Below are 115,343 nucleotides of genomic sequence, written 5' to 3'. Positions count from 1 at the left end.
ACCTACTTTTAATTCCTTTAGCGAATAAAAAATAGCAGGTCCTTCATAATCATCGAAATGCCCAGAAAGAACAGCACTACCACGTCCTCCTGGATTTGTACCTTCCTTATACCAAAAGATTGTATCACCATCACTCGGCAGTTGTGCTAACTCATCACCACTCACCCCTACAATAGGAGCTTCAATTGACAAAGAAGGTATTTTTAATAATCGAGGCTCTGTTCCTGTGATACTTATTTCCGATTGAACAACAAAAGGAGTATATAATATCTGTAGATAAAGGAGACATGAGACTACTATTAAACCATGCTTCATGTTAACGAATTTCAGATGCACCACCCAGACCTGTCTTTGGTAGATTCTCTGGTGTAGGCATTTGATCAGTCAAAAGTAGAATGTCAAATTCAGGAGAACCATTTAACAAACCGACAGCAAGAGCAGTATAAACAGTCCCTTCTTTTAATGCTAACCCTGAAAGCTCCGTCACAATCTCATCTGACTGGGCCTCTGTGATCACTAAATCATACGTACTTGGATTAATCTCGACATAATCTGATGTATTCGCATAAGTTACATTTTGGAATAACAAATCTCCAGCTAGAGTAGAGATATAGACATCAGGTGTATCTGGGGAAAAATGCGCTACACGAATTTTTGTTTTCCCTTCCGCTAACGTTTGATCATCAACCATTGCAGCTAATGTAATCGATTCAACTTCTCCAATAGCCGCCACTGTGTATTTTTCCCCAGCCTCCACCGTTATTTCTTCTTCAGCCAGAGATGTATCCCGATCACCTCTTGGAAAGATTTCAATGTCGTGCTTACCACTAGGAAGTTCTATATATTCACTAACATCTGTATATTCAAGCGCTTCAAGCAAAAGCACTTGATCAACATAAATATCAACTGCTGGTGCATCTGGTGTAGCATGGACAATTCTGACCATTGCATCCATCGACTCTTGTGCGGATGTCAATCCAGCAAATGAAATCATCAATAGAAAAAAAAGACTTAAGCTTATGATTTTTTTCATTTTCCCATCTCCTTATTGTTTCTTACACCATTTAGATTCCCCTTTCAAAAGATCGAACTATGCAAAAACCGATACAAAAAAGAGATGGGATTTTATGTATTTCACAAAATGCTAATAACAGCTATCATTTCCTCGGAAATAGCAGAGTTTTGTCAGCTTAACTGCACAAAAAAAATGAGCGATTCGATATTCGAACCGCCCGCAATGGGGGAGAGTAGAGAGAACATTTTGGGAAGCAAGGTCAATGACCTTTCCTATATTTAATGTACCTTACTCCACTTTAAAATTCAGTGTTTTTGTTACATCATCTAACAGGAAAATAATGATAATTGTTCATGATAAGTTGTTTTTTCAAGAGGAAGGCATGAAATATGATATACTTTTTTAAAACCAATTACTTATTTCGTGATTCTAAAGAATAAGATCTTTTACTTGTTTATCCATTCATTCGAACATCTTTCTACTGGGGGGTTCTGCGTAATGATTGATCTTTCGCATATTCAAAATCAGCTTGCTGGAAGAACAGCTGGTATTATTGGACAGGACCAAGGCAAGCATGCAGCTGTTATTCTTCCTCTTGTGTACGACGATAATGAACTATCGATTTTATTTGAAGTACGTGCTCATCACCTAAATAGTCAACCAGGTGAAATTTGTTTTCCTGGTGGAAGAATTGACTCAACTGATCCAACACCTAAATTAGCTGCTATACGTGAATTAACGGAAGAATTGGGTGTAACAAACGATGACATTAACTTGATTGCTCCACTAGATATTCTTGTTACACCATTTCGCGGTATTATTTACCCATTTGTTGGTCAATTAAAAAGTATTGAAGCGATTCAACCGAATCACCAAGAGGTGGATCATATCTTCACGGTACCTCTTTCCTTTTTATATAATTATGAACCAGAACGTTTTGATATGGGTCTTCGTTTTGAGCCTGAAAGCAATTTCCCCCTTCAGAAAATCTCTAATAGTCGAGCCTATTCAAGCAGCCGAAAAAGTCTCATTCCAGAGATCTTCTATTACTATCAGGACTATGTCATTTGGGGTCTAACAGCTAGAATTTTAACGCATTTTATTGAATTAACAAAACCAAGATAAGCCTGCCTAGCTATCTTGGTTTTCTTTTTGAACGTGATCTTTAGGCAAAAGGGAAATAAACAAGAAGCTGATTATCGCTAATATAAAGAGAGCAATAAAGACAGTCGATAAACTCCCTGCTAGTCCAGCTTGAAGAAGTTGTTGTTCATTTACTGTTAACGCCGTCCTGCCTTCTGCTTCCAATAGCACATTTACGGCATCAATAGATGGCTCAATTCCTAAACTAGCTCCTTCCTGTTCAAGAAAGGCACGTAATCGACTATTTAAAATACCACCTAACAAGGCAACACCTACAGCACCTCCTAATAAGCGCATAAACATATTCATTGCCGTCGCCTCTCCTCTAACATTCCAGGACACACTTGATTGAATTGACACGATAAATGTTGTTGTTGAAAAACCCATTCCTACCCCTAGCATGAATGAGCCAAATCCCGCCCAAAGAGGATGGTTTATGTATGGAAGAGTAAAAAAGCAAATGGACCCAATGACAAGAGCAAATCCTCCAATTAATGCTGTGACGCGAAAGCCTGTTTTCAGCATCATCTTTCCTGCTATCGTTGAAGAAATTGGCCATCCAATCGAAATCACTGTAAGGGTTAGTCCTGCAACTAATGGAGTTTGACCAAGAACCCCTTGAACATAGGTAGGAAGAAAACTTGAAACGGCAAGTAACATTGCTCCTGCAGAAAAGGAAGCTAAATTGGCATATCTGATTTCTTTCTTCCTCCATAAAGATAATGTCATCATTGGTTCTTTAACCTTTTTTTCATGAAGGATAAACCAAACAAAACTCCCAATCGAAAGACAGACTAACAGCAATAGTTGAGGTATTGACAATCGGGCCGTGCCATCAAATTGCACTAATACGAACATGATGGAAGCGATTGATACAAATAAAAGAAAGGATCCACCAAAATCAATAGACCTTTTCTTCTTTTCCACCTTTTCATGCAGGAAAAAAATAACGATAGCTGCCGATATAATGCCAAATGGAATATTTATCCAAAAAATCCACGACCAATGAGCATATTCAATAAAAAATGCTCCGAGAAGTGGGCCTAAAATCGCCGAAATACCCCATATGCTTGCTAAATAGCCTTGAATGTTAGCCCGCTCTTCCTTTGTATACATATCCCCCACAATCGTCGTCGCGATAGGCTGGACGGCACCTGCCCCCATTCCTTGGAGAAAGCGACTGATGATTAATACTTCCATTGACCAAGCAAAACCACATAATAAAGAGCCTAGAAGAAAAAGACCAATTCCAATCGAGAAAATTAATTTACGGCCATATAAATCTGCTAACTTTCCGTAAAGTGGAATCATCACCACTTGCATTAATAAATAAGAAGAAAAGACCCAACTAAAAAGAGAAAACCCTCCTAAGTCAGCGACAATTCCCGGCATCGCAGTTGCGACAATGGTCGCTTCAACAGCTGCCATAAACATTGCAAGCATAACAGCTGCTAGTACAAGAGGTCTTTTCGTTCCCTTTGATTTCGACATTTATGTATTCTCCTTTCTCTAAAATCTTATAATTTTCTCAATATTTGATCTTTACATTCATTTATGCATGATGTAATTTTAATATAGATTATAGAAGGCTGTAACCAAAATATAAGAGAAAAGGAGGCTTGTTGCTTTTATTAAACCTAGGTCAGAACGCAAATCATTATGAGCGACTGTTCAGTTTCTTTTAACGTTCAATTATGAAAGCGTTATCAACTATGAAGGGATGATTCAAGTGGGCGCATACAAAAAAGAAGTATGGTTTACGATTATCATGTCATTGCTATTTCTCGTATCAGGACATATGGGTGTTATTTTTTCAATATTCCCCGTAGAAGGAACGTTATTTGGTTTTCCGATTATATACATAGTTCCGATCCTTTTCGGGTGGTTCGGTGTGCTTTTCCTTACAGTGATTGCTGGGAAAATTGGTAATCACATTGACGATGCTATTGAAAAAGAAAATCAACTCGAACAAGCTTCGGATAACAAATCAGAAAAAGGAGTGAGCTAAGGTGGAAGAACAAGTATGGCAGTTATCTAATCCAATTATCGGTATTATTTTTGTTGTTTTGACCTTTGCCCTCTTCTATGTGGTTGGTTGGATGTCCAATCGTTCTAGTAAATCAGTAGAAGACCTTTACGCTGCTGGTGGTGGTGTTGGCCCCATCACAAATGGTCTTGCCATGGCATCAACATACATGAGTCTAGCTACATTCCTAGGTATAACTGGACTAATTTTAAACCTACAAGCACCGTTTGTTTTACTCTGGATTCAAATGATACTTGCCATTCCTTTGATTACCATTATTTACGGAACAAGCCTTAGACGAATGGGCGCCTTTTCTCCGACTCACTTCATCCGTGAGCGTTACGGTGTAAAGGCTTCAATTATTGCCGCATTATTTATGATTCTCGTTTCGATTATGTATGCACTTGGTCAAATGATTGGGATTGCTGTTACATTTGAAACATTACTCGGTATCCCTTATTTAACAGGGCTGATTGTAGGTGGAATACTCATTATTGGGTACGTTACAATTGGTGGTATGTCTGGTGCAACAAATAACGCAGCGATTCAAATGGTCATCATTGCGCTTATGTTTATTGTTCCACTTGGTGCCATCATGAAAGCAATGGGTAGTAGCGGTTGGTATTTCCCACCACTATTATATGCTGATATGGTTCCAGCCATGCTTGAAGCAATGCCAACTTTCTTTGACTATGAATATTCAACAAAATGGTATTTTTCTATTATTCCTGCGTTAACACTTGGCTCCCTTGGCTTACCTCACTTGGCAATGAGAATTTACACAGCTTCTAGCTTAAAAAGCGCACGCCAAGCAATGGTTTGGTTCGCTCTTGTACTTGGTTTAGTATTTTCTGCTACGTATGCAATGGGATTTGCAGGTGTGTATTTCACACAAACTCAAGGTGTTGCAATTTCTCAGGCAGATGCAGATAAATTAACAATCATCCTAAATTTAGTCTACAATCCTGAATGGGTAACAGCTCTTGTTATCGCTGGGGCCATTTCAGCTGGTTTATCAACATTAAGCGGTAACTTACTTGCAATCGGTGCTCTTATTTCACAAGACATCGTCACAACATTACGTCCAACCCTGACAAATAAAATGAAAGTTCGTCTCGGTTATTTTTCAATTGCTTTTGGAGGCATCGTCAGTGTGTTACTTGGTATTAATCCACCTGACTTTCTTGTCGTCAGTATCCTCTGGGCATTTGGTCTAGCTGCTGTCACAAACGCACCACTCATTTTAATGGGTGTCTGGTGGAAAGAAGCAAATAAGTACGGTGCCATCGCTGCATCAATCGTTGGTGGAGGTCTTTATATTGTCGTATCTCCATTTGTCTTTCCATCCATTGTTGTAAGCGGAGACGCTTTAACGGATGGTATGGGGCTCTCTGGATCCATGCTCGCTGTCCCTGTCAGCTTCATTCTTTTAATAGTTGTTTCATATATTACAAATCGAATGCCTTCTCTTCAGAAGCATTTAACAACGTCTGCTGACCATCAGCTCATTGAACGAATTCACGGTTGGAATAATGTCAATCCAACTCGTTATAATAGTACATTTGGCGCTGTCGTCATTACCGTTCTTTCTGCATTCGTTGTTGTTTGGGCAATACTGCCATGGAATCTCTAGTATAGGTGTTGATAATCATGATGAAGCAATTGTCGCGTGCCTTGTTTTTTGATAAAGAGGCGATGAAGCTTCTAGCAAATGACGCAAAAACGAATCGATTAGGCCTCTTGCTCATTCTTTTTCTTGGAATAGCATACGGACTCTTTTCTGTTCAAGTAAATGCTGATTACGTCGGAAGCTTTGAATCAGATTTATTACGGAACCTTGTTGTACCTTTTATTTTCATTTTTTTTGGCTTCTTGACGATGATTTTGACACGCCTCGCTCTCACATTATTATTATGGGCTGGGGCACGAGGCTTTGGTGGACCAGGTTTCATGAAATCATTTTATCGCCTTTCGAGTATTATTCTTGTCCCTAGTGTACTTGCGATGCCTGTGTTAATTGGCTTACAAGCTGGTTTGGAAATAAGCCTCCTTACATGGCTTTTGCTTATTCTAGGATTCATTTGGATTTACATACTTGGTGTAAAAGCTATGGAAGCAACCCAATCGTTTATCGGAATACGTGCATATGGATCTGTCCTTGTGATGCTTCTATTCTTTACCTGCATTTTTTACTTAACGATCCCACCAAGCGAATAAGACAAGCGCAGGCGCCTTGGCAGCGAGCTAAAAGTGCTGGAAGACTGTCAAGGTGTTGCCGCAGCCATTTACAAACGGAAGCACCCTCGAGCGGCTAGGCTGCTTGTGCTAGGCATCATAAAAAGAGCAACGCCATGTCAGAAGCTGACATGGCGTTGTTTATCATTAATGACTTTCTTCATACAGTTGCTTTTCTGCTTTTATCGCAATTCGGTGAGAGATCGTAGCTAATATTAATGTAACAAATACCCCACCGATAAACATTCCTGGTATCTCCTTAACTAGCCCTTCAGACGGAACGAAAAGCCCGATAAATAGAAACATACTTAACGATAATAAAATAAAACCAAAACGTTTATAATCATCGACTTTGTCTTTAAGTTGTTTAAACTTTTTATCTTCCATTTATCTTCCTCCTACTCTCCTTTTCATTCTAGCATCTTTTTCTTTAAGTAGAAGCTGTAATGTCAGTTAATAGAGGAAGAGTATGCCAGTTTAAGCTGATAATGCTTCAATCATTAATAGTACTTGCTTTGCTGAGTTAACAGACGCTGTTTCAAGAAACTGGTCATAGGATACCTTTGCGTCACTACCTGCAATATCTGATAACGAGCGAATAATGACAAAAGGAATGTCAAACTGATGACAAACTTGAGCAATTGCTCCAGCTTCCATCTCAGCACAATACGGGTTGTTAAAGCGTGTTTTTAATTCCTCTACACGACTATGATCACTCATAAAAGAATCACCTGAGAGGATTAAACCAGTGACAGCGTGAATGCCAACTTTCTCTGCTGCTTTTTTGGCTACTTCCATTAATTCTGCATTTGGTTCGTAGTATGCTGGCATTTGCGGAACCTGTCCGAATTCATAGCCAAATACAGTTGCATCTACGTCGTTATAACGTACTTCTGTTGAAATCACGATATCTCCGACTTTTAAAGATTCGTTAAAACCACCCGCAGAACCTGTATTAATAATGTGATCTGGTTGAAAAAGCTGAATAAGAAGCGTCGTTCCAATAGCAGCATTCACTTTCCCAATCCCTGATTTTAATAAAATAATATCCGTTCCATTGATTGTCCCTTGATGAAACTCACAACCAGCTATAGCTGTATCTTCGCGTTTCTCTAATTTTCCTTTAATTAATTCTACTTCCTCATCCATTGCGCCAATAATTCCAATTTTCACAGCTAACATCCTTTCATATATCTGTCTCAGCTTATTATACATGTTCGATAACACTGTTTCACATATTTCTTTTTAACCTTTTCTTTGCTATGATGAGCTTTGAAAAGGAGGGGGTACACATGTCTATTCAACTTGAACGCATTGAAGATAAAGTCGAATTTTTTGAGGCTTCCGATATGAGGACTCTTGAGCAAAAAATTAGTGAGCAAATTGAAAATAATAAGGTCTTACTCTTACACGTCTATTCTGTACAACACAGCATCTACATTCATCCAAAAACAGAACAGCCTGTCTACACAGCAAATGTTCATTTCAAAGCAAAATAAAGAGGCTGATGTTCTTCAGCCTCTTTTAAGATTGCATTATAATTCGCGCTTTTCTACTGGCATCCAGCCTTGGCCATCAACCCATTCAATGTACACTTCAAATCGTTGATCCTGGGTATTCCGTTCACTGACGACGCCTCGGGCCCTCGTTGGACTACCACCATTTTCCAAGCGCCAGATAACCATATCTTCAATCCCTGTCGCATAACGAATCGCTTGCGTCATTTCAGCCCAGTTCGTACTTGAGCTATCAAAATTTGGAGTGAATTCACCTGATTGAGATGTTCCAATTGGTTCCCACTCCCCGTCTGGCACAGGCTCTAATTCCTCATCCGCTTCTTCTTCATTAAGTTCATCATTAGCTAGCTCATCTTCATCTATACGGTCCTCAGAAACTTCTTCTTCTGAACTATTTGGTTGAATTGGATCTGGTACAGCCTGTTGCTCTGTATCTTCAATTACCTCTGATTCAGCCTCTGGATCAACCGCTGCATCCTCTGATGATGATCCAAAAAAGATTTGGGCTCCAAATACAAGGATTAGAATGACAACGACGCCAATCGCCACATTTAGAATCCGGTTCATACGTTGTTTCTTACGTTGTTCAAAACGATGCCCTTGCATATATTCACACTCCTTTGATCCTCACTCTTTCTATCGTATTATACAAGAATATCAGAAAGATGGCGAGTTCGCCTTTGAGACTATGTCTATATGACTAAGATCAATAACATGAATTGACATATCTTGAGATTCATGATAAATAAGTAAATCGTAATATGAAAGTGGTTTAATCCCTTCTCCTTCTAGCTCCATTTCATTAAATATGCGAATATATTGTGATCAAACAAAGATTGAAAAAAGGCAACGATAAATGGATATCGTTACCGAAGTCAATAATTGTTTCCTTCTTTAAACACAAAAAACTGCTCTAAATCATAGAGCAGTTTTTCCACAAATTCACTTAACGAATATCAATAATTTTAATTTCCATTTCGCCACCTGGTGTATTCACAATAACTTGATCGTTAACCCCTTTTCCAAGTAAGCTTTGTGCCATAGGTGAATCGTTTGAAATCTTTCCTTCAGCTGGATCTGATTCCGCACTACCAACTATCGTATATTCTTCTTCATCTCCATTTGGTAACTCGATAAATTTAACGGTTTTACCAAGTGAGACAACGTTTGCACTAGTTGCCTCGTCTTCGATCATGACCGCATTACGGATCATTTTCTCAAGTTGAATAATACGACCTTCAACGAATGCTTGCTCTTCCTTTGCTGAATCATATTCAGAGTTCTCAGAAAGATCACCAAAGCTACGAGCAATTTTTATCCGCTCAACGACTTCTTTACGTCGTTCTGTCTTCAAGAATTCAAGTTCTTCTTCAAGTTTACGTTTTCCGTCCATTGTCATATAATGCTTTTTCTCTTCTGCCATGTCTTTCACTCCTCATATCCTACTGTTTAAATAAATAATAGTGTTTAGAATTATTTCAATACATATGTAGATTAAGAACTCGGTTAGACCGAGTTCTTAGAAATCCCTTACACGTATAAAGAGAAGCAAGGTTTACAAACATTTAATTTGTAACAATCTCTTTTTGTTCTTATACATATTTAAAACTGATTGTAAAACCTTACTTTTCTTATGCTATTACAAAATGGCTTTTTCTTCAATAATTGCACGAATTTTTGTCACCATAAGATCAATAGCGACACGATTCTGGCCACCTTCAGGTACGACAATATCAGCATAACGCTTTGTCGGCTCGATAAATTGCAAGTGCATTGGTCTAACAACTGACGTGTACTGCTCGATTACAGATTCAATGGAACGTCCTCTGTCCTGAATGTCACGTACAAGACGTCGGATAATCCGAATATCCGCATCTGTATCAACAAACAGCTTAATGTCCATCATATCACGAAGACGCTCATCTTCTAAAATGAGAATGCCTTCCACAATGATGACATCTTTTGGATCAATCACAACGACAGCATTTGATCGTGTATGCTCCTTATAATCATAGATAGGCTTCTCAATGCCTTTTCCCTCTGAAAGCATTTGAAGATGCTGAAGAAGTAAGTCATTATCAAATGCTAATGGATGATCATAATTCGTTTTCAATCGTTCTTCAAACGCAAGATGACTTTGGTTCTTATAATATGCATCTTGTTCAATTAATACGATTGATTGTTCATTAAATTGGTAAAAAATTTCTTTTGCCACGGTCGTCTTACCAGAGCCAGTTCCTCCAGCGACACCGATAATAACTGGTTTTGTTGCCATTACCTTACCTCTTTACGCATCATGTTTTGTGGGTAGACAGGCTTGTCTACCTTAAAACGAACAATTTGAAGTGGATGACGGGCAGCATCAATCTCATTCCCATCTTCATCCCAAATGACATCAACCTTTTGAACGAAATTATTGATCTCTGGTCCAAAAAACTCAACCTCATCACCTGACTTGAAATGATTACGTTGTTGTAGCGTAACGATCGATGTTTCTTCGTCATATGAAAGCACTTGTCCAGCAAAATCAAACTTTGTCCGTTTCGGATGATTGCCATACATTTGTTCTTCAAAAGTCGGCTTTCCTTCAAAGAATTGTGGTGCAAAGTCACGGTTTGCACATTTTTCAAGCTCATCTAACCATGCTTTATCGATTTGGAAGTTATCAGGATCAGCACAGTATGCGTCAATGACCTTACGATATACACTCGTAACAGTTGCAACATAGTGAATTGATTTCATTCTTCCTTCCACTTTCAAGCTATCAATTCCTGCTTCAATAAGCTTTGGAATAGCCTGAACAAGATTTAAATCCTTCGGGCTCATTGTATATTTCGCATCATTGTCATTGAAAAGAGCTTTTTCACCATTTTCATTTGTTTCGTATAGATCATATTCCCAGCGACACGATTGACAACAGCCACCACGATTGGAATCACGTGCTGTCATGTGATTACTTAGTACACAACGCCCAGAATACGAAATACACATCGCTCCATGAACAAATGTTTCAATTTCAATATCAACATTTTTCTTCATTTCAAGCATTTCTTCAAGCCCTACTTCACGAGCAAGCACGACACGATGAAGGCCTTCTTCTTTCCAATACTTAACTGATAGCCAGTTACTTAAAGATTGCTGTGTACTTAAGTGCACCTCTACTTTAGGAGCTACTCGTTTACACGTCTCTATAATTAATGGATCAGCGACAATAATCCCTGTTACACCAACCTCTTGTAGACCTTGTAAATACTCTTCTAATCCGTCCATATTTTCGTTATGTGCATAAATATTCGTTGTCACATAGATTTTTGCCCCGTACTTCTTAGCAAATTGAACCCCTTCACGCATATCTTCTAATGAGAAGTTATCAGCGTTCGAGCGCAGACCAAATTCTCGTCCACCAATATAGACAGCATCAGCACCGTAGTGAACCGCGACTTTCAACTTTTCAAGATTTCCTGCTGGAGCTAACAATTCTGGTTTTTTTGTAATAATCCGTTTACCTTCTTTTGTTCGTTCTGCAATTGCCGACATGAATATCCTCCTTTCTTAATAGACCGTTTCTTTGAAAAAGAAACCTGTATCAAGCTTTCTATATTGTGGTTGAATCTCTTCGATTGTTTCTACATACTGTTCTTTACGCTCTTCATACTTCTCACGATTATCCACACATAGATCAATCGCTTCGCGGTAAAGTGCTGTTACTTTTTCCATGTATTCTGTTGATTTTAAGATGCCATCAATCTTGAAGCTGTCTACTTCAGCATCAATTATTTCCTCTAACTCATCAATAATACAAATATCATTTGGGCTCATAATATGTGTGCCATTGGCGTCTTCATAAATTGGGTAACGCGCATCACGTTCCTCATCAAATAAAAGCATATTACGATCCTTATCGCGACGCTCTACCTCTAATTTCTTACCTTGAAATTGCATGTAATTTCCGATCAATGTCCGCTTTGACTGGAACATACAAGTCATTCCATGTACCTGTACTTCCACTTCTACTTCGGCATTTTCCTTAATCTCTACAATCTCATCCATGCTTAATTCACGAGCAAGGACAGCACGCTTTGCCCCTTTACGTCCCCAATAATTAGCTGTAAACCAGTTTGTAGCTGTCGTCTCTGTGTTCCAATATAGCTTCATGTCAGGAGCTACTTCACGTACAGTCATAAGTACAGCTGGATCACCAAAAACAATTGCGTCTACAGCTACTTCTTTTAAAAATGAAACATAATCAGCAAGTTCCCTAACAGTTTCATTATGAAAAAGTGCGTTCATTGCTACATACACTTTCTTTCCTCTTTCATGAGCAATCGCTGTTGCCTGCTTGATCTCTTCGCGTAAAAAATCTCCAGGCAAACGAAGTCCATAACGTTCCTCACCGATAATAATCGCATCAGCACCTGCATCAAATAAGCGAGTAACCGCATCAAGATCCTTTGGCGTTACGAGTAACTCTGGCTTCTTCCCCATATCGTCACCTTCTTTAATAAATTGTAATTTAACAACCTCAAACTACTTTTTAATACTCACAGCTAGGCCATCCCCAACAGGCAAAATTCTCGTTTCATAGTCTGGGTGCTCCATGAGCCATTTATTGTATCGTTGGATCTTGCTAGCTAGATTCCGCAAGCGTTTGTTGTCAATATCCTCTTCTGCAACAAGACCTCGAAATAAAACATTATCTGAAAAGATCACTCCGCCTTTTTTGACGAATTGACCATACATTTCAAAAAAACGTTGATACTGCCCTTTTGCGGCATCAATAAATAATACATCAAAAAGGGGCTCTGATTCAAGTATTTGAACCAAATCAAGCGCATCACCAAATTTAACCTCTATCTGATTTGACAAGTTAACAGTTGAAATATTGATCAGCGCCTGGTCATAACGTTCCTGATCACGTTCAATTGTGATAATCGATGCTTCTGGCAGAGCTTGTGCCATCCGAATGGATGAGTATCCAATCGCTGCACCAATTTCTAGGATACGCTTAGAATTGATTAATTTAAGCTGGTGAAGGAGGCTTTCCATTCCGACTAAATCCATAATGGGAACTTCGTGCTCTTTTGCATATGCTTCGATTTGCTCCACTTCTTTACTACGTGCTGGGATTAGTGATTTCAAATAATCCTCCACTTGTTTCGTAATCATTCTTTCACTCCGTTCAGTTAGATCTTGCACGGAAAAGAGGGTGTGCCACTGGCACATCCTCTTCTTAACGTTCAACTTTCTTCTTACTCTTCTTCTCCTGCTTGACCTTCCACCCATTCATTCCGATACATCTGATGGGTTTCATTATGCTTCTCATATGTTTCATTGTAAATGACTTCACCATTAAAGCGTGCATAGAAGTAGAGATAGTTCGTCTTCTCAGGTCTTAAAGCAGCCTGAATGGAATCTTCCCCAGGACTCGCAATTGGTCCAATTGGAATTCCTTCATAACGATACGTATTATAAGGAGAATCGATATCTAAATCAGCATACGTTGTCATATAACGATGCTCATTAAGTGCATAAGAAACGGTCGGATCTACTTGTAGCATCATTCCACGATCTAAGCGATTATAAAGCACGCCAGATATTAAATAACGATCTTCTGATGTTTGCGCTTCACGCTCAATAATGGAAGCGAGTGTCATAATTTCGTGAATCGTGTATTCACTGTCCTCTAAATCAGTAGCTAATGTATCGACAACTACTTGTGTTCGATCTAGCATGGCCTCGACAACTTCTTCAATCGACGGTTTCTCGACCATAAAATCATAGCGCGCAGGGAATAAATACCCTTCTAAAGGATAGCGAATTTGCTCATTTAAAATGTCGTCTGTTAGCATCGAGTATTGGTCAATTAAGCCTTCAATATACTCACGGTCTGTTAAAACATCCATTACTTCTTCATGTGAGTGACCCGTCTCACTCGCAATGATCTCTGCAACATCCACAAGCCAGCGACCTTCTGGTACAGTAAACACCAACTCAGGATCTTGAACAACTCTTCCATCTTTAAGTTCAGCAATCAGTTGATCCATTGTCATGCCTGTTGATAATGAATAATCACCGGCTTGGAATCCAGACTCATTTTGATAACGGACATAATAACGAAAGAGAGTTCCACTTCGAATAAGCCCCTCATCCTCTAATATTGTTCCAATTTGATTAGCTGTTGATCCAATTGGAATCGTTACTTCTATCTCTTGTGGGTTTTCCTCATTAACGGGTCCTAACGCATTTGATATATAAAAATAGCTAGAAATCAGTACAATCGTCCCGATAATGAAAAGTCCAATTACACAAAAAAAGACGATCTTTCTCACAATTTTCGCCTGAGAAACTCGTTCTTCATATAAAGCATTTCGTGGTTTTTCGTTGGAATTAGACATCAATACCCTCCTTCCATCATTTTATTATACTACATTTTTACAAAATGTCAGTAAACAATTAGCTTGAAACTAGATAAATATAAAAAAACCAGCTACCTCTTAATTGGTAACTGGTTCTTCATATCTTATTCTTCTTCCTCTTCAGCTGAGAACGTATTTAGCATCTCCTCAACCATTTCCCATTCTTCATCTGTCTCAACTGGGAACAAAGCAATATCACTATCTTCTTCTTCGCGATCTTCATAACGGAAAGCGAATACTTCTACTTCCTCGTCTTCATCATCGTCGCTTTCATCTCCAGCAGGAGTGACTAAAATATATGACTTTCCTGTCTCATCAACAGTAAATTTGAATAACTCATCAAATAAATGCTCATCCCCGTTTTCATCAGGAATGACAATACGTTCTTTTTCTTCTTCTGCCATCGTAATTCTACCTCTTTTCAATTAGTTTCCTTTGTGATCAAGATACCCTTGCAAAATCATCACTGCTGCCATCTTATCAATGACTTTTTTTCTTTTTTTCCGACTGACATCCGCTGAAATAAGCATGCGCTCTGCTGCAACGGTCGTTAAACGTTCATCCCACATCTTAATCGTGCACGTGACATGCTTACTTAATTCATCAGCAAATGCCTGGCTTCGTTCACCACTTGATCCAATCGTTCCGTTCATATTTTTCGGCATTCCGATCACAATCGTATCGACTCCGTACTCCTTCACAATCTCTGATATAGCTTCGAAGTCTTTGCCTGGTTGTTCTTCATCTCGTCTTATTGTATCAAGACCTTGTGCTGTCCAACCAAGCTCATCACTCAGAGCCATTCCGATTGTTTTCGTCCCTACATCTAACCCAAGTGCTCTCATTCATTCTCCTTACGGTGCTGTGATAAATAAGACTTTACTAACTCTTCAATCAGTTCATCGCGTTCAAGCTTTCGAATGAGTGTACGCGCATCCTTATGACGTGGAATGTACGCAGGATCTCCTGAAAGTAAATAGCCCACAATTTGATTAATCGGATTGTAGCCTTTTTCCTCAAGTGACTCATATACAGAAAGGAGTACCTCTTGGACATCAACATCAACGGAATCATCTGGAAAATTAAATTGCATTGTTTTGTCCATAGAGCTCATCACAAACACCTCTTTCATTCTTTGCTATAAACAATCTTTTTCGAGACATTGAGTATAGCTCGTCTTACTTCCATTGTACACCAAAATGCTCGTCTTAGGAAATTGTATTTACGTATTCTTGCACGTAAGCAAGCGCCTGCTCAAGTTCAGCTGGATTCTTTCCTCCTGCTTGAGCCATATCAGGACGGCCACCACCGCCGCCACCACAACGACTCGCGACTTCTTTAACAATTTTCCCAGCATGATATCCCTCAGAGAGTAAATCTTTCGTAACCCCTGCAACAATGTTCACTTTCTCACCTGAAACAGCACCAAGGACAATAATACCAGATTCGATATCTTGCTTCAGCTTATCCACAATCGCACGTAAGCTATCCATATCAGCAGCATCTACTTTTTTCGCTAATACCTTTACACCGTTAATCTTCGTAATCGCGTCTACAAGGTTTCCAGCTTCCATGTTACCCAATTTTGCTGATAAAGATTCATTTTCACGTTGAAGCTCACGAATTTGTTGTTGCATTGCTTCTATTCGAGCAGGTACATCAACGACACGTTTTGCCTTTAAGCTTGCAGCAGCTGTTGTGAGAAGCTGAAGCTGGCTGTTCATATGTTGATAAGCAGCTTGTCCTGTCACAGCTTCAATTCTTCTGACACCAGCACCAATCCCTGACTCGCTGACAATTTTAAATAAGCCAATTTCAGCAGTGTTACGAACATGACATCCTCCGCATAGCTCCAGGCTATAATCGCCCACTTTTACGACTCTAACAGTATCGCCATATTTTTCACCGAATAATGCCATTGCGCCCATTTCTTTTGCTTCACTAAGCTTTTTGATTGAAATCTCAACTTGAAGGGCATCCCAAATTTGTTGATTAACGATTTCTTCAACCTTTGTCATTTCAGCTTCTGTCACTTGTCCAAAGTGAGAGAAATCAAAACGTAGGCGTTCTTCAGATACAAGGGAACCAGCTTGATTAACATGTGTACCAAGGACATCTTTCAAAGCTTGGTGTAAAAGGTGAGTCGCTGTATGATTTTTGACGATCGCGATACGGTCTGTCTCTTCCACAACGCACGTTACAATCGCTCCTTCGCGAAGAATTCCTTCTTTCACGGTTACACTATGAAGATGTTGTCCATTCGGTGCTTTACTAACATCTGTCACCTCAGCAAGCACTTCTTCGCCGCAAATAATCCCTTTATCTGCTACTTGTCCACCGCTTTCTGCATAGAAAGGTGTCTCATTTAAAATTAGTTGAACCGTTTCGCCTGCTTGTACTTCTGTTGCACGTTCTTTATTATGAATGATTACTTCAACCTTCGCTTCAGTTGCTAACTTATCGTAACCTACAAATGAACTTTCTACTGTAATTTGTCCAAATAATTCATCCTGAACTTGCATCGAACCAGATTCCTGTCTCGCAGAGCGTGCTCTAGTTCTTTGCCCTTCCATCGCTTCTTCAAAACCTTCACGATCAATTTCTAACCCTTTTTCTTGTGCATATTCTTCTGTTAAATCAACAGGGAACCCGTACGTATCATATAAACGGAATACATCCGCTCCATCAATTGTAGTTTTTCCTGAAGCTACTGCCTCATCAAGAATTTTTTCTAAAATAGAAAGTCCCTCATGCAATGTTTCGTGGAAGCGTTCTTCTTCGTTTTTGATCACTTTTTGAACAAATTCTGTCTTATCTTTCACTTCTGGGTAGAAATCAACCATAATTTCACCGACAACAGGTACTAATTCATACATAAATGGACGATTAATATCAATTAGCTTTGCATAACGAACTGCACGACGCAAGAGGCGACGTAACACGTAACCACGGCCTTCGTTTGACGGCAAAGCCCCATCCGCTACAGCAAATGTCACGGTTCTGACATGGTCAGCAATGACTTTAAATGAAATATCCTTATCTGCATCTTTTCCATATGCTACAGAAGAAAGCTGCTCTGTCGCTTGAATAATTGGCATAAATAAATCTGTTTCAAAGTTTGTTGGAACGTCTTGAATGACAGAAACCATACGCTCAAGCCCCATTCCAGTATCAATGTTCTTCTTCGGAAGTGGTGTGTAAGTGCCATCAGGATTATGATTAAATTGTGAGAAGACAAGGTTCCACACTTCTAGATAACGGTCATTTTCTCCACCTGGGTATAGCTCTGGATCATTTTCATCATTTCCGTACGCAGGTCCACGATCATAGAAAATTTCCGTATTCGGTCCACTTGGGCCTTCACCAATATCCCAAAAGTTCCCTTCTAAACGAATAATTCTTTCTTCAGGAATGCCAATCTTATTTTGCCAATAAGAATACGCTTCATCATCCTCTGGGTGAACCGTTACAGATAGCTTCTCAGGATCGAAACCAATCCATTTCTCACTTGTTAAGAATTCCCAAGCCCATTCAATCGCTTCTTCTTTAAAATAATCCCCAATTGAAAAGTTACCAAGCATTTCAAAGAACGTATGGTGACGTGCTGTTTTACCAACATTTTCGATATCATTCGTACGGATCGATTTTTGAGCATTCGTAATTCGTGGATTTTCTGGAATCACGCGACCATCAAAGTACTTCTTTAGTGTCGCAACACCACTGTTAATCCATAGTAATGTTGGATCCTCATGAGGAACGAGCGAAGCACTTGGTTCAATATCATGTCCTTTTTCCTTAAAAAAATCCAAATACATTTGTCTCACTTGAGCAGATGTAAGTTTTTTCATATTACGTCATCTCCTTTTTCATTATGGTTCATGTGTTGTTCAAACATGAGCGTTCTCTATGTATGAGAAATAAAAAAACTCCCTGCTCCCAGCAAAGGGACGAGAGTTATCATCACGCGGTACCACCCTAATTATAGACAAGATTTGTCTATCACTTTACACCTTAACGCGGCCAAACGACAGGGATTACCTGCACTCAGGAGTAGCGTTCCAAAACCCTTCGCTTCGGGCACCTTTCAGCCATGGGTGCCCTTCTCTTTAAGCGGTCTGTTTCGTACTGATTCCTTCTACGATTTAACACTTGTCTATTTGCCCTTTAATTATAGAAATCCATCAGACAATTGTCAATCATTCATCAAATGAAGACGTAGATGCAAAAGCGTTACTTTTCCTATCGCAAGTGTCGGAACGGCAACAAGCAGCCCAATCACTCCTCCTACCTCCACTCCAATCAACAAAGCTAAAATAATAAGCATTGGATGAAGATGCAGTGTTTTGCCCACGATTAGAGGTGATAACAGATTTCCCTCAATTTGCTGGATCACAACGATCAGAATAACGGTATATAATGCTAGTTGCGACGACTCAAGCATGGCAACCATGACAGCAGGTGCGGCTCCTATAAATGCACCAAAATAAGGAATTAAATCAGCCGCCCCAATGAACAAACCAAGCAAAATAGGATACGGAACGCCAAGCAACCACAAGCCAATTATTGTAAGGATAGCTACAGAGAGAGAGACAAGCAACTGTCCACGAATGAAGCTGCCAAACGTATGATCAACGTCTTTTATATAACGTTGTAATGGTTTCCGCCATTGCCTTGGAGTCAAATACCAAGCAGCACGCACAATAAGACCGTAATCTTTTAAAAAATAGAAAACAAGAAATGGAATAACCATAAATGAAAAAGCAGAGCGAAGGAAAAAGAGAGCCACTTTTGCTACTTGATCCAATGCTCGCTCGCTCACTTCTCCAAGCTGTGCGCTCCATTCTTTCGTATGCGACTGAATCGGAGTTGGCAACGAATCTACCTGTTCCTGTACTTGAATGGAAAGTGATTTTAACTGTTTTAATTGCGCTGGAATTTGTTCAAATGCATGCTGGATTTGTTTAATTAAAGTAGGTAAACCAATCGTTAAAAGGAAAACGATTGAAAAAACAATCGCTAAGAAGATCAACAAAATTGTGAGTGTTCGTGGAAGACCCGTAGCATGAAATTTTTCAACGAGCGGATGAAGAAAATAAGTTAACAGAGCTGCCAAGCCAATAGGTAAAATGAGCGCTCTTATTACTGTAAAAACTGGAGTGAGTAATGGAGAAAGCTTAACGAGCATGTAAACAATAATTAAAGAGAGTAAAATCATAATGAGTCGATTCATCCAAATCCGTTGACGTGTATTCTCCATAGGCTGCACCTCCTTCTTTTAGTGTGCGCAGCCTGCTTTTTTCCATACAAAAAGCCAATCAAGATATACTTGATCGGCTCTAGACATTGATTTACGAAATAACTTTGGTTATAAGCTTTCTCATCCGTCTCCATGACTTCCTATTTATAAAGCGGTTAACGTTAAGCTGGGTAATTGGTTCAATAAATGAATCAAATCTCTTTTTTGTTCTACGGTCGCTTAAGGAATAAGCGGCTGCACCAATTCCCATTGCAACTAACGACGTCACAGCTCTTCTCATTCGATGTCACCACCTACATAGTTTGGCTAGCTTACATCCCAACTTGAAGGTCTTCGTCTTCAAACAAATCATCCAATGAGCTAAGTGAGCCATCTTCCTCAACTTGATGAAGAGAAAGCTTTCCTTGTGACAGGCTCATCTCAACAAAGCAATTCCAGCAATAATATTGATTTGTTCCGATTTTACCAATATCTTTGCTTTGACAATTTGGACAACGCATATAAGGGCTCCCTTCTATTCCGTTAGGATGGCGCGTCCCCCTCCGATTGTCAGCTTTGCTCTGCTTTTGACAACCTTTCTTCCTTCTAAGAGATCTGCTATTAACCCATCCGTCACTTCATACCCTATAATCGTCCCCATTTCTTCCAGGAAATATACATCCTCTACAAGCCCTAACTTTTCTCCTTCTTTTGTGAGAAGTGGTGTTCCGTGCAGGCGTCTTTTCCCGACCTTTAGCGGAAATGCTTTTTTTACCGCTTTTGAAAAAGGTCTAAGAACATGGGAGCCTTCAATCATGATGCCATCCTGTCCAAAGCTTGATACTGATGAAACTGGTAAAAAGAGATGCCTTGCAAACCAACCTTTCTGGTCAACTAAGAAGCCCGTCACACAGCCATTTTCATAAAGCAAATCTAAGACATGACCATACTCAACTCCATTAGATAATGCAATGACTGGCAAACCTTCAACTGTCGAAAACGTTCGCAAAGTAATCGCCACCTCTCCGAACAGTATTAGGGTGCGATCATTTTGAATTTGTTATGTTGGTTGACTATTTCCATTGCTCTCACTCAATTGTTTTAGCTTTACTGTTAACATTGAATTTCGAACTAACTCTTCATTTTTTGTGATCGCTGTATGAATGGAGCGTAACTCACCGCATAATAATAAAAACTGCTTAGCCCGCGTAATGCCTGTATATAATAAATTTCGTCTAAGCATTCTTGCATAGTTTCTGACAACAGGCATGACGACAATCGGAAATTCACTTCCTTGCGATTTATGAATCGAGCAACAATAAGCATGTGTTATTTGATTGAGATCCTTTTTCGGATAAACCACTTCTGTCCCGTCAAAGGAAATCACGACTTGATCCTGACGCTCAGCATTTTCTTTCGCATAGAAAATCGCTACAATTTCACCGCGGTCACCATTATACACATGCTCATCTGGATTATTCACAAGCTGCAGGACAATATCACCTGTTCGGTACACGACATCACCAAAGCTTAATTCACGTCTATGTTCCTTTTTTGGATTAAATAAATCTTGTAGCATCACATTCAGTTCTGTAATACCAGCACTACCTTTATACATAGGCGCAAGCACTTGGATATCCTTCGCTGTGTACCCCTTCTTCATAGCGTTTTCGCATATTTGGGCGACGACGTGCTGCACTTGATCAATACCACATGGAAAAAACCGTCTGTCAGCTTGCGGCTCTGGAAGGTTAGCTGGCATTTCCCCTTTTTTCATAGCATGAGCAAGCTCAATAATCGATGATCCTTCAGCTTGTCGGTAAATATCTGTGAGCGGCACCGTCGGAATAATCGTTGAATCAAGAAAGTCACGAAGAACTTGACCTGGACCAACAGAAGGCAATTGATCTTGATCTCCAACAAGAACAACCTGCATCCCTCTTGGGACAGCTTTCAGCAGCTGATTCATGAGCCAAATATCGACCATCGAGCTTTCATCAACGATGAGTAGCTCCCCCTCAAGCTTTTCATGTTCCCCTTTTTCGAATCCACCATTACCGCCCTTCCAGCCAAGCAGTCGGTGAATCGTCGTTGCAGGAAGCTCGGTTGCTTCACTCATCCGTTTAGCAGCTCTACCAGTTGGTGCAACGAGCAAGACTGGAAATGGATTGCTTTTCGTATACGCTTTTGGTTCAAGTGATAGCCCATGCAAACGTGCATATAGTTCGACAATGCCTTTAATAACTGTTGTTTTTCCAGTTCCTGGACCACCCGTTAAGATCATCATTCGTGATGACAATGCTGTTTGAATCGCTTCTTTTTGAGAAGGGGCATATTCGATTTTCAATTCTTCTTCAAGCTTTCCAAGTGCCTTTAAGAACTCTGCTTCAGGAAACTCATCCTCTACTTCTTCGCTTAATAGCTTACGAATACTGGTTACAATACCTTTTTCAGCAAAGTAGAGTGATTTTATATACAAACGTTCTTCTTCCTCGACAATCGTTTCTTCTTCATGCATAAAAAGGAGCTGCTCGTCTACCTCTTGCACCTCAATCTTTACCTCGTACGTTGAAAGGAGACTAATGACATGATTGGTTAATGTCTTTTTCTCCATAAAAACGTGCCCTTCTTGCAGGCAAAGCTCTTGCAGCAAAAACAAACAACCCGCGCGGATTCTCTCAGGGTGATTACCAGTTAGCCCAATAGCCGCCCCAAGCTGATCCGCTCTTCTAAAGCCGATTCCCTCAACATCGGCAATAAGCTGATATGGATTCGTTTGAATAATATCAAGGGCCTGCAAGCCATAAGCTTGATACACCTTCATTGAAAGCTCCACGCCAAATCCGTGCTTAGACAGTGTCATAAGCACCTGCTCCACACCTTGCTGATCAACGAGCTGCATATATAAGGCATCTGCTTTTTCTTTGGATAGCTTTGGAATCTCATTCAAAACAGAGCGATCTTCCACAATTCTTGTAATCGCTCGTTCACCGAGAGTCGTGACAATTAACTCAGCTGTCTTTTCCCCAATACCTGGGAAACGATCACTTGATAAGTATTGAATAATTCCGCTTTTTGTTTGGGGTAAATCTCTTCTAAATTGGTCGACTTGATACTGCATGCCAAACTTTGGATGGTTAATAAGCTCCCCAAAGAAAAGAAACGTTTCATCTGTGTCTAGTTGAGGAAGAACTCCAACTACCGTTAGCTTCTTTTCTTTTAGCTCTTCATTGGTCGCCTGTACACGAATGAGCGCTACTGTATAGTAATTTTCTTCATTGCGAAAAACGACATGGACAACCGTCCCTTTTATATAGCCTCTTTCAATTTGTTGCTCGTTATCAGGCAAATTTTGTTGTTCATTCACATGTCATCACCCTTAATTGATGGCTTGTTCGATTGTTTTCTTTCCATTCGCTGCAAGTGCATGATCTGGTTGAATGACAAGAGCCTGATTAAATGCTTCAAGCGCATCTTCTGCTCGGTCATTGAACGCATATGCCACTCCTAGATTAAAGTAAGCATCTGCGTGCTCATCATCTAATTCAATCACTTGTTCTAACTCCTTAATCGCCTCATCGACCTGTTCTAATTGAGCAAGGCAAAGACCATATTGAAAACGTGCATCAATATCGTTTGGCTCAAGTTCAACTGCTCGCTTAAAGGAAGCGAGTGCATGCGGAAGAGCTCCAAGCTGATAATAGCTCATCCCAAGCATAAAATGAACGTCTGCTCCGTCAAGCTTCTCAATCAACGCCTGCTTAAACATTTTCGTCGCTTCTTCAAACTGATCCTGCTTATAATAGATCGTTCCAGCTCCGTAATAAGCTGTTGCTGCATGTTCATCAAGTCCTATTGCTTTATCAAAAAACGTTAGGGCACGCTCAAAATCACCGACGATCCCAAGCAGATTACCAAAATTAATAAAGCCTGTTGGGTCCTTTGGATTCTCCTCAATCGCATCATTAAACATTTGTGCTGCTTCTTCATACTTTTGCTCATTCATATAAGCAATTCCTTTTTCATTTAACGTCGTCATGTTTCTGCCTCCCTTTTATCCTCTCATACAGGAAAAAGGAAAATGCCACTTAGGCATTTTCCCACTTCTTAATGACGTGATCAATTGTTCCGCCACCAAGACATACATCCCCGTCATAAAAAACGACTGCTTGTCCAGGTGTGATCGCACGCTGACGCTCATGAAAATACACTTTCACTGTGCCATTTTCTCCTGGATATACCGTCACCTTTTGATCATCTTGACGATAACGAAACTTCGCTGTGCACGTAAATTCTTTTTCAACTGGTTCATTTATAATCCAGTTCATTCCAATTGCATCTAAACCTTCTGAGTAAAGCCCTTCATGATGAAAACCCTGTCCAACAATTAACACATTTTGCTCAAGGTCTTTATCAATCACAAACCAAGGTTCTCCTGCACCACCAATTCCTAGCCCTTGTCTTTGACCGAGTGTATAGTACATGAGACCATCATGAGTACCTTTGACCTCACCATTAACTGTTTGCATTTCTCCAGGACTTGCTGGGAGGAATGAGCTTAAGAACTCTTTAAAATTGCGTTCTCCAATAAAGCAAATACCTGTACTGTCTTTTTTCGTTGCTGTCGCTAATTCAGCCTCAAGCGCTTTCTTGCGTACTTCCTTCTTAGGAAGGTCACCAATTGGAAACAGCGTCTTAGACAATTGCTTTTGAGATAATGCATTTAAGAAATACGTTTGATCCTTATTGTCATCTACTCCACGAAGCAATTGGAATTTGCCGTCTTTTTCTTGAACACGAGCATAGTGACCTGTGGCAACATAGTCAGCACCAAGAGTCATCGCATGATTCAAAAACGCCTTAAACTTAATTTCCTTGTTACACATCACATCAGGATTTGGCGTGCGCCCAGCTTTATATTCATCTAAAAAGTACGTGAATACCTTATCCCAGTACTGCTTCTCAAAGTTCACCGCATAATAAGGGATCCCAATTTGGTTACAGACACGAATAACATCCTCGTAATCTTCTGTCGCTGTACAAAATCCACTTTCATCTGTATCATCCCAGTTTTTCATAAAGATCCCGATTACATCATAACCTTGCTCTTTAAGTAGCAAAGCTGTGACAGATGAATCAACTCCACCTGACATTCCAACGACAACTCGGGTATCCTCTGGTCGTTTCTTCATATGACTCACTCCATCTATATACACTTCATTAGCTGATAAATTCTATTTGCTCCTGAAGTCGTTTGACAATTTTTGCTGTTTCAAGCGCTAAATACTTGATTTGTTCCTCTGTATTTCCGAGTCCAAAACTAAACCGAACCGCAGAAAAAATTCGTTCATTCGTTTCACCAAACATCGCTACTAGTACATGTGAAGGCTCAATCGAACCTGCTGTACATGCAGAACCACTTGATGCACAAATACCAGCCATATCAAGGTTCATTAGTAAAGATTCCACATTCACACCTGGGAAACTAACATTCACAATATGAGGCAGCCTTTCGTGCTGATGTCCATTTACATGAAATGTAACCTCATTCTCTGTCCATGTATCAATTAGAATCTGAGCAAATTGTTGATAACGCTCAGTTCGCTCTTTCATTGATGCAACCGTAAGCTGCATCGCTTTGGCAAATCCGACAATCGCCGCGACATTTTCCGTCCCTGCCCGACGTTTTCGCTCTTGCTCTCCTCCGTATAAGACAGGACGTAACGTAATACCTTTTTTGAGATAAAGCAGTCCTGTTCCTTTTGGGCCATTTATTTTATGAGCTGAAATCGACAACATGTCTACAGGTAGCTCAGATAAATTTAATTCAATGGCCCCACATGCTTGTACCGCATCTGTGTGGAAAGCAGCTTGATGCTCACGAAGGATTTCACCAATTTCAGCAATCGGCTGCAATGTACCGACTTCATTATTTCCATACATAATCGTTACGAGAATCGTATCATCTCGTAAGGCTGTTTGCACATCTTCAAGCGCCACTCTCCCGTGTTCATTCACATCAAGATATGTGACTTCAAAGCCGCGTCTCTCTAGTTCCTTACAAGCATTTAATACAGCATGATGCTCAATCTTTGACGTAATCACATGCTTGCCTTTCTCTTCATGCTCAAGAGCATAACCTAAAATCGCCATGTTGTCAGCTTCTGTACCTCCACTCGTAAAAATGAGCGTTTGCTCATGAACGGATAGAGCTTGAGCAATATTAGCACGTGCCTTATCTAATGCTTGTCTCGCTTGTCTTCCCGTTTGATGGATACTCGACGGATTTCCAAAATGCATTTGAAAATAAGGAAGCATCGCCTCTACCACATCTGGGTGAAGAGGTGATGTCGCAGCGTGATCAACATAAATCAATTCCACCATCATTCACCTTCTTTTATCTATAAGTTATCCTTAAATATAAAACATATAAGGCTCTTGATCACCATCAGCTTCATAATTCGCTAATTCCTCGAGAGTTGTATTATCTAATACATCTTTCACGGCGTCACGTATTTTGATCCAAAGATTTCGTTTAGCTGGTTCTTCATCATCAAGAACTTCTACTGGACTAATTGGTCCTTCAAGCACACGAATAATATCACCTGCTGTAATTTCATTCGCTTCCTTGGCGAGCATGTATCCCCCATATGCCCCGCGAACACTTTTGACAAGCATCGCATTTCGAAGTGGTGCAATGAGTTGCTCTAAATAATGCTCTGATAGATCATATTCTTTTGCGATAGATTTTAACGAGATCGGTCCTTCACCTGATTTCTTCGCTAACGCCATCATGATGGTGAGACCGTAGCGTCCCTTCGTTGAGATTTTCATATTTTGTCCCTCTTTCCATTATAAAATCAGTAAAACGTTGGCACTGTGGCAATGTCATTCCTACAACTGAACCGATACCGAAACAAAAGAGCAATGTTCCAATAAATACTGGTCCCCCTAGAAGCCAGCCCACACTCAAAACAATGATTTCCATAACTCCTCGTACTCTTTGTACCTTCCAGCCCGTTTTCATTGTTAAGGCTAGCATTAGACTATCACGAGGTCCAGCCCCGCAGCCTGGTGCGATATATAATCCAATTCCATATCCAATAATCAATATACCTAAAATCAGCATTAAGAACTTTAACAGGATACCATCTGGGGTGGGGAGAATCCACATAAACAAATCAATAAAAACGCCAACAAGAAGCATATTGATAAAGGCACCTATTTGTGGCCAAGCTTTCATGATCCACCCAGAAATAGCTAATATAATCAAGCCCATTAAGATCGACCATGTTCCGACTGTAAAACCGATTTGATTTGTTAAACCAATATGGAGAACGTCCCACGGCGCGACCCCTAAATCAGCCCGAATCATTAATGCGATTCCAAAAGACATCACAATTAGCCCAATCATAAACAACGTCCAGCGAAGCCAACTTCGCCCTCTACCCTGAGTACTTTCTTTCTTCAAAGGAAGCCCTTCTCTCTTTATAATTCTTTGCCATTATATCACGAAACACTTTTAGATTGGTGGAAGAAGACTAATTGAATCCGAATAGTTGGCATTTCGACACTCTTCGATTACACTAAAGACCAGCATTCATAGAAGATGGAGGTATGAACGATGAAAAGACAACCACTCGCATACCGAATGCGACCAAAGAAAATGGAAGAGATCATTGGACAAAAGCATTTGATTGGTGAAGGGAAATTATTAAAACGAATGGTCGATGTTAAGCAGTTGTCATCAATGATTTTATACGGACCACCAGGTATTGGTAAAACATCGATTGCCCATGCCATTTCTGGATCAACAGGAACACCCGCTAAATTGCTGAATGCAGTTGTTAACAATAAGAAGGATATGGAAATAGCAGTTGAAGAAGCTAAAATGTATGGTCAGCTTATTTTAATACTTGATGAAGTTCATCGTTTAGATAAAGCAAAGCAAGACTTTCTTCTTCCTCACCTTGAAAAAGGACTCATTATTTTAATTGGGGCTACAACAGCTAACCCATTTCACTCTATTAATCCAGCTATTCGTAGTCGTTGTCAAATATTTGAACTTGAACCTCTAAGTATTAATGATATAAAAGAAGCACTCAATCGAGCTCTTAACGATGAGCAAAATGGACTCGGGAAAGAAAAAGTCTACATAAGTGACGAGGCATTAACTCATTTAGCCACCGCATGCGGAGGAGACGTTCGTTCTGCCTTGAATGCTCTAGAGCTAGCAGTAATGTCCACATATCCAAATGACGAAGGAATAAAAAACATCTCTCTTTCTACAGCTGAATCCTGTATTCAGAAAAAAAGCTTTCAACATGATAAAGACGGAGATGCTCATTATGATGTCCTGTCAGCTTTTCAAAAATCAATTAGAGGTAGTGATGTAAATGCTGCCTTGCACTATTTAGCAAGGTTAATTGAAGCTGGTGACCTGATTAGTATTGGACGAAGATTACTTGTCATTGCCTATGAAGATATTGGTCTAGCAAGCCCGCAAGCTGGCGCAAGAACACTGGCAGCCATTGAATCAGCTGAGCAACTCGGACTTCCTGAAGCAAGAATACCACTAGCAAATGCCGTTGTTGAACTTTGTTTATCACCTAAATCAAACTCAGCATATATGGCATTGGATGCAGCCTTAGCTGATATTCGCAAAGGCAAGATTGGTGATGTTCCAAAGCATTTAAAAGACGCTCATTATCAAGGAGCTAAGCAGCTTGGTCGAGGTCAGGATTATCTCTATCCTCATAATTATGAACATGGTTGGGTTCGCCAACAATATCTTCCAAACGTACTAAAAGATACGATTTATTATGAACCAAAACAAACAAGTAAATTCGAACAAACATTGGCAGACGTATACCGTAAGCTCCAATCAAAAAATAAGTAATCAAAAGGGTCTACCTCATCCATGCGAGGTTAGACCCTTATTAGCTTATGAAACATCGACCCTCTCAAGAGGAAGGGTAATCGTAAATGTCGTTCCCTTTCCTAATTCACTCTTTACAGAAAGACTTCCGCCCATTTCTTCGATGATTCGGAAGGTCGTCATCATCCCAAGACCCGTTCCCATTTCTTTTGTCGTATAAAATGGAGTGCCTAACTTATCTAACGTCTCCTCGCTCATGCCGCAACCAGTATCAGCAATGTCAATTTTAATAACGTCAGAAGCAGCAAACTCTCGTGCACGAATTGTTAAAACTCCTCCATCTGGCATCGCTTCAAAACTATTTTTTATTAAGTTTATTATGGCTTGATCTAATTTTTGACCATCTGAAAAAATAAGGGGAAGTGGCTCTACTATTGTTTTAAATGTGATCTTGTTTGCCTCTGCTTCTCCTGTATACAGCATCTCTTTTTCCTTAATGAGCTCCGCTACATCAACAACTGACTTCACCATAGCAGCTTTAGGATTTGCCATATTTAATAGCTCACTAATAATCCCGTTTACACGATCTATTTCTTTTAACATAATATCAAAATGTTTTTTTCTCTTATGAGAGATCTCTTCTGATTGATGAACCAATTGTAAAAAACCACGAATAGTCGTTAGTGGATTGCGTATTTCATGGGCAAAGCCTGCCGCTAGCTGCCCAACAACCTTGAGTTTTTCTGTCCGAATTAATTCTTGCTCCATCTGACGTTTATCAGTCACATCATTAAAAATAAGTAAGATATCCTCAAGCTCCTGCTCATTATCTAGCTTAGGAAGAGTAGAAATACTCATAAAATAGATCCGCTCAATTCCATTTATATTGCACGGAAACTCAAATTGTTTTGTACGATCATTTAAGCTCAAAAGCTCTTCTAATCGCGTAGACTTGATAAACGAATGAAAAATAGAGCTTTTTTCCCGAAATTGAGTGATCGTCATGCCTAAAACTTCACTCTTGTTCTTTTGAAATAATTGTTCGCACGTCCGATTAAACGTTGTGATCTGGAGACTATCACGATTGAAGGCAATAATCCCATTATCTGTTGTTTCGAGAATGAGCGTCGATTTCTGATGGCTTTTTTCTCGTTCAACTAATTTTCTTGTCATCATATTAAATGTCTTTGTTAAAGTATCAACTTCATGATAAGCGTCGGGCGCTAATGGATACACTCTTTTACCAAATGCAAAATCAGAAGTTGCATTCACAAGTCTTTGCAACGGTTGGACAATGTAAGCAGACAATTTAAACACAGCATACAGCGTCACCAGAAAAATTAACCCGAACATGAAAAGATATTTAAATGCTAGATCTCGCAGTGGTGTTGTCAGATTCTCTCTCGGTATTGAAATACCAACATACCAATCCTGCTCAAATCCAGGCATGTTGGCGACCTTAACAAATGTCTGCAGCATGTCATTACTTTCACTATGTATTAATTCCCGTTTAAGCATTGACTGTTCAAATTGCTCGGCAGTTAGATTATTACGCTCAAGATAATTATAATTTAGGATAAGCTCTTGATTCGGATGAGCAATAATATCACCTTGTCCATTAACTAAAAAAGCATAGCCATCTAATCCAAGTAATTGCTGTTGTTTTGTAAAGTTATCAAGACGTAACCAGAGATAGCCGAGATCAAATGATGGTGATACGACACCAATAATTTCACCATTCTCATCTCTCACAGCACTAGATAAGACAAGCATTGGCCTATGAACGACAGGAGATAAGTAAATATCCGAGAAAAAAATGCCTCCGTCAATTGTTTCTTGAAACCATTCTCGCGTGCTTAAATCTGTTCCAACAACTGTATGATCTACATCTGCTACCACAATCCCACTCTCGTTCACAAAAACGGCACCGAGATAAAGATTATAGTTTTGTACAAAATGATCGATTTCCTGCTCGATCACAGAGTAAGGCTGCTCACTGTTTCTAAGAATTGGATTTTGAGCCAACATCGCAACATCAGTAAGCCTTTCTTGAATAAGATCTTCAAGAATAACTGCCAAACTATTAGCAAATGAAATCATTGTTTGTGACATTTGTACTTCAATATCTTCTTTTTGAGAATCATAGGTTATGTAGCTAATTATCATCATTGGGATAAATGTAGCAAAAAGAAAAAAGGCCAGTAGCTTGGCTCGTAAAGTTTTAAACATGTGCTGATGCCCCTTGAATACTATCGAAATCTTAAATATGTATGACTTTTTTATCATTCTACACTGTTCTCTTTGAGAAAAAAAGCAATCTACAGCTTTCTCCTTTTTCTATCATCCTTGTATAAATAGCCTGCATTATGGAAATAATTTATGACAACTAGCTTTTATGTTAAAAATAAGGAGATGAAAAGAATGAAAGTTAGACAAGATGCTTGGTCACATGAAGATGACGTATTACTTGCCGAAACTGTGTTAAAACACATTCGTGATGGCAGCACACAATTACGTGCATTTGATGAAGTAGGTGATGAATTAAATCGGACGTCCGCCGCTTGTGGTTTCCGCTGGAACGCTGTCGTTCGTAATCGTTATATGAATCAAATTGCTGAAGCGAAGAAAGAACGGAAAGACCGAAAACGTGCCACATCCTTTTCTTATTATCCACAAATGAGAACAATATGGTCACCTCAAACAATGGTTGAGCATAGCTCAAGATCAATAGATCACGAGATGTCCTTGGAGACAGTCATCACCTACCTCCAATCACTTACTCAGTCAAATCTTCAATCGACTTCCTTGCAACGAGAAAATGAGTTGTTAGCAAAAGAGAACCAGAAACTACAATCACGTACTCTTGAATTAGAACGTGAATTAAAGAAAATCAAACAAGATAATAGTATCATTGAAGAGGATTATCAATCTCTTATCCAAATTATGAATCGAGCTAGACGAATGGCTATTTTAGAGGACGAAGAATCACTCTCTAATGCTGCTTTTAAAATGGACAAGAATGGCAACCTTGAAAAATTAGCGAAATAAAAAGGAAAGACTTTCAAAGACATTACTAAATAAACAATGATTACGCACGCTACTAGTCCGCTATGAGATTGCTACTTATAGCGGACTTTTTAATGTAACAGCTACGCTCATTACTTTAACGGTCATCGACAACAATATAGCAAGCTCTTATCGGTCCATGAACTCCTACAACAAGATTCATTTCAATATCAGCACTGTTACTCGGCCCAGAGATGAAGTTCACACAAGATGGAAAACGCTTCTCCTCTTTTGCAACTTGATGCAAATATGCTGTTGCTTGGGTCATTCTGGGGACAAGTGTACTTTTCGGAATAATAGCAATGTAGCTAGTTGGCAGTAAGCTAACCGAACGCCCCTTATTTGCATCACTCATTAAGACAACCGTACCAGATTCAGCAAGAGTGATATCTGAAAATGTAATGCCAATATCTGCCTGTTCAGCAATTGCAATATTTTCTTCTCCCTTTTCTACATCCCAAGTATCAATTTGTTTACCCTCATTAGTCATTGTGCCAAAGAGTGCATCAAGGCCGAATTCAACAAAACGATCATCCTTCCATGTCACAATGCGTTCGCCAGCAAATTGTTCAACCACTTCAGACAATTTTTGTGACAACCCTTCTGCCGTCGTTCTTTCAAATTGAGTATGAATACGTTGACATTGCTCACGTAGACGATCGACAAGTTGGTCCTGTGTCTCATCTTTAAAAATGCTATGCTGAGGTTGTTTCTTCCATACTGGCTTTTCAACTGGAGATTTAATGCGCTCACGTCCTAAGCTTTTGGCAATCGAATTTAAAAAGGCCTCTTGATTGTGCACAGTACCTTGTTGCATCGTTACTCCTCCTTTTTATCTCGTTTATCAAACCATTTCCGAAATGATTCTTTGCTTGGCTCAGGGAAATCACGGATATCCGTCCACGGTTTAACAGGACCTGGCCCTTTTGAAATCTTCCCGTCCTTTGAAAATGGTCCCATCATCGTTGGCGCCATTTTCGAGCCTACATTGTAGAGCTTTGATGAGCTCGCAGCAAGCGCAAATCCTTTCATTGCTAGCTTCTCACCAAAGGCAGCCTTCCCTTGATCCTCAACGATATTACGTCTATGCTTGACGAGCAGTTCATGCAAAGGAATTTTAACAGGGCACGCATCGGTACAAGCTGCGCATAAGCTCGAAGCAAATGGAAGCTCTTTGTAATCATCATAGCCACCAAGTAACGGCGACAAAACCGCGCCAATTGGGCCAGGATAAATCGAACCATATGAATGACCACCGATATGGCGATAAATTGGACAGACATTAATACAAGCAGCACAGCGAATACATTGGAGGGCTGATTGAAACTCAGTTCCGAGAATGTTTGAACGTCCGTTATCAACAATCACTAAATGAAATTCCTCAGGACCATCGACATCGGCTTCTTCCTTTGGGCCTGTCAATCCTGTTATATAGCTCGTTAATTTTTGACCAACCGCACTCCGACATAACATGCTCACTAATACATCAAGCTCTTCCCATGTTGGAACGATCCGCTCCATACCCATTACTGAAATTTGCGTTTTAGGCAAGCTTGTTGCAAGACGTGCATTTCCTTCATTTGTGACAAGTGATATACTACCAGATTCCGCAACAGCAAAATTACAGCCAGTAATGCCAAGGTCTGCAGTTAAGAACTCTTGGCGGAGCTGTTCGCGAGCAAATAAGGCTAATTCCTCTGGCTTAGAAGACTTTTGATAGCCTTTTTTTTCACGGAATGTATCACGTATTTGATCTTTGTTTTTATGAAGAGCAGGTGCAACAATATGTGAAGGTGGATCATGATCATCGATTTGGAGAATATATTCACCTAAGTCCGTTTCAATGACTTCACAGCCCATTGCTTCAAGCGCATCGTTCATACTGATTTCTTCTGTCACCATCGATTTGGACTTAATAATCTTTTTTACTTCTTTTTTGGCGACAACATCCTTGATATATTGATTTGCTTCATCAGCTGTCTGCGCAAAGAAAACGTGTCCCCCGTTTTTCGTGACATTTGTCGCAAGCTGCTCTAAGTAATAATCAAGGTTTTCTAAAGTGTGCTGACGGATTTCCTCAGCTAAGTCACGCCAATCCTCCCAATCACCAAGTTCCTCCGCAGCAAAATCCTTCGCATTCTTCAATCGTTCTTGAGCTGATACGACTGCATTTCTCATAAAATCGTTTTTCAACCCTTTATCAACACGTCCAAAAAACTCAATATCTCCAATTTTCATCGCCATTTCTTACTCACCCCTTTGTCTTCGCTGTTTGATTTAACACCTGGGCAATATGCATGACTTGAATCGGCTTACCTTGACGATCAATCCGCCCACCAATGTTCATCAAGCACCCACAATCAGCCCCGACAAGCACTTCTGCATTTGTTTCTTCGATATGGCTAATTTTCTCATTGACCATTTGCTCTGAAATCGGCACCATTTTCACCGAAAATGTTCCTCCAAACCCACAGCATATCTCTTTATTCGGTAATGTCGTAAACTCTAAATCGTTCACATTGTTTAATAGTTTCATTGGTGCATCTTTGACACCAAGCAAACGCGTCATATGACAAGATGTATGATAAGTTGCTTTAACGGGAAACGTAGCTCCTACATCTTCAACTTTAAGCATATCAACTAGGAATTGTGTGAATTCATATGTTTTTTCTACTAAACGTTTTGCACGTTCTTTCCACTCTGGTTCATTTTTAAATAACTCTGGATATTCATGAATCATCGCTGCACATGAACCAGAAGGTGTTACCACATATTCAGATGATTCAAAAGCACGAATCATATTTTTAGCAACGTCCTTAGCCTCACGATGATAACCACTGTTAAAGGCAGGCTGCCCACAGCATGTTTGGGCTCCTGGAAAATCAACATTACACCCTAGGCGCTCTAACACCTCAACTGTATCTTTTCCTACCCCAGGATAGAAAACATCTGCCAAACAGGTAATAAACAACGAAACATTATAGCTCATATTTATTCTCCCCCTTCACTCATATGGTCATCTGATGACTAAAATGTAACTGCTTTCATTATAAGGAATATTGATAGAGTATTCAACAGGCTCGAGTGACTTTTAAAAAATATATGAACTTATTTCTCGTATAACACTAAATTTCGTATATAAAAAGGTCGTTTTTATCATTTACAACGATGGTAAGGCTACTGAACCTATCGCTAATGACTATAGTATGGAATAATAAAAAGCCGCTGAAAACACTTTTCAACAGCTTTCTACTTTTCTTCCCTTACTATCCGCGATTAATTTCAATTCCATCTAACAGCTTCGTAATGACACGTCCTGCCATAATTAAACCACAAACAGATGGGACAAATGCATTTGAAGATGGTGGAATTTTCGCTTTACGAATACTCCCTTGCTCCGCTGTTTCTGGAACGATCTCTTTTCGGATATCTTCACGAATCTTGATCGGTTGCTCATCAGAGAAAACGACTTCAATGCCTTTATGAATACCTTCTTTACGCAAGCGAGTTCGGATCACCTTCGCCAAAGGATCGTAATTTGTTTTGGATATATCGGTTACCCGTAAGCGAGTAGGATCCATTTTATTGGCGACACCCATACTAGAGATGATTGGAATCTTTCTCTCTAAGCATTGCTTCATTAAATGGATTTTATAAGAAATCGTGTCGCTCGCATCGATGACATAGTCAAGATCATAACTGAAAAATTGCTCATACGTCTCTTCTGTATAAAACATTTTTAACGCAATCACTTCACAATCAGGGTTTATATCTTGAATCCGTTCCTTCATTAACTCTACTTTTTGTCTTCCAACTGTAGATAATAACGCATGAATTTGTCTATTTACATTCGTAATATCAACATCGTCTTTATCAACAAGGACAAGTCTACCAACGCCAGAACGTGCAAGAGCCTCTGCCGAGAACGAACCTACTCCTCCTATGCCAAGAACGGCAACTGTACTATTTTTCAATCGATCTAGACCATCATGCCCAATCGCTAATTCATTACGTGAAAATTGATGCAACATCCTTTTTTACCCCTTCCAACCCATAAATATAAACAGGTATTATCGGAATTGACTATACCATAGCAAATTAACTATGTGCAAGCTCACTTTCCCACTACTTTCCACAGGAAAATCAAGATCTTTTCCACTCATCTTTTGACGAATTAATCGTTCTCTACAGCCAATGGAAATGAAAGAATAAAACAAGTTCCTTTACCTACTTCGCTCTCGACTTTAATGTCACCACGCATTGCTTTAATAATACTGTAGACAACCATCGTTCCGAGTCCCGTCCCTTTATCTTTCGTTGTATAAAATGGTGTACCTAATCGTTCAATTTGTTCTTCATTCATTCCTACGCCTGTATCTCGAATGCTAATGGCAGCTTTACCATTCTTCTCTTTTAAATGAATGGACATCTTGCCGCCTTCTGGCATCGATTCAATTCCATTTTTGATAATATTGATGAGACATTGATGAAGCTTTTCTCCTTCTCCCACAATAGAAAGGTCATCATCTTTTTGTACATCGATGTGAACATTATTCAATAATGCAAAAGGGTTTACCACTTTAATAATATAGTCAATTTCTTTATTGACATCTAATATTTCAATATTATGTAATGAAGGTTTTGCAAATGTGAGATAGTCGGTAATCGTCCGTTCAGCTCGATCTAATTCTTCTAGAGAAAAATTAATATATAATTCTTTTTGTTTTTCTGTTAAATCGGGATCTCTCATTAATTGAATAAATCCCTTCGTAACCGTTAGTGGATTTCTTACTTCATGAGATATACTTGCCGCAATTTCGCTGACTGTCTTCAATTTTTCCAGTCTTCTTAATTCTTTAGCTAAAGCTGTATTACTTCTTTCTTTCTCAATAAAATGAACAATTAACACAGTTCCGATTGATTGAACGATTAAAAAAATACTAAAAAATAAAAAATACTGTAGATTCACTAATTTCGGAAAAAATAAAATAATAACTAATACCATTATTAGTACCCCTAGAGACGAGGTGATAATAGCAAGGACGACTCTTTTTTTAAGGATTGATGTCCGATTAAAGGATGGAATAATGAACCATAAAGAAACAAGTAATAAAGAATGAACGGCTAATGATCCATAAAACCCAGCACCATCTAAATAAAATCGATAGACAGTCAAAATAATGAATAAAATAACTGCAACTCTACGTCCTCCATATAATGCTCCAACAATAAAAGGAACTTGACGTAAATCAAACATATGACCATTTTGGAGATTAATTGTAAATGACAAACAAAGAATAATTGAAATTCCTGCAATTAGCGTAATTAAAAATTCATTTGCTAAACGATGAACTTTTCTTTCTACATACCTAAGATAAATAAAGAAAAAACTAAAAACTAATAGGATATTTAATAGAAATGTCTGCAAATCATTAAAGAGGATATCCATTTTCATAACTCCGATCTCAAATTCACTACTTATCACATACCATTTTTTTAACTCACTTCCCAAAAAACGAGTAACATCTTTCTTTATTACTCTTATCATACATGATTCCAATTTATTTTTTCATATTTTTGACTATTTCGACAATAAAAATAAGCAACCTCCATAAAGGAAATTGCTTATAAACACTTATTATGTAGAGCAAGAATCCCAATAATGCCGTTGTCCCTTTTGCTTTGAACCTGCATGGCAGGTGGGTGCCATGTGTTTATCTTCTCACTTCCTTACCATGAAGGCATGCAATCCAATAATCAACGGTAGCTCCCAATCAAAAAGTGTTGGCTCAAAACGTATAGTGCTCACGTACATCTCAGGACTCTCACTGTCTTGATTACATATTATCAAACTATTTTTCTGTAGTCAACATTAAATTCAGAATTTTTCGTTAAGTTATTTTTTGTGGTAGACATCCTCATATGTTACAGTTGATGTATTAAAATCCCGCGAAAAGGAATGAGCCAATTTATGAACCTGCTAGCTACACAACGCTGTGTTGAAATTCGTCAAGAAATCGGCTGGACCGAAAAACGTACGGTTGAAACTTCATTTGAGATGAAGCTTTTTGAAGATCAACTAACGATCAAAAATGATACATTCCCACTGACATCCATTTTCGATATTTCGTACCGTAAAAAGCCTGAGAAAGATGCAATGGGATTTCTATACTTACACACAAGTCAAGGCGTTAGAACATTTTATATTAAAGAAGAGCCCATTTCACTTCTGAATGCATATCAAAAATTAAAATTAGAGCGACCCGAACTGCGCTGAATGAACAGCTTCAACTTGCTTGCGGTTAGACACATTACCGTAAATAGGATATGTCGGATAAGGAGAATCTTCTCCTCGGCTAGAAGTAATAATCCACCCCTCGCCTTCATGATGACTATATGTATCAATAACAGATACATGATGTTCTTTCACCCATGCAATGGCCTGCTCACGTTCTAAATGTGTAATAAAAAGAAGAGCGTGAGAGAATGGTTCTTCCCCTTTCTCTTTTCTGAGCGCTATCGAGCTAAGAATGGTTGTCCGTTGATGGAAAAGATAATCTTCTACCATACTGTTTGCCGTTGCTTCTTTACCAGCACCTGGTCCAATAAAAAGGAGTTGGTTAATCGTAGATCCTTCAAGTGAAATGCCATTTGTGACCCCTCTTACATTTGCTAACGGTTCATTTTGTGAGAGGAAGGCTGGTCTAACCGCACCAACTACTTTCTCTCCATCATACCAAGCTTCACCAATCAATTTTAGTTTAAATCCTATTTTTTCCCCTACTTCCACATGCCAATCTTCTATTTCTGAAATGCCTTGTCGTAAGTAAGCTTCAACTGTTGGCCACTCACCAAAACAGAGACGACTTAAAATCCGAATTTTATACCATGCATCAAAGCCTTCAAGATCATCGGTCGGGTCAGCCTCTGCATAACCAAGCTCCTTTGCCTCAAACAGCACGTCGGCAAAGCTACGGTGGTTTTCGATCATTTCTGTTAGCATATAGTTCGTTGTCCCATTTAAAATCCCTGAAACGCGCGAGATCGGTGTTGTTGCTAGGTTCCCTTTCAATGCATTAATAATTGGAACCCCACCAGCAACAGCAGCTTCATACCCATAATAGGTGCCGTTAACTTCAGCCGCCTTCTCTAATTCCGCCCCTTTCTCTGCTACTAGCTTCTTATTAGCCGTTATGACTGGAATCCCTTTTTCTAACCAATGCGTTGTATAGGAAAAGGCTGGTTCTATCCCTCCAATTGCTTCAAAAATCACATCATATTGAGCAAGCTCGCAGAATTCTTGCCACTCTGTCGTTACCACTGTTTCTACATTTTCCGTACGCTTTTTTTGACGATCCTTAACGAGAATTGCCTTTATCTCAAACTCTTGACCTAGCAGTTGTTGCACTGCTTCCTTTGTTGTCGTTAAACGTTCATATACTCCACTTCCAACCGTACCATAGCCAATCAATCCAATTTGCAACATGTTCGCTACCCCTCTCTTTTTTACAAAAAGCGAAAACACCTCATTTACGAGCAAGTTGGTATTTACGCTGGACATCCACCCATTTTCTAAACTTTCAACTTTTGAAAAAACAAAAAAACCTCTCCGATAAGGAAAGGTTTCTCTGCCTTTACTTATCTCTCAGAATGCAATGCATTCTGCTGGAATTAGCACCTTTTTTTGCATGGCATGCAAAACGGTTGCCGGGCTTCACAGGGTCAGTCCCTCCACCACTCTTGATAAGTTTGAAATTTTTAACTGTTCATTTACTTTAACGCTGATTATAAGGTAGTAAGTCACTGACTGTCAATGTTTAATTTCATTTATTAAACGTTAACCTTATCTGCTTTCTTACCAATAATAGATAGATTTAAATCAATTAATTGCTCAACACTTACTCCGCCTGGAGCATTCGTTAGCAAGCAGCTCGCACTTGCTGTTTTCGGGAATGCAATTGTATCACGTAAGTTCGTACGTCCAGCAAGTAGCATGATCATACGATCAAGACCAAGAGCAATACCACCATGTGGAGGCGTTCCAAATTCAAATGCATCCAATAAGAAACCAAATTGCTCACGAGCCTCTTCTTCTGAGAATCCAAGCGCTTTGAACATTTGCTCTTGAATGTTACGTTGGTAAATACGTTGCGATCCGCCACCTAGCTCATAGCCATTTAAGACAAGGTCATATGCATCAGCACGAACGCTTCCAGGGTCTGTAGCAAGAAGCTCGATATCTTCTTTTTTCGGACTTGTGAATGGATGGTGAAGAGCTACATAACGTTTCGCATCCTCATCATATTCAACAAGCGGGAAATCTACAACCCAAAGGAAGTTAAATTGGCTAGTATCAATTAAGTCAAATTGCTTACCGAATTTCAAACGAAGAGCACCAAGGCTATCGAAAACAACTTGACTCTTGTCAGCACCAAAGAATAGTAAGTCACCAGCTTCTGCTCCTAATGCTTCAAGTAATGCAGCTTCTTGATCACCTTCAAAGAATTTGGCAATTGGTCCCTTCAATCCGTCTTCCTCAACTTTTAACCAAGCAAGACCTTTAGCACCGTATTGCTTAACGAAATCTGTTAGAGCATCGATTTCTTTACGAGAAAGCTTGTCAGCTCCTCCTTTTAAGTTAAGGCCTTTCACAATACCTCCACTTGCTAGTGCACTTTGGAATACTTTGAACTCTGTATCCTTAACAACTTCAGATAGTTCAATAAGCTCCATACCAAAACGAAGATCTGGTTTATCAGAACCAAAACGATTCATTGCCTCGTCATACGTTAAACGTGGAAGTGGAAGAGACAACTCAACTCCCTTTGTTTCTTTTAAGATTTTAGCCATCATGTTCTCTGTCATGGCAAGCAAATCTTCTTTGTCCATGAAAGAAGTCTCAATATCGACTTGCGTAAATTCTGGCTGACGATCTGCACGTAAATCTTCATCACGGAAACAACGAACAATTTGATAATAACGCTCGAAACCAGAAACCATTAGCAATTGCTTAAATAACTGTGGTGATTGTGGTAACGCATAAAATTCACCGTGATGGACACGACTTGGAACAAGATAGTCACGAGCTCCTTCTGGCGTACTCTTTGTCAGCATTGGTGTCTCAATTTCCATAAATGTTTGCTCATCAAGAAAATCACGAATGATCTTTGTCGTACGGTGACGAAGCTTAAATGTTTCTTGCATATCTGGACGGCGAAGGTCAAGATAACGGTATTTTAGACGAACATCCTCTGATGCATCTGTATCTGCTTCAATCTGGAAAGGAACAGGCTTTGATACATTTAAAATTGTGATATTGCTTGCATGAATTTCAATTTCTCCAGTTGCGAGTTTATCATTCACGGTCTTCGGATCACGTAAGACAACTTCTCCTTCGACTTCAATAACATACTCATTACGTACGCGGTCTGCTGCTTCTAATGCGCTCTTGTTAACCTCTGGACTGAAAACAACTTGGACAATTCCAGAGCGATCACGAACATCAAGAAAAATAACCTGTCCTAAATCACGACGTTTTTGTACCCAACCTTTCAATTGAACGCGGTCCCCAACATGTTCGTTACGAATCTCTCCACAATGATGTGTTCTTCCTATCATCTTCATTACCTCCCAAGATTTTGTTGTTTCATATAATCAATAAATAAATCTAGTGCAACCTCTTTTTGTTCGCCGGTCTCCATATTTTTCACATTAATCAGTCCTTGCACCAGCTCATCATCTCCAAGTATCGCTGTGAAACGTGCTTCTAATCGATCTGCAGCCTTAAATTGTGCTTTCATTTTCTTATCTAAATAATCTTTGTCCGCACATAAACCAGCAGCACGTAGTTGATACAATAATTCAACACTTTTCTCTTTTGCCGCATCACCGAGAGAAACGAGATAGCAATCGAGTGCTGTTTCAACTGGAATTTCCTTACTCTGTGCTTTTAGTGCCATAATGACACGTTCGATACTAAATGCAAAGCCAATCCCTGGTGTCGGTGGTCCACCAAGCTGTTCAACAAGACCTGTATAGCGTCCTCCACCACATAATGTCGTGATTGCACCGAATCCATCTCCATCAGCCATAATTTCAAAAGCTGTATGATAGTAGTAGTCAAGACCACGGACAAGTGTTGGATCAACGACATAAGGAATGTTTAATTGATCAAGATAAGCTCTTACCTGTTCAAAGTAAGCTTTTGATTCCTCGTTTAAGTACTCAAGAATCGAAGGAGCCGTCTTCATCAATGGATGCTCTCGGTCTTTTTTACAGTCAAGAATACGAAGTGGATTCTTCTCTAGTCGACTTTGACAATCTTGACAAAATTCCGAGATACTCGGTTTAAAATGATCGATCAATGCTTGACGATGCGCATCACGGCTTTCTTTGTCACCAAGGCTATTTAAGACAAGCTTAATATCTTTTAGACCAAGCTCTGCGTATATACTCATGACAAGTGCTAGTACTTCTGCATCAATCGCTGGATCAGCGCTTCCTAACGCTTCTACACCAAATTGAACAAACTGACGCATCCGTCCAGATTGTGGACGCTCATAACGAAACATCGGCCCAGTGTAGTAAAGCTTTGTTGGCTGGTTTGCTTGACCAAATAGCTTCTTTTCAACGTATGAACGAACAACAGCAGCAGTTCCCTCTGGACGCAATGTTAAGCTGCGATTCCCTCGATCTTCAAATGTATACATTTCCTTTTGCACAATATCAGTCGTGTCACCAACACCGCGCTGGAATAGATCAGTGTGCTCAAAAATTGGTGTTCGAATTTCCTGATAGTTATAGCGACGACAAACATCTTTCGCCACGCCTTCAATATACTGCCAAATTTCCACTTCTCCCGGTAAAATATCTTGGGTTCCGCGTGGAATTTGAATACTCATGTCACTTTCCTCCTCAACATTAGATCACTTCATTTAGAAAAACTTGGCTTATTGCTAAACCTTTATGGCGAAAGCCTTAGTTGACTACAGGATGTAGGTACTTGGCGTTGCACGCACGACGCGAGCGTAATTAGACTTGCTTAAAGTAAATAAAAAAACTCCCATCCCTGATGATTCATCATCAGGGACGAGAGTTATACCCGTGGTGCCACCCTAAATTGAAGCAATATTGCTTCCACTTTACACAGTTAACGCCTGTTACACGTTTTTTCCTACTAGTATATACGTTCAGAAAAACTCCTCTGAGCTGTTCGTTCATTAAGGCAGATATGGAGGGCTCTCAGCCACGACCTCTCCTCTCTAAAACATCCTTCCCCTTAATTACTCTGTCTCATCTTCGGAATGGTTAGTTTTGTTGTTTAATTAGTGAAAAATTCTGTCGAAGTTATGCGAACTTCGTTAGCTCGTTTCTATCATACGAATGAAAAGGTAACCTGTCAATAGGCTAATTACGATTAAGTTTATTCTTAAGCGTCTTCACATCTCGTAACGAGAGCCCAAATTCTGAAGCAAGTTCAAGATTGGTCTGCTGTCCTTCTCGTTCCATAAAGTTATGATAATCCATGTTAAACAAGGGCTGTAAGCTATGGTGATGCATTTGTTGTCTCGAACTTGAGCGCATCGTGATCCATTCCTTCCGTTTTTAGTCTTTCTACTATCATGACCAAAAACAGAAGAAAACTTACATGACAGAAAGTTCCGAGTTTCAACGGTTGATTCCTTCACATTAAAACGGTAGGAAAGAGATCCTGTTTGTTCAAATAAGAAAGTAAGCTTAACATCAAAGCTCGCTCTCCTAAAACACTATATTATTTACTTTCAACGATTAATGTAACAGGTCCATTGTTGACTAGTGCAACATCCATCATTGCACCAAATTTTCCCGTCTGCACATCAATCCCTTTTTGTCTAAACGTTTCATTCAATTGATTGTATAGCTCTTCAGCCATAGGGGGCTTGGCAGCAGCCATAAAATTAGGTCGTCTCCCTTTACGAGTATCTCCGTAAAGAGTAAATTGAGAAACCGATAAGATTTGACCATTGACGTCTTTTAACGAATGATTCATTTTACCTTCTTCGTCTTCAAAAATCCGTAAGTTCACGATTTTATCCGCGATATATTCAACATCTTGAATCGTATCTTCGTGTGTAACACCAACAAGAAGAGTTAATCCAAAATCAATTTTACCAATTACCGCGCCATCTACCGCCACTTTTGCTTCTTTCGTTCGTTGCAGTACAACTCGCATTTATCTATCATCCCTACTCAATACTTTGCTTAATGCATCACTCTGCGTACAGAATAAATATCTCGTAATTGTTTAATTTTTTCTACGACTTTGTGCAGGTGATCAATATTTTGAATCGAAATCGTCATATGAATGGTCGCTACCTTCTGACGATGATCTGAACGTCCTGATACAGCATTAATGACCGTGCGAGATTCTGTCACAGCATGAAGCACCTCATTTAATAATCCGTTTCGATCATAGCCTGAGATTTCGATATCAACATTATATGACTTGCTTTGCTGAACGTCGCCTTCCCACTCTACAGGTAATAGCCTACCTTGCGCTTCTTCATTTTGTACATTGGCACAGTCAGAACGATGAATCGAGACCCCTCTTCCTTTCGTGATGTAACCGATAATATCGTCACCAGGAACTGGTGTACAGCAACGTGATAAACGAATTAGCAGGTTATCTACACCCTTCACTTTCACACCTGAATGAGTCTTTTTCTTCGGTCTATGCGTTTGGACATCCGATAAAGCAGCCGCAAGTGATTGATCCTCTTGATCTTGATCCATTTGTTTTCTTAGTTTCTCAGTCAACTTGTTAACAATTTGTTTAACGCTAATACCACCGTAGCCAGTAGCAGCAAACATATCTTCTTCACCAGCAAAGCTAAACTTATTGGCCACTTCAGCAATATTTTCAGGCGTTAGTACTTCCTTTGGCTCAAAATCTAATGCTCGAATTTCTTTTTCAATTAAGTCGCGGCCTTTTTCAACATTTTCTTCTCTTCGTTCCTTCTTAAACCATTGTCTGATTTTATTTTTCGCATGAGAAGACTTTGTGATTTTCAGCCAATCCTGACTTGGCCCGTAAGAATGCTTCGACGTTAAGACTTCAACGATATCACCCGTTTTTAATTGGTGATCAAGTGGTACCATCTTCCCGTTTACCTTTGCGCCAATACATCGATTTCCAATTTCACTATGGATTCGATAAGCAAAATCAAGTGGAACAGAACCAGCTGGCAATTCAATAACATCACCTTTTGGAGAAAACACGAAGACCATGTCTGAAAATAAGTCCATTTTTAAAGATTCCATAAATTCTTGCGCGTCGTTTGTTTCAGTTTGAGACTCGATCACGTCTCTAAACCAGCTTAGCTTGTCCTCAAACGAATTCTCGTTGATTGAGACTGTTTTACCTTCTTTATATGCCCAGTGAGCAGCAACCCCAAATTCAGCGATACGATGCATTTCTTCTGTTCTAATTTGGACTTCGAGTGGATCTCCGTATGGTCCAACCACAGTCGTATGCAATGATTGATACATATTCGCTTTTGGCATTGCAATGTAGTCCTTAAAACGCCCTGGCATCGGCTTCCAACAGGTATGAATCACACCAAGAACGGCATAGCAATCTTTTATGCTTTTTACAACAATACGAACAGCCAACAAGTCATAAATCTCATTAAATTGCTTGTTTTGCAGAACCATCTTTCGATAAATACTATAAATGTGCTTCGGACGTCCTGAAAGCTCAGCTTCTACATGAACATCAGTTAGTTGAGTATTTATCGTATCCATAACTTCAGATAAATATTGCTCACGCTCTGCACGTTTGCGTTTCATTAAATTAACAATACGGTAATACTGTTGTGGATCTAAATAACGTAGAGCCGTATCTTCAAGCTCCCATTTAATTTTTGAGATACCGAGTCTATGTGCAAGTGGAGCAAAGATTTCAAGCGTTTCATTTGAAGTCACTCGTTGCTTCTCTGGTGGCATAAATTTTAACGTTCGCATATTATGAAGACGGTCAGCGAGCTTAATTAAAATGACACGAATATCTTTTGCCATAGCAATGAGCATTTTACGATGATTTTCCGCTTGTTGCTCTTCTTTTGACTTATATTTAAACTTCTTCAGCTTCGTTACACCATCAACAAGCATCGCGACTTGGTCATTAAATGCTTCTTCAATGTCCACTTCCGTCACATCTGTATCTTCAACCACATCATGAAGAAAAGCTGCTGCAACAGTATTCGGATCGAGTTCAAGCTCCACAATAATTCCAGCAACCTGAATCGGATGTAGAATATAAGGTTCGCCCGATTTACGATACTGTCCTTCATGAGCTTTCTCCGCATATTCATAAGCCTTTCGCAAAAAAGCGACGTCTTCCTCATTTAAGTAAAGACTCGCTTTCTCTAACACTTGATCTATCGTCATGGAATCACCTATTTACGATTCAATATTTCCTTATATTATGGTTAAGTTTTCTCTGTATGTAAAGGGGAAAGAACGAAAATTGTCGAGGTAGACTCGTTAAAATCAACCACTAAGGGAAAAAACAGTTATTAAAAAGAAAAGGACCGATCCCAAAACCACAACATACAGTGCGTATATAAGAAATAATACGCTGTATATTGTAGTCCTGTTATAGAGATCAGACCCTGAAAAATGTTCAATTATATGTCATTAATGAAAATACATCATATCCATCTAAACGATCGCGACCGTCAAGGTAACCTAGCTCGATCATAAAGGCAATACCAACTACATCGCCACCAAGCTCTTCGACCATTTTAATTGTCGCTTCAATTGTTCCACCTGTCGCAAGTAGATCATCTGCAATTAACACACGCTGTCCTTTTTTAATCGAGTCGCGGTGAATCGTTAAGCTATCCTTGCCATATTCTAGTCCATAGTCAACTTTTAGCACTTCACGTGGAAGCTTGCCTGGCTTTCTAACAGGTACAAAGCCTGCATCTAGGGCATAAGCAATTGGACAGCCTACAACAAATCCTCGCGCTTCTGGACCAACGACAACGTCTGCTTGTTTTGCACGTGCATATTCCGCCATCTCATTAATCGCTGCTTTATATGCTTGTCCATCTTGCATTAAGGTCGTAATATCTTTGAAACGAATCCCTTCCTTTGGATAATCTTCCACAATCGTAATATACTTTTTAAAATCCATTTCTATACCGTCTCCTTGATTAACTTGTTATCTACTTCTTTTTTAGAAATCACTTGAGTGAACCATTGCTTTAACTCATCATACGAAGTATAGACAAAGTCATTTTCAATATGAGCTTGCTCTTGCTTCTGGCGATAAGTCTTCGATTCATCTAAGCCCTTTTTTTCTGGCTTTTCTGCGACTGTTACAATGCCGTTCTCTATTGTAACAAATCCGAGCTCACAAAACACCTGTGACATAAAATCAACTGTGTGACGAGACCAGCCTTTATAACTAGCTAACTCTTGACTATGTTTCGTCATATCAAATGACTTGCGTTTTAATAAAAAGGCATAAAACCATTTAAACTGTTCACGATTCGGATTTGTCGTGAAAAAAGAATCGTTCTCTTGATGAAAAATGGTGTAAATTCTGCTCGGCTCTCCTTGATTTTCAAACAATTGCTTTAACTGTTCACGCTCATATGGAACATCTAGCAAAACAAGGTAGCGCTTAGCAATTTGAAGTGGTTCACCAGCTTGTTCATCTTGAACATGAATTTGTAATCCTTCTAATCCCAACGTTGCCTGTGTTTCTTTTCGAAATGCAACAAGGAGTCGTTCTTCCATTGGAATACTCTCTAATCGTTCAAGTAAACGAGTCTTTTGAATACTTCTCCAATCAAACAATTGCCATTCTGAAACAGCTACATCTTCAATCATCATCTGTGGCTTCACATGACCATTCCACTCATTGATAGAGAGCGTTCCAACGGCAGATACTTGCGCTTGTGATGTCATTTCATCATGCAAGTAGCCAAGATGAAAACCAATACCGTCTAGAGTTGCACTATTTTGGGCAAAAGCAACTTTTAAATGATTTGCGTCGCTTCCAATTTTCCGCATTTGCTCCAAATGTACGTCTTGCAGCAATACCTTAGGTGTAGGATTTCGGACGCCAAACGGAGCAAGCTGCTCTAGTTGGCGAATGACCGCAACAGAAATTTCACCGATACTTGCCACTAAGTCAATTGATGTCACTGGCTTAAAATCTTCAGGAGACAACACATCTTTTGCTTGCTCACAAAGTCTCGTCCGTAATGTTGCAACATCATCAGCATTCATTGTTAGTCCTGCCGCCATTGGATGCCCGCCAAAATGTGGTAAGATGTCTCGACTTTTTGATAGCTCAGCAAACATGTCAAAGCCTTCAATGCTTCGTGCCGATCCTTTTGCAAGCCCTTTTTCACTGTCAATACTTAACACAATCGTCGGACGATAGAAACGCTCGACAAGACGGGACGCAACAATTCCAATAACCCCTGCATTCCAACTTTCTCCAGCGATCACAAGGACGTCATTTTCACTAGGAGGAAAATGCGTTTCAACAACAGCTACGGCTGCTTCCGTAATCTCATTTACAATCGCTTGTCTTTCTTTATTGAGCGCATCGATTTCCTCGGCTAACTGTTCTGCTTGCTCTCTATTAGTAGATAAGATCAGTTCAACAGCTGGATCTGCAGAATCAAGTCGACCTGCAGCATTGATTCTTGGACCGATTCCAAAGCCAACATGATCGGCTTGAATGACTTGTGACTGCAGTCCGCATTTATTCTTCAGAGCCACTAAACCTGGTTTATCTGTTGATTGAAGAGCATGTAGGCCGTCCATGACAAGTAAACGATTTTCATCAATCAACGGAACTAAATCAGCAACCGTTCCAATAACCGCAATATCAAGCCATTCATAAGGTACTCTTCCTAGCAATGCATGAGCAACCTTCAGCGCAACACCAACACCTGCTAATCCCTTAAAAGGATAAGGACAGCCTGGCTTTTTCGGATTAATGATCGCATAGGCATCTGGCAAAACTGGCGGAGCTTCATGATGGTCGGTAATGATAAAATCAAGACCAATCTCTTTAGCGACCTCTGCGACATGAACAGCGGCAATACCTGTATCTACAGTGACAATTAATTGATACCCTTCTTCTTTTGCGTGCCTAATTGCTGGCTCATTAGGACCATATCCTTCTGTGAATCGATTTGGAATGTAATAATCAACCTTAGCTCCTAACGATTGCAAAGCATGGAACATGAGAGCCGTGCTACTCACTCCATCTGCATCATAATCTCCAAAAATGAGAATCTTCTCTTCTTGTTCAATTGCCGCACGTATTCTCGTAACAGCACGCTCCATATCATCAAGCAAGAAAGGATCATGATAGACCATTTCTTCTTTATATAAAAAACGTTTCGCCGTCTCTACTGTATCAAAGCCTCTATTTAATAGAAGCTTAGCAACGAGCGGTGCTATCTTTAGTTCACTTACAAGCTCATCGATCTGACTTGATGCTTGTTCTTTTATCTTCCATCTAGCCTTAGGTTTTAACATAAAAAAACACCCCTTGACCTTCCTATTATACAGGAGCATTCAAGGGGTGACAATGTTCAATCGTTTGGTCAATTTTCCTTATGAGTCTTCTCAATAGAAGAAACAGAACTAGGCACTTCTTTCGTAATTGAAGAGCTATTTGCTGCTTTGTTTAAATCATTTTCACTTTGATCTTGTTTCTGATTTTCTGCTAAACCATTAGTTGACTTTAAACGCTTCAATTCACTTCTCAACTGATAAATTCGGACCGTTCCTAATGCCCCTGCAATCACAGCTCCCATTAAAACAGAGCCAAGTATAACAAGAATTAAAGGCCACTCAGCAGTCCCAAATAAATAATTCACTCTCACTCCATCTACATTAATAACAGCAAAAATAGCAATGATGATCGCTGCGAGCAAACCGAGTATAAGACCCCATTGTCCCTTCATCGATCTCCCTCCCCTTCATTCTTTTTCTTCTTATAAGGATTTATATGAACGAGCACATCTTGCACATGCTCTTCCATCAGAAGATGTTCTTTCACCATCTTACCAATAGCATGACCTTCTTCCACAGTGATTTGTGGATCAACAGCTACTTTAATATCGATGATGACATAATGCCCATGTTCACGAGCAAAGAACTCATCAATATGGAGGACGCCATCAACACGAGCTGCCGTCTTTTTCATCTTAACCGTATCTTCTTCATGCATGACATGATCAAGCGCATTATGAATTGACTGTTTCCCAAGGCTCCAAGCCATCTTTACAATGAGCAATGCCACAAAAAAACTAGCAAGTGAATCAGCATAAACAAGCCAACTAATATTTAGGTGACCTCCTATTATAGCTGTACCAATTCCGATCAAAACGGCAACAGAGGAGAAGACATCTGAACGATGATGCCATGCATCTGTCATAATAGCATCACTCTTATATTTTTTACCCAAATGATACTTATAACGAAACATTAATTCCTTTACAACAATAGAAAAAACAACAGCATAAATGGCAATAATCTTCGGAACCACGACTGGTTCAAAGAAAGACCTTCCTGCATTGAGCGCAATTTCAAAGCCAACAAATAAAAGTAATACAGCGACAATAATGGCAGCGACCGATTCTGCTTTTCCGTGCCCATAAGGATGATCACGGTCAGGAGGCAATTTCGCTGCACGTACTCCAATCAACACCACTACAGAGCCAACAACATCTGAAGCAGAGTGAAGTGCATCTGCAATTAATGCACGACTATTTGCCATCACACCAACAATCGCTTTTATAATCGCTAAAATGATATTACCGATGATCCCAACCCATGCTGCAAAGCGCACTTTACGATAGCGTATATCTACTTCAGACACAACATCACCCACTTTATGTACAATTCATGAACGCTAACTTTATGTTATCATTTTTAAAATCACCATTCATGTTTTTAAATAGGACTTGCAATACGTACGTCAAGCAATAATTGAAACAACCAAAAACAGGTTCGACATTTAAAAGACCATAGGCTCTTCCCTATGGTCTTCATCCATTATGCAGTTGGTTCCCCTTCAGGTTGCTGAGGCTGAAATTTTTTTTTCTTTAACTGCTTAGCTTTCCAAACTAACCATAACTGAGCAGCAAGAAACATCGATGAATATGTTCCAGCAACTAGACCAATTAGGAGAGCGAAGGCAAACGAACGAATTGCATCCCCACCAAATACGAAAATAGCGGCCGCTGCAAAAACAACCGTTAAAACGGTGTTAATTGAACGAGATAACGTTTGAACAAGGCTTTTATTTACAATTTCCGCTAAATCATCAAAGCTCTTTACTCGTTTTGACAGCTTCAAGTTCTCTCGAATACGGTCAAAGGTAACAATCGTATCATTAATTGAATAACCAACAATCGTTAACACTGCAGCAATAAACGGAACATTCACTTCCATTTGTAGCAAACTAAACACGACAATGATGAAAAAAGCATCGTGCAGTAAAGCGACAATTGCAGCTACTCCGTACGTAAGCTCAAACCGAACGGCTACATAAATGACAATTCCAAGTGACGCAAACAAGATAGCAAATAACGCATTTCGAGCTAGTTCTTGTCCAACTGTTGGTGAAACAGTACTTACATTTGGTTCAGAACCATACTTCTCATTATAGTAAGCCTGAATTTCTGCAATCTCTTCAGGACCTAATACACCAATAAACCCAACACTAGCTCTTTCATTGTTATCGCCACCGAGCGTGATGTCATCTGGTACATACCCTTCACCGATTTGTGCAAACTCTTCTCTTATTTCGTCAGCTGTAACTGTATCAGGTGCTACCACTTCTACACGTGAACCGCTTTCGAAATCAATACCAAGATTCAATCCTAAAGTCAGCAATAAAATGACACCAATCAATGTAAAAGCTGATGAAAGTACAAAAAATTTATTTCGATGTTTGACGAAATCAATATCTCGGTCATGGAAATCAAAGTTCATTAATTTCACCTTCCTTTACACCAAACAAACGAGGCTTCTTATTAAGGGCACGACTGTTCACCCATAAGCCAAGTAATACCCTTGTACCATATACAGCTGTTATAAAGCTCATTAAGATACTGACGATTAACATAACGGCAAACCCTTGGACAGAGCTTGTACCAAATGAGAATAAAACAACAGCCGCAATGATCGTCGTAATATTTGCATCGAATATTGTTGCGAGCGAACGACGGTTCCCCGCTTTAAACGCAGACATAATCGATTTGCCCGAACGAATTTCCTCTTTGATCCGTTCGTACGTAAGAATATTTGCATCGACTGCCATTCCGACACCAAGTATTAATGCCGCAATACCAGGTAAAGTCAACACAGCATTCATCCAATTAAACACAAGTAAAACAAGATAGATATACGTCGTTAAAGTAATAACTGCAATCATGCCCATGAAACGGTAATAGAATAGCATATAGGCAAAAATTAATGCGATCCCAATAAATCCTGCGAAAATTGTTTGTTCCATTGCTTGCTCACCAAGTGAAGCACCAACTGAATTAGAAGAAACTTGTTTAAGATCAACAGGAAGAGATCCAGCGTTTAAGACTTCAGCAAGAAATTGAGTTTCTTCAAGCGTAAAGCTCCCGCTAATCGTTGCTGTGTTAGAAGGAATCACTTGACGCACAACTGCAGCCGATAAGAACTTAGGGTCTTCTTTTGCAGCTTCATTTGCATAAGAATCTACACCTTCTTCAAAATCAAGCCAGATAACAAGCAAGTTTTCAGCTGGAGGTCTTGCAAGCATATCCCTTGAAATTTGCTCCATTTGAGTTGCATCATTTAAAGTCAGTGTCACAATAGGCTCATTGTTATCAGGATTTATTGATGAACTTGCCCCATTTTGACGTAAATCGCTTCCTTCAACGAGCACTTGATCATGAACATCTCGAATCGTTAAATTTGCCTCAGTGGAGAGAAGCTCAATAGCCGTTTGCTGATCCGTGACACCTGCTAATTGAACACGAATTCGGTTCTCACCTTCGATTCTAATATTTGGTTCAGAAACCCCTAAAACGTTGACACGCTGGTTAAGCGCAGCAACCGTTGCACTTAGTGTTTCATCATTAATAACGTCTCCCTCATTAGATGGTTCTACTTCATACAATATTTCAAATCCACCTTGGAGATCGAGTCCTAGACTAATTCCTTTTGTAATCCCCATTACAGTTTGGCTGATCAACACTGCAAGAACTGCTACAATAAGAAAAAAAGCGACTATCCGCCCTTTTTTAACCATATTCCTTTCCTGCCTCCTTCTTCATACAAACACTGTGCTTACCTATCTGCTTTTAGGACGATACACAATAGTCCCATTATAGCTTTCTAGGAAAAACCAGTCAATTTTCTATCAAACATTTCAATATTTCGCTATACTTATGACTCATATTCTCCAAACCAATCTTCAGGATTTTTATAGGAGTTGATTGTTAGCCATGTCATGTATGTTTGCGGCTTTAACGTTAATATGCGATTCACAAAAGCGTGCAAATGTATAAATCCTTTTTCCTTACGTAATTGATACACGACACATTCCCACACCTCTTCAGCTGTTGCACGGTCATAACCGAGAAAGTGAAATTCATCAACTTTGCTAAGGATTGCTGGCTCAAGATCTTGTCTCCAAACTTCAAATTGTTGCTTTTCTTTCATATGAAAACACTCCTTTATGTTAAAAAATATGTCATAAGCGTAAGTGCTCCCCCTGCTATCACAACCCCAACCGAAATAGAGAAAAAAGCAAACTTAATAGGGATAAAAAATAAAATAGCTGCTAAACAAGCAGAATAGGCTCCAGTAGTTGGTAAGGGGACAGCCGTAAACAAAACCAATCCTAGCGCGCCAAATTTTTCAATCTGTCCACTTTTTTTCATTGTGCGATCATACAGCCAATCATAAAACTGCCTATAAAAGCTGAACTGTAACATCCATTTACTAATTGGTCTGAAAAATAACATAATCGGTAAATTCGGTAGTATGTTACCGATCAAAGCGTACATCATTGCAACGATTGGTTCCATTCCAAATGTCAGAATCCCGACAGGAATCCCACCGCGAAGTTCGAGTATTGGCATAGCAGAAAGTAAGATCACAATTAATTCTGGCGGTAAGAATTGAAATGATTCTACAAGAAAATCGCTAAGATTATCAGTCAAATCGAAGCTCCCTCTCAATATGCGTCTCTTTAACTACTTGTCATGCTTGACCCATTACTAAGCATATAAATAATAGCAGAAAATATCCATCATTTTTTGTGAAAGTAGGGTTGTCCATGACGAAGCAAACGTTTCTAAGAGGAACGCTTATTTTAATAATCGCTGGTCTCATCACAAAACTTCTCGGTTTCGTAAATCGAATTGTCGTTGCGAAAATTATGGGAGCAGAAGGTGTTGGGCTTTACATGATGGCTGTGCCGACCCTTCTTCTTGTTATCACTCTCACACAACTTGGTCTACCTGTGGCCATCTCCAAATTAGTAGCAGAAGCTGAGGCTACAAATGACCGTACAAAAATAAAACGAATTCTTGTTGTCTCGCTTGCTGTTACTGGCTCATTGAGTATCATTTTTACGATAGCAATGGTTGTATTCGCCCCATTTATTGCCCAAACTCTATTAACGGATGCAAGAGCTTACTTCCCGTTGATTGCGATTGCACCAATTGTACCGATTGTTGCTCTCTCATCTGTGATGCGTGGATATTTTCAAGGAAAACAAAATATGAAACCTACCGCTTATTCTCAAGTCATTGAACAGGTGGTACGTATTACGCTCGTTGCCGTTATGACTAGCGCTTTTTTACCAATGGGTGTCGAGTATGCAGCTGCTGGAGCGATGATCTCTGTTGTCATTGGTGAATTGGCTTCGCTTGTCTATATGATTTTCATGTTTAAAATGAATAAACGTTTTCAGGTTCGTCGTGGTTTTTTTTCTTATGTCAAACAGGGCAAGCACACATTTAAAGATTTAATGGCAATCGCCCTACCGACAACAGGAAGCAGGCTAATTGGCTCCCTTTCTCTTTTCTTTGAACCGATTGTCGTTGCCCAAAGTTTAGCTCTTGCAGGGGTGGCAACCGTAATGGCTACAAGACAATACGGAGAGCTCGCAGGCTTTGTCATCCCTCTTTTATTGCTTCCGACATTTATTACGTACTCTCTTTCCGTCTCACTCGTCCCAGCCATTAGTGAAGCAGCAGCCAGAAAGCATTTCAAAACGGTTCATTTTCGCTTAAACCAAGCATTAAGACTCGCCTTATTATCTGGCGGCATAGCTGTTGTCGTTCTCTATATTTTCGCTGAACCGATTATGGAATTAATGTATGACGCTCCGACCGTTGCAACGTATGTTAAATTAATGGCCCCTTTTAGCATTTTCTTGTATTTTCAAGGACCGCTTCAAGCAACCTTGCAAGCCTTAAACTTAGCAAAAGCTGCGATGATGAATAGCCTTTTTGGTGCGGTTATTAAGATAGCAGCGATTTTCGTTCTTGCAACAAGGCCTGAACTCGGCATTATGGGAGCTGCCCTCGCTGTTGTCATTGGCTTTGTTCTAGTGACTTTGCTCCACTTTGCATCTGTTGCTAAAACAATTAGCTTTACAATTGACGCAAAAATGCTGATGAAAGCAATCATTTTAATAATGACATCTACTGGAATTGGCTATATACTGACAGGAATTTCTTTTGGTTCTCTATCCTTACTTGTAAAGACCTTACTAGCTATTAGCATCACGACGATATTCTATTCTATATTTATGCTCCTGCTTGGACTTGTGAAACGAGAGGAATTAATCCGTGTACCTGTTATCGGAAAAAGGCTTCAATTCCTCCTCCCACGTGCATAAACCAAACTTAGCTTATTGATAAGTCTTTATAGCAAAATCCAAATTTACCCTTTTTCAACACAGAACAAAAGCCACGAGCAATATGCCGTGGCTTTTGTTCTATTACAATCGTGCAAATGTAAAGGTCTTTTTGCTCTTATTCCTCATCTTTCAAATCAACAAAAAAGGTATCCTGATCCCTTAAAGCACAGTAGGATATTTTTTTAATATCACGATAGCCAAGTTTTCGCATCTGCTGTCTAAGCCATAAGGGCGTTTGACTAAGCTGGCGAAGATGCTCTTCTTGTACCTTTCCATCTAAAATTAAGGGAAGTGGCATGATTGGTCCGCTTTGCTTTTCCTTATTCTTTTCTTTTTCAATAACAGAAAGTTTTCCTGATGGCTCAAGTATCGCAAATTCAACATCTGATACTTTATTAATTTTATTTTGTCTTAATTGGATAAGTAAATCATCAAAATTATATCGTTGCTTTCTCATTTCTTCCTCATCGATTTTTCCTTGATTAATTAGTACAGACGGTTCGCCATCAATGAGATCGCGCAGCTTCTCACTTTTAAGTGAAATAATCGCAAATACAATTTGGATAACAGACAAGACCACAATCGGAACAATTGAATACAGCATCGGAGCTTGGAAGTTTTCAATAGAAATAACGGCTAGTTCTGCAATCATAATTGAGACAACAAAATCAAGAATCGAAAGTTGACCAATTTCACGTTTCCCCATAAACCGCAGCACAAAGAGGATGATGAAATAGATCAAGAGCGTTCTAAGCATAATGGTCATGTAATCCATCGTAACCCTCCTTGTCGCACTAACCATTGTCTTATTAGTTAGTATGACCGAAGCAGCACAACACATGATTTGTAGCTTTTGGAAGTCGCTTAATTAACCGTTATTTTTTGCTTCTTCAGTAATAACCAACAGATAAACATGTCCGATTTTATAAGACAGGCAAAATACGCGTCTATTCTAAACAAGCCTGAATAAGCTGTAATAGGATGTTTTACAATATACGAATTGGAAGGGGAGTTTGTCTTGACCTATCGAGGGTTCTTTCCTGCTGTATTAGTTGGACTAACAACAGTGTTAGTAATCGTCTTATCGTTTAGTTTTGTCATTTCGCTTGTCTTATCATTTACTTCCTTTACCGAGCAATCGGTTAGTTGGCTAATTCTAACGGCTGCTTTCATCGCGATGTTTTTAGGGGGAGTGATGTCAGGGGCAAAGGCTAAGGAAAGAGGTTTAATGGCAGGAGCTTCTACCGCCTTACTATTTTCTTTAATCACATTTTTGATTCAATTTCTAGGCTATGATAGTAGCTTTACATCAGAGCAGTATATGTACCATGGTGGATATTTGCTCGTAGCTGCACTTGGGGGGATCATTGGTGTGAATCTCTCAAGTAATAAATAGTACAGAAAAGCGAAAGCGCCTTGACCAGTCGCGACCAGAGCTGTAAGAATGTGTTTCCAGGTTTCAGGTGACTATTTCCAGACTGAAGCAACCTCGAGCGACTAGGGGCTGTAGCCAGACATCATCGAATATTAACTTTATATTAAAAAAGAAAAGCACAGCGATGACTCGTTGCGCTTTTCTTATGTATTTCATCAGTCTGGGTTAACAACTTCACGTACAGCACCACGATCAAACGTCAGCTTACGATTATCGTTAACAAGGATTACCATCACATCTTCATCAATCGAATCAATTGTTCCATGAAGCCCACCAATTGTTACGATTTTATCTCCGCGTTGTAGTGAATTATGCATGTCACGAATCGCTTTTTGCTTCTTTTGTTGTGGTCGGATGAGTAAGAAGTAAAAAATCGCAAACATTAAAATAAGCGGAAGTAGTGTTCCAAATAGTTCCATTTGTTTTCCCCCCTTTCATTAATAAAAAATGCATAGTCATCTTTTTACATTAGAAATTTTTCGCATTTGGTTTATTAAAACCGTATTGCTCGAAAAATTCTTCTCTAAAGTCAAGTAATCGATCTTCTCGAATTGCTTGTCTTACTTGCTCCATTAAGTTTAACAGGAAATATAGATTATGATAAGATGTCAATCTAAATCCGAACGTTTCTTCACATTTCACAAGATGGCGAATATACGCTCTGGAATAATTTTGACAAACATGACAGTCACAATTTTCGTCAAGTGGTCTAAAATCACGCGCATACTTTGCATTTCGAACAACAAGTCTACCTGTACTTGTCATGAGTGTACCATTACGTGCAATACGTGTTGGTAACACGCAATCAAACATGTCTATACCACGAATCGCCCCGTCAATCAACGAGTCAGCTGAACCAACACCCATTAAATAACGAGGTTTGTCTGTCGGAAGATGAGGAGTTGTAAATTCAAGAACTCGATTCATCACATCTTTTGGCTCCCCAACAGAAAGACCACCAATCGCATAACCAGGGAAATCAAGTGATACTAAATCCTCAGCACTTTGTCTTCTTAAATCCTCATATTCTCCACCTTGAACAATTCCAAATAAGCCTTGATCATTTGGTCTTGCGTGTGCAGTTAAGCAACGCTCAGCCCAGCGACTTGTTCGCTCAACAGACTTCTTCATATAATCATATTCAGCAGGGTATGGTGGACATTCATCGAAAGCCATCATAATGTCAGAGCCAAGCGCATTTTGGATTTCCATTGCGCCTTCAGGACTAAGGAACAGCTTATCTCCATTTAAATGGTTACGGAAATGGACACCCTCCTCTTCAATCTTACGCAGGTCACTTAAACTAAATACTTGAAATCCACCCGAATCGGTTAAAATGGGCCGTTTCCAGTTCATAAATTTATGCAATCCGCCTGCTTCACGGATAATTTCATGTCCAGGTCTTAACCATAGATGATACGTGTTACTTAAAATAATTTGAGCATTCATATCATATAAATCCTCTGGGCTCATTGTCTTTACCGTTGCAAGCGTCCCTACAGGCATAAAAATTGGCGTTTCAAACGTTCCATGTGGAGTATGAACACGCCCAAGACGAGCGCCAGACTGCTTACATGTTTTGATATGTTCGTACGTTATTGCTGCCACTCTATTTCCTCCTTAAGATCATTCGCATATTAACGAATCAACATCGCATCTCCAAAACTGAAAAAACGATATCTTTCCTTTACCGCATGTTCATAAGCATTCATCACGTACTCTTTTCCAGCAAATGCACTGACAAGCATGACAAGCGTCGATTTGGGTAAATGGAAATTTGTTAATAGTCCATCAAAGCCTAATACTTCATAACCAGGATAAATAAAAATCGATGTCCAACCTGAGCAATCACGAAATTCGCCGTATTCCTTCATAATTGTTTCTAATGTTCTAGCAGACGTAGTCCCAACGGCAAAAATTCGTCCACCCTGCTTTCGAACCTGCGTTAAAAGCGCTGCAGTACTTTCACTCATCTGATAAAATTCTGCATGCATCTCATGATCTTCAACATTGTCAACACTGACTGGACGAAACGTTCCTAGCCCAACATGAAGCGTTATAAACGTAACATGAACACCCTTTTCTTGAATGCGTTCAAGCAGTTCATTTGTAAAATGAAGACCAGCTGTTGGTGCCGCAGCAGAGCCTCGATGCTTCGCATAAACCGTTTGATAACGTTCTTGATCTGGCAAAGTCTCCTTAATATAAGGTGGAAGAGGCATTTCACCAAGCTCATCAAGCACTTCATGGAAAATGCCTTTATAGCTCATTTTTAAAACGCGTCCGCCATGATCAGCTTCTCCAGTACAAATCGCTGTTAATCTTCCGTCTCCAAATTGAATCACAGTTCCTTTTTTGACTCGTTTAGCTGGCTTAACAAGTGTTTCCCATTCGTCATTTTCCAGCTGCTTTAAAAGTAGCACTTCAACTTTTGCACCCGTTTCTTCTTTCGTCCCATATAATCTTGCTGGCAGGACTCGTGTATCATTTAAAACAAGACAATCACCTTGTTGAAGCTCATCAATAATCGTTTCAAATGTACGATCTGTTGTTTGACCCGTTTTACGATCAAGGACAAGCAAACGAGACGCCGTCCTGTCTAGAAGCGGCGTCTGAGCAATTAATTCTTCTGGTAATTGAAAATCAAATTCTTCTACATTCATCTTTTTCTTCACCTTTTTTCAAAAAATCCGTCCATTTTTACATCTTTACTATCATACCGAAAGTCTAACTACCATGCAAGACATTAGAAAAATCAAGTCTTCATTCTTTTACTTAAAACGACCGAATAAGAAAAAGATCAGCGATAATACGATGCTTACAATAATACTTGTCATTAATGGGAAATAAAACGTCATATTCTCTCGCTTAATTAAGATGTCCCCAGGAAGCTTCCCAAGTGGTATGAAACGTCCAATAAAGAACCAAAGCACGCCAACAATAATACAGACGATTCCAATTATTATCATGATCTTCGGAAATGAGTTCATGATTTAGGCACCTCCAACCCAAAATGTTCATAACATGCTGCAGTGACGACGCGCCCTCTTGGTGTTCTTTGAATAAAGCCAATTTGCAATAGATATGGTTCATACACATCTTCAATCGTTTCTGCCTCTTCACCAATTGTTGCTGATATCGTCTCAAGTCCAACAGGTCCACCGCGGTACTTTTCGATCATGCCATATAATAATTTATGGTCAATATGATCAAGTCCTAAACGATCGACCTGCAATTCTTGAAGCGAGTGCTTAGCAAGGTCCAAAGTAATGATCCCATCCCCTTGTACTTGAGCAAAATCACGCACTCTTCGTAATAAACGATTCGCAATACGTGGTGTTCCTCTTGCGCGACGAGCAATTTCACTCGCTGCTTCATCATTAATTTCTGTCTCAAATATATCGGCTGTCCGTTTAACAATAAGCGCTAGCTCTTCTTCCTTATAATACTCGAGACGAGCCATGACACCAAAACGATCTCGCAGTGGCGCTGACAGCATTCCCGCTCTTGTCGTCGCCCCTACTAGCGTAAATGGTGGCAAATCAAGGCGAACAGAGCGTGCTGTTGGACCTTTTCCAATCACAATATCTAGACAAAAATCCTCCATTGCTGGGTACAATACTTCTTCTACCATTCGATTCAAACGATGAATCTCATCAATAAATAACACATCTCCTGGTTCAAGAGCTGTTAAGATCGCCGCTAAATCGCCTGGACGTTCAATCGCTGGACCAGAAGTTGTTCTCATTTGAACACCCATTTCCGCAGCGATAATGGCTGATAACGTTGTTTTCCCAAGACCTGGGGGACCATATAAAAGGACATGATCTAAGCACTCTTCACGCATTTTTGCCGCTTCCATAAACACTTCAAGATTCTTTTTTACTTTTTCCTGTCCAATATAATGTTTAAGGTCATGAGGTCGAACACTTTGCTCTAAAGAATCCTCTAATCCTTGCGCCTCCGCAGAAACCATCCGTTCTTCCATCTCGATGCACCTCCGTTCCTTACCCTTTTAACATCAATTGAAGAGCTTTTTTAATATATCCATCCGTCATCAATTCTTCTTTCTCTAAATGAGGTCGAACCTTCTTCAATTCTTTCTCGACATACCCCAGTGCTCGTAAAGCTTCTAGGGCTTCTTCTAGGGCTTCATTCTTACTACTCGGCTTTAGAACAGTTAAATCTTTATCAGCACCACTATTTAATAAGTTCGGTGTAAATTCATCAAGCTTGCCTTTTAAATCAAGAATAATTTGACGCGCTGTCTTTTTCCCAACCCCAGGGAATTTCACTAAAAACGCTTCATTTTCTTCTTCAATCGCATAGACAACATCCTCTGGCTGACCTGATGCGAGTATGGCTAGAGCACCCTTTGGTCCGATTCCTGACACGTTAAGTAGCTTTTCAAACAGCGCTCGTTCTTGTTTTGTTTGAAATCCAAAAAGTCGAATTACATCTTCACGAACATACTGGTATGTATAAATTCGCACAGATTGATCTAGCTTTTTTTGAAAAATATACGGGTTCGGACAATAAACTTGATAACCTAATCCATGATGGTCAATCACAATATATTGTGTGTCAATATCAACAAGTGTTCCTTGAACAAATTCAATCACAAACGTACTTCCTCTCTCTACATACGAACATTTATTTCTATTTTAGCACATGGAGTGTGGATATCGAATAAAAAAACTGCTTCTACAATAAAGTAGAAACAGTATGTTTATATTTCCTTGGCTTTATATTGCCCAAATGCTTGAAGCACCTCTTGATAATGATCTAGATCTTTTACAGGAATGCCTTTTATCAGATCTGAATGCTGTTGGCTCTTTAACTTGCTTGTATCTAGCTGAAAGAAGGAATGAATAACCTGCTCTTTATTTGGTACTCCTTCATAAATGCTTAACACACCATCTTGCGTTAAGCCAAAATAACCATTCATCTTTAGCAAAGGCGAAATATCGTTTACCTCTTTCCTGAAAATCATTCTCTGTTCATTCTGATCAACCAAATCCCATTCTTCATACATTGCCCAAAAATCTTCCATAGACCAAATGGTTTCTTTCACTCGTTCCTCGCTTTTTTCTCCATCTAAGTAAATACGCTCTAATATGACATCTATTGTTTTCGGTCCCATAACCTCAAATGCCGCTGGCTTTTGAGTCTCGGCTTGGCTTTCTTCTAGTAAGGGTATATTTAGGCCAATTAAACCCACACTGATAAACATAACCAAAAAGAGAAAAAGGCCATTATTTCTTTGCTGAATTCGTCTTAATCGCTTCATCAGCTCTCCACCACCATTGTTAGTAAAATAGATAAAGCAATACAAAGAACTTCCATTCATAGGATTATCTTATCCAAAAATGGAAGTTGTCATTCACTAAACGAATAAAAGACAGCAGGATAATCCCCACTGTCTTCGTTACATTCTATATTAACGCTGCATTCTTTCAAAAGGGCGTTGTATAGCATTACCTAAATCACCAAGCATGTCTGTAAATGTGTCTGTTACTTCATCAAAAGCTGTTCCTGTTCGAAGCTGATCGTCCATTGTACGAATTCGCCCAACAATATCAGTATCTGTGACTACATGTACATTTTTGCCATTAGCTAATTTTTGGACTGTGCGTTCAACCTTTTGTTGAACCTGATCAGCGTTTTTGTTTGCTTCAACACCAACGACGACATCATCATTATGAACAATGACACGACAATCATCAACGCCATTAATTGTTACAACACGATTAGCAATATTTTGCGCTGTTTGACTATCGTAATCTTTATGATAATTCATCGCATGCTGACCATTTTGTGCACGCTGCTGACTTTGATGATAGCTCTTGTGACCCGTTGCGCTATTGGCACGTGTACCATTAGCATCACGGTGTTGATTATACATTTGAACACGTTGGTTACCATTACGAGCTCTTCCACGTAATAGTCCATCTTCATCAACCATGCCTGGACGGTTACCACCTGTTAAGCCTGTTCGTCCCATACCTGGAGCATTCTGATTGATACGGTATCCATCACGGTCCATATCCAAAGCACGTTGGTTTCTTATGCTTTTTTCATTTAATCCACGAGTACTGTAATTATTTAAGTGTGTACGCGCACCTTGACGATCTAAGGTTCCGTATCTCGGACCGCGATCATCTGGTGTCATCATATCCGTTACAGGGCCTTGTCCGCGGTATCGTGAATTTGTATAAGCGCCATTCGAATCTTGTGCTTCAAAACCTGTTGATCGATAATTCGCGTTCATACCTGTTGCTGCGTCATCTCCACCACATGCAGTGAGACCACCTAAAAGCATTGTTGCAACTGCAACTGACATTGCGATTTTTTTCATATTTGAAATCCCCCTTTCACCAATTATCTTGGCTAATCGGGACATACTTTAGTCTGTAAGTTAATGGGCAAAGTTCCATAGCAAGAGGGCTGTCTGAAAAGGTCAAAAAAGACCTTTAGACAACCCTTTCCATTATTTGCTCTTAATCCTCATAATCATCCTCTTCACGATAAGGCATCGGCTGATTATTCTCAAATCCATGCGCTTGCATCATTTGAATGTTAGGATCATACATCTGTGGCTGCATTGCACTATAATTCATCCAGTCATTTTCAAAAGCTTGTTGAGCTTGTGGCATCTGTGATGGTTGTGGATAAAAAGGCATATTGGGTTGCCCCATCTGCTCATATGTTGGTTGCATCATCTGTTGTGGATATTGTTGCATCGGCATCAGTTGTTGTGGATACATTGGCCCACACGGCGCACAACCTGGCATCACTGGACTAATTGGTTGCCAGCAAGATGGATCATATGGATAATAAGATGGTTGCTGTACAGGTTGCTGATAGATTGGCTGCTGCTGTGTCTGCAGCACTGGTTGTGACATTTGCGGCTGATTCGGAAACATTTGTGGTGGTATAGACGGCTGCATCTGTTGTGGTTGCTGTTGCCCCATCAATTGCTGATTTGCAAACATTGGTGATTGCATTGAAGGTTGCATCTTCATCTGTGGCTGATAAGTTGGCTGCTGCATTTGTGGTTGTTTAGGTGGCTGTGATGGTGTTGGCATCGGTTGTTCTTTTTGGGCTGGCTTCACTACTTCTTTCGGCTTTACCATTTCTTTTTTTGGTTCAACCTTTTTAGGGATTGGTGGCTTTTGAACAGCGGGAGCTGGCATTGGTTGCGGCATTGGCTTAGCTTGTGGCTGGTATAAAAAAACATTCATATTTGCCTCATACATGTTTGGTTGTGGCATTTTCGGCTGTGGCATTGGCTGTGGCATCTTCATTTGCGGCATTGGCATTGGTTGTGGTACTGGCTGTGGAGCTTGAGGCAAAGGCGCAACTGTCGTCGGCGGAGGCTTTAAGCCTTCTTTTTGATATGGTTGCTCTTTCATATGTGGTGCTCCAGCGACTGGTGCCTCTTTTTTTACTGGAATACTTCCAGTTGGAATTTTGATTTTCATGCCAGGCATAATCATGTCTGGATTAGAAAGTTGAGTATTAGCTGCTTTTAACTTTTCAAAATCAACACCATACTTTTTCGCTAACTTCCAAAGCGTATCTCCCTTTTGGACAATATGAATTTTCACGATTTTATTCCCTCCTCTTACCGTTCTTTACATCGTATGTTGCTGTAGGCGAAATGACACGAGCATTCTACCTATAATGGACCATTTCATGTAGAAAAAGCCTTAATATCAAAGGTTCTCAGCACAGCTTATGTGAAAAAAAAGAGGTTTATGCCTATCCAATTTCGTATCAAAAAAGAAAAACACCCATCATCAGGATGGGTGCACAAGCATTCTTTCAAGAGCAACCTTCGCTTCTTTTGTTGTTTCTTCGTCAACGGTTATAGGAAAATGAAGATTCCCTTTAAGCAACTCATCTAATGACCACAATAAATGATTAAGATCGATTCGATTCATCGTTAAACATGGACACATTGTTGGACTCAATGATTGAATGTTCTTATCTGGATACTCTTGACTAAGTCGATACACTAGGTTCATTTCTGTTCCAATAGCCCAAGAAGAGCCTGCTGGAGCATTTTTAATCGTTTCAATGATATAATGCGTTGAACCATTTAAATCTGCCGCTTGAACGACTTCAAATGTACACTCAGGATGAACAATGATTGTCGTTTCAGGAGAGTTACTTCTGAAGTTTTCAATCTGCTTCACGGTAAATTTTTCATGAACAGAGCAATGTCCTTTCCACAAAATCACTTTAACATTTTCAATTGCTCCGTCGTACTCAAGTTCACGCTTGATCGGATCCCAAACAGCCATATGCTCAAGCTCAATACCAAGATCATACGCTGTATTTCTCCCTAAATGTTGATCTGGTAAGAACAACAACCGTTCTTTTTGCGTAAATGCCCATTTCACCATCGCTTTTGCATTTGATGACGTAACTGTTGCTCCACCATTCCTACCACAAAAAGCCTTAATCGCTGCCGTACTATTGACATACGTTAGCGGTAAGATCGTATCACCAAATTGTTCCAACAGCTCAATCCACGCATACTCCGTTTGTGCAATATCTGCCATATCAGCCATTGAACAGCCTGCTTTAAGGTCTGGCAATATCACATGTTGCTGCTTGGACGTTAACATATCAGCTGTTTCTGCCATAAAGTGTACTCCACAAAAAACAATAAACTCTGCTTCTTGATTCGCTTGAGCTAGTTGTGCAAGTTGAAGAGAATCTCCTGTTACATCGGCAAATTCAATCACTTCATCCCGCTGGTAATGATGACCCGGGATAAATAAGCGCGAACCAAGCTCCTGTTTGATTTGCAAGATTCTTTCTCTTTTTTCATCTACTGTCATTTGCATATAGCGCTCAGGCATCCGTTCTACCGTAGCTATTTTTTCTAGAAAATTCATGCTTACTTATCCCCCTTTTCAAGTAAAAAGCTTAAATCTGTCGCTTTAACGGAGTGCGTTAAACAGCCTAACGAAATATAATCTATCCCGCATCCTTTGAAGGTTGCCAAATTATCGAGAGTGATGCCACCTGACGCTTCCGTTTTCATACTATCTGGTACATGCTTCATATACTGCTTGATTTCATCTGGAGTGGCGTTATCAAACATGATGACATCAACATCGGCGCGAACGGCTTCTAGAACCTCGGTTTCATTTGTCGTCTCGACTTCGACTTTCACCATATGACCAATTTGCTCACGTACTGCCCTAACAGCTGCTTCAATGCCACCACCAGCCAATAGATGATTTTCTTTTAGAAGAATAGCATCATTTAGTCCTAAACGATGATTATAACCACCACCACAACGAACGGCGTATTTTTCAAATTGGCGTAATCCAGGCGTTGTTTTCCGCGTATCACAAATACGGATTGAATGATCGTTTAGCAGTTCTATCGCTCGTTTTGTCATCGTCGCAATACCACTCATTCGTTGCAATAGGTTAAGTAACACTCGCTCTCCAGATAACAAACCAACAATTGGTCCTTCCATTTTAGCAATGGTCTCACCCTGCCAGAATCGTGCTCCGTCCTCCACAATGTCCTTGACAACAATACGCGTATCAAGGAGTTCATATCCAATCGAAAGAATTTCACCACCTGCCATCACACCATCTGCTTTCGCGACAATTCTCCCTCTCCCTATATCATGCGTTGAAATGACAGCTCTGCTTGTGATGTCGCCCTCTCCTATATCCTCAATTAAAAAATGTTGTAGCTGTTCTTTTATTGATAACCTGTTCATCCTGCCTCTCCCCCAACCATTTATTTACTCAAAACATTACACTTGCACTGGCCGTAAATCAGATCGAATGAATCCTTGATTTCTTGCATGATTGATGTAGACCCGTAACCAATTCTGATCATCCTTATGTGGATAATCGCTGCGAAAATGCCCTCCCCTGCTTTCTGTTCGCTCTAAAGCAGCCTCTGTCATGAGCCATGCAACGAGTAACATGTTTTTCTGCTCTAACTGCCATCGATCATCTAATTGATCAACATGAAGTGCTTGCATCATAGAAGGTTCAAGCCATTGTTTCATTTTTTGTAAATGATGTCCGTCACGTTTGATACTCACATTTGCAGTCATTTGCTTTTGAATTTCATCCTTTGTTGGTAGTGGTAACAAAGGGATACTCATTTCTTCAAATGGTAGCTCTCCAACATCCGTCTGTAATGGGTTAGGATTTGTACGAATATGAGTAGCGACCTGTTCAGCAAAAACCAATCCCTCTAATAAGGAATTACTCGCTAGACGATTTGCCCCGTGAACGCCTGTACATGCAACTTCACCGACTGCATACAGCCCGCTTAAAGACGTACGTCCATAGCAATCCGTCTCAATTCCTCCACTAATAAAATGAGCCCCAGGTGCAACAGGTAAAAGCTTTGCTTCCAAATCAACCTTTGCCTGTTTACACCTTTGATACAAACCTGGAAATCTCTCAGGAAAATCTTTAATCGGCTGGTAATTTAAATAAATATGCTCCCCTTGCTTTATCGCCGACTCAATTGCTCTGCTTACGACATCTCTTGGTGCAAGGTCGCCTAACGGATGCCAATCCATCAGCTTATTACCTTTTTCATCGATTAAGTAAGCTCCTTCTCCTCGAACTGCCTCACTAATAAGACCATGTGTCTGACTCTCCTGCACAAGTAATGTAGGATGAAATTGGACGAACTCCATATCCATTAAGTTGGCCCCTGCCCTATAAGCAAGTGCAAAGCCATCACCTGTAGCCTCAGGCACATTGGATGTATATGTATAAAGCTGACCAGCTCCACCAGTCGCAAGCACGATCGCTTTAGCATATATACATTCAGATTTCGTTTGAACACCAATGACTCGACGAGCATCCATCAAAAGCTTTACTACCATCGTCTGTTCGACGATGGTGACTCGACCTTTTAATGCGTTTATAAGCGCATTCGTAAAGACTTTACCCGTTTGATCACCTTTCGCATGGACAATACGACGGTGCTGGTGAGCTCCTTCAAGTCCAAGCATCAAGGACCCATCTTTCTGTTTATCAAATAAAACGCCCATACTTTCTAACATCTTAATGATGTGCGGTGCACGCTTGACCAGCATTTCAACATGGTCGATTTTATGATGGCTTCCACCAGCTTCAATTGTATCGGCAAAATGCTTCTTCCAATTATCAAGTGGTCCGATCGCTGCAGCCATTCCACCCTGTGCCCAGCTTGAATTACTCGTTTCCACATTTGACTTTGTGATAATCATCACATTCATATGATCAGCTAATAAATGGGCTGTCATCAAACCAGCAATCCCGCTTCCAATGACAATCACATCAACCGTTTTTTTGGACATCTCTATTCCTCCAAATGATTTTACAGTTGTCTTGTCACCTATCTTTACATAAAATAAGAGTTGTGACAAGTATTTTTAATTAAGAGATGATTCCGTTTTTTCAAAGGGGGAAAGGAATAAGTATGATTTATTTTGACTATAGCGCAACGACACCAATGTCTGATATTGCTTTACAAACATATCACCGTGTTGCGACCGACTTTTTTGCCAATAGTCGAAGCCTTCACACTCAAGGAATAGAAAGCGAGGAAGTTCTATCTCTTAGCAGACAAACAATTGCTCATGCACTTGATGCAATGGATCGCGAAGTTTATTTCACTGGTTCTGGTTCTGAGGCAACCTTTCTTGCATTAACAGGATTAGCTTTAGCCAATCAAAAAAGAGGACGAACGATCATTACAACAGAAGGCGAGCACCACTCTGTTCATCAAGCGCTAACTTTTTTACAACAACGAGGTTTTACGATTATCTATGTTCCTCTTAATCAATACGGGCAAGTAACAGTCAATACGCTTCAAGCTGTATTGACAAAGGATACGGTGTTAGTTACGATTGCCCATGCTAATAGTGAAATTGGAACAGTTCAAGATCTTTATTCACTTGGGAAAACCTTAGCAGAGCATGATATACTATTTCATAGTGATTGTGTTCAAACGTTCGGTAAACTCCCAATTCCAACAGAGATTCTATCGAGTGTTAGCCTCTCCGCTCATAAATGTTATGGTCCAAAAGGGGTAGGCGCTGCATATATCGATAAAGATGTCTCTTGGGCTCCATTTCTTAATGGAACGACACATGAAAGTGGATTTCGAGCAGGAACAGTCGATGTACCTGCTATCGCTGCATTCGCAGCAGCCATTGATGAGTTTCTCCCTGTTGCCAAGCAGGAGATGAAAAGGCTTAAAGACCTTCGTCAATTGTTCCTTACGTCATTTGAGAATGACTCCCGCATTAGCTTTGAAGGTCATCCAATCAAAAGACTGCCTTTTCATATCGGGCTTCGCGTAAAAGGGGTAGAAGGGCAACTCGTCATGCTTGAATGTAACCGAAATGGCATCGCAATTTCTACAGGCTCTGCATGTCGTGTTGGAGAAAGCCAACCATCTCGTACGTTAATTAGCATTGGTCGAACACCAGCAGAAGCTCATGAACTCATTCGAATCACATTTGGGCGCCAAACAACGCATGAAGAGGTAATGTTGCTTATTAATACATTTAAACAGTTATTGTCGAGATACAAAGGGGATTGATGCACTGTGAGTGATGGAAAGAAAATTTTTGGAGAAACAAGAAGAGAATTAATTATTAATTGGCTTCAAACAAGTGATAGTCCGATAACTGGCGGTGAATTAGCAAAACGAACAAATGTCAGTAGACAAGTAATCGTACAAGATATCTCCATTTTGAAAGCGAAAAAGCATCCTATACTAGCAACTGCCCAAGGCTATATCTACATTCAAACAGAACCATCTCAAAAGGTTAGTCGAATGATCGCCTGTAAGCATACACCCGATGAAACAAAAGAAGAATTATTCACCTTAGTTGACCACGGTGTTACGGTTCGTCAAGTTGTTGTCGAGCATGCTGTGTACGGAGAAATTACCGCTTCATTGATGCTCTCAACTCGCCATGATGTTGAACAATTTTACACACGACTTCAAAAGACTCAGTCCGCTCTTTTATCAGAACTGACAAATGGTGTTCATCTCCATTTAATTGAAGCAAACACAAGTGAGCAACTAGACCAGGCTATTGAAGCACTTGATGAAAAAGGATTTATTTTAAAAGATTAAACGAAAAAGGTCTGACTTCACGTACGAGAGTCAGACCTTTTTTACTATTACCTTACACATTTGCCTTATTAACAGAAAGAGCAAAGCACGGGTAACTGCCAAGAACGTCTACACCACAACCAAGTGCCTCGAGCTCAGAGACCACTCCTGGAATTAATACGTCATCCATTAACCCTTCCACATCGATAATAAAGAAATAATTCCCAAGACCTGTTTTCGTTGGTCTTGATTCAATTTTTGTTAAGTTAAGCTTTCGCCAAGCAAAAGCCGATAAAACTTGGTGCAAGGCCCCTGAGAAATCAGAAGGTAGTGTAATCATAAGCGTCGTTTTATCTTCAACATGATCAGGTCCACTAATCTGTATTTCCTCACTTTGACGACTGAGGACAATAAAACTCGTTCGATTATGGCTATAATCGTGCACATTTGAATGTAATGTATATAAACCGTATTCATCAGCTGCAAGCTCATTTGCAATTGCTGCAATGTTTAAGTCGGGATGTTTTGAGACATAATCTGCTGCAGTACCAGTTGAATTCATATATTCCCACTCAGCATCAGGATACTTCTCCTGTAGGAAATCATGACATTGCGCAATTGCGTGTGGATGTGAAACAATTTTCTCCACTTTTTTTGTTGAATTACTAGGATGAACGAGAAATTGTTGAGCAATCGGCAAAGTCACTCCACCAATAATCGGCACTCGTTGCTTATGAATCAAATAGTCTAATGTCAAATTAACAGAGCCTTCAATTGCATTTTCGATCGGAACAATCGCAACGTCTACTTCTGATTCTGCAACGGCATCCATACAAGAAGGAATCGTACGATATGGAATTAATTCATACTCTTTGAATAAGCCTCTTGCTGCCATTTCTGTAAACGTTCCTTTTGGTCCTAAATAACCAACTTTCATAAAAACCTTACCCCTTCCTATGAGCCTGACCCTACAAGCTCGACCTTTTCCACTGCTTCTAATCCTTCTAACAATTCCATTAGCTCATCTAAGTCAAGTGCCATCGGTGCAGTATCAATTGATAATGTCATGTGAGCCCGACCTTGCAATGGAATCGTTTGATTAATCGTCAAAACATTTGCCCCTGTTTCAGCTACTTTCCCCAAAAGCTGTGACAAAGAACCTGAGCGATCAACTAAAATGATCGACAATGTGATGATTTTCTCTTTTACCATTGTATGAAAAGGAAAGATTCCATCCTTATATTTATAAAAAGCGCTTCGACTAAGACCCACCTTATGTACCGCTTCGTTAATTTTTTTCACTTTCCCTGAATGAAGAAGCTCTTTTGCCTCTAACGTCTTCTCCATAGCATCTGTAAGCATATCTTCTCGTACGAGATAAAACGATTTTCGTGACGCCATATCGTTGTTCACCTTCTTTCAAAGAAACACTATCTTTTCATTATAAAATTGACAAAACTTTTTGACAACAAAACTTTTCAATAAATGTCTTTATCCAATGAAAAACTGTCCCTTCTAAAGAGACAGTTTCCTCATCAAGCTGTAAAATTATTAATCGATGAACTCAAATTCAAATTTTAAAATACGGACAAGATCGCCGTCTTTTGCTCCACGCTCACGAAGTGCATCGTCAATCCCCATCTGACGCATTTGTCTAGCAAAACGACGAACAGATTCATCATGAGAAAAATCGGTCATCTTAAATAATCGTTCAATCGGTGCCCCAGAGATGACAAATACACCGTCATCATCTCTCGTAAGAGCAAACTGAGCTTCTTCTTTTTCATGTCGATAGACAACTCGAGTTGATTTTTCTGTTTCTTCATAAAGAGGAAATTCTGGAGTCTCCTCAATTTTATCTACCACCGTTAAAAGAAGTTCACGAAGACCTTGTCTAGTTACCGCTGAAATCGGGAAAATAGGATAATCATCCTCAAGTTTTTCTTTAAATCGTTCCAAGTTTTCTTGGGACTCTGGCATATCCATTTTATTTGCGACAATGATTTGTGGTCGTTCAAGTAAGCGCAGATTATACTGCTTCAATTCTTCATTAATTAGTAAATAATCTTCGTATGGATCTCGTCCTTCAAGAGCGGACATATCAATGACATGAACGATGACACGTGTCCGTTCGATATGGCGAAGAAATTGATGACCTAACCCTACTCCTTCATGTGCACCTTCAATTAACCCAGGTAAATCAGCCATAACAAAACTTCTGCCATCTTCTGCTTCAACAACACCTAAATTTGGTGTAATCGTTGTAAAGTGATAATCAGCAATTTTAGGCTTTGCAGCTGATACAACAGATAGAAGCGTTGATTTCCCAACGCTTGGGAAACCGACTAGTCCAACATCAGCAAGAACCTTCAATTCAAGAATGACATCACGTTCCTGGCCAGGCTCACCGTTCTCGGCAATTTCAGGAGCAGGATTTGCAGGTGTAGCAAACCGGATATTTCCACGTCCACCACGTCCACCTTTTGCGATAACCGCACGTTGACCATGCTCTGTTAAATCAGCGACTACTTGACCTGTCTCAGCATCAACTACCGTAGTACCTGGAGGAACTTTCACAACCATATCTTCAGCATTTTTCCCATGCATCCCTTTTGGACGCCCGTGATCACCACGAGATGCTTTAAAATGACGCTGATAACGGAAATCCATTAACGTACGTAATCCTTCTTCTACTTCAAATACAACACTCGCTCCACGACCACCATCTCCACCAGCTGGCCCACCATCTGGAACATATTTCTCACGACGGAAAGCAACCATTCCATTTCCGCCATCTCCACCTTTAACATAAACCTTTACCTTATCGACAAACATCCTATCTCTTCACCTCAACTTCTTGTAAAGCGTGTAAGCAGAACACACTCATGTTCATTAGCTTCCAGTAGCTCCACATCTGGCTCCCTTAATAAAAGGTCATTAAGCCAGTCTTCTCGATTCTGTAATGTTCCCTGATAATCAAACGTCAACTCACAATGCCCATCTGTAAATAAAAAAGTAAGGAGGAGATGATTCTCTGTATCAATTGCACTCTCATCCGTTAGTTTTTCCATTATTTTCTTGCATAAACGGAATAAATGCTCATCTTTATCTGCAAGAGAAAAGACATCACCCACTACATCTATTTCTAATTTCATCTGTCTGCAGTACCAATTATACGTCAAAAGATAATGAACAACACTTGGGGCTTGTATATTAGAAATTTTACTTTCACAGCTCGCCTGTCGAGCCACTTCGTTAATAATTTCTTCGATTCGGTCATAACGTTCAAGTGCTAAATTACCCTTAATTAGCTGCATAACGTTTAACCAATCATGACGCGTATGACGAAGCGCCTCTATTATATCTATATGATCAGCCATTTCGACTCGCCTCGTCTTTCCCCGAATAGTATGATTCCATCAAGTCGATTACTCCGCTTATCTTACCACAAAGTAGTATCATTAAGGAAGGCGACAATAATCGATCTTTTCATTGACATATAATTATCCTTTAAAAACACATGAAACCATGCGATCTTACCTTATGTATTCACACTTACCAATTAGTCGATTCGAAACCGATTGGCGACACGTTGTAAAGATTTTGCTTCTTGCGAAAGTCTTTGTGAATCATTTGCTAATTCATGGACACCTTCGATTTGTTTGTCCATCGTATCAACTGTCGCAATCACTTGATCTGTAAATTGTTGAGCAATTTGATTCACATCACTGATAATCACTTCAAGCTGTTCACCCTCAGCCAACGCTTTTTGAGAAAAAGAACGATTGTGTTCAACAGCTTGTTTCGTTACGCCTGCTGTCTTTGCAAGCTGACGGATGGCTTCTCCAGCTTGTTGGATTACCTTTACCCCTTCATCTATTCCTTCATGGTTGCTTTTTACTTGAATAGCTATTTCATGAATATCACTTCTTGTTTTCTCTAATTCAGTTAGTATACCTGTGGCAAACGTATTTGTTTTTTCTGCTAGCTTACGTACCTCCGATGCCACAACGGCAAAACCACGACCTGCCTCACCTGCTCTAGCAGCCTCAATCGATGCATTTAAAGCAAGTAAATTGGTTTGTTCTGCGATCATGGTAATGGAGGATACTTTGTTCATGACTGAGTCTGTTTCTTTCGTCAATCGAAACATGCTGTCTGAAGAAGATTCAATCACCGTTTGTAAATCTATGATTTTTTTCTCAGATGATTCAATGGCAAGCGTCCCCTGCTCTGCAGAAGCTGCTGCTTTATCTGCCATTTCAAGTGTTTCATTCAGCCCCATCTCCATCTGACGAACATTTTCCATCATACTCTCAACCATTGCATTAGCAGATTGCAATGATGAAAGCTGGGATTCAGATCCTCCTTGAAAGTCTTGCATCATCGCCATTAATCTTTCAAAGGAAGATGATAGTCTTGCAGCTTCATCTGCTTGCGTCTCTGATACTTGATGAACAGAGTTAGCCGAAGTTCGTAATTCCGTCAATAATGTTTGCATGCCAAGAATCACTTTATTTAACTCAAACCCTATTTGATGAAATTCTGTTCTCTGTTTATTTGTTACCTCACTCGTTAAATCCCCTGATGATACTTTTCTTGTTAATTGATACCAAGCTCTAATTTCATTTATTAACGAACGATACACGATGATCGTTAGTCCACTAGCAAATATAAGACTAATTACTATTCCTATCGAAAAGGTCGATATGGTATTCGTTGAAAAGGAAAGAAAAATGAACATAACGATGATAGGTAGGAAAGCTAAGATTGCTAGTCTAGGTCCTAAGAAGGGACGATGCTCAATTTTCCCAAGACGTAAATTAAAACGCTTACCATTTTTAAGTTGGATAATAGGAATAGAAGCATCAAGAACTACTTCACCTGTATTACGTGGATAAACCTGTAATAAGACATCATCTGTCTTCGCAGAATTCAATCCAACTTGATCATCAAATAGTAATCCTTCTCGTAAACGGTTTGTATGTATATGACTAAATCCCGTTTCATCGACGATTAAAAAATACTCATCTTCTTGCAATTGCTCATCTAACAAGTTGCGCAGCTTTTCTTGATTTAATTGAATCGAATCCTCCGATTGCAAATAAGGCTTTAAAAGCTCGGCCGTTTTTTCTACCTTACGTTTTGCTCTTTGTCCTGCCCTTGACTGTTTTCCACTCATCACTATACCCCCGTTTCTATTTCATTATACCGACTATTCAAACTTTTATAAATGTTATATCGACTATTCTTTCACATATGTTGAGTTCATTTCACGATATAAAAAAAGCACCCATCGATGCAAAATTCTTTTTGCCCGATAGAGTGCTTATAAAAATTGATCTTACTGATTGGCATTTAGTACCTTCTCAAGATGGCTCAAATCAATAAATCCTTCTAAATCATCTGAGCTCGTATAGTCTGCTTCCATACCAATTGTCGCCATTTCTTGAATCACGTCTTCGTTTACTTCATAAGTGACTGTCAAACGTTCCATTGCGGCTGCAAGCTCGTCTAAATCTAGCTCTTGACCTGTTAATTCTTTCAAGTGATCAACGACAAGTTGTTGACTTTCCGCTGGATTTTCTTGAATAAACTCAATCGCCTTAACATGTGCCTCTAAATATTTCTCAACAAGTTCAGGATGTGATTCAATAAGGTTTTTATGAGCTACAACAACCGTATTTGTTGATTCTTCTCCCCACGCAAACTCATCCCAATCAAGCAATACACGACCATCTGCTTTTGTTTCTAATACTTGACCCCACGGCTCTTGAGTAGCTGCACCATCAACATCTTCTTGGATAAACAATGTTGATGTATCAGCTGGAGCAGCTGCAAGCATTTCAACAGTACCACCATTAGCAGTCGGTGCCAAATCTGCTTCTTGAAGTGCCTTTCTCAACATAATGTCTTGCGTACTACCAATTACCGGAATCGCAATACGCTTTCCATCTAAATCAGCAATTGTTTCAATATCACTATCCCCGCGAACGACTAGGACTGCCCCACCATTTACAGCACCAGATACTATTTGATAAGAAGGATCTTTAAAGAAAAAGTTCATCGCTGGACCAGGTCCAACTGTTCCAATTTCAATTGCATTGGTAGACATACCTTCCATAAATAAACCACCGTTATTGAACGTTTGTGTCTGAATCTCAATATCTTCACCAAATGCTTCAGCGAAGAAACCTTTCTCAAGACCAACAATCGTTGCAACATGAGTTAAATTTGGAAAATAACCAATCTTTACTGCTGTTTTTTCTTCAGTTGAAGACTGTTCTCCTCCTTCGTTCCCACTTGAGCCACATCCTGCTAGAATAACCCCTAATAAGGTAAGCAAGCTTATAAAAGTTAAGATTGTACGTTTTTTCATCATTCATTTCTCCTTTGCTTGTTTTACTCTATACTCGTTTAATGCCCCACTTTTCTTGGACGCGACGCTCTAATCGTAAAAAGACGGCGTTATCCATAATGGTTCCTACAACAGCAATAACAATCATGACCGAAATAACAAGATCCATTCGACCAAGCGCTCGTCCCATTTCAAGTAGTTGACCAAGCCCTTGCCCTGCACCAAGTAACTCCCCAGCCATTAACGCACGCCACGCAAATGCCCAGGCAATACGAAGTCCAGTGATAATATGTGGAATAGACGCTGGAAAAATGACAGTCCGCACAAAGTGGAAGCCACTTGAACCAAGGGTCTTTCCGACTCGTTGGTACAAATTCGGTACATTTTTAAAGCCCGTACTTGCACTAACGGTCATTGTCCATGTTGCCCCAATTGTTACAATAAATAGAATAGCTGTATTGTTAAGCCCAAACCAAACAATTGCAAGTGGAAACCAAACAATACTTGGAATTGATTGAAGGGCCGTAATTAAAAAGCCTAATGTATCATCGACAAATTTAAAGCGCCAGATAAGGTAACCGAAAAAAATACCAAGCGTTATTGCGATAAGAAATCCAACCGCTAGCCTTCCCAAACTGTTAAAGATTGCCTCTAATATTTGACCGTCTATAAGGCCTCTGAACAATGTTTCAAACACCTGTGTCAGAGGAGGAAACATAAACGTTGGGTATATCCCAGACCTAGATGTGACTTCCCATATCGCCGCTAGAATCGCGATGAACAGGATTCTCCTCGTCCAAACTGTAATCATCGCCCATCTCCTCCTTTAACACCTTTTCTATCTCTTCTTGAAGTACAGCCAATATTCGTTGCTCAAGATCAAACATGACGTTATCTGTCATAATTCCGCTTTGCATTGTATTAACGGTAAATTCTTTTTTTATATAGCCAGGCCTTGTTCCCATTACCACAATTCGTTGCGATAACTTAACGGCCTCACGAATATTATGCGTGATAAAAATAACGGTAAGCTTTGTTTTACGCCAAATATCAATAAGCTCTTTATGAAGCGTCATTCTTGTTTGTTCATCTAATGCAGCAAAAGGTTCATCCATTAATAAAATATCAGGCTCCATAACAAGTGCACGAGCAATTGCCACTCGTTGTTTCATCCCCCCTGATAATTCATGAGGATAAGCATCCTTATAACGACTTAAATGAACCATTTTTAAAATGTTTAATGCTTTTTCCTCAGCTTCTTTTTTCGGCATTTTTTTGATCTTTAAGCCGTACATCACATTATCAATAACGGATAACCAAGGAAATAATCCTGATTCTTGAAAAACAACGATTCGGTCTGTTCCTGGTCCATTTATTTTCTTCCCATTTACCAATACTTCTCCGTCATCTTCTTTCTCGAGTCCTGCTATTAAATTCAACATCGTTGTCTTTCCACATCCTGATGGACCGAGAATCGAGACAAATTGCCCTTGTTCGATGTCTACATTTATTTGATCGAGTACTTTCAATGTTCCTTTTTGTTTATGAAAGAACGACTTATTCACATTTTTAATCTCTATATGCATTCTTACCACCACCAATTCATACTAAAAAGGTATGTTTTATGGATTTAATACTATGTAAATCTACATACTTTGTCAATATAAAAATATATTCTCACATCATTTCTCCATCTAAATTCAGCCAAACACCCTTATCTGCAACAGGTATAGCCATTTCGTAAACCACTTAAAATCACACAAAATTTGATGATTAAATTTCCGACTCCTTGGCAATAGGTAGAACAGCTCGTAAATATTAAGGAGGATGATGAATGTTTACCCTAGCTGATATACCAATTTTTCTTATGTCTTTGTTTATCATATTGCCGTTAATTACCATCATTCATCAAGCAGGTCATGTCTTTTTTGTTTGGCTTTTTGGTGGAAAATTACGCTTTTCAATAGGAGCAGGTAAGCGTTTATTTGGATGTGGTTCTTTTGAGGTAAGACGTATCTATTTCTGGCATTCTTTTTTTCAATATGAGGAATTAAAGAAAGACACAACCTTTTCACATATTGTGATTTTTCTAGGCGGCTCCCTTTTTAATTTAATTTCGATTTTTATCGTAAATGGCTTAATTACCGCAGGCGTGCTCCCCACTCATATTTTCTTTTATAATTTTGTCTATTTCTCCATTTATTTTATCTTTTTTGCCCTTTTCCCTGCTCGCTATTCAGAGGACCACCCTAGCGATACGATGGCGATTTATGACTTATTAAAATACGGAAAGAAAGTAGATCCCCTAGACTAACGAAACCGAGACTGATCATACTCAGCCTCGGTTTATTAGTGCTTTTTATGACCAACGTGACGTCATCATTTTTCGTCTTGTATAAAAATTCACGCCATCTTTTCCGTTTGCATGTAAGTCTCCATAAAAGGAATTTTTCCAACCTGAGAATGGGAAAAAGGCCATTGGGGCTGGAACATTGACATTGACACCAAGCATACCGACTTCAATGTCTTCACGATACTGGCGAACAGCCGCTCCACTAGAGGTATATAACACCGAACCATTGCCAAAATCAGATTCATTTGTCACTTCAATCGCTTCTGTTAAGTCTTTTACGCGAATAATCGAGAGAACAGGAGCAAAGATCTCATTTTTCCAAATGGTCATGTCCGTTGTTACCTGGTCGAAGATCGTTGCCCCTAAGAAATAGCCCACAAGACCAAGTTCCTTAACATCCTGTCGACCGTCTCGTACTAGATTAGCCCCTTCAGAAAGTCCCTCTTCAATTGCTTGATGAACCTTATCTAAATGAGACATACGAATAACAGGACCGAGATTAACTGATTTATCACAACCGTCTCCTAATACTAATTGATCGGCTGCTTCTATTAATTTCGCAATTAATTCATCTGCAATGTCTTCTGTTACGACGACAACAGATGTTGCCATACAACGTTGCCCCGCACTACCAAATGCTCCGCTAATGATCCCTTCAATTGTCTTCTCCATGTCGCAATCTCCAAGGACAATCGAATGATTTTTTGCACCAGCTAATGCTTGGACTCGCTTCCCGTACTGAGCACCTGTCTTGTACACATATTCCGCTACTGGCTGCGAGCCAACGAACGAGATCGCATTCACGTCCTTGTGCTCAAGAAGGCCATTTACGACATCATGTGCACCGTGTACTAAGTTCAATACTCCTTTAGGCAAACCAGCCTCCATAAACAACTCGACAAGGCGTTGGGCGAGCATTGGCGTTCGTTCTGATGGCTTTAAAATAAACGTATTACCACACGCAATTGCAAGCGGGAACATCCAGCATGGTACCATCATTGGGAAGTTAAATGGTGTAATGCCACCAACAACTCCAACTGGATAGCGGTACATAGCCGACTCCATATCTGTTGCTATATCAGGTAACACGTCACCCATCATTAAACTAGGAGCACCTGCCGCAAATTCCACACACTCAATACCTCGTAGCACTTCACCGTACGCATCATCGTAGCACTTTCCATTTTCCTTAGTAATCAATTCAGCTAATTCTTCATAATGATCCATTAAAAGCTGATGATATTTAAAAAGAATTCGAGCCCTTTTCGGAACAGGTGTTTTCTTCCACGTCTTGTAAGCCTCTTTCGCTGCTTTCACAGCTAAATCGACATCCTCTTTGGAGGAAAGCGGTACTTTAGCAATCTCTTCTCCTGTCGCTGGATTCGGAACACTTTCATATTCCGTTGAAGTTGAATTGACCCAGTCTCCGTTTACAAAATTCTTTAACGTTGTTTCTGTTTTGATCATGATTTTCCAAACCCCTTTTCGCATTATTAATTAAGACATAATGGTTTTCATACAAATGAACTCACTAGCACATTAAATCATCGTTTTTGAATGACTTTCTAATGAATATTCAAACGCAAAAGCTTCACGATATAACGAAATGATTTCACTTTCTGTTGGCACTTTCGGATTATTTCCTGGACTTCCACTCTCAAGTGCATCTCGAGCCATCTTTTCTAACACACGGTTAAATTGGTCTTCTTTTACTCCCCATGTTTTCAAATTAGGGATATCTAAATCACGACAAAGTGTTAGAATATTTGAGACCAAAATATCCGCAACCTCCCTATCTGAAATCCCTTTCAAATCTTGGTATACATACCTTCCAATTTGCGCTAAGCGATCGATACATGACTCTTTACTGTAGTGTAGGACAACCGGTAACAGCATCGCATTTGAAATCCCATGAGGAACGTGGAAAAGTGCCCCTAAAGGTCGCGACATGCCGTGCACTAAGCAGACAGAGGAGTTCGAAAAGGCGATACCAGCTTGCATGGATGCATAGATCATTTTCTCACGCGCTTCTACATTCGCTCCATTATGGTAGGATTCTAGAATGTTTTCAGTTATTAACTTAATAGCAGATAACGCCAACTGATCTGTAAATGGATGTGCTTTTTTAGAGATATAAGCTTCTATTGCGTGAGTGAGTGCATCTACACCCGTTGCTGCTGTCGTTTTCTGTGGAGAAGAGAGCGCAAGTACTGGATCAACAATCGCGATCTCAGGCATAAAGGCTGGCTGCTTGATCATCATTTTCACGTCGTTACTCGTATTTGTGATGACGGTGACATCTGTCGCTTCTGAGCCAGTTCCAGCTGTCGTCGGAATTGCAATTAATGGTAGTGGTTTGTTTTTAACGAGTGTTTTAAAATTCATATAATCACTAATATCACCACTGTTTGTCGCTAACACCGCAACAGCTTTTGCCGTATCAATACAGCTCCCCCCACCTAGAGCGATAACAATATCGCAATTTTCAATCTTTTTTAACTGTAACGCTTCATTTACATATTGGTCGGTGGGCTCACTGACGATATCTGAGTAATCGACATAGTCTACTTTTGCCTGCTCAAGATACCTATGACACCTTTCTACATTACCTAAATCCCTCATCACATTGTCACTAATAATCAGTGCTTTTTGTCCCAGCTTAGCTGCTTCTTCTCCTACTCTTTCAAAACTCCCTTGCCCGTAATAAATACTTCTAGGCAAGTGTACGGCAGAACCATTCATAGACGAATCCCTCCTTAGAGTTATCACATACTTAGAATGCAAGACTCATGCCAACATGTAATTGATTAAAGATGTGTATTCATAAACAAAAAGTGTATACAAAATAATACGTATAATTGTAGTAAATGTAGTTTTTTTGCTACACTTTCACTCAATTTTAAATTGTCTTAGCTTTTTATAAAGTGTTGTTCGATGGATACCAAGTCTCCTTGCTGCCGCTGTTTTATTACCACGCACTTCTTCTAGCGCTTTTTGTATCGTGAGGATCTCCGTTTCGATTCTCTCAGATTTCAGTGGTTGATGGACTTCACGTGTTTTCGTCTGCTGATTTTTTCTAATGACACTTGGTAAATGATGATAGTTAATCGAATCTCCATCGACAAAGTTAATGAATTGTTCGACTACGTTCATTAATTGGCGAATGTTTCCTGGCCAATCATATTCACGTAATGCCTCCATTACTGATTGGTCGACGTTCTTTTGACTAACACCGTATTCCTTTGAAAACCGATTTAAGTAATGAGCAATTAAAGCAGGGATATCTTCTTTTCTTTTTCTTAATGGAGGAATCTCTAGATGAATCACGTTCAATCTGTAGTATAAATCTTCTCTAAAGTCCCCTTCTCTCACACATTCCTCTAATCGTTGGTTTGTCGCTGCAATAATTCGCACATCTAATGAAATGCTCCTACTGCCACCTAGCCTCACTACTTCATTTTCTTCTAACACTCGCAGAATTTTTGTTTGCATGTGAAGTGGCATATCCCCAATTTCATCTAAAAAGATCGTCCCTTTATTCGCTAACTCAAACTTACCTGGGCTTCCTCCTTTTTTCGCTCCAGTAAAAGCCCCTTCCACATACCCAAATAATTCAGCCTCAAGAAGATGCTCGGGGATCGCTGCACAGTTAATTGCAATAAATGGTTCTGTACTTCGTGAACTCAGATTATGTATCGCTTGGGCAAATCCTTCTTTTCCAGTACCGCTTTCTCCAGTAATTAGGACGGTTGATTTCGTTTTTGCAGCTTTTCGTGCCATACTTTTCGTTACATGTAGAGCTTGACTGACTCCTACCATATGTTCAAACGTCTTTCTTTTATTGTGATCATTCTTATATTCAGCATCGATTTTTGAGTTGTTAGCCGTCGAAACTTGGGTCGCATTTTCTAAAATTTGATAGAGCTCCGTTACTCCTTCAAAAATCAACATCCCTATCGCACCAATGATTTGGTCGTTTTGCCAAATCGGGATGCGGTGAACAATCATTTTCTGACCTTGAATCATTTGTATTCCGCCTCTTTCAGGAATACCTGATTTAACGGTTTTATGTAATTGTGTATTCTCAATGACATCTGCAACGTATTTCCCGATAGCCTCTTCAGGTTTTATTCCTAAAAAGTTGCAATACGCTTTGTTCATTTTCACAATGTAGCCATGTTGGTCAACAACAGCAACACCTTCGTAAGCGATTTCTAAAATGATGTCAATTAATTCGACATTATGCTTAATTGATTGAATAAAGTAATCTTTATAGTTCAGTATCTCTTTTTGACTTAAGGAACCAACAAGCTTTTCTTCATGATTAACGACTGGAATGATGTTTCCTTCAAAATTAACATGGATGATCGATTCATCGGCACGCACGATAAAAGGATCTTGTAACCATGATTCTTCTATTTCTTGATGTAGGGGTAACCCTTTTAATAGCGCACGGTAAATCACCTCGCTCGTTAAAATTCCTAAAACACAGTGATCTTTGTTAATCATAATGATATCTTCATTTTTAGCCGTCAACAATTCAAGAATTTGTTGAATAGATTGCTTTTCAAAAATGAGGAAATAAGGAGGCTTCATCCAATAATGCACGTTGTGTTCTAATTGTACATCTACCTCATTCGGTAGATTTCGTTGTTCAAAATGATTAAGCATGATTTCATCTCCCCTGCCCTCGTGATGAGGATACTTGGCGTTACTCACAGGACGTAAGTGGTTTTAGCGAAGTTTTATTATTGCTTGAACGTGAGTGACGTTGAGTTTCTTTTATACCGTGAGCACACTCTTTTCATCCCTACAAATGAATTCGACAACTTTCATTTTCATCCTCTCTTATATCGATAAAAAAGAGTCGATCCCTTATCTTAAGAGAATCGACTCTGTATGAAATAGTAAATAAATATTAAAGTGAAGACATTTAGAGAACATTTCACTTTTGAATTTTAACCTTTTAAAATTCTGCTCACAGCTGCTTCGCCTTGATCAATACAATCAGGTAAGCCAACGCCTTCAAACCCCGCACCACAAAGATGCAAACCAGGTAAATTGCGCATAACATCTTCTTTGATTTTCGCCATTTTATACGTATGACCAACATTATACTGTGGCATTGCCTTTTTCCAGCGTGTTACTCGGTAAAACTCAGGGTCTCCATTAATATCCATAATCTGTTTTAAATCATGAAGAACAGCTTCGACAATCTCTTCATCAGAACGCTCAACGATCGCCGAATCACCAGCCCGTCCTACATAGGAACGTAACAAAGCATGACCTTCTGGAGTAGAATGACGCCATTTCTTATGTGTCCACGTACAAGCCGTAATCGTATGTTTACTTTTTCGCGATACGACAAATCCTGTTCCCTCATAAGGATTATGAACAGCTTCTTTTTTAAACCCTAGCGCAACTGTTGCTACCGTTGTTACTTCCATTTCTTTCAGATAATGAAAATATGAGTAGCTACTTAAAAGTCTTGCCGTCACATGTGGTGGAGTTGTGATAATGACTTCATCAAACAGAAGACTCTCACCATTTGCAAATTGAAGTCGATATTGATCGTCTTCCTTTTGAATCGACGTAATATCCGCCTCTTTATGAATTGAATCCGCATCTAAATGGTTTTCGATAGCTTGAACAAATGATTGGAGACCATTACGAAATGTTAAAAACATTCCTTTCGGTTTTTCTGCAATAGGCTTAGGCTGCTGAGCTCGTGATGCTTTCATTCCTTTGATCAAACTGCCATGCTTCGCTTCCATTTGCTGAAATTGCGGGAACGTCGCTTTTAAGCTGAGCTTATTTAAATCGCCAGCATAAATACCTGATAACAATGGCTCAATTAAGTGATCCACAACTTCATCACCAAGACGATGGCGAAAGAAGTGACCAAGAGAAATATCCTCATCCCTTGATGACGTACGTGATATGAAGAAATCTCCTGCTGCTCTTAGCTTGCCAATTGGTGAAAATAATTTTGTTGTAAGGAATGGTTGGATTTCAGTAGGAACGCCCATCACAGCCCCAGCTGGAATCGGATGAAGTCGATCATCCTTTAGGATATATGCTTGTCCTGTATCATTAGCAAGTAGTTCCTCTTCCATTCCGACTGCTTTCGCTAAGCGCGACATGCTCTGCTTACGAGCTAAGTAAGAATCAGGACCACGTTCAATGACAAATCCATTTACATACTCTGTTTGAATCTTCCCCCCAAGTCGGTCGCTTTTTTCAAAGAGATCATACTCAATGCTGATGCCTTCTGCTTTTGCCAGCTCAAGCTTATGAGCAGCGGCTAATCCAGTAATTCCTCCACCAATAATAGCTACGCGCTTGTTTTGATTCGTCATGAAGACTCACTCTTTCTCTGCAAGCTTTTTCTCAACAACTGTTGCAAGGCATTTGATAAATTCAGGCTTTGCATTAGGCATTTCAGGTCGGTAGTAGTTTATCCCAAGTTCATCAGTGACAACTTTGCATTCATAATCATTGTCATATAGAACTTCTAAATGGTCCGCAACAAAGCCAACAGGACAGTATACGAGTGAAGTATAGCCGTGCTTTTCATAAAGATCACGAGTTAGATCCTGTACATCAGGTCCAATCCATGGGTCAGGTGTGTTCCCTTCACTTTGCCAGCCAATCGTATAATTCGTAATACCTGCAACACTTGCGATAAGATCAGCTGTTTCTTGAAGCTGCTCTGGATATGGATCGCCCATTGCAATGATTTTCTCAGGTAAGCTATGTGCTGAGAAAATCACACAGGATTTTTCCTTATCTTCAATCTTAGCCATCGTTTGCTTTACTTGGTCAGCCCAGTAGTTAATAAAAAGCGGCTCTTGATACCAGCTTTCAATACTATGAATTACTGGACCGCCAATTTTTTCTGACTCTTCCTGTGCACGTCCATTATAAGACTTAACACTAAATGTTGAGAAATGAGGGGCAAGGACGATACTGACTGCTTCTTCAATCCCGTCCTCTTTCATCTTGGCAACAGCATCTTCTACAAATGGATCAATATGTTTAAGACCAAGATAAGCCTTGAATTCGATGTCATCATAAGTCTCATTTAAATATTTTTCTAAACCAAATGCTTGATCTTCTGTAATTTTTGCAAGTGGACTAATTCCGCCAATTGCTTCGTAGCGCTCTGTCAAATCTTCCAATGCTTCTTCAGAAGGCTTGCGACCATGACGAATATGTGTATAATAAGGTTCGATTTCTTCCTTACTTCTCGGTGTCCCGTAAGCCATCACAAGCAAGCCTATTTTTTTCTTCGTCATTTTTATTCACCTCGAATTATTTTTTGTTCATTGAATAATCATGTACAAAAGCCGTTAATCGTTTTAACGTATCTGGGTTCACCTCAGGGAATACACCATGTCCTAGGTTGAAAATAAAGTTTGGACTTTGCATCCCTTGATCTAGAATCGCTTTCGTACGCTCTTCAATCACGTTCCATGGTGAAAGGAGAATAGCAGGATCAAGATTACCTTGTACCGTTTTCTTTACACCAAGATTTCTCGCTTCATTAATGGATAAACGCCAGTCAAGTCCAACGACATCTAACGGTAGATCGTTCCATTCTTGTACTAAATGACTTGCGCCAACTCCGAACATAATAAGTGGAACATTTTCTTGCTTCAATGCAGTGAAAATTTTATTCATGACTGGCTTTACATATGTACGATAATCCGCCACATTTAATGTACCAACCCAAGAATCGAAAATTTGGATAGCTTGAGCACCTGCTGCAATTTGCGACTTTACATACGTAATCGTCATTTCACCAAGCTTGTCCATTAACAAATGCCATGCTTCAGGTTCAGCGTACATAAATGCTTTTGTTTTATTGTAATTTTTCGAAGGACCACCTTCAATCATATAGCTCGCAAGTGTGAACGGCGCACCACCGAAACTAATAAGCGGAACCGTTAATTGCTCACGAAGTAACTTAATCGTATCAAGAACATAAGGTACATCCTCTTTTGGCGTAATGGTGCCTAATCTTTCAACATCTGCTTTTGAGCGGATCGGATTTTCAATAACAGGTCCAATTCCAGCTTTAATCTCAACATCGACACCGATTGCAGGTAATGGAGTCATAATATCCTTATATAAAATCGCTGCATCATTATTATATTGGTCAACTGGAAGCTTTGTTACATATGCACACAATTCTGGTTGGTGAGTGATTTCAAATAATGAATACTTTTCTTTAATCTTTCTATATTCTGGCTGTGAACGTCCCGCCTGACGCATATACCAAACAGGTACATGATCATGTGCTTCTCCTCTACATGCTTTCAAAAATTGATCATTAAAAGTCGTACTCTGACTCATCGTGACACCCTCTCTTCATATCAGCTTACGTAAATGAACGCAACTAGTGGCGTACCCTTACGTAAAGTAATCCTATTTTAACAAAATTCTCAATATCTCTATTTTACTTGAAGCCATGCAAAAATGCATTTTATAATTCATTATTACTATAATGACCGAATAAATGCCTGTATAGACAAACAGGTAAAGTGTCATAAAATTGATGAATGTTAAAGCTTGAGTATACAAATAAAACCCTGTTAGATTATCAGACGTTCTCGACATCATCTGGCAAATAATCTGTTAGAATATATCACAATAGTAGAGAGACTGCCGCAGAAAGATGGCGAACTAGGAGGAGAGAGATGAGTAGCCCCTTTCCATTAACAGTCGGTGAACGCAACATTTTTCCATACTTCCAACCGATTGTTGGAGCTGATCAACGCTCCATTATAGGCTATGAAATTTTAGGACGTTATCTATATCATGATGCTATTTATAGCTTAGGACCTTATTTTCATGAAGACAGCATCGATTTTACACAAAAGCAACGAACGGACCGAATCATTCGAACAAAAGCCCTTAATACGATTCAGCAATTTTCATTTATACAAAAATCTTATTTCTTTAATCTCGATCCTGAAATTTTCACTGTTGAAGAAGATTCATTATTTTTTCAGCAGCTAACAAGTCTCTTCGATACACATGCAGACATTCATCCAACTCAAATTGTATTAGAGATTACAGAAACGGATTTTTTAGAGGATGCCTCATCTTTCTTAGAACGACTCTCAAAATACCGTGATCTTGGTTGTCGTATTGCAGTCGATGATCTCGGTAAAGGATTTAGTAATTTAGAAAGAGTTGCCTTGCTTCAACCCCACATTTTGAAAGTCGACTTACATCTTGTCAAAAATAGTGTAGATAGCCAATCTCATCGGGATGTCCTCTATGCTTTATCCATTCTATCAGAGCGAATTGGCGCCCAGCTTTTATTTGAAGGGATTGAAACAACGGACCAGCTCGAAAATGCCTGGAAAAATGGCGCCCAATATTATCAAGGCTATCTTTTTTCAAAACCAAAGCCGAAGCCTATCGAAACAGTAGATAGTGTTGACATGTTTCACGATCAACTTGAGCAAATGATTCAAGAAGAAACAGAACGTCTTGAAAAACAATACGCTTATGAAGAAGAGCTTAATCATTTACTGAAACGTATGCTTTTAATCATTCCATTTACAAAAGATTATAATCAATATGTCCAACGAATTTGCGCACGATTACCCCAACATTGCTTTCGAGTTTATGTCTGTAATCGGCTCGGTTACCAGTTGTCTGGAAATCACTTAAAGCAAACACATGGTCGTTGGCACATCCTTGCGCATTATCGTAATAAAAACTGGAGCTGGCGACCTTATTTTCTAAAAAATATTGTCAAAATGGAGATCCATCAAAGTGGTTTTTTATCTGACCCTTACACGGATATAGAGACAAATGAGCTTATTCAGACATTCTCCTTTCCCGTCCGAGAAGATACATATCTTTTCATTGACTTAAAACGACCTGCTAAGCATAAATCGAAAAAGAATCGCGTTAGTAGTTAATATAACGTGATTCTTTTTGATCGTTTTTAGTGTTACATGTTGAACCTTTATGCCGACGTGTGTTCTTTTAATGAAACCCTAAATGTACCTCCACATCGGCTATGTTTGAACGTTTTCCTTCTCGTTTTGTTGTTGAGTCATAGGGAACGACTTCGTACTGTTTTTCGGAAAACGGGTTGAATCTGCCAACGAAATAATGCTGCTCACCAACGACAGTGGCAATTAATTCACGTTCGTTATGATGGCGTTCATAAATACGGTAATACACTCGTTTATCAGACGGAGCTGACCAATTTAATTCGACGCTCATCAGACCTCTTCCACCCATTGCAAGAGTCGCAGTTACATTATTAATGATTGGTAAATCAACTGGGGGTTCAAGCTCACTTACACCATCAGGCTTAGCAAAAGCCACCTCTCGCTTTTCTTTAGGTAATGCATTTATGATCTCTTTAAACAATGCTGTCGGATAACCACTCCCACCTCGCAAATAACGGTCTGTTGATGTCACATCATACCCCATCCAAACAGCTCCAACAACGGTTGGAGTATAGCCTGCAAACCAAGCGTCCATCGTTGCTCCCTCTACATCTGGATAAGAGGTCGTTCCTGTTTTTCCAGCAAGAGCCGTATCAACTGTGCCTCTTTGCCCTGTCCCTTCCTTAACAACCGACTCAAGCATTCTTGTCATATACCAAGCCGTTTGTGTAGAGACAACCTCTTCTTCTACCGTCGCCGCTTCACCAATTTTATCACCATCTTGATTATAAATTCTTTTAATGAAATAAGGTTCGACTCGCTTGCCACCTTCAGCAAACACACGATAGGCCGCTGCCATCTCTAACGGAGTCACACCCTCTTCTAGCCCTCCTAGTGCCAAAGCGAGACCACGATCTGGAATCGTGAGACCGAATTTCTCTAACGTTTCAATGGAAGAATCGATCCCAATTTCATTTAGCAGCCAAACAGCTGGAGCATTAACAGAGTCCGTCATTGTTTCATACATCGTCATTTCACCTGTGTATTCATTATCATAATTTCTAGGGGTATAACCTTCACCGTATTCAAGCAGTTTATCAGTTAACAATGAATAAGGATGATAGTCGCCGTTTTCGAGTGCAGGAGCAAAAACAGCTAGTGGTTTAAACGCAGAACCTGGCTGACGCTTGACATCTACTCGATTTAATCCTTTTCTCACATATTCACGGCCACCATGAACAGCAAGCACTCCACCTGTCTTGGCATCTAGCAGTACAAACGCAGTCTCAGCATCTTCATTTCCATCTGGAAAGAAGCGATCTTCCTTTATTTTTGCAAACGATACTTCCTGTATGCGACGATCCATTGGAACAACAATTTTATATCCACCAGTCAAAACCTCTTCATTTGTAAGCATATAGCGTTCTGCCGCTTCATCAAGCACCATATCAATATAGGTAAAATACGCTTCATTCTCCATGATTCGATGATGATCAACTGTAACGGTTCTTCCTTTTAACCGAACAGCTTCATTTGCATCAAGATACCCTTGTCTTTGCATCACATCAAGAACGAGATCACGTCGCTGCTTACTACGCTCTAGGTCTACAAGTGGCGAATAAGAATTTGGTGCTTTCGGTAATCCCGCCAGCAATGCTCCTTCTTCGATCGACAGTTCACTGACATCCTTGTTAAAATACATCTTAGAAGCAGCTTGAATACCGTACGCACCATGTCCAAAATAAATTCGATTCAAATACATTTCAAGAATTTCATTTTTACTATATTGACGTTCAATATTTATCGCGATAAGAACTTCCTTCGTTTTCCGTAAGATCGTCTTGTCGTTCGTCAAAAATGCATTTTTAGCAAGTTGCTGAGTGATCGTACTTCCACCCTCTACAGCTGCACCTGCTAATATATCACGGTAAAATGCACGGCCAATCGCCCAAAAATCAATCCCTAAGTGTTCATGAAAACGCGCATCCTCTATCGCAATAAAAGCATCTTGTACATGTTCGGGAATCTCATGAATCGAGACAAGCTCTCTATTTTCAATAAAAAGCTGCGAAAAAACAACTCCCTCTTCATCAACAAGAGACGTCGTTGTTTTCATCACTAAACTTTGATCATTTACAACATATTCACCGACTAAAATAATCACAAAATAAATAATAAGAGCTAAAAGAATCGTTCCTAGAATACTTGAAATACCAATAACTATTTTCTTTTGCACATTATCACCACCTTTTGTTTTTATTTATACAACGAATTCAGACTTTAGTTGAAATAAAGAAAAAATGCTATCTGTTGCCAGTCTTTATTATTGTAGGCTACACTTTATTTACGAGTTATAATCAGATTCGTTTCACATCATAACAAGAATCGGGAGGAAATGACATTGAAAAAAGCATTAACGATTGAAATTTCAGAGGATTCAACACTACCAAATCATGGTCTAACAATGGAAGGAGATTCTGGATCACTTTTCTTTTTTGAAGGTGAATCATATGAAGATCTATCAGCAAAACGCTACGAGATTTTCAGCGAAACTGGCGAGCTTCCAAGCAATGGGTATGTCGTGATGAATAACATTCCTGTCAGTGCTGAAGGTCGCGAAACGTTTGAAGAGCGCTTTAAAAACCGCGCAGGTCTAGTGGAAACAGAGCCTGGATTCAAAGCGATCCGTATTCTCCGTCCACTTGATGATGATACATACGTTGTCATGACGATTTGGGAGAATGAAGAATCATTTACAAATTGGCAAACATCACAATCCTATCAAAATGCACACAAAAAACGTGGTACTGCAGAGGGTCTTGCTACAACGATTTTTCCGCGTCCTTCCTTTGTCACAACTTACCACCTAAAAGGATAAAGGAATAAGTAAAAACATGCGATAGGCTCTCCCTTTCGCATGTTTTTTATTTGGCTAGACCATATCGATGAGCATAAACAGCCATTTGTGTTCGGTCGTCTAATTCAAGTTTTTGGAGAATATGACTAACATGAGTCTTCACCGTTTTAATACCAATAAAAAGAGTGTCAGCGATCTCTTGATTGCTTTTTCCTTCCCCTACTAATTGAAGAACCTCTCGTTCACGAGGTGTAAGCGAATCGTGCAAGTATTTTTCCTTTGCTCCTCTCATACGCTGCATTATTTTATTGGTCACTTTTGCTTCGACAACAGACTCCCCTTTTGCTGCACTCCGAATCGAATCAGCAATCTCTGTTGCCGATGATGTTTTAAGCAAGTAACTAAATGCACCAGCTTCAATCACAGGATACACCTTCTCATCATCAATAAAGCTTGTAAGGACAATGATCCTTGTTTCAGGTAAAATCTTCATAATAGCTGCAGTTGCACAAATCCCATCCATCTTCTCCATCACTAAATCCATTAAGATCACATCAGGCTTCTCTACTAAGGCAAGATCGATCCCTTCTTGACCATTACTCGCCTGACCAACGACAGACATATCCATTTGTGTTGAAAGGTATGCCGACAAACCCATTCGTACCATCTCATGATCATCAACTAGAAGTATTCGAATCATCTTGTTCCTCCTTCCATGCTATTGGAATGTTTGCTTCAATTTGCGTTCCTTTTTCTGGAACAGAGACAATATGTAACGTACCACCAATTTCATTGATCCTCTCACGCATTGTATGTAAGCCGTAGGAACCTTGGTGAACTATTTTCGTATCGAAACCAACTCCATTATCAATGAGCTTCACCTTCAACTCTTGGCTCGTTTGCCTCATTTGAAACTCAAGTTGTGTCGCCTTCGCATGCCTGAGTACATTGGAAATCGCTTCTTGAATCATTCGAAACAGCTGATCTTCAATCCCTCTTGGTATACTTAATTGTTGATCAATAATTGTATGAACCTTCACCTGGTATTTTTGTTCTAGCTCATTTAGTAATGTATGCATACCTTCTTCTAAACTTTTCCCTTCTAAATGAGCTGGACGAAGATGAAGCAACAATGCGCGCATTTCCGCTTGTGCTGTATTAGCCATGTTCTCAACCATCGCCACCTGAACAGCCGTTGAGTCTGAGGTATTTTGGAGATTTTGTTTAATAGCCGCTGTCATCATTGAAATCGCAAATAATTGTTGGCTAACAGCATCATGTAGATCTCTTGCTAAACGCTGGCGCTCTTCTGTTACCGCAGCTTTTTTCACCGTTTCTTGCATCTTGACTCGCTCTTTTGATAAACGTTGTAGCGAAGCGACCTGCTCTTCAATATGCTGTGCCATCCCATTCATTCTCTCTGCTAATTCCGCAACCTCATCTTCTCCTTCCACCTCAACTCGATGGGAAAATGTCCCGCGCTCATAACGAGTCGCACCATGGACAAGCTGATCAATTCGTCTCCTTATCGGGGCAGCCTGTATATATCCACTCATTAGACCAGTAACTACAATGACGAGGATCATCCAAATGGCAATGGGAATACCAACAAAGTCTCTGTCAAAGACAAGAAGCAAGCCACGGTCATCTTCATATGTAACGAGAAAGATTAAAAAGAAAGATGTTAGCAACGAGACAATGAAACTATGCCGAATAAATTGCCACTGTAATCGAGCCAAACGCTTCCTCATACCGCTCTCACCTTCACTTCTCCAATGACCGAAGAAAGAACAAGCTTTACCCGTCTTGGAGCTTGCTTATAGCCTTTTGTCGCGACACTAAGCTGCTGGTTCAGTCCATCTTGTTTTTCGTGAAATAAAGAAACTTCCCCAATGAATGAAGATGCCACAATAGTGACGGCCAAATCATCAGGTACAAAGAAATTAATTTGACAAATCATCCCTTGAACGATAATGACGGTCTCTCCTTCTGGAATCATTGCCTTTGTTAAATCTAACCTCACGTCGCCAATCCCATTCCAGATCATTAAATCATTTAACTCAAATGCTTCTCCTGTATAGTGAATATCACCTATCCAATTACGACGGATCGGTGGTTTTAAAAATTCGCGTTCCACATTGTTATATTCAAAAGGTTCTTTAAGTGAAAGTGGTAGCTTTATCTCACCTTCTATCTCCTGATCCTTTATTTCAACGGGTTGAATGTCTTCTTTCGCTTTCTCCTTTTTTCTTCGTTTTTTATGTTTTACTTTTTGCTCTCTCTTCTTATTTGGCGAACGAACTAAACGAATTCCATAATAAAGAGCGACAAAGGCAATGAGCAAACCAATCAAATTCATTCCAAGAATTTGATCAAAGAAAATGCTAGCACTGACAATAAAGAAAAACATACTTAAAAAGGTATGCTTTCTTTGATAAAAAAACATTCCTATTGCAAAAAAGATGAGCGGTGCCACAAAGGATCCTGTTGAGATATTCATCGCATCAAATAAAATGTTTAGACCGATAATGACAATAATGAATCCAATTATCGTCTGCTTCCTCATGCTTCCCGCTCCTTTCTCTCCATTACTTCTGAATATCCACGTCCCCCGAAATCGTTGAAACAAAAAACGGGAATTCTCCTTCGCCTATTTTACCAGAAATAGACCGTGATTGAATCGATTGTTCTCGCAAATTCTCTTCTATTTCTATCTCACCTGATGTTGTTTTAATTGAAAACGCTGCATTCGCAAAAGGAAGACCCACTTCTATATCTCCAGATACAGTCGCCAGTGATGTCGCCTCATTCTCACTCGCAAATCCAATTTCAATATCACCTGAAGTCGTTTTTCCATTTATAGCACCTGTCATTGCATCAACAAGAATATCTCCAGATGTACTCTTCATAACTGATTCCTTTGATTTTAACTGCCCAATCTCGATATCTCCAGACGTCGTTGACATCAAAGCATCTGTTGCCCCCACTTCCGTTATTTTTATATCACCTGAAATGGTTTTCAGACCGAGCTCCGTTAAATTGAGCCCCCTTGAAACTTTAATCGCACCTGAAACCGTCCTGACATCAAGCTCATCCTCATACTTCTCAGGTATCTGCACAACTGCACGCTCTGGTTCCCTAGAAAAATCAAAAGAAAAGAAGCTGAAACCTGGCTCTTTGATCTCAATTGATAACCCAGCATCCTGTTCTGTTGTCTGAATCTTCACACGTCCGTCAGTGCCTTCTAACTGGACAATTACCTCCGTTCCTTGATAGGTTTCAATATCAAAATCGATCGATGTACTCGACAAACGAATTTGCTCAAATGAATCAACTTCCTTTGACCACTCCTTCTCAGCTGTTACATTATTAAAAGACGAAAATAAAGAAGGAAGTGAGGTCAGCAAAACAAACAAGCCAAAAATAATCAGCGCGACTCCAGCAACTCTTTTCATTTCTCTTCCCTCCCTCATTCATTTATTTTTAAAAGATATAGAAACCTCTTTCTTACACCTAGTAAGAAAGAGGTTTCCCACACGACGTGGGTGTTTTTAGCGAAGGTTCTTTATCTTTTTCTTAGAGTGAGTGGACTTAAGTTCCTCCCTCATCCCCTCAATTCCATTTTTGTCTTCATTTGCGTAAGCTGTGCTTCAATTTCCTCAGAGTGAGCCTTGTCTTTACTCATTACTTCCACAGCTGTTTTACTGCCACTTTTCCATTCTAAGTCAATAACACGTTCTTCCATACGCTCAAATTCACTTTCAATCTTGCTTCCTTTTTGATCATATTTTTGTTTTGTCTGTTTCATTTGTTGATTTGCTTTGACAGCTTGCACGCGAAGGATTAACTCAAGCTTACGATCACGGAGTTGCCCGTATTTTAATTGTAACTGTTCTAATTCTTGTTTTCTTTCTTTTATTTGTGCTCTGTTTTTTTCTAGCATTTCTTCATAGCGATTCACTTGCTCAAAAGCATCCTTTTTACTAAATAACGCCCTACGTGCAAGATCATCATTTTCAGCCTCTAGAGCGATTCTCGCTTGCTGTTCACGACGTTCGACTAACTCTTTAGCTGCTTGTAAATTCTGTGTTAACGAATGTTCAAGAGCAACATGCTTCTCAATTTGTGCTTCTAACGTTTGTATATCTTCCTTCATATCACGCATATACTGTTTCACCATAATAACGGGATCTTCCATACGATCTAACCCTTCATGAATATAAGCTTTAAAAAATCGATTGATTCTTGTCATCACCATAATAATGGCCTCCTTTAGTTATTTGTTTGTTTTACTTTCATTAATTTCGCAAACTCTTCATCAATCGTGTCATACGTCGATTTGGTTGGTCTGCGCTCTACTACTATTTCATCGTCTTTAAACACTTGCTTAGACTTTAACAATTTGTATCCCCCGTAGATCAGAGCGATACCGAAAAGTAAACTGATCACTCCACCTAAACTACCGATCATAAACAGTAAACCAATCGTTAGCAGGAAAATACTTGAAAATGACCACCCACCTTTTTGCTGCCATTTAGAATAACCCCAGTACAGTAACCAAGCACCGATTGCAAGCCCGATTAAACCACCTAGGTGAATACCGATCATGCTAAGAAGCAGGCTTGCTCCAACTACAATAAGCAATACGCCTCCAAACATTTTTGCAGAATGCCTCATAGTCACCCTCCTTTATTTGAATTACCTTTATTGTAGAGGTGATCTTACTTTCTTCCGCCACTCCGAAGCATGGTTTTCTCTCAGTCTCAAGGCTGATATTTCTCATTAGCCTTATGACCTTTCCGTGAACGTTCCTATTATTTGCTATCGTTATCATGAGAATCAGCTATAATAAAGATTGTTCTAAAACGTTGGTGGGGTCATCTTTTCAATCTAAAAAGATGTTAAAATTGATTCATACTTTTAGATTAGGCTAGAATAGACTATACTGTCCTACTTTGTATTTTATTGATTAAAGAGGTGTTAAACATGGCTGAAGTTACGATTTGGCTTGCTTTTTTGGCAGGCGTTGTCTCTTTTTTATCACCATGTATTTTTCCATTAGTTCCTGCTTACTTAGCTCAACTAACTGGTACAAATATTGCTGATAATCAAGTCGGAGCTGATCGGAAATTAATTTTATCGAGAAGCATTGGTTTTGTAATTGGATTTACTACGATTTTCCTTTTACTCGGGGCTTCATCAACATTTATCGGGCAAGCTTTTTGGAGTAACAGACAGTTATTCGAGCAAATTGGCGGCATCATTATTTTTGTATTCGGTTTACAAATGATGGGTATCATTTCAATCCGAATGCTTATTAGCGAAAAAAGAATTTCTGCGAAACCACGAAAGTCAGCGAGCTTTGCTAACTCTGTACTGCTAGGATTTTTATTTGGTACTGGCTGGTCGCCATGTATTGGACTTGTGTTATCATCGATTCTCATACTTGCTAGTCAATCAGACACGATGTGGACAGGAATGTATATGCTGTTTATTTATTCGATTGGCTTAGGGATTCCTTTCGTTGGTGTGGCGCTCCTCTGGTCGCGCTCACTTGATAAAATGCGTAAATTAAACAAATGGCTACCTAAGATTCAAAAAGCAAGCGGCGGAATCATGATCGCGCTCGGTATCCTGCTTTTCACTGGACAATTCAGCGTCATTTCTGCTTATTTTGCACGCTTTGTTCCATTCTTTCTCTAAGTTCACTATGATACTAAAAAAGGTTGATCAAGCTTTAATACCTGCTTGATCAACCTTTTTATTTATGTCATTCATGCTCATCTGCAAGCCAACGAATGCGATAGCCATTCATCGCCGTTTCACTAAGCACATCTAGAAAACGATAATTCGCAACTGCTCCCACAATCGCTCCGAAACCTGGTATCAATTGAAACATCTTGGCTAAATCAATGTAGTCACGATAATCGAGCTGGAATTCCTTCCAATCAACATGATTTAAATACTCTTCTTTCTCAGGAAGTCTTAGTCTTTCTTCTTCCCAATTCTCAATTCGGTAAATGAGTCCTTCTCGTTTATCTTCTCTAGCGAATGCTAGTTGGAACAACAATAAAACAAATAATCGCTCACGATAATCACGAACATCATAGCCGTACGCAGAAGCCGTATCAAATAAATACTTCATTTTAATACTCAGCAAAAGTGGAAAATCTACCATGCCTAGCAAAATCCCACCCGCTCCTGTACCAGCACCTTCAAGCGCAGCTGTTCGTTTATAGGTACTTGTTAATGATCGCACTTTTTCTTCACGTTCTTTTAAACTTAATGCTTGTTCTGGCTGCTTTTGTAAGGTGTATTCTGATCCGACTAATGTGGCATGAACCATGTTTTTGATACTAGCAGTTACAACAGTATGAATTTTTTCAGGGACCATTTTATTCATTTTTGCTTGAATCCCTTTTGTATAGCGACCTGTCATTGATGGTCGTTTCATTAATCTCCTCTTCCATCTAACGAGTTCTTCTGCTACTTGATCTTCATACATATTTAGTTGCACCTCTCATCATGTCTTAGTACAATTCATGCAAACATCTTTAAAAACATGACTACTTTTTACGTTTGTGGATGAATGTGCGACTTCCTATAAAGCTATAGACCACCCCAACAACGAGTGCGACTCCTGCAATCATGGTTGAAGATGTCGCAAACAGCACACAAATCTGAACAGCTGTCATCATTAATAGGAGACGGAAGCTAACCTGTGTTAACGCCTCTTGTTTTATTCCCTCGCCTACAGGATACAGGTCAACCCACATCATTGCATCATAATGATACCAAAGTGTTGCTAATTGATTTGTGACCATATGCATAAATAGTAGCATTACAACAAGCTGAAGCCAGCCATCAGGTATAACAAACAGGACAAGTGCCGAGATGACGACGAGACGAATATAAATACCTGCATAATCGTTTGCACGTAAGAACGAACGCGCAAATAAAAAATGATAAATGGACGTCTGTGAATTCGTCAATCCTTTAAGCAGCCAGCTAAGATAGCTTCTTGGTCGAACTTTATTTTTCAATTGCGGGACATCTGTGAAAGCATTGGCGATTCGGTAAAACGAAAGAAGCATCCCTTGTTCTACTTGAATCAAATGATCCCACTTTAATGACAACACCCTTGATAACTTACGATAATAGAAAACATATAGTCCTACCATAATCGCAAATACCGCGACAAGAAACAGCCAATTCGCTCCCGAAAAAAGGAGAAAAGCAAACGCAATATTAAGTACACCACGTAACAGAAAATGAGTACGCCTGTCCGTTTCACTCTGAAAACGCTGCTCCTCCCAGCTCGTAAGTATATTCCAGCCCTTAACAATCAGAAGCATACTCAGTACAAACAACACGCTTCCAGCATGCTCTCTAAGATACTGTGAATATAATGGTGAAAGGACTATCAACACTAAAAATATAACTGCACTTTGTAAAACAAAGGAATACCGTTGTGAAGCATGAAAATAAGAGTCTAACTTCGATTCATACGGTAAGAGAAAAACGACATCAGCTGGTTTGACAAACGTTCTCACTCCACTTCTCGTTAATAAATGAGCGAATACAGCGACAAATATCCACACAGCTGGGAATGATTCTGGTAGCCAATCAAGCAACACGCTATAGTAATAACTACCAATAATAATTAACACATACACTGTAAAAAGAAAGCCACTATTCCCGATTAATCGTAAATAGCGAATCGCCTCATTCCAATAATCACGAACTCGTTCGTTCCATAATGTCATTCCATCTCTCATACGAGTTCTTCCTTTGTCATCTCAATATAAATATCATCAAGCGTCGCATTAGGCATCTTCAACTCGTCTCTCATTTCATTAAGTGTTCCTTCAAGGACAACTCGACCTTCATGCAAAATTACAAATCGATCACAATGCCGTTCAGCTGTTGCTAAAATATGAGTAGACATCAACACAGCCGCACCACGTTTTTTCATATCCTCTAAAAAGGTTAGAAATGATTGAATTCCAATCGGATCAAGTCCAACAATTGGCTCATCGACAATATAAGCTGGTGGCTCAATCAAAAAGGCACTCATAATCATAACTTTTTGACGCATCCCTTTTGAAAAATGGCTCGGGTACCATTTTTTCATTTTCTGCATTCGAAATTCCTTAAGCAGTCTATCAGCTCGTTCTTGAAAAAGCTGCTCATCAAGACCATAAGCAAGAGCTGTTAGTTCAAGATGCTCCCATAATGTTAGTTCATCATATAAAATCGGCATTTCTGGGATATAAGCATATGACCTGCGATACTCATTCAAATCATCTTGAAACGATTTTCCTGCAACCGTTACCTTTCCTTTATGTGGTTGGAGTAACCCGAGGATATGTTTAATCGTCGTACTTTTCCCTGCACCATTTAAACCAATTAAACCAACTATTTCAGCTTTATTCACAGTGAAATTCACATCATGTAAAACTGGCTTCTTTGGATGATATCCACCTGTTAATCCAGATATCTTTATGACCTCTGACACGTTCACCACACTCCTTCATCATCTTATCTTATCAAATTGACAGTAGGTTTCTCTAGTCAGAAGAAGACAAAACAAAAAGAAGCTCTGTACCCATATGGCACGAAGCTTCAATCTTGATTTGTTTTCACCTTACACATCAGATGGCATCGGTGTATTGGTTGGCTCTGCAAAGCCCTCTTGATAACGGTCATCAACAAATTCACGGATTTCTTCAAGCGATGCTCCTCGGTCATGAAGCTCCATTGAATAATAAGCAATCTCTAAACAAACAGGACACTTTGCACCATGATCGTCCCAAACAAGCGAACCATCATCATTGTGGATATTTATAAAACAATCATAGCTGCTACGGTGACCTGCGGTTTCTCCGCATCCACAATAACAAGGCATATGTTCAATTACGTCTTGATAATGTGGAACACGAGCATAAATATCTGCGATCGTATCAGGATGATTACTTAAAAATGAAGGCAGTGTCTCAATGGAAGCTGTCAGCTCGTGTACATCTTCCAAACTATTCACATGTTCTGTATGCTCACTTGTAGTCGATTCCTCTTCTGGTCCCGACTGACAACCAACTGCTATAAGCATAACAGACATAATTAGTATGCCTAGCTTTTTCACATCGTTTCACCTCTATAATGATCATTTGTTCTCATTATAGCATGGTAAAACTTTAATCAGATTGGACAAAATTGTGAAAAACACTGATACTCTACTCTCAATCATTAGTTAACCATCTTTGCCCCGTCTCCCCAGAACTGCTTCCGTAATTGAACCTTTTGGATTTTTCCAGACGCTGTTTTCGGTAGTTCATCGGCAAATGTAATGCCTTTTGGCGATTTAAAATGAGCCATTTTACTTTTAGCAAAAGTGATTAGCTCATCTTCTGTTAAAGAGTGACCTTCTCTAACAACAACAATTGCATGTGGAACCTCTCCCCATTTTTCATGAGGGACTGCCACAACTGCAGCTTCTAGGACTGCAGGATGATCATATAAGACTCCTTCAACCTCAATCGAAGAAATGTTCTCACCGCCACTTATTATAACGTCTTTCTTACGGTCAACAATTTCAATGTACCCGTTTTCATCAATGGTTGCCATATCCCCTGTGTGAAGCCAACCATTCACAATTGTCTCAGCAGTCGCTTCAGGATTTTTCCAATATCCTTCCATGACACCATTGGTTCTCGTTACAATTTCTCCTATTGCCTTGCCGTCCATCGCCACTGGTTCACCATTTTCATCAACGACACGGACTTTCGTTCCGATCAACGGGTAGCCTGTTTTTGCCTTAAGACGATATTTCTCCTCTTTAGACTTAGACAGATGGTGAGAGCGAATTTGTGATGTTGTAACAAGAGGTGATATCTCCGTCATACCGTACACTTGGATAAACTCCCACTTCAAGTCCTCTTCTACTCTCGTTACAAAAGCAGGAGGTGGAGCTGATCCAGCAATGACCACTCTCATATTATGGTTTGTTTTTAATTGATTTTGTTGTTGATAGCTTAGTAGCATATTTAATACAGTAGGTGCCATATGAGCAACTGTTACACCGTGATCCTCAATCTTTTTAAAAATAGTGCCAGCATCCACTTTACGAAGCATAACTTGAGTCGCACCATTTGCTGTGTAATAGAAAGGGGAACCCCAGCCATTTACATGAAACATCGGTAATACATGTAGTAGGGTATCTTGATCTGAAACACGGAGATGGTGCTGAACACTCATAGCGTGTAAGTAATTACTGCGATGTGTCAGCATAACCCCCTTCGGATTTCCCGTCGTTCCACTTGTATATAAAAGACTTGCAATATCTGTTTCTTCAAGTTGAACACGGTCGAACTCAGTAGATGGTTGAGCATCAAGCCATTTTTCATAGCTCTTATAATGCTCTGTATCCTCTTTTGCACCGTGTACAATGATCTCTCTTACTGTTTCCAATTGATCTAAAATTGGTTCTACTAAAGGAAACAATTCATGATCAACAAAAAGAACTTGACTCTCACTGTGGTTTAAAATAAAAACATAGTCTGCTGCTTTTAGTCGTGTATTTAATGGTGTCATGACTCCACCAACATGAAAAACGCCATAGAAACCTTCAAGCATCTCGTATGTATTAGGAGCAAGATAAGCTACTTTATCACCTTTTTCAATATTAAGCGCTTTCAAACCATGTGCTAATTTTTGCACACGAATATGTAATTCGTTATAGGTGAATGTCTGATTGTCTCCAATAATTGCTGACTTCTTGCCATAAAGCTCAACTGCTCTGTCTAGGAAATCTGTTAACACTAATGGTACATGCATATCATTTCCACCCCAATTTTTTATTTTTTTAAATTATTCAAACACATTGTACCATTTTCCATATAACTGTGTACATCATTCTTAGCAAATTTCGAACTGTTATATGACAATAAGACACTTGCCACCGTCACTTGAGCTCGGTTATAGTGAATGTACAAATTAAATTAGGAAGAAGAGGGATTCGATGACATTTGATCCAAACTGCATTTTCTGTAAAATTGTCAAAGGGGATATTCCAGCAGCTAAAGTATATGAAGACGAGCATGTTCTGGCATTCCTAGATATTAGCCAAGTGACAAAAGGCCACACTCTCGTCATTCCAAAAGTTCACCAAAAAGATATCTTTGAACTATCTTCTGAAGTAGCAAGCCATCTGTTTTCGGTTGTTCCAAAAATCGCTCATGGTATTAACAAAGCTTATCAGCCAGCTGGCCTAAATATCGTTAATAATAACGGCGAAGCAGCTGGACAAACTGTTTTCCATTATCACATCCACCTTATCCCTAGATACGGGAAAGGCGATGGTTTTGGTGCTGTTTGGAAAGACCATAGCTCAAATTATAGCGGGGATGACCTTCAAAAAATGGCGCATGAAATTTCTGCCTTTATCAAAAGCTAACTCTAATCAAGAGTTGGCTTTTTCTTTATCTGTTAAGATTAATTGAGGCACTTTCGCTTTTCTTTGTCTAGCTACAGTGCCTAGCTGCTCGAGGTTCCTTCAACCTGTACAACGTTGCCTAAACCATGGCAACTCCTGTCCAGGCTTCCAGTACTTGTCGCAGCTATTCGAGGCACTTTCGCTTTTCTGTCATAAAACATTCTGAAAATACGTAAAAAACTAATCAAAATTCGTGAAAACTATGGTACGATAATCATAATCCAATAACCCGTTAATGTGGTGAAGAGATAAAGGAGTGGAGAAACATGCAAAAGGTATACAATTTTAATGCTGGTCCTTCTGCTTTGCCGAAAGAAGTATTAGAGAAGGCGCAAGCAGAGTTAACCAACTTCAATGAAACAGGAATGTCAGTAATGGAACTTAGTCACCGTAGTAAAGAGTATGAAGCGGTGCACAATGAAGCGATCTCTCTTTTTAAAGAATTGCTTAATATTCCAGATTCCTATAAAGTTTTATTTCTGCAAGGAGGAGCAAGTCTACAATTTTCAATGGTTCCTCTTCAATTTTTAAAGCCAGGAACAATTGGTAACTATATCCTAAGTGGTGCTTGGTCTGAAAAAGCACTTAAGGAAGCTAAACTGATTGGAGAAACAACTATTGCTGGATCAACAAAAAATTCAGAATATCGTTCTATCCCAGCTATTGATTCTTTAACATTTAACGATAATGATGCATATGTACACCTTACATCAAACAACACAATTTATGGTACACAATGGGCGGATTTCCCAGCTGTTACTCATGCTCCATTAATTGCCGATATGTCTAGTGACATTCTCTCGCGTCCAATTGATGTTGAAAAATTTGGTCTTATTTATGCAGGAGCGCAAAAAAATCTTGGTCCATCAGGAATAACGGTTGCCATTATTCGTGAAGATCTACTGGAAGCAGAAGTTGAAAGTGTTCCATCAATGCTTCGTTATAAAACGCATTCAGATACTAATTCTCTTTACCACACACCACCAACATTTGCGATTTACATGCTACGCAATGTCCTACAATGGGCTAAGGAACAAGGTGGTGTAGAAGCAATCGAGCGTAAAAACCAAGAAAAAGCAAAACTCATTTATGATGCAATTGACGAAAGTAATGGCTTTTACACTGGACATGCAGATAAAGATGCTCGTTCATTAATGAATATTACATTCAACCTTCCTTCAGAGGAACACAATAAGACATTCCTTGCAAAGGCAAAAGAGCTTGGATTTGTTGGATTAAATGGTCACCGCTCAGTTGGGGGTTGTCGCGCTTCCACATACAATGCTGTACCACTCGAAGCATGTATGGCTTTACGCGATTTCATGAATGATTATCGTTTAAATAATCAGTAGTCTAAATATTTTTCTAAAATAATAAAGTAGTTAGGAATGAAACACTCCTAACTACTTTATGTTAAAACAAGCATCGCTGCACTTGATCCACTTATTAACAAAATGAAGAGTAAGACGATAAAAGTTGTTTTAAATTGCCTACGCTCGTCTTTTCTTACTTTACGCGCTAGACGAAGTGAGACATAAATAAATCCGTAAGCTGACAATAAGCAAGCTGAAATGAGTAATAAAATAATCGCTTCCATCTTATCCCTCCTTAATCTTATATTTATATGATGATGTGAATGGGAATATGACGATAACACCATGAAAGGTGGTTTCTAGCTATGAAAGCAAAATCATTTCTATCTGGAGTCATGATCGGAACAGCACTCGCAGCTGTTGCTACTCTTTTAACAACGCCATCTTCTGGTAGAGAGTTAAAAATGAGATGTAAAAATAACGCATCTAAAGTTCGCGCTAGTGTTCAACAATTCTCACAGGATAGCAACGCGCTAGCACGCCAACTAAAAACAACAACACAAGTTAGCAAAGAAGCCATTAAAATTGTCGGAACCGAAGTAAAAGAATCAGTTGATCATTGGAAACGCGACGTGGAACCCACTCTTGCACAACTGAAGGAAGATATTGATTCTTTACAAAAAAATGTAGAAAAAGCGAAGCAGCTTTCATCCTAAGAGGCTGCTTTCTCTTAAACCTTTATACTTGTAAAACAGTCCTGATTTTCTAAATTTTATAATTAACTAATTTTTCACTTTATTTTTTATTAAAACCTTGTCATAATAGAAAGAATAAAAATATTTAAAGATAACATTCGGGATACATTTGTTTAAATTTGAATAGTACTTCTGGATGGGAGGAGAAAAATGGACCAACAATTATCTGGCTCCTTAAAACAATCAGTCATGTTTAGCCATAAGGTAGCACAGTTAAGTAAGGCACTTTGGAAATCGGTTGAGAAAGATTGGCAAACTTGGATTAAGCCATTTGATCTTAATATTAATGAGCATCACATTCTATGGATTGCTTATCATTTAGACGGGGCTTCAATATCAGATATTGCAAAGTTTGGTGTTATGCACGTCTCAACTGCTTTCAATTTTTCAAAGAAACTCGAGGATCGAGGGTTACTTGTTTTCTCGAAAAAAGAAAATGACAAAAGAAACACTTATGTTTGTTTAACAAATGAGGGAAAAGAGTTATTTTTACAAACAATGGAGGCCTATCAACCAAGCACATACGGTGTGTATGAAGGTGCTCTACCCATTAAAGATCTTTACGGAAAATTCCCTGAATTCTCAGAAATAATGAGTATTGTTCGTCATATTTATGGTCCTGATTTTGTTGAAATGTTTGAAGATTCATTAACAAAGTTTGACGAAGGATTTACCGAAGATGATGGACGACTTATCAAACACGTACCAGATAGAAAAAAGGATTATGCCAATGAAGGAGCCTAGCTATATGCTAGGCTTTTTTTTTTGTGCTATTTTACTTGGAAAGTTTACAAGATCGCTAGTTACGCCTACGTCCTGGAAACTCGGTGTCACCTCAGCACTTGGAATGTTGCCATTTGTCAAAATCTATTTATTTTTGTCATAGGTATTGATTTCTTTAAAAAATAGGCGTAAATTATTCAATTAGATTGAGGAGGTGCAGCAGACGATGAACTGCTGGAAAACTATACGTATTACGCATGATTACGGTTCGTTGCGCCTAATGATGTATTCTGGATGCACGATGCTATTTTCTTTTTTATTTTATTACTTAGTTGTAAGTACTCTTGTAAAAACACCAGAACTAACGAATATTGGTTTCTTTTTCTTTATTGGAAGCATCATATTTTTAGTAATCATTCATCAGGCTCTTCATATTATTCCGATTTGGTTATGTGGTAACAAGGCTAAAGTGAAATTGAAATGGAACTCATTTATCCCAACATTAACTGTCAAGATTACAAAACCGTTATCTCGTAATCTCTATTTGACAGCTCTATTAATGCCATTTCTTGTTATTACTGTTGTAGGCGCAATAGCCTCTGTTCTGTTTCCTATGTATATTGCCTACATTTCGATTATGAGTTCCATTCATTTTGGCCTCGTTTTCTACGATTTGGTCTATGTATCTTATTTATTAAAAGCACCAAAGAAATGCTTTGTCGAGACCCATGCAGAGGGTTTTCATATTCTCATTAAACAGGCCATGTAATTTTATGATTTTTTCTTTAGATGAAATAAGAAGATGACTCTCTTTAGTCAGCTTCTTATTCATTCACTATCATATCAAGTTCAATGTGATCTTCCTTTAAGTCAAACGTTTTAAAACGAAAACGCATTGATTTATTACCCTCTACAGTAAGCTCTGTCACTTTCACTTCAACTAAGTGGTCACTTGGATACATTTCAACCCACTCTGGAAGCTCAATCCACTCATAGATGAGCTGCAATACCCTGTCAACTGGCAAATATAGAATTCCAACTGAAAATGTTTCTACTTCTAATAATAAATCACCATTCTCAGCAACGATTGGTTGAAAATTAACCGTAACAGGTACATTTCTTCCTAAAATGGAAAAAGAGGAGCGAAATTGTACATGCTCGTCAGTGAGTTCGACCATATAAGGAATCTCCGTCGGATTAGCAGCAATTTGCGAAGCTATGAATGAATTTAACCTCATCTTATCCGATTGAATGGAAAACGTCGCTTCTTTTGCAGAAGGCTGCTGCTGAAGGTAATGGTCTTGACTCACTTCGGGAAAGTAACGTAAAAAAAAGCTCATAAAGATAATGAAAGCGATGAGGATAAGTGTTACTAAAGAAAAGAATGCTATTTTCCAACCGTTCATTGCTCTATTCATCTCTTCACACCTCTCTATCTCTTCTTCCATCATTTTAATTCGACAATAGACCGTTTACAATCCTTAACATATTAATAATAATAAGAAAGGAAGATTTTAATGAAATAAGGTATTTTCCTATCTTTTTTACTCAATCTTTGATAAAGTTTAATTATAATTGCTTGTCAGGAGGAAGATGCATGGTCTTCTTTATTATTTTGTTCGCGCTTTTCATTTTATTTGTGATTAACTCAATGACAGATGCATTATGCATAAAGCGTGAGATTCCATTAGAAAAACAGCCTAAATTGTTTAGAACAATCAATATTCTTATGACCATCTTACTAACATCTACATATGTTAAAATTTTATTCACATAAGAAACACTCCAGCGCCTTGATCAGCCGCTGGAGCTAGACATCATCGAATTTTCTACTTTCTTGCCTTTTAAGAAAAGGGAGAGCTTCATTAAGCCCTCCCTTTTCTCAATTGTCACACTTTAACAGAACCAAGAAGCCCCGATAATCACGAGCAAAATAAACAAGACTACGATTAACGCAAATCCACCGTGATGAGTATGGCTCATTTTAACCCCTCCTTCTTAAATGATTACAACCAAGCTGCACCTACAATAACTAATAAGATAAACAAGACTACAATTAACGCAAATCCACCGTGGTATGCGTGAGACATATACACACCTCCTCTGTGTTTTACTAGAATATACTATGCTTTCACTCAACTTTTGTACCCGTCTGCTACCTTATTGGGCTATTACCTGTCTTTGCTTATGAAACTGTTTCTCTCTCTTTAGAATGTATGGTATAGTTATGTTTGGAATCGATATAGGCGCTTTAAAGAGCGAGAATTTGGGGAGTGAACAATAATGAAAAAAAGATTGATAGCTATTATCAGCCTTGCTTGTATGACAACATTAGCTGCTTGTAATAATGATGCAGCAAGTGATAACTCAACGGTAGCAACCGTTAATGGAACAGAAATCACAGAATCAGAATTTATCGATACGTTAAAGCAACGATACGGAAAAGACACTCTTGAGGAGATGATTCAACGTACTGTTTTAAATGAAGCTGGGGAAGATGTTGAGGTCACCGATGAGGAAATTGAAGAAGAGCTAGATAATTTCCGTAGCAATTTCGGGACGGAAAATGATGAAGAACTTTTAGAATTGCTTCGTACACAATTTAATATTCAAGCTGATTCTATGGATACATTTGTTCAAGAATTTATTGTACCTCCTCTTGTTCTACAAAAATTAACTGCATCAGATGTAGAAGTAACAGAGGAACAAATGCAAGCGTATTATGAAGAGAATTCAGAGCAATTTGAGGAACAAGTGGAAGCAAGTCACATTCTTGTTGAAGATGAAACAGCGGCACAAGAAGTTTTAGAGAGACTTGAAGCTGGTGAGGATTTTGCTGAATTAGCACAGGAATATTCAATTGATGGATCAGCAGCTAACGGAGGAGAACTAGGATTCTTTGGTAAAGGCCGAATGGTTCCACCATTTGAAGAGGCTGCTTTTGAACTAGCAATCGATGAAATTAGTGATCCTGTTGAATCTGATTTTGGGTTTCATATTATTAAAGTAACTGACAAAAAAGAGACATTTGATGATTATAAATCTGATATTGAACAACTTCTCACTCAACAACAGTCTAAAACGACAGATGAAGTGATGGAAGAATTAATCGACAATGCGAATATTGAGATTCAAGATCCTCAGTATTCTGATTTATTTTCAAAGGAAGATAGTACAGAAGAAGCTGCTCCTGCCCCTGCTCCAGCTGAATAATGTAAAAAACAATCCTAAGAGTGTTGGCTCTTAGGATTGTTTTATATTTCTACGTTCTTTTTCCTCTTCCATTCTTCTAATATAAACATTTCCTTCGCTCTCGATCCACTCGTTTTCATAGCGCCTGTCTTCAAGAAAGTATTTAACAGTCATATAGCCACTTAAACCAATACCGACAAGAACAAAATAGATCCACCAAGGGCTTGAAAGGAGAAAGGCACCAATAGCTGTTTGAGTTACAATAAAGCTAACGGCTAGAATAACTAATAAAAAGAGCGCTACTTGCTTATTTTTCTGTGTACGTTTCATTATTTCCCCTCCATGCTTGTCATCGTTAGTATACGATATGTACAAGCATTAGAAGTTAGAACTACAAATCAAGTGGTGGTTCATGAAAACTTGGCTTATAAAAGCTACGATTATCCATAGGCATGATGCGCTCAGAGAATTCTCCAGGCTGAACGCGTTCAAGAGCACGATCCATCATGTTCATTTTCGCATCAATGTTATCTACCATATGTAGGACTTCTGCTTCGCGAATGACAGGCGCTTTTGGACTCCCCCATTCTCCCTTACCATGGTGGCTTAGAATAAGATGTTGCAACATTAGAACTTCTTCCCCTTCGATGTTCAGTTCCTTAGCTGCTTCAGCAATTTCAGTAACCATAATCGATATATGACCAAGCAATTTTCCTTCTAGTGTATATGTGGTATCAATTGGACCTGATAACTCACGCACTTTGCCAAGATCATGAAGGATGACTCCCGCATACAATAAATCAGGATCGAGTGTAGGATATAATTGGAACAAACTTTTCGCTACCTTTAACATACAAACGACATGATATGCGAGCCCTGACACAAATTCATGATGGTTCTTTGTTGCAGCAGGAGACTCAAGAAATGCTTGCTGATGCTTTTTCACTAAATGACGTGTGATACGCTGAATGTTTGCATTTTTCATTTCAAAGATATACTGTGTAACTTCCTCAAGCATATCTTCAGGTGATAATGGAGCTGATCTGATAAAGTCCGCTACTTTCACTTGATCCATCGCAGTTGTTGGTCGAATGCTACTAATCTTCAATTGTAGTCGTCCACGGTATTCTGTTACTTCTCCTTGAATATGAACAATCACTCTACTCTTGAAAGTCGCTTCATCTTCAGGTGAACATCCCCACAGCTTTGATTCAATATCACCAGTATGGTCGCTAAGAATTAATGTAAGAAACGGTTTTCCATTACTAGCCGTTCCCTTTGTCGCGGTTTTAATTAAGTAATAGGTCTCTACTCGATCGCCTACTTGTTGAAAACGAATCCCTTTACTCATGAGTAACATCACCCCATCTTTAATCTTCTTTTCCTACCGATAAGTATAGCATAGATGGTAGATAAGAGTCTTGGAGTCACACGTAACCTTAGACAGTAGAACGGATTGTTTGCTTTGCTTGTCGCTTAGATAACCAATAAATCGTAGCACCCATTAAAACAAACATTGTTAAAGCTCCCACGCTGTATGGAAGGTACATATTTAACTCGAATACTAATCCTGCGACTAAGGCACCTGCAACATTTCCTAAGCTTAAGAAGGAGTTATTTAAGCCCATGATCATTCCCTGTCTTTCACCCGCAAGCTTAGAAATCATCGTATTAACAGCTGGACGTAAGATCGAATTACCGAGAAAGAAAATACAGGTCGTTACAATGACTGTAATAAAATCAAAGGCCAGCATCATGACAATATAGCCAATACCACTTAACAGCAGAGCAGCGAGAACAACCCGTTCATCCCCGAATCTTTCCGTTAGTCTACCAACTAACCCTCCTTGTGCAATCGCTCCAATTACCCCTACAAGAACCATAATAAAACCAACTTGAGAAGGTGAATACCCGAATTGATGAAGAGCATACATACCAAAGATTGTCTGGAAATTTGCTAAACCAAAACTCAATCCAAAAACGAGGAGTAAGAGAAAACCAACTGGACTTTTCAGCGCATGCCACATTTGTATGAATTGATTAGAATTATCAACAGTTTGTGCAAGCTCTTGGCGTTTATCTGCTGTTAATGATTCTGGTAAAATCAATAATGAAATAATACCAGCAACAGTCGCTGCAATTCCTGCAAATAAAAACGGTGTAGCCAAACTAATTTCAGCTAACCAGCCTCCAACTCCAGGACCAACGACAATCCCAAGTGACATCGCAGCTCCAAGCATCCCCATTCCATGTCCTCTACGTTCAAGAGTTGTTCGATCTGATACATATGCCATCGCTGCAGGCATAATGGCTGAGCCAAATGAACCCGCTAATATTCGTGATAAAAACAGCATCCATAAGTCTGTTGCAAAAGCAAATATAAATTCCGCACCAGCAAAGCCAAACATCCCAATCGCAATCAGTGGCTTGCGACCATATTTATCTGACAATTTTCCCCACACAGGTGCTAACAAAAATTGCATAAACGAAAATACTGCAATCAAAAGTCCAAGTTCCATACTCGTTGCTCCAAATGCTTCAACATAGTAAGGCAAAATCGGAATAACTAACCCAATCCCCATCATAATGACAAACATATTAATCATGAGCATGAACAACGGCTTAAATTCTTTACTTTTCATATGCTAACCTTCTTTTTATTTTCTTTAGGATTACGAAATAATTATAGTAGACATTAGATTTTTGCGCCACTTATTAATAATGGTAGTAAAATCAATTGACAAAATTGTTATTACTTTATTATCCACGAAAAAAGAAGATGCATTCCTACATCTTCTTTTCTCGCTTACGTATTTTTACATTTGGTTCTTCCGCCTTTGGAAAACTAATGGTGAACTTAACTCCTACATCACTATTTTCAACCTTTGGAAAACCACCATGCAGTTCTGAAATTCGCTTCACAATAGCAAGACCAAGACCAAACTTACCTTTACTCCCTTTATAGAACGGGTTAAAAAGCTGTGGCAGGTCATGAGATGGGATATGGTCCCCATTATTTTCAACAGTAATTTTCACATGCTCATCTGTTAATGTTGCCCTTATCCAGATCGTATCAATTGCATAACGAAGCGCATTCTCAACTAAATTTTCAAGCAATACCTCAAGCTGCTCTCGATCACCTTTCAGCTTTATTTCGGCTCCTTCAACTAAAATTCTCACATCCTCACGCTGTACACGGAAGCGTTCTTCAATTTGAAAAGCTACTTCTCCAAAAACAATCTCCTCATGCTTTGGCGTTTCTTCTTTAAGAGAATCGAGCTTTGTATAATACAACATGTCAATAACACGTCGTTCCATACGATTCGCTTCTTCGATGATGACATCCATCGTCTTCTCCATATTATGCTTAGGTAGGATGCCATCCTTAACGGAATGAGCATAGCTTTTTATGACCATGATTGGTGTTTTTAATTCATGTGACGCATGCTGAATAAATGTTTTTTGGGCCCGATCATATAAATTTAAGTTCTGCCGCATCTTTTCAAATTGATCGGATAGTCGTTGAAAATCCTCATCACCCTTCCACTTCAATGGCTCTTGCCAGTCGCGATTGGCGATCTGCTCAAGATGATTTCCAAGTACAATAAGTGGTTGGCGTAAATAATGCTTAAGCCAAATGGCTGGTAGTAAACTAAGAGCACTTGTTATCAAAAGAATATAAATGAGACGTTCCCATAAACGATTGACCATTTGATCGCGATACGTATCCCACATATAGGAAATATGGTAAGCTGGGCTTCCAGAAATTTGAGCCTTTGCAATGACATAAAAAACGGTTGCCCCGCCGTATTGGATCTCATAGCGACCACGATTAAGTTCTTGATGATAAGCATTTTGTGCCATTTCTTGTAGCACCTCTGTCGGGGGCAGTGCTACCCCAGCAGGAGTTCGTCCAAGCGTATCATATATGAAAAAGTGCCCCACCGATCCAGCTTCACGCCTTTCAACGAAATCAAGCTCATTTCTTTGCGGATTAATTAAGTCTAGAAGCGGATAGGCATAGCGGTATTGTTCTTGTTCAATGATTCGATATGTTTCATCTGTTAACGCGCCTTCAATGGAAATGGGATAAATAATAATAATAGAAAGACAAACTAACACAATTAATGAAATAAACGCAAGCCAAATCCGTTGCGTTAAATTAACCTTGATCATGAAGACAGAACCCGGTACCCATATCCATAAAGTGTTTCTAAGTGGATACGTGGCATTTTCTTACGCACACGTCGCACAACATCGTCAACAGCACGTTCTGAACCAAAATAATTTTCGCCCCAGACATGTTCAATAATAATCTCTCTTGAGAACGCTTTTCCAATTTCACCCGTTAAGAGTAAAATAAGATCCATTTCTTTTGTTGTTAAATCAACAAGCTGATCGTCCTCTGCTTCTTCATCAATGACCGTTCGACCGATTGGATCAATTGTATATTGATTTAATTCAATTTTCTTTTGATCTTGTGTCGAAGAGCCATACACACGATTTAACAATTTTTTTGCTCGAATAACTAGCTCTTGTGGCAAGAATGGTTTGGCTAAATAATCATCACTACCCATTTCAAGACCTAACACCCGGTCTAAATCTTGATCACGAGCTGAAATAAAGATAACAGGTGTATCTGTTTCTTCTTTGATTCCTTTTAATAATTGATATCCGTCTGTACCAGGTAACATAATGTCAAGAATCCATAAATGAGGCTTGTCCCCTATCGCTTCATGGGCAGCATCACCATCATTAAACACCCGTACATCCCAACCCTCTTTTTCTAAATAAGCTTTTAAAATTTCAGATAAGTTTTCTTCATCTTCAACAAGATAAACGTGATATTGGTTCATTGATTTATTCCTCCTTCTATATATACAAAGATCATTTTATTTTTAAATGTTTCTTTAAGTATTGTAACGTATTTTCCTTGCTGAAACGAGTTTCCTGCTATTTACGATAGAAGTTATGAATCTTTACACTATTTTTCATAAAATCACTGCTTTCTCTCTCGTTTTCTTTTCTTTTTTCTCATTTTAAAGCTATTTCCCGGGTAAGTTCTAGATAATACTCACTTATGCATCTCAAAAAATTTAAAAAGGAGGGACAAGACTATCACAGCCAAAGTCCCTTTCTTTCATTTTATTATATAAGCACAGCAAGAGCAGTAAGAGCAGCAAGTGGCAAGATTAATCTCCCCCATCCCCTTGGACGTGGATAAGGATAATAAGGATACGGTGGATAAGGAGGATAAAATGGGTAACGTTCATTTCGAACATTTATCTCTTGCCCCATCAATGGCAAAGTAGACTGCTCGCCCGCTTGTTTATTTATGGGATGATAGCCATTCATCAGTTCAACTAGATCAATATATTGACCACTTTCATCAACTGGAACCATTAAATAGACATTTTCATCATCAACATGCTCAATGATTCCACTATATCCTGACTGTCCATGTACCTGCAGCTGTACAGGTTGATTCACATAGTTCTGACATTGCATTTTCATTTGTTGTGCTTGGTTCATCATTCAATACCTCCTTTACAACACTACCTTATTCAAGAAGGATAAAATGGGTGAACGCGGATTAAACTTGCTTAAGAAAAGCGAAAACGCCTCGTCAGCGAGCTAAAAGTACTGGAAGTCTCTCAATGTGTTGCCAGGTTTCGGGTAACCATTTACTGGCTGAAGCAACCTTGGACGGCTAGACTGCTTACGCTAGACTTTATCGAATTTTATGCTTTCTTATCTTCAAAAAAGCATTGTAGAATACAGTCCTACAATGCTTAATCTATATTATTTTATCTTTCTTAGCTTCTAGAAATTAATGAAGTCTTCTTCTCAGCTCTCGTTACAGTGAAGTATGTTTGGATAATCATAAACACGTTTCCTACTACCCAATATAATGAAAGGGCGGAAGGTAAAGATAAACCTGCGACGATAATCATCACTGGCATAATATACATAATTATTTTCATTTGATCATTCAACTGGGCAGAAGTTAATTTCATTTGTAAAAACGTCGTCGCTCCCGCTATAAAAGGAAGCAAATAAAGAGGATCTGGTTGTCCTAAATCAAACCACAAAAACGTATGCCTTGCAATTTCTTCCGTGCGCATAATCGCAAAGTAAAAAGCCATGAGTACAGGAAGTTGAACAAATAATGGTAAACACCCTGCCATCGGATTCACACCCTGCGATTTGTATAAAGTCATCAATTCCTTTTGCATTTCTTGTTGCTTCTTAGGATCTTTGCTGCTTGCATCTTTATATTTTTGTTGCAAGGCTTCCATTTCAGGTCGTAGCTCCTGCATTGCTCGGCTACTTTTTTGCTGCTTTAACATAAGTGGAAGTAAC

General features: G+C 39.3%; 119 protein-coding genes, 1 other RNA gene, 1 riboswitch and 2 other annotated features (2 of these 123 only partly in view). Of the genes, 23 read left to right on the top strand and 97 right to left on the bottom strand.

Annotated elements, in window-relative coordinates:
- A protein-coding gene (locus IQ10_RS10785) for a class F sortase (protein ID WP_144450517.1) crosses the window boundary here: on the bottom strand, window positions 1-315 show its 5' portion. The gene continues 249 nt to the left of window position 1, outside the view; 315 of the gene's 564 nt are visible here — the first part of the coding sequence; the start codon lies at window positions 313-315; its stop codon lies off the left edge, out of view.
- Window position 316: 1 nt separating this feature from the next.
- Window positions 317-1,033, bottom strand: a complete 717-nt coding sequence (locus IQ10_RS10780) for a DUF4397 domain-containing protein (RefSeq protein ID WP_144450516.1) — start codon at window positions 1,031-1,033, stop codon at window positions 317-319.
- Between the two features lie 480 nt (window positions 1,034-1,513).
- Here IQ10_RS10780 and IQ10_RS10775 point away from each other — a divergent pair, with 480 nt between their 5' ends.
- Window positions 1,514-2,140 carry an NUDIX hydrolase gene (locus tag IQ10_RS10775; RefSeq protein ID WP_199757415.1) on the top strand — a complete coding sequence of 209 codons (627 nt, stop codon included), beginning with the start codon at window positions 1,514-1,516 and terminating at the stop codon, window positions 2,138-2,140.
- Between the two features lie 6 nt (window positions 2,141-2,146).
- Here IQ10_RS10775 and IQ10_RS10770 read toward each other — a convergent pair whose 3' ends face one another.
- Window positions 2,147-3,649, bottom strand: a complete 1,503-nt coding sequence (locus IQ10_RS10770; protein WP_144450515.1) for an MDR family MFS transporter — start codon at window positions 3,647-3,649, stop codon at window positions 2,147-2,149.
- A gap of 238 nt (window positions 3,650-3,887) precedes the next feature.
- On the opposite strand from IQ10_RS10770, the gene IQ10_RS10765 reads away from it, so the two are divergent.
- From IQ10_RS10765 to IQ10_RS10755, 3 genes are read left to right on the top strand one after another with little or no spacing between them, the layout of a single operon-like run.
- The gene (locus IQ10_RS10765) at window positions 3,888-4,166 is read left to right on the top strand and encodes a hypothetical protein (protein WP_144450514.1); all 279 of its coding nucleotides are present in this window, start codon (window positions 3,888-3,890) and stop codon (window positions 4,164-4,166) included.
- Between the two features lies 1 nt (window position 4,167).
- Complete coding sequence (locus tag IQ10_RS10760; protein WP_144450513.1) at window positions 4,168-5,817, top strand: sodium:solute symporter family transporter; 1,650 nt, start codon at window positions 4,168-4,170, stop codon at window positions 5,815-5,817.
- 17 nt (window positions 5,818-5,834) lie between these two features.
- Window positions 5,835-6,401, top strand: coding sequence for a YIP1 family protein (locus IQ10_RS10755; RefSeq protein ID WP_144450512.1), 567 nt, complete (start codon window positions 5,835-5,837; stop codon window positions 6,399-6,401).
- Window positions 6,402-6,566: 165 nt separating this feature from the next.
- Here IQ10_RS10755 and IQ10_RS10750 read toward each other — a convergent pair whose 3' ends face one another.
- A complete protein-coding gene (locus IQ10_RS10750; protein ID WP_144450511.1) occupies window positions 6,567-6,806 on the bottom strand; it encodes a YrhC family protein in 240 nt (79 codons plus the stop codon).
- A gap of 90 nt (window positions 6,807-6,896) precedes the next feature.
- Window positions 6,897-7,592, bottom strand: a complete 696-nt coding sequence (gene mtnN / locus IQ10_RS10745; RefSeq protein WP_144450510.1) for a 5'-methylthioadenosine/S-adenosylhomocysteine nucleosidase — start codon at window positions 7,590-7,592, stop codon at window positions 6,897-6,899.
- A 119-nt stretch (window positions 7,593-7,711) separates the two neighbouring features.
- On the opposite strand from mtnN, the gene IQ10_RS10740 reads away from it, so the two are divergent.
- Window positions 7,712-7,918 carry a YrzA family protein gene (locus tag IQ10_RS10740; protein WP_144450509.1) on the top strand — a complete coding sequence of 69 codons (207 nt, stop codon included), beginning with the start codon at window positions 7,712-7,714 and terminating at the stop codon, window positions 7,916-7,918.
- Window positions 7,919-7,954: 36 nt separating this feature from the next.
- On the opposite strand, the gene IQ10_RS10735 is transcribed toward IQ10_RS10740, so the two are convergent.
- The 21 genes from IQ10_RS10735 to IQ10_RS10635 form a co-directional block, all read right to left on the bottom strand.
- Window positions 7,955-8,542, bottom strand: coding sequence for a YrrS family protein (locus tag IQ10_RS10735; protein WP_144450508.1), 588 nt, complete (start codon window positions 8,540-8,542; stop codon window positions 7,955-7,957).
- Between the two features lie 340 nt (window positions 8,543-8,882).
- Window positions 8,883-9,359 carry a transcription elongation factor GreA gene (gene greA, locus IQ10_RS10730; protein WP_144450507.1) on the bottom strand — a complete coding sequence of 159 codons (477 nt, stop codon included), beginning with the start codon at window positions 9,357-9,359 and terminating at the stop codon, window positions 8,883-8,885.
- Between the two features lie 216 nt (window positions 9,360-9,575).
- Entirely contained in the window at window positions 9,576-10,211 is a 636-nt protein-coding gene (udk, locus tag IQ10_RS10725) for a uridine kinase (protein ID WP_144450506.1), read from the bottom strand.
- On the bottom strand, window positions 10,211-11,473 hold the full coding sequence (locus IQ10_RS10720) for a peptidase U32 family protein (protein WP_144450505.1): 1,263 nt from the start codon (window positions 11,471-11,473) through the stop codon (window positions 10,211-10,213). Before IQ10_RS10720 ends, udk begins: the two co-directional genes overlap by 1 nt.
- 15 nt (window positions 11,474-11,488) lie before the next feature.
- Window positions 11,489-12,421 carry a peptidase U32 family protein gene (locus tag IQ10_RS10715; RefSeq protein WP_144450504.1) on the bottom strand — a complete coding sequence of 311 codons (933 nt, stop codon included), beginning with the start codon at window positions 12,419-12,421 and terminating at the stop codon, window positions 11,489-11,491.
- Between the two features lie 42 nt (window positions 12,422-12,463).
- Window positions 12,464-13,102, bottom strand: a complete 639-nt coding sequence (locus IQ10_RS10710) for an O-methyltransferase (protein ID WP_144450503.1) — start codon at window positions 13,100-13,102, stop codon at window positions 12,464-12,466.
- A gap of 83 nt (window positions 13,103-13,185) precedes the next feature.
- Complete coding sequence (mltG, locus tag IQ10_RS10705) at window positions 13,186-14,331, bottom strand: endolytic transglycosylase MltG (protein ID WP_144450502.1); 1,146 nt, start codon at window positions 14,329-14,331, stop codon at window positions 13,186-13,188.
- A gap of 125 nt (window positions 14,332-14,456) precedes the next feature.
- Window positions 14,457-14,756, bottom strand: coding sequence for a DUF1292 domain-containing protein (locus IQ10_RS10700; RefSeq protein ID WP_144450501.1), 300 nt, complete (start codon window positions 14,754-14,756; stop codon window positions 14,457-14,459).
- A gap of 21 nt (window positions 14,757-14,777) precedes the next feature.
- Window positions 14,778-15,197: a Holliday junction resolvase RuvX gene (gene ruvX / locus IQ10_RS10695; protein ID WP_144450500.1), complete on the bottom strand. Its 420-nt coding sequence runs from the start codon at window positions 15,195-15,197 to the stop codon at window positions 14,778-14,780.
- On the bottom strand, window positions 15,194-15,466 hold the full coding sequence (locus IQ10_RS10690; protein WP_144450499.1) for an IreB family regulatory phosphoprotein: 273 nt from the start codon (window positions 15,464-15,466) through the stop codon (window positions 15,194-15,196). Before IQ10_RS10690 ends, ruvX begins: the two co-directional genes overlap by 4 nt.
- 94 nt (window positions 15,467-15,560) lie before the next feature.
- Window positions 15,561-18,200 (bottom strand): alanine--tRNA ligase, encoded by a 2,640-nt coding sequence (alaS, locus tag IQ10_RS10685; RefSeq protein WP_144450498.1) that lies wholly within the window; start codon window positions 18,198-18,200, stop codon window positions 15,561-15,563.
- A 92-nt stretch (window positions 18,201-18,292) separates the two neighbouring features.
- Window positions 18,293-18,499, bottom strand: a binding site (T-box leader).
- Window positions 18,500-18,544: 45 nt separating this feature from the next.
- On the bottom strand, window positions 18,545-19,609 hold the full coding sequence (locus tag IQ10_RS10680) for an AI-2E family transporter (protein ID WP_144450497.1): 1,065 nt from the start codon (window positions 19,607-19,609) through the stop codon (window positions 18,545-18,547).
- Window positions 19,610-19,700: 91 nt separating this feature from the next.
- A complete protein-coding gene (locus IQ10_RS10675; RefSeq protein ID WP_144450496.1) occupies window positions 19,701-19,889 on the bottom strand; it encodes a DUF3918 family protein in 189 nt (62 codons plus the stop codon).
- Between the two features lie 31 nt (window positions 19,890-19,920).
- Entirely contained in the window at window positions 19,921-20,109 is a 189-nt protein-coding gene (locus tag IQ10_RS10670; protein WP_144450495.1) for a YrzR-like zinc ribbon domain, read from the bottom strand.
- A gap of 14 nt (window positions 20,110-20,123) precedes the next feature.
- Window positions 20,124-20,597: a PRC-barrel domain-containing protein gene (locus IQ10_RS10665; protein ID WP_144450494.1), complete on the bottom strand. Its 474-nt coding sequence runs from the start codon at window positions 20,595-20,597 to the stop codon at window positions 20,124-20,126.
- A 51-nt stretch (window positions 20,598-20,648) separates the two neighbouring features.
- A complete protein-coding gene (gene recD2 / locus IQ10_RS10660; RefSeq protein WP_144450493.1) occupies window positions 20,649-22,955 on the bottom strand; it encodes an SF1B family DNA helicase RecD2 in 2,307 nt (768 codons plus the stop codon).
- A 12-nt stretch (window positions 22,956-22,967) separates the two neighbouring features.
- On the bottom strand, window positions 22,968-23,627 hold the full coding sequence (locus tag IQ10_RS10655; protein WP_144450492.1) for a tetratricopeptide repeat protein: 660 nt from the start codon (window positions 23,625-23,627) through the stop codon (window positions 22,968-22,970).
- 49 nt (window positions 23,628-23,676) lie between these two features.
- Window positions 23,677-24,780 carry a tRNA 2-thiouridine(34) synthase MnmA gene (gene mnmA, locus IQ10_RS10650; protein WP_144450491.1) on the bottom strand — a complete coding sequence of 368 codons (1,104 nt, stop codon included), beginning with the start codon at window positions 24,778-24,780 and terminating at the stop codon, window positions 23,677-23,679.
- A 28-nt stretch (window positions 24,781-24,808) separates the two neighbouring features.
- On the bottom strand, window positions 24,809-25,969 hold the full coding sequence (locus tag IQ10_RS10645; protein WP_144450490.1) for a cysteine desulfurase family protein: 1,161 nt from the start codon (window positions 25,967-25,969) through the stop codon (window positions 24,809-24,811).
- A gap of 33 nt (window positions 25,970-26,002) precedes the next feature.
- Window positions 26,003-26,422, bottom strand: a complete 420-nt coding sequence (gene cymR, locus IQ10_RS10640) for a cysteine metabolism transcriptional regulator CymR (protein ID WP_144450489.1) — start codon at window positions 26,420-26,422, stop codon at window positions 26,003-26,005.
- Window positions 26,355-27,059, bottom strand: a complete 705-nt coding sequence (locus tag IQ10_RS10635; protein WP_437177681.1) for a YczE/YyaS/YitT family protein — start codon at window positions 27,057-27,059, stop codon at window positions 26,355-26,357. Before IQ10_RS10635 ends, cymR begins: the two co-directional genes overlap by 68 nt.
- 153 nt (window positions 27,060-27,212) lie before the next feature.
- On the opposite strand from IQ10_RS10635, the gene IQ10_RS10630 reads away from it, so the two are divergent.
- A complete protein-coding gene (locus tag IQ10_RS10630; RefSeq protein ID WP_144450488.1) occupies window positions 27,213-28,487 on the top strand; it encodes a replication-associated recombination protein A in 1,275 nt (424 codons plus the stop codon).
- Window positions 28,488-28,532: 45 nt separating this feature from the next.
- Here IQ10_RS10630 and IQ10_RS10625 read toward each other — a convergent pair whose 3' ends face one another.
- Window positions 28,533-30,695 (bottom strand): PAS domain-containing sensor histidine kinase, encoded by a 2,163-nt coding sequence (locus IQ10_RS10625; protein WP_144450487.1) that lies wholly within the window; start codon window positions 30,693-30,695, stop codon window positions 28,533-28,535.
- A gap of 192 nt (window positions 30,696-30,887) precedes the next feature.
- Here IQ10_RS10625 and IQ10_RS10620 point away from each other — a divergent pair, with 192 nt between their 5' ends.
- On the top strand, window positions 30,888-31,514 hold the full coding sequence (locus tag IQ10_RS10620; protein WP_144450486.1) for an RsfA family transcriptional regulator: 627 nt from the start codon (window positions 30,888-30,890) through the stop codon (window positions 31,512-31,514).
- A gap of 115 nt (window positions 31,515-31,629) precedes the next feature.
- On the opposite strand, the gene IQ10_RS10615 is transcribed toward IQ10_RS10620, so the two are convergent.
- From IQ10_RS10615 to ssrS, 6 genes are all read right to left on the bottom strand, one after another.
- Window positions 31,630-32,349: a LutC/YkgG family protein gene (locus tag IQ10_RS10615; protein ID WP_144450485.1), complete on the bottom strand. Its 720-nt coding sequence runs from the start codon at window positions 32,347-32,349 to the stop codon at window positions 31,630-31,632.
- A gap of 2 nt (window positions 32,350-32,351) precedes the next feature.
- Window positions 32,352-33,776: a LutB/LldF family L-lactate oxidation iron-sulfur protein gene (locus tag IQ10_RS10610; RefSeq protein WP_144450484.1), complete on the bottom strand. Its 1,425-nt coding sequence runs from the start codon at window positions 33,774-33,776 to the stop codon at window positions 32,352-32,354.
- Between the two features lie 7 nt (window positions 33,777-33,783).
- A complete protein-coding gene (locus tag IQ10_RS10605; RefSeq protein WP_144450483.1) occupies window positions 33,784-34,521 on the bottom strand; it encodes a (Fe-S)-binding protein in 738 nt (245 codons plus the stop codon).
- A gap of 277 nt (window positions 34,522-34,798) precedes the next feature.
- A complete protein-coding gene (locus IQ10_RS10600) occupies window positions 34,799-35,563 on the bottom strand; it encodes a tRNA threonylcarbamoyladenosine dehydratase (protein ID WP_144450482.1) in 765 nt (254 codons plus the stop codon).
- 143 nt (window positions 35,564-35,706) lie between these two features.
- On the bottom strand, window positions 35,707-36,981 hold the full coding sequence (locus IQ10_RS10595; protein ID WP_144450481.1) for an ATP-binding protein: 1,275 nt from the start codon (window positions 36,979-36,981) through the stop codon (window positions 35,707-35,709).
- Between the two features lie 200 nt (window positions 36,982-37,181).
- Window positions 37,182-37,358: non-coding RNA, 6S RNA (gene ssrS, locus IQ10_RS10590), on the bottom strand.
- Between the two features lie 145 nt (window positions 37,359-37,503).
- Between ssrS and IQ10_RS10585 the strand changes: the two genes are divergently transcribed.
- On the top strand, window positions 37,504-37,809 hold the full coding sequence (locus tag IQ10_RS10585) for a hypothetical protein (RefSeq protein ID WP_144450480.1): 306 nt from the start codon (window positions 37,504-37,506) through the stop codon (window positions 37,807-37,809).
- Here IQ10_RS10585 and IQ10_RS10580 read toward each other — a convergent pair.
- The 14 genes from IQ10_RS10580 to IQ10_RS10520 form a co-directional block, all read right to left on the bottom strand.
- Complete coding sequence (locus tag IQ10_RS10580; protein ID WP_144450479.1) at window positions 37,786-39,018, bottom strand: homoserine dehydrogenase; 1,233 nt, start codon at window positions 39,016-39,018, stop codon at window positions 37,786-37,788. The genes IQ10_RS10585 and IQ10_RS10580 overlap by 24 nt on opposite strands.
- A 149-nt stretch (window positions 39,019-39,167) precedes the next feature.
- Window positions 39,168-39,282, bottom strand: a riboswitch (SAM riboswitch).
- A gap of 80 nt (window positions 39,283-39,362) precedes the next feature.
- Window positions 39,363-41,150: an aspartate--tRNA ligase gene (gene aspS / locus IQ10_RS10575; RefSeq protein WP_144450478.1), complete on the bottom strand. Its 1,788-nt coding sequence runs from the start codon at window positions 41,148-41,150 to the stop codon at window positions 39,363-39,365.
- Window positions 41,151-41,155: 5 nt separating this feature from the next.
- Window positions 41,156-42,433: a histidine--tRNA ligase gene (gene hisS, locus IQ10_RS10570; RefSeq protein WP_144450477.1), complete on the bottom strand. Its 1,278-nt coding sequence runs from the start codon at window positions 42,431-42,433 to the stop codon at window positions 41,156-41,158.
- A gap of 180 nt (window positions 42,434-42,613) precedes the next feature.
- Window positions 42,614-42,840 (bottom strand) — a binding site (T-box leader).
- Between the two features lie 98 nt (window positions 42,841-42,938).
- A complete protein-coding gene (locus IQ10_RS18200) occupies window positions 42,939-43,115 on the bottom strand; it encodes a hypothetical protein (protein ID WP_199757414.1) in 177 nt (58 codons plus the stop codon).
- A gap of 187 nt (window positions 43,116-43,302) precedes the next feature.
- A complete protein-coding gene (gene dtd / locus IQ10_RS10565) occupies window positions 43,303-43,743 on the bottom strand; it encodes a D-aminoacyl-tRNA deacylase (RefSeq protein WP_144450476.1) in 441 nt (146 codons plus the stop codon).
- A gap of 29 nt (window positions 43,744-43,772) precedes the next feature.
- The gene (locus IQ10_RS10560) at window positions 43,773-45,959 is read right to left on the bottom strand and encodes a RelA/SpoT family protein (RefSeq protein ID WP_144450475.1); all 2,187 of its coding nucleotides are present in this window, start codon (window positions 45,957-45,959) and stop codon (window positions 43,773-43,775) included.
- Window positions 45,960-46,194: 235 nt separating this feature from the next.
- Window positions 46,195-46,710 carry an adenine phosphoribosyltransferase gene (locus IQ10_RS10555; protein ID WP_144450474.1) on the bottom strand — a complete coding sequence of 172 codons (516 nt, stop codon included), beginning with the start codon at window positions 46,708-46,710 and terminating at the stop codon, window positions 46,195-46,197.
- 2 nt (window positions 46,711-46,712) lie between these two features.
- Window positions 46,713-49,082, bottom strand: coding sequence for a single-stranded-DNA-specific exonuclease RecJ (recJ, locus tag IQ10_RS10550; protein WP_144450473.1), 2,370 nt, complete (start codon window positions 49,080-49,082; stop codon window positions 46,713-46,715).
- A gap of 68 nt (window positions 49,083-49,150) precedes the next feature.
- A complete protein-coding gene (locus IQ10_RS10545) occupies window positions 49,151-49,513 on the bottom strand; it encodes a LapA family protein (protein ID WP_144450472.1) in 363 nt (120 codons plus the stop codon).
- Complete coding sequence (locus IQ10_RS10540) at window positions 49,510-50,430, bottom strand: cation diffusion facilitator family transporter (protein ID WP_144450471.1); 921 nt, start codon at window positions 50,428-50,430, stop codon at window positions 49,510-49,512. Before IQ10_RS10540 ends, IQ10_RS10545 begins: the two co-directional genes overlap by 4 nt.
- Before the next feature lie 176 nt (window positions 50,431-50,606).
- Window positions 50,607-51,548, bottom strand: a complete 942-nt coding sequence (gene secF / locus IQ10_RS10535; RefSeq protein WP_144450470.1) for a protein translocase subunit SecF — start codon at window positions 51,546-51,548, stop codon at window positions 50,607-50,609.
- Window positions 51,538-52,842, bottom strand: a complete 1,305-nt coding sequence (gene secD, locus IQ10_RS10530) for a protein translocase subunit SecD (protein WP_144450469.1) — start codon at window positions 52,840-52,842, stop codon at window positions 51,538-51,540. The genes secF and secD overlap by 11 nt, the downstream gene beginning before the upstream one ends.
- A 137-nt stretch (window positions 52,843-52,979) precedes the next feature.
- Window positions 52,980-53,255: a post-transcriptional regulator gene (locus IQ10_RS10525; RefSeq protein ID WP_144450468.1), complete on the bottom strand. Its 276-nt coding sequence runs from the start codon at window positions 53,253-53,255 to the stop codon at window positions 52,980-52,982.
- Between the two features lie 14 nt (window positions 53,256-53,269).
- A complete protein-coding gene (locus IQ10_RS10520) occupies window positions 53,270-53,758 on the bottom strand; it encodes a COG2426 family protein (protein ID WP_242009813.1) in 489 nt (162 codons plus the stop codon).
- Between the two features lie 116 nt (window positions 53,759-53,874).
- Here IQ10_RS10520 and spoVB point away from each other — a divergent pair, with 116 nt between their 5' ends.
- Window positions 53,875-55,446, top strand: coding sequence for a stage V sporulation protein B (gene spoVB / locus IQ10_RS10515; RefSeq protein ID WP_144450467.1), 1,572 nt, complete (start codon window positions 53,875-53,877; stop codon window positions 55,444-55,446).
- Between the two features lie 136 nt (window positions 55,447-55,582).
- Here spoVB and IQ10_RS10510 read toward each other — a convergent pair whose 3' ends face one another.
- Entirely contained in the window at window positions 55,583-56,242 is a 660-nt protein-coding gene (locus tag IQ10_RS10510) for a DUF421 domain-containing protein (protein WP_144450466.1), read from the bottom strand.
- Between the two features lie 243 nt (window positions 56,243-56,485).
- Between IQ10_RS10510 and IQ10_RS10505 the strand changes: the two genes are divergently transcribed.
- A complete protein-coding gene (locus IQ10_RS10505) occupies window positions 56,486-56,863 on the top strand; it encodes a TIGR04086 family membrane protein (protein WP_144450465.1) in 378 nt (125 codons plus the stop codon).
- A 194-nt stretch (window positions 56,864-57,057) separates the two neighbouring features.
- Here the strand turns inward: IQ10_RS10505 and yajC are convergent, their stop codons facing one another.
- The 12 genes from yajC to nadB all read right to left on the bottom strand — a co-directional run bounded on the left by yajC (window position 57,058) and on the right by nadB (window position 68,246).
- A complete protein-coding gene (yajC, locus tag IQ10_RS10500) occupies window positions 57,058-57,321 on the bottom strand; it encodes a preprotein translocase subunit YajC (protein ID WP_144450464.1) in 264 nt (87 codons plus the stop codon).
- A 49-nt stretch (window positions 57,322-57,370) separates the two neighbouring features.
- On the bottom strand, window positions 57,371-58,510 hold the full coding sequence (tgt, locus tag IQ10_RS10495; RefSeq protein WP_144450463.1) for a tRNA guanosine(34) transglycosylase Tgt: 1,140 nt from the start codon (window positions 58,508-58,510) through the stop codon (window positions 57,371-57,373).
- A 29-nt stretch (window positions 58,511-58,539) separates the two neighbouring features.
- Window positions 58,540-59,565 carry a tRNA preQ1(34) S-adenosylmethionine ribosyltransferase-isomerase QueA gene (gene queA / locus IQ10_RS10490; protein WP_144450462.1) on the bottom strand — a complete coding sequence of 342 codons (1,026 nt, stop codon included), beginning with the start codon at window positions 59,563-59,565 and terminating at the stop codon, window positions 58,540-58,542.
- Window positions 59,566-59,673: 108 nt separating this feature from the next.
- Complete coding sequence (locus IQ10_RS10485) at window positions 59,674-59,892, bottom strand: DUF2905 domain-containing protein (RefSeq protein ID WP_144450461.1); 219 nt, start codon at window positions 59,890-59,892, stop codon at window positions 59,674-59,676.
- Complete coding sequence (gene ruvB, locus IQ10_RS10480; protein WP_144450460.1) at window positions 59,889-60,890, bottom strand: Holliday junction branch migration DNA helicase RuvB; 1,002 nt, start codon at window positions 60,888-60,890, stop codon at window positions 59,889-59,891. Before ruvB ends, IQ10_RS10485 begins: the two co-directional genes overlap by 4 nt.
- 19 nt (window positions 60,891-60,909) lie before the next feature.
- The gene (gene ruvA, locus IQ10_RS10475; protein WP_144450459.1) at window positions 60,910-61,524 is read right to left on the bottom strand and encodes a Holliday junction branch migration protein RuvA; all 615 of its coding nucleotides are present in this window, start codon (window positions 61,522-61,524) and stop codon (window positions 60,910-60,912) included.
- 107 nt (window positions 61,525-61,631) lie between these two features.
- The gene (locus IQ10_RS10470) at window positions 61,632-62,192 is read right to left on the bottom strand and encodes an intercompartmental signaling factor BofC (protein ID WP_144450458.1); all 561 of its coding nucleotides are present in this window, start codon (window positions 62,190-62,192) and stop codon (window positions 61,632-61,634) included.
- A gap of 150 nt (window positions 62,193-62,342) precedes the next feature.
- The gene (locus IQ10_RS10465; protein ID WP_158640031.1) at window positions 62,343-63,260 is read right to left on the bottom strand and encodes a YhcN/YlaJ family sporulation lipoprotein; all 918 of its coding nucleotides are present in this window, start codon (window positions 63,258-63,260) and stop codon (window positions 62,343-62,345) included.
- Window positions 63,261-63,402: 142 nt separating this feature from the next.
- Window positions 63,403-64,512, bottom strand: a complete 1,110-nt coding sequence (gene safA, locus IQ10_RS18405; RefSeq protein ID WP_242009812.1) for a SafA/ExsA family spore coat assembly protein — start codon at window positions 64,510-64,512, stop codon at window positions 63,403-63,405.
- Window positions 64,513-64,704: 192 nt separating this feature from the next.
- Window positions 64,705-65,811 (bottom strand): quinolinate synthase NadA, encoded by a 1,107-nt coding sequence (gene nadA / locus IQ10_RS10455; protein ID WP_144450456.1) that lies wholly within the window; start codon window positions 65,809-65,811, stop codon window positions 64,705-64,707.
- Window positions 65,812-65,813: 2 nt separating this feature from the next.
- On the bottom strand, window positions 65,814-66,656 hold the full coding sequence (gene nadC / locus IQ10_RS10450) for a carboxylating nicotinate-nucleotide diphosphorylase (protein WP_144450455.1): 843 nt from the start codon (window positions 66,654-66,656) through the stop codon (window positions 65,814-65,816).
- Between the two features lie 36 nt (window positions 66,657-66,692).
- Complete coding sequence (gene nadB, locus IQ10_RS10445) at window positions 66,693-68,246, bottom strand: L-aspartate oxidase (RefSeq protein WP_144450454.1); 1,554 nt, start codon at window positions 68,244-68,246, stop codon at window positions 66,693-66,695.
- Window positions 68,247-68,368: 122 nt separating this feature from the next.
- Here nadB and IQ10_RS10440 point away from each other — a divergent pair, with 122 nt between their 5' ends.
- Window positions 68,369-69,496 carry an IscS subfamily cysteine desulfurase gene (locus IQ10_RS10440; protein WP_158640030.1) on the top strand — a complete coding sequence of 376 codons (1,128 nt, stop codon included), beginning with the start codon at window positions 68,369-68,371 and terminating at the stop codon, window positions 69,494-69,496.
- 6 nt (window positions 69,497-69,502) lie between these two features.
- The gene (locus IQ10_RS10435) at window positions 69,503-70,039 is read left to right on the top strand and encodes a transcription repressor NadR (RefSeq protein ID WP_144450452.1); all 537 of its coding nucleotides are present in this window, start codon (window positions 69,503-69,505) and stop codon (window positions 70,037-70,039) included.
- A gap of 52 nt (window positions 70,040-70,091) precedes the next feature.
- Here the strand turns inward: IQ10_RS10435 and pheA are convergent, their stop codons facing one another.
- From pheA to IQ10_RS10395, 8 genes are all read right to left on the bottom strand, one after another.
- A complete protein-coding gene (gene pheA, locus IQ10_RS10430; RefSeq protein ID WP_144450451.1) occupies window positions 70,092-70,955 on the bottom strand; it encodes a prephenate dehydratase in 864 nt (287 codons plus the stop codon).
- A gap of 17 nt (window positions 70,956-70,972) precedes the next feature.
- Window positions 70,973-71,419, bottom strand: coding sequence for an ACT domain-containing protein (locus tag IQ10_RS10425; RefSeq protein WP_144450450.1), 447 nt, complete (start codon window positions 71,417-71,419; stop codon window positions 70,973-70,975).
- Between the two features lie 150 nt (window positions 71,420-71,569).
- Entirely contained in the window at window positions 71,570-72,853 is a 1,284-nt protein-coding gene (gene obgE, locus IQ10_RS10420; protein ID WP_144450449.1) for a GTPase ObgE, read from the bottom strand.
- A 14-nt stretch (window positions 72,854-72,867) separates the two neighbouring features.
- Entirely contained in the window at window positions 72,868-73,398 is a 531-nt protein-coding gene (locus IQ10_RS10415) for a Spo0B C-terminal domain-containing protein (RefSeq protein ID WP_144450448.1), read from the bottom strand.
- A gap of 182 nt (window positions 73,399-73,580) precedes the next feature.
- Complete coding sequence (locus IQ10_RS10410; protein WP_144450447.1) at window positions 73,581-75,200, bottom strand: methyl-accepting chemotaxis protein; 1,620 nt, start codon at window positions 75,198-75,200, stop codon at window positions 73,581-73,583.
- A gap of 162 nt (window positions 75,201-75,362) precedes the next feature.
- On the bottom strand, window positions 75,363-76,397 hold the full coding sequence (locus IQ10_RS10405; RefSeq protein WP_144450446.1) for an ABC transporter substrate-binding protein: 1,035 nt from the start codon (window positions 76,395-76,397) through the stop codon (window positions 75,363-75,365).
- A gap of 28 nt (window positions 76,398-76,425) precedes the next feature.
- On the bottom strand, window positions 76,426-77,184 hold the full coding sequence (locus tag IQ10_RS10400) for an ABC transporter permease (protein WP_144450601.1): 759 nt from the start codon (window positions 77,182-77,184) through the stop codon (window positions 76,426-76,428).
- Window positions 77,117-77,962 (bottom strand): ABC transporter ATP-binding protein, encoded by an 846-nt coding sequence (locus IQ10_RS10395; RefSeq protein WP_144450445.1) that lies wholly within the window; start codon window positions 77,960-77,962, stop codon window positions 77,117-77,119. Before IQ10_RS10395 ends, IQ10_RS10400 begins: the two co-directional genes overlap by 68 nt.
- Before the next feature lie 248 nt (window positions 77,963-78,210).
- Between IQ10_RS10395 and IQ10_RS10390 the strand changes: the two genes are divergently transcribed.
- Window positions 78,211-78,690, top strand: a complete 480-nt coding sequence (locus IQ10_RS10390; protein WP_144450444.1) for a hypothetical protein — start codon at window positions 78,211-78,213, stop codon at window positions 78,688-78,690.
- A gap of 45 nt (window positions 78,691-78,735) precedes the next feature.
- On the opposite strand, the gene IQ10_RS10385 is transcribed toward IQ10_RS10390, so the two are convergent.
- The 6 genes from IQ10_RS10385 to hemE form a co-directional block, all read right to left on the bottom strand.
- A complete protein-coding gene (locus tag IQ10_RS10385) occupies window positions 78,736-80,196 on the bottom strand; it encodes a CoA-acylating methylmalonate-semialdehyde dehydrogenase (RefSeq protein WP_144450443.1) in 1,461 nt (486 codons plus the stop codon).
- A 72-nt stretch (window positions 80,197-80,268) separates the two neighbouring features.
- The gene (locus IQ10_RS10380) at window positions 80,269-81,471 is read right to left on the bottom strand and encodes an iron-containing alcohol dehydrogenase (protein ID WP_144450442.1); all 1,203 of its coding nucleotides are present in this window, start codon (window positions 81,469-81,471) and stop codon (window positions 80,269-80,271) included.
- 147 nt (window positions 81,472-81,618) lie between these two features.
- Window positions 81,619-83,400, bottom strand: a complete 1,782-nt coding sequence (locus tag IQ10_RS10375; RefSeq protein WP_144450441.1) for a sigma-54-dependent Fis family transcriptional regulator — start codon at window positions 83,398-83,400, stop codon at window positions 81,619-81,621.
- Between the two features lie 287 nt (window positions 83,401-83,687).
- Complete coding sequence (gene hemY, locus IQ10_RS10370; RefSeq protein ID WP_144450440.1) at window positions 83,688-85,088, bottom strand: protoporphyrinogen oxidase; 1,401 nt, start codon at window positions 85,086-85,088, stop codon at window positions 83,688-83,690.
- Between the two features lie 6 nt (window positions 85,089-85,094).
- The gene (hemH, locus tag IQ10_RS10365) at window positions 85,095-86,027 is read right to left on the bottom strand and encodes a ferrochelatase (protein ID WP_144450439.1); all 933 of its coding nucleotides are present in this window, start codon (window positions 86,025-86,027) and stop codon (window positions 85,095-85,097) included.
- Window positions 86,028-86,043: 16 nt separating this feature from the next.
- Window positions 86,044-87,087, bottom strand: a complete 1,044-nt coding sequence (gene hemE / locus IQ10_RS10360) for a uroporphyrinogen decarboxylase (RefSeq protein WP_144450438.1) — start codon at window positions 87,085-87,087, stop codon at window positions 86,044-86,046.
- A gap of 344 nt (window positions 87,088-87,431) precedes the next feature.
- On the opposite strand from hemE, the gene IQ10_RS10355 reads away from it, so the two are divergent.
- Window positions 87,432-88,670 (top strand): EAL domain-containing protein, encoded by a 1,239-nt coding sequence (locus IQ10_RS10355; RefSeq protein ID WP_144450437.1) that lies wholly within the window; start codon window positions 87,432-87,434, stop codon window positions 88,668-88,670.
- 67 nt (window positions 88,671-88,737) lie between these two features.
- On the opposite strand, the gene IQ10_RS10350 is transcribed toward IQ10_RS10355, so the two are convergent.
- Window positions 88,738-90,885 carry a transglycosylase domain-containing protein gene (locus tag IQ10_RS10350; RefSeq protein ID WP_144450436.1) on the bottom strand — a complete coding sequence of 716 codons (2,148 nt, stop codon included), beginning with the start codon at window positions 90,883-90,885 and terminating at the stop codon, window positions 88,738-88,740.
- 165 nt (window positions 90,886-91,050) lie between these two features.
- On the opposite strand from IQ10_RS10350, the gene IQ10_RS10345 reads away from it, so the two are divergent.
- The gene (locus IQ10_RS10345) at window positions 91,051-91,527 is read left to right on the top strand and encodes an antibiotic biosynthesis monooxygenase family protein (protein ID WP_277877976.1); all 477 of its coding nucleotides are present in this window, start codon (window positions 91,051-91,053) and stop codon (window positions 91,525-91,527) included.
- A gap of 46 nt (window positions 91,528-91,573) precedes the next feature.
- On the opposite strand, the gene IQ10_RS10340 is transcribed toward IQ10_RS10345, so the two are convergent.
- The 6 genes from IQ10_RS10340 to IQ10_RS10315 all read right to left on the bottom strand — a co-directional run bounded on the left by IQ10_RS10340 (window position 91,574) and on the right by IQ10_RS10315 (window position 96,183).
- Window positions 91,574-92,206, bottom strand: coding sequence for a response regulator (locus IQ10_RS10340; RefSeq protein WP_144450434.1), 633 nt, complete (start codon window positions 92,204-92,206; stop codon window positions 91,574-91,576).
- Window positions 92,184-93,257, bottom strand: a complete 1,074-nt coding sequence (locus tag IQ10_RS10335) for a HAMP domain-containing sensor histidine kinase (protein WP_144450433.1) — start codon at window positions 93,255-93,257, stop codon at window positions 92,184-92,186. The genes IQ10_RS10340 and IQ10_RS10335 overlap by 23 nt, the downstream gene beginning before the upstream one ends.
- Window positions 93,254-94,072, bottom strand: coding sequence for a cell wall-active antibiotics response protein LiaF (gene liaF / locus IQ10_RS10330; protein WP_144450432.1), 819 nt, complete (start codon window positions 94,070-94,072; stop codon window positions 93,254-93,256). The genes IQ10_RS10335 and liaF overlap by 4 nt, the downstream gene beginning before the upstream one ends.
- Window positions 94,073-94,094: 22 nt before the next feature.
- On the bottom strand, window positions 94,095-94,961 hold the full coding sequence (locus tag IQ10_RS10325) for a DUF4097 family beta strand repeat-containing protein (protein WP_158640029.1): 867 nt from the start codon (window positions 94,959-94,961) through the stop codon (window positions 94,095-94,097).
- Between the two features lie 149 nt (window positions 94,962-95,110).
- On the bottom strand, window positions 95,111-95,764 hold the full coding sequence (locus tag IQ10_RS10320; RefSeq protein WP_144450430.1) for a PspA/IM30 family protein: 654 nt from the start codon (window positions 95,762-95,764) through the stop codon (window positions 95,111-95,113).
- Between the two features lie 14 nt (window positions 95,765-95,778).
- Entirely contained in the window at window positions 95,779-96,183 is a 405-nt protein-coding gene (locus tag IQ10_RS10315) for a LiaF transmembrane domain-containing protein (protein ID WP_144450429.1), read from the bottom strand.
- Between the two features lie 309 nt (window positions 96,184-96,492).
- Here IQ10_RS10315 and IQ10_RS10310 point away from each other — a divergent pair, with 309 nt between their 5' ends.
- Window positions 96,493-97,209, top strand: a complete 717-nt coding sequence (locus IQ10_RS10310; RefSeq protein WP_144450428.1) for a cytochrome c biogenesis CcdA family protein — start codon at window positions 96,493-96,495, stop codon at window positions 97,207-97,209.
- Window positions 97,210-97,276: 67 nt separating this feature from the next.
- On the opposite strand, the gene IQ10_RS10305 is transcribed toward IQ10_RS10310, so the two are convergent.
- From IQ10_RS10305 to IQ10_RS10285, 5 genes are all read right to left on the bottom strand, one after another.
- On the bottom strand, window positions 97,277-98,011 hold the full coding sequence (locus IQ10_RS10305; protein ID WP_144450427.1) for an EcsC family protein: 735 nt from the start codon (window positions 98,009-98,011) through the stop codon (window positions 97,277-97,279).
- A 61-nt stretch (window positions 98,012-98,072) separates the two neighbouring features.
- Window positions 98,073-99,284, bottom strand: coding sequence for an ABC transporter permease (locus tag IQ10_RS10300; RefSeq protein WP_144450426.1), 1,212 nt, complete (start codon window positions 99,282-99,284; stop codon window positions 98,073-98,075).
- On the bottom strand, window positions 99,281-100,024 hold the full coding sequence (locus IQ10_RS10295; protein ID WP_144450425.1) for an ABC transporter ATP-binding protein: 744 nt from the start codon (window positions 100,022-100,024) through the stop codon (window positions 99,281-99,283). The genes IQ10_RS10300 and IQ10_RS10295 overlap by 4 nt, the downstream gene beginning before the upstream one ends.
- A gap of 129 nt (window positions 100,025-100,153) precedes the next feature.
- On the bottom strand, window positions 100,154-100,648 hold the full coding sequence (locus tag IQ10_RS10290; RefSeq protein WP_144450424.1) for a PCYCGC motif-containing (lipo)protein: 495 nt from the start codon (window positions 100,646-100,648) through the stop codon (window positions 100,154-100,156).
- Between the two features lie 104 nt (window positions 100,649-100,752).
- Window positions 100,753-102,339 (bottom strand): long-chain-fatty-acid--CoA ligase, encoded by a 1,587-nt coding sequence (locus tag IQ10_RS10285; protein WP_144450423.1) that lies wholly within the window; start codon window positions 102,337-102,339, stop codon window positions 100,753-100,755.
- 184 nt (window positions 102,340-102,523) lie between these two features.
- Between IQ10_RS10285 and IQ10_RS10280 the strand changes: the two genes are divergently transcribed.
- Together IQ10_RS10280 and serC are read left to right on the top strand one after the other, a co-directional pair.
- Entirely contained in the window at window positions 102,524-102,958 is a 435-nt protein-coding gene (locus IQ10_RS10280) for an HIT family protein (RefSeq protein WP_144450422.1), read from the top strand.
- A 305-nt stretch (window positions 102,959-103,263) separates the two neighbouring features.
- On the top strand, window positions 103,264-104,349 hold the full coding sequence (serC, locus tag IQ10_RS10275) for a 3-phosphoserine/phosphohydroxythreonine transaminase (protein ID WP_144450421.1): 1,086 nt from the start codon (window positions 103,264-103,266) through the stop codon (window positions 104,347-104,349).
- Between the two features lie 56 nt (window positions 104,350-104,405).
- Here the strand turns inward: serC and IQ10_RS10270 are convergent, their stop codons facing one another.
- Window positions 104,406-104,594: a hypothetical protein gene (locus IQ10_RS10270; protein ID WP_144450420.1), complete on the bottom strand. Its 189-nt coding sequence runs from the start codon at window positions 104,592-104,594 to the stop codon at window positions 104,406-104,408.
- An 81-nt stretch (window positions 104,595-104,675) separates the two neighbouring features.
- On the opposite strand from IQ10_RS10270, the gene IQ10_RS10265 reads away from it, so the two are divergent.
- From IQ10_RS10265 to IQ10_RS10255, 3 genes are all read left to right on the top strand, one after another.
- Window positions 104,676-105,026, top strand: a complete 351-nt coding sequence (locus IQ10_RS10265; protein ID WP_144450419.1) for a YtxH domain-containing protein — start codon at window positions 104,676-104,678, stop codon at window positions 105,024-105,026.
- Between the two features lie 189 nt (window positions 105,027-105,215).
- The gene (locus IQ10_RS10260; RefSeq protein ID WP_144450418.1) at window positions 105,216-105,809 is read left to right on the top strand and encodes an HTH-type transcriptional regulator Hpr; all 594 of its coding nucleotides are present in this window, start codon (window positions 105,216-105,218) and stop codon (window positions 105,807-105,809) included.
- A gap of 205 nt (window positions 105,810-106,014) precedes the next feature.
- Window positions 106,015-106,557, top strand: coding sequence for a DUF3267 domain-containing protein (locus tag IQ10_RS10255; protein ID WP_144450417.1), 543 nt, complete (start codon window positions 106,015-106,017; stop codon window positions 106,555-106,557).
- Window positions 106,558-106,612: 55 nt separating this feature from the next.
- On the opposite strand, the gene IQ10_RS10250 is transcribed toward IQ10_RS10255, so the two are convergent.
- On the bottom strand, window positions 106,613-107,206 hold the full coding sequence (locus IQ10_RS10250) for a YpmS family protein (RefSeq protein WP_158640028.1): 594 nt from the start codon (window positions 107,204-107,206) through the stop codon (window positions 106,613-106,615).
- 179 nt (window positions 107,207-107,385) lie between these two features.
- Here IQ10_RS10250 and IQ10_RS10245 point away from each other — a divergent pair, with 179 nt between their 5' ends.
- Window positions 107,386-107,565 carry a hypothetical protein gene (locus IQ10_RS10245; protein WP_144450415.1) on the top strand — a complete coding sequence of 60 codons (180 nt, stop codon included), beginning with the start codon at window positions 107,386-107,388 and terminating at the stop codon, window positions 107,563-107,565.
- Window positions 107,566-107,684: 119 nt separating this feature from the next.
- Here the strand turns inward: IQ10_RS10245 and IQ10_RS10240 are convergent, their stop codons facing one another.
- Together IQ10_RS10240 and IQ10_RS10235 are read right to left on the bottom strand one after the other, a co-directional pair.
- Entirely contained in the window at window positions 107,685-107,771 is an 87-nt protein-coding gene (locus tag IQ10_RS10240; RefSeq protein ID WP_144450600.1) for a YjcZ family sporulation protein, read from the bottom strand.
- A 23-nt stretch (window positions 107,772-107,794) separates the two neighbouring features.
- On the bottom strand, window positions 107,795-107,878 hold the full coding sequence (locus IQ10_RS10235; protein WP_088102685.1) for a YjcZ family sporulation protein: 84 nt from the start codon (window positions 107,876-107,878) through the stop codon (window positions 107,795-107,797).
- A gap of 193 nt (window positions 107,879-108,071) precedes the next feature.
- Here IQ10_RS10235 and IQ10_RS10230 point away from each other — a divergent pair, with 193 nt between their 5' ends.
- A complete protein-coding gene (locus IQ10_RS10230) occupies window positions 108,072-109,001 on the top strand; it encodes a peptidylprolyl isomerase (RefSeq protein ID WP_144450414.1) in 930 nt (309 codons plus the stop codon).
- A 30-nt stretch (window positions 109,002-109,031) separates the two neighbouring features.
- Here the strand turns inward: IQ10_RS10230 and IQ10_RS10225 are convergent, their stop codons facing one another.
- The 7 genes from IQ10_RS10225 to yidC all read right to left on the bottom strand — a co-directional run.
- Window positions 109,032-109,310: a sporulation YhaL family protein gene (locus IQ10_RS10225; RefSeq protein WP_144450413.1), complete on the bottom strand. Its 279-nt coding sequence runs from the start codon at window positions 109,308-109,310 to the stop codon at window positions 109,032-109,034.
- Between the two features lie 61 nt (window positions 109,311-109,371).
- Entirely contained in the window at window positions 109,372-110,331 is a 960-nt protein-coding gene (gene yhaM, locus IQ10_RS10220; protein WP_144450412.1) for a 3'-5' exoribonuclease YhaM, read from the bottom strand.
- Window positions 110,332-110,419: 88 nt separating this feature from the next.
- On the bottom strand, window positions 110,420-111,622 hold the full coding sequence (locus IQ10_RS10215) for an MFS transporter (RefSeq protein ID WP_144450411.1): 1,203 nt from the start codon (window positions 111,620-111,622) through the stop codon (window positions 110,420-110,422).
- A 145-nt stretch (window positions 111,623-111,767) separates the two neighbouring features.
- Window positions 111,768-113,156, bottom strand: coding sequence for a sensor histidine kinase (locus IQ10_RS10210; protein WP_144450410.1), 1,389 nt, complete (start codon window positions 113,154-113,156; stop codon window positions 111,768-111,770).
- Complete coding sequence (locus IQ10_RS10205) at window positions 113,153-113,836, bottom strand: response regulator transcription factor (RefSeq protein ID WP_144450409.1); 684 nt, start codon at window positions 113,834-113,836, stop codon at window positions 113,153-113,155. Before IQ10_RS10205 ends, IQ10_RS10210 begins: the two co-directional genes overlap by 4 nt.
- A gap of 292 nt (window positions 113,837-114,128) precedes the next feature.
- On the bottom strand, window positions 114,129-114,512 hold the full coding sequence (locus tag IQ10_RS10200; protein ID WP_242009811.1) for a hypothetical protein: 384 nt from the start codon (window positions 114,510-114,512) through the stop codon (window positions 114,129-114,131).
- A gap of 284 nt (window positions 114,513-114,796) precedes the next feature.
- Window positions 114,797-115,343, bottom strand: the 3' portion of a protein-coding gene (gene yidC / locus IQ10_RS10195) for a membrane protein insertase YidC (RefSeq protein WP_144450599.1). 197 nt of this gene lie beyond the right edge of the window; the window shows 547 of its 744 coding nt (coding positions 198-744); its start codon lies off the right edge, out of view; its stop codon occupies window positions 114,797-114,799.

It is taken from the genome of Halalkalibacter nanhaiisediminis (assembly GCF_007830185.1).
GTDB classification, from domain to species: Bacteria; Bacillota; Bacilli; order Bacillales; family Bacillaceae_D; genus Halalkalibacter; species Halalkalibacter nanhaiisediminis.
This window is presented reverse-complemented; position numbering and strand designations above follow the sequence as displayed.

Excerpts from the sequence above, each read along its gene's own strand:
- IQ10_RS10200 (WP_242009811.1), bottom strand. The coding sequence starts at position 114,512 with ATGAACCAAGCACAACAAATGAAAATGCAATGTCAGAACTATGTGAAT.
- IQ10_RS10205 (WP_144450409.1), bottom strand. The coding sequence starts at position 113,836 with ATGAACCAATATCACGTTTATCTTGTTGAAGATGAAGAAAACTTATCT.
- IQ10_RS10315 (WP_144450429.1), bottom strand. The coding sequence starts at position 96,183 with ATGAGGCATTCTGCAAAAATGTTTGGAGGCGTATTGCTTATTGTAGTT.
- ruvX (WP_144450500.1), bottom strand. The coding sequence starts at position 15,197 with ATGAGAGCACTTGGGTTAGATGTAGGGACGAAAACAATCGGAATGGCT.
- IQ10_RS10380 (WP_144450442.1), bottom strand. The coding sequence starts at position 81,471 with ATGAATGGTTCTGCCGTACACTTGCCTAGAAGTATTTATTACGGGCAA.
- IQ10_RS10710 (WP_144450503.1), bottom strand. The coding sequence starts at position 13,102 with ATGATTACGAAACAAGTGGAGGATTATTTGAAATCACTAATCCCAGCA.
- greA (WP_144450507.1), bottom strand. The coding sequence starts at position 9,359 with ATGGCAGAAGAGAAAAAGCATTATATGACAATGGACGGAAAACGTAAA.
- IQ10_RS10775 (WP_199757415.1), top strand. The coding sequence starts at position 1,514 with ATGATTGATCTTTCGCATATTCAAAATCAGCTTGCTGGAAGAACAGCT.
- IQ10_RS10510 (WP_144450466.1), bottom strand. The coding sequence starts at position 56,242 with ATGGATTACATGACCATTATGCTTAGAACGCTCTTGATCTATTTCATC.
- IQ10_RS10690 (WP_144450499.1), bottom strand. The coding sequence starts at position 15,466 with ATGAGCTCTATGGACAAAACAATGCAATTTAATTTTCCAGATGATTCC.
- IQ10_RS10230 (WP_144450414.1), top strand. The coding sequence starts at position 108,072 with ATGAAAAAAAGATTGATAGCTATTATCAGCCTTGCTTGTATGACAACA.
- IQ10_RS10600 (WP_144450482.1), bottom strand. The coding sequence starts at position 35,563 with ATGTTGCATCAATTTTCACGTAATGAATTAGCGATTGGGCATGATGGT.
- IQ10_RS10355 (WP_144450437.1), top strand. The coding sequence starts at position 87,432 with ATGAGTAGCCCCTTTCCATTAACAGTCGGTGAACGCAACATTTTTCCA.
- IQ10_RS10625 (WP_144450487.1), bottom strand. The coding sequence starts at position 30,695 with ATGTTTAAAACTTTACGAGCCAAGCTACTGGCCTTTTTTCTTTTTGCT.
- yajC (WP_144450464.1), bottom strand. The coding sequence starts at position 57,321 with ATGGAACTATTTGGAACACTACTTCCGCTTATTTTAATGTTTGCGATT.
- IQ10_RS10240 (WP_144450600.1), bottom strand. The coding sequence starts at position 107,771 with ATGAGCCATACTCATCACGGTGGATTTGCGTTAATCGTAGTCTTGTTT.
- IQ10_RS10610 (WP_144450484.1), bottom strand. The coding sequence starts at position 33,776 with ATGGCGATGAAAATTGGAGATATTGAGTTTTTTGGACGTGTTGATAAA.
- ruvB (WP_144450460.1), bottom strand. The coding sequence starts at position 60,890 with ATGGAAGAACGGATGGTTTCTGCGGAGGCGCAAGGATTAGAGGATTCT.
- IQ10_RS10390 (WP_144450444.1), top strand. The coding sequence starts at position 78,211 with ATGTTTACCCTAGCTGATATACCAATTTTTCTTATGTCTTTGTTTATC.
- nadC (WP_144450455.1), bottom strand. The coding sequence starts at position 66,656 with ATGAACAGGTTATCAATAAAAGAACAGCTACAACATTTTTTAATTGAG.
- IQ10_RS10300 (WP_144450426.1), bottom strand. The coding sequence starts at position 99,284 with ATGAGAGATGGAATGACATTATGGAACGAACGAGTTCGTGATTATTGG.
- IQ10_RS10340 (WP_144450434.1), bottom strand. The coding sequence starts at position 92,206 with ATGATTCGAATACTTCTAGTTGATGATCATGAGATGGTACGAATGGGT.
- IQ10_RS10555 (WP_144450474.1), bottom strand. The coding sequence starts at position 46,710 with ATGGATTTTAAAAAGTATATTACGATTGTGGAAGATTATCCAAAGGAA.
- IQ10_RS10655 (WP_144450492.1), bottom strand. The coding sequence starts at position 23,627 with ATGACGACGTTAAATGAAAAAGGAATTGCTTATATGAATGAGCAAAAG.
- aspS (WP_144450478.1), bottom strand. The coding sequence starts at position 41,150 with ATGATAGGAAGAACACATCATTGTGGAGAGATTCGTAACGAACATGTT.
- IQ10_RS10310 (WP_144450428.1), top strand. The coding sequence starts at position 96,493 with ATGGCTGAAGTTACGATTTGGCTTGCTTTTTTGGCAGGCGTTGTCTCT.
- IQ10_RS10280 (WP_144450422.1), top strand. The coding sequence starts at position 102,524 with ATGACATTTGATCCAAACTGCATTTTCTGTAAAATTGTCAAAGGGGAT.
- IQ10_RS10580 (WP_144450479.1), bottom strand. The coding sequence starts at position 39,018 with ATGTTGCAAATTGGATTGATTGGCTATGGTACGGTTGGAAGTGGAGTA.
- IQ10_RS10265 (WP_144450419.1), top strand. The coding sequence starts at position 104,676 with ATGAAAGCAAAATCATTTCTATCTGGAGTCATGATCGGAACAGCACTC.
- IQ10_RS10680 (WP_144450497.1), bottom strand. The coding sequence starts at position 19,609 with ATGGAGAATACACGTCAACGGATTTGGATGAATCGACTCATTATGATT.
- IQ10_RS10395 (WP_144450445.1), bottom strand. The coding sequence starts at position 77,962 with ATGCATATAGAGATTAAAAATGTGAATAAGTCGTTCTTTCATAAACAA.
- IQ10_RS10305 (WP_144450427.1), bottom strand. The coding sequence starts at position 98,011 with ATGTATGAAGATCAAGTAGCAGAAGAACTCGTTAGATGGAAGAGGAGA.
- secF (WP_144450470.1), bottom strand. The coding sequence starts at position 51,548 with ATGAACTTTGATTTCCATGACCGAGATATTGATTTCGTCAAACATCGA.
- IQ10_RS10545 (WP_144450472.1), bottom strand. The coding sequence starts at position 49,513 with ATGAAGGGACAATGGGGTCTTATACTCGGTTTGCTCGCAGCGATCATC.
- IQ10_RS10415 (WP_144450448.1), bottom strand. The coding sequence starts at position 73,398 with ATGGCTGATCATATAGATATAATAGAGGCGCTTCGTCATACGCGTCAT.
- IQ10_RS10770 (WP_144450515.1), bottom strand. The coding sequence starts at position 3,649 with ATGTCGAAATCAAAGGGAACGAAAAGACCTCTTGTACTAGCAGCTGTT.
- mnmA (WP_144450491.1), bottom strand. The coding sequence starts at position 24,780 with ATGAAGAAACGACCAGAGGATACCCGAGTTGTCGTTGGAATGTCAGGT.
- IQ10_RS10410 (WP_144450447.1), bottom strand. The coding sequence starts at position 75,200 with ATGAGTGGAAAACAGTCAAGGGCAGGACAAAGAGCAAAACGTAAGGTA.
- IQ10_RS10740 (WP_144450509.1), top strand. The coding sequence starts at position 7,712 with ATGTCTATTCAACTTGAACGCATTGAAGATAAAGTCGAATTTTTTGAG.
- nadB (WP_144450454.1), bottom strand. The coding sequence starts at position 68,246 with ATGTCCAAAAAAACGGTTGATGTGATTGTCATTGGAAGCGGGATTGCT.
- udk (WP_144450506.1), bottom strand. The coding sequence starts at position 10,211 with ATGGCAACAAAACCAGTTATTATCGGTGTCGCTGGAGGAACTGGCTCT.
- cymR (WP_144450489.1), bottom strand. The coding sequence starts at position 26,422 with ATGAAAATCTCAACGAAGGGACGCTACGGTCTCACCATCATGATGGCG.
- IQ10_RS18200 (WP_199757414.1), bottom strand. The coding sequence starts at position 43,115 with ATGCGCTCAAGTTCGAGACAACAAATGCATCACCATAGCTTACAGCCC.
- IQ10_RS10670 (WP_144450495.1), bottom strand. The coding sequence starts at position 20,109 with ATGCGTTGTCCAAATTGTCAAAGCAAAGATATTGGTAAAATCGGAACA.
- liaF (WP_144450432.1), bottom strand. The coding sequence starts at position 94,072 with ATGAGGAAGCAGACGATAATTGGATTCATTATTGTCATTATCGGTCTA.
- IQ10_RS10700 (WP_144450501.1), bottom strand. The coding sequence starts at position 14,756 with ATGGCAGAAGAAGAAAAAGAACGTATTGTCATTCCTGATGAAAACGGG.
- IQ10_RS10720 (WP_144450505.1), bottom strand. The coding sequence starts at position 11,473 with ATGTCGGCAATTGCAGAACGAACAAAAGAAGGTAAACGGATTATTACA.
- queA (WP_144450462.1), bottom strand. The coding sequence starts at position 59,565 with ATGAATGTAGAAGAATTTGATTTTCAATTACCAGAAGAATTAATTGCT.
- IQ10_RS10485 (WP_144450461.1), bottom strand. The coding sequence starts at position 59,892 with ATGAACTCATTTCCGAAGATCATGATAATAATTGGAATCGTCTGTATT.
- IQ10_RS10250 (WP_158640028.1), bottom strand. The coding sequence starts at position 107,206 with ATGAATAGAGCAATGAACGGTTGGAAAATAGCATTCTTTTCTTTAGTA.
- IQ10_RS10585 (WP_144450480.1), top strand. The coding sequence starts at position 37,504 with ATGAACCTGCTAGCTACACAACGCTGTGTTGAAATTCGTCAAGAAATC.
- IQ10_RS10440 (WP_158640030.1), top strand. The coding sequence starts at position 68,369 with ATGATTTATTTTGACTATAGCGCAACGACACCAATGTCTGATATTGCT.
- mltG (WP_144450502.1), bottom strand. The coding sequence starts at position 14,331 with ATGTCTAATTCCAACGAAAAACCACGAAATGCTTTATATGAAGAACGA.
- IQ10_RS10405 (WP_144450446.1), bottom strand. The coding sequence starts at position 76,397 with ATGAAAAAACGTACAATCTTAACTTTTATAAGCTTGCTTACCTTATTA.
- secD (WP_144450469.1), bottom strand. The coding sequence starts at position 52,842 with ATGGTTAAAAAAGGGCGGATAGTCGCTTTTTTTCTTATTGTAGCAGTT.
- IQ10_RS10750 (WP_144450511.1), bottom strand. The coding sequence starts at position 6,806 with ATGGAAGATAAAAAGTTTAAACAACTTAAAGACAAAGTCGATGATTAT.
- IQ10_RS10595 (WP_144450481.1), bottom strand. The coding sequence starts at position 36,981 with ATGGATATCCTCTTTAATGATTTGCAGACATTTCTATTAAATATCCTA.
- dtd (WP_144450476.1), bottom strand. The coding sequence starts at position 43,743 with ATGCGAGTTGTACTGCAACGAACGAAAGAAGCAAAAGTGGCGGTAGAT.
- IQ10_RS10470 (WP_144450458.1), bottom strand. The coding sequence starts at position 62,192 with ATGAAGCGATTAAGACGAATTCAGCAAAGAAATAATGGCCTTTTTCTC.
- IQ10_RS10215 (WP_144450411.1), bottom strand. The coding sequence starts at position 111,622 with ATGAAAAGTAAAGAATTTAAGCCGTTGTTCATGCTCATGATTAATATG.
- IQ10_RS10270 (WP_144450420.1), bottom strand. The coding sequence starts at position 104,594 with ATGGAAGCGATTATTTTATTACTCATTTCAGCTTGCTTATTGTCAGCT.
- pheA (WP_144450451.1), bottom strand. The coding sequence starts at position 70,955 with ATGAAAGTTGGTTATTTAGGACCAAAAGGAACGTTTACAGAAATGGCA.
- obgE (WP_144450449.1), bottom strand. The coding sequence starts at position 72,853 with ATGTTTGTCGATAAGGTAAAGGTTTATGTTAAAGGTGGAGATGGCGGA.
- yhaM (WP_144450412.1), bottom strand. The coding sequence starts at position 110,331 with ATGAGTAAAGGGATTCGTTTTCAACAAGTAGGCGATCGAGTAGAGACC.
- IQ10_RS10320 (WP_144450430.1), bottom strand. The coding sequence starts at position 95,764 with ATGGTGATGACAAGAATCAATCGATTTTTTAAAGCTTATATTCATGAA.
- IQ10_RS10715 (WP_144450504.1), bottom strand. The coding sequence starts at position 12,421 with ATGGGGAAGAAGCCAGAGTTACTCGTAACGCCAAAGGATCTTGATGCG.
- IQ10_RS10620 (WP_144450486.1), top strand. The coding sequence starts at position 30,888 with ATGAAAGTTAGACAAGATGCTTGGTCACATGAAGATGACGTATTACTT.
- IQ10_RS10375 (WP_144450441.1), bottom strand. The coding sequence starts at position 83,400 with ATGCTTAATCATTTTGAACAACGAAATCTACCGAATGAGGTAGATGTA.
- IQ10_RS10260 (WP_144450418.1), top strand. The coding sequence starts at position 105,216 with ATGGACCAACAATTATCTGGCTCCTTAAAACAATCAGTCATGTTTAGC.
- IQ10_RS10210 (WP_144450410.1), bottom strand. The coding sequence starts at position 113,156 with ATGATCAAGGTTAATTTAACGCAACGGATTTGGCTTGCGTTTATTTCA.
- IQ10_RS10755 (WP_144450512.1), top strand. The coding sequence starts at position 5,835 with ATGATGAAGCAATTGTCGCGTGCCTTGTTTTTTGATAAAGAGGCGATG.
- IQ10_RS10335 (WP_144450433.1), bottom strand. The coding sequence starts at position 93,257 with ATGAGGAAGCGTTTGGCTCGATTACAGTGGCAATTTATTCGGCATAGT.
- IQ10_RS10675 (WP_144450496.1), bottom strand. The coding sequence starts at position 19,889 with ATGAGAAGAGCTGTGACGTCGTTAGTTGCAATGGGAATTGGTGCAGCC.
- IQ10_RS10780 (WP_144450516.1), bottom strand. The coding sequence starts at position 1,033 with ATGAAAAAAATCATAAGCTTAAGTCTTTTTTTTCTATTGATGATTTCA.
- IQ10_RS10605 (WP_144450483.1), bottom strand. The coding sequence starts at position 34,521 with ATGAGCTATAATGTTTCGTTGTTTATTACCTGTTTGGCAGATGTTTTC.
- IQ10_RS10465 (WP_158640031.1), bottom strand. The coding sequence starts at position 63,260 with ATGAAAAAAATCGCAATGTCAGTTGCAGTTGCAACAATGCTTTTAGGT.
- IQ10_RS10385 (WP_144450443.1), bottom strand. The coding sequence starts at position 80,196 with ATGATCAAAACAGAAACAACGTTAAAGAATTTTGTAAACGGAGACTGG.
- IQ10_RS10560 (WP_144450475.1), bottom strand. The coding sequence starts at position 45,959 with ATGACGATAGATCAAGTGTTAGAGAAAGCGAGTCTTTACTTAAATGAG.
- recJ (WP_144450473.1), bottom strand. The coding sequence starts at position 49,082 with ATGTTAAAACCTAAGGCTAGATGGAAGATAAAAGAACAAGCATCAAGT.
- IQ10_RS10325 (WP_158640029.1), bottom strand. The coding sequence starts at position 94,961 with ATGAAAAGAGTTGCTGGAGTCGCGCTGATTATTTTTGGCTTGTTTGTT.
- serC (WP_144450421.1), top strand. The coding sequence starts at position 103,264 with ATGCAAAAGGTATACAATTTTAATGCTGGTCCTTCTGCTTTGCCGAAA.
- IQ10_RS10255 (WP_144450417.1), top strand. The coding sequence starts at position 106,015 with ATGAACTGCTGGAAAACTATACGTATTACGCATGATTACGGTTCGTTG.
- hemH (WP_144450439.1), bottom strand. The coding sequence starts at position 86,027 with ATGACGAAGAAAAAAATAGGCTTGCTTGTGATGGCTTACGGGACACCG.
- nadA (WP_144450456.1), bottom strand. The coding sequence starts at position 65,811 with ATGAATTTTCTAGAAAAAATAGCTACGGTAGAACGGATGCCTGAGCGC.
- hemE (WP_144450438.1), bottom strand. The coding sequence starts at position 87,087 with ATGAGTCAGAGTACGACTTTTAATGATCAATTTTTGAAAGCATGTAGA.
- hemY (WP_144450440.1), bottom strand. The coding sequence starts at position 85,088 with ATGACGAATCAAAACAAGCGCGTAGCTATTATTGGTGGAGGAATTACT.
- IQ10_RS10630 (WP_144450488.1), top strand. The coding sequence starts at position 27,213 with ATGAAAAGACAACCACTCGCATACCGAATGCGACCAAAGAAAATGGAA.
- IQ10_RS10225 (WP_144450413.1), bottom strand. The coding sequence starts at position 109,310 with ATGAAACGTACACAGAAAAATAAGCAAGTAGCGCTCTTTTTATTAGTT.
- IQ10_RS10245 (WP_144450415.1), top strand. The coding sequence starts at position 107,386 with ATGGTCTTCTTTATTATTTTGTTCGCGCTTTTCATTTTATTTGTGATT.
- IQ10_RS10525 (WP_144450468.1), bottom strand. The coding sequence starts at position 53,255 with ATGAAAGAAAAGCAACAATTTGAAGTTTGGAGACAAGATCTTGAGCCA.
- spoVB (WP_144450467.1), top strand. The coding sequence starts at position 53,875 with ATGACGAAGCAAACGTTTCTAAGAGGAACGCTTATTTTAATAATCGCT.
- hisS (WP_144450477.1), bottom strand. The coding sequence starts at position 42,433 with ATGAGTATTCAAATTCCACGCGGAACCCAAGATATTTTACCGGGAGAA.
- IQ10_RS10735 (WP_144450508.1), bottom strand. The coding sequence starts at position 8,542 with ATGCAAGGGCATCGTTTTGAACAACGTAAGAAACAACGTATGAACCGG.
- IQ10_RS10615 (WP_144450485.1), bottom strand. The coding sequence starts at position 32,349 with ATGCAACAAGGTACTGTGCACAATCAAGAGGCCTTTTTAAATTCGATT.
- IQ10_RS10235 (WP_088102685.1), bottom strand. The coding sequence starts at position 107,878 with ATGTCTCACGCATACCACGGTGGATTTGCGTTAATTGTAGTCTTGTTT.
- IQ10_RS10425 (WP_144450450.1), bottom strand. The coding sequence starts at position 71,419 with ATGGCGTCACGAAAATCGTTTTATCTCGTACGAGAAGATATGCTTACA.
- IQ10_RS10285 (WP_144450423.1), bottom strand. The coding sequence starts at position 102,339 with ATGCATGTACCATTAGTGTTAACAGATTTCCTAGACAGAGCAGTTGAG.
- alaS (WP_144450498.1), bottom strand. The coding sequence starts at position 18,200 with ATGAAAAAACTTACATCTGCTCAAGTGAGACAAATGTATTTGGATTTT.